Below are 115,343 nucleotides of genomic sequence, written 5' to 3' on the forward strand. Positions count from 1 at the left end.
TGCTGCCCCCGATAGCGCGGCACTGGCTCCGAGAAATCCGGCATGGCGGCCCATTACCTCAACCAGAAAAATGCGCTCAAAGGCATCGGCGGTATCCCTGACCTTATCAATCGAGTCCATGGCCGTTTCGATGGCCGTGTAGTAACCAATGGTTGCATCGGTACCGTAAATATCATTGTCGATGGTGCCAGGCAGGCCAATGACCTGTCCGGACCAGAAGTTACTCAGGTGCTTAGCGCCATGAAAAGAGCCATCACCACCAATCACCAGCAATGCATCAATGGCAAGCTCATCCAGATGCTTGGCGGCCAGTCTGGCTGACACGTCCTGTTTGAATTCCTTGCACCGGGCACTGCGCAAAATAGTGCCGCCGCGCTGAATAATATTATGTACTTTCTTACTGTCCAGCTTACGCCAGTTGGCGGCCAGCAGGCCATTAAAGCCATGTTCAAAGCCAATAACAGTATGTCCTGCACCTTCGCTAGCCACCACAACCGCCCTGATACAGGCGTTCATCCCCGGTGCATCGCCGCCGGATGTTAGTACCGCAATTCGTTTATTGGTCATAAAGCGTTCCTTTACAATTTGATACAAATACACGGGTAACGCCGTGTGAATTTGTCATCGCCTATGCAGTCGAAGTTTGAGTATTATGCTGTTATACCGTGCAAAATCACAGTTAGTTTGGTGGCACAGAGCTGAAATATAAAGCCCAACGATCGGGAACAGCTACCAGCACGTAATGATAGATTGTCAGGTATAGCTACGCGTGCCAAGTGTAAATTGACAGGAAGTGACAATGAAAAAAGGTTTGTTGATTGCGATCATCATTTTTTTGAGCGGCTGCTCGACAAAGTTTACCTATAATAATCTTGATTGGTTAATTCATTGGTATATCGATGATTACGTATCGTTGTCGGATAATCAGGAAGCACTATTCGATGAATATTTTGCCGACTGGCAGAGCTGGCATCGTAGTGAAGAACTGGGTAAGTACATCGCGCACCTTAAGTCCCTGAAAGCAGATTTAGATAGCGAAGAGCTCAGCGCCGGACAAATCGAGCTACATCTGCTAGACAGTCGCCAGCACTGGGAGCGACTGCGCGATCGCGTTAGTCCGGAACTGGCTGACATGGCCGCCGAGTTAACTGACAATCAGGTTAGTACGCTGTTTGAAGAATTGCGTGAAGAAAACGACGACATTCGTGAATCCCTTGAGGAGTTTAAAGCGCTTTCATCTGAAGAGCAGGCCGAAGAGCGACTGGACGATATTGAAGAGGGGGTAAGCGAGTTTATCGGTCGCTTAAATAGTAGCCAGAAAGCTATCGTTAAAAGCTATGCGTCACAGTTTACCAGCACCCGGGCATTGTGGCTGACTTATCGTCAGGATTTCCAGCAGGCGGCACGGCAAATGATCGACAATCGGGCGGTTAATCCAACGTTTAAACAGGATTTCGTCGCCCTGATGACCCATCCGGATAAATTTCGGAGTGAAGCCTTTATTAAACTGCGAGATGACAATACCCGGACCTATGCAAAAATGGCTGAAGAATTGTTTTATACCCTGGATAAAAAGCAAAAAAGAAAGCTAATCAGTAAGATTGAGGATATGATTGAGGACTTTGAATACCTCATGAGTAATGATTAGTTGGAAAGCAATTACCGGCCGCTCTATGGCTTTTGTTTGTCTTTGGTTACCGCAGTGCTGTGGGGAGTATTACCCTTATTTCTAAAGATTTGCCTGCAGGTTATGGACAGTCAGACCATTACGATTTATCGGTTTGTCGCGGCCGCTGTCCTGGTAGGTGGCTGGCTTTTCTATCGTCGGCATATTCCTAATTTCTTTCGTTATCCCAAAGCGGTTATCACTCTGGCCATTGGCTGTACGCTGATGCTGGTGATTAATTATGTGTTTAACGTAATGGGACTCAAATACCTCAGTCCGGGCAGTGTGCAGGTTTTCATGCAGGTCGCACCCTTCGCCTTAATGGTCGGTGGTATTGTGTTGTATAAAGAAAAATTCAGTCGCTTGCAACTCTGGGGCGCCTCGTCTTTGCTGCTCGGCCTTGGTTTGTTTTTCAATCAGCGATTGCCGCAGATCATCGCCTCTGAAACCGAAGATACGCTGGGCGTTGTGTTTGTTATAATCGCTGCTGTTACCTGGGCTGGTTATGCGCTGTGTCAGAAGTCTCTGATGAAGACCATGTCGGCCATGCAACTCACGCTGATCATTTATATCATCGGCAGCATGATGCTGCTGCCGTTTACGCATCTGCAGGCTATTAGCGACATGAACGCGGTGCAAGGCTGGGCGCTGTTGTTTTGTTGTTTAAATACCTTTGTGGCTTATGGCGCTTTCACCGAAGCCATGCGGGTATGGTATGCCTCGCGGGTAAGTGCAGTAATTGCCACAGCACCAGTGTTTACCTTTATTTCTGTTGCAGTGGCTGAGTATTTTTATCCCAGCAGCTTTGAGCAGCCGCCATTAGGAGCGCTGGCTGTGCTGGGCGCGGTGATGGTGATTGGCGGCTCAGTGATGGCTGCTCTGGGTCGCGGTGCCCGTTAGTTATCCTTGTTAACCGGTGTCGGGGCTGGCTGTCCAATGGGTTGCTCGCCGCCTTTACAAATGGTGTCGTAATCATCCCGGTAGTAGCGAAAATTAACGCACTCATTTTCATATCTTTGCCGGGCGGTGAGGGCCATCTGCGGGTTTTTGGGGTTTCTGATGGCTTTCTGTAATACTTCACATTGCTGAGCCTGAGCTTTTACTTCAAGGATATCCTCACACAGATTGGACTGGCTCGCACAACCCGTCAACCAACCTGAGCCGAATAGAACTGCAGTGATAAATAAACAGTGTTTTTGCATAACATCTTATCCTTTGTGAGGAGCGGTAAATAGTGTGGCTACAGGGTAGTAATGCCTAAGCGCAGCAATTCATCCCTTAAACCGTCAAACTTGCTCTGGTGTTGCTCCCGCATGGGCGCATGGTTCAGTATCTTATACACCTGACGAGCCTCTCTGATCATGGCGCCGTCATCTTTTCCGCCGCTACCGATCAGTTTAATCAGGCATTGCAATAAGTTTAGCGCAATACCAGCGTTTACCGGAGAAAGTTCTAACGCGCTGTTAAACGCTGCTTTTGCCTCGGCATACTTTTCCTGTTGGTACAGCTGGATACCACGGCGGTTAATATGAGTATATTGTTGCTCGCTTTCCTTCACCTGTTTCGACATGGAGCTCACCAGCATGCGGCTGCTGTCATCCAGTTCGGTGTTTTGGCTGGCAAGGGTTTGTAGCAGTTGGTTTACTTCTTCAAATTCGCCCAGGTCGACCATCAACTGCATGCTTGAGGGCGCGAGCGACGCCGGGTATAAGTCGAACTGTTTTTCAATGGCCATCTGGCTGTCCATAAGCGACCGCTTGGCGTTAATGAGTTTGCCGTCTATAGCATCCACCCGGGCATGCATGATCTGATCAAATATATCCAGACTAAAAGGCTCTTCGAGTCGGGTCAGCGCTTCATCATGGCCGGCACGCTGTAACTGTAGTAACGCTTCTTGTTGAAATCGGTGGCGCTGGGTTTTACTTTCTGCAGCTTCCGCCGCATCAAGCAGACTGGAAATATGATTACACCAGTAATTAACCTGTTTAAAGATGGTGTTTTTTGACAACTGCCAGGTTGCTTTAGTGGCTTCGGTAAGTAACTCATAGTCCTTATTCTCCCTGGCGATGCGACTGGCCAGGATTTGACGTTGCAGAGAATACGGTGAGTTTTTAATAGCACGGCGAATATCTTCCAGCGCTTCTTCGGGAAGTTGGGATGCGGATTTTGCCTGAGCGAGAATATCCAATGCTTCTGGATCAAACTGGTTCAGCGTCAGTACTTTGTTGGCGCACTGAATGGCATCATTCAATTTGCGCATGGCCAGGTAGGTTTTACCCAGGGCCAGTTGCGCCCATTGCGTAGGTAACTGGTCGGAGTGACTGTTTAACAGCGACAGCGCTTTCTCGTATTGCGTTTCATGCCACAGGATTTCCAGGCGGATTTCCAAGGCCATACGCTGATAGGGAGCTGGCATATCCTTTAGTTTATCGAGCGCCTCAATCGCCGCCGCGTACTCCTGTTTGCTCATTGCCTGCAGTACCTTTAAAAAATACTGTTTACGTTGCCAGGATTTATTTAGCCGGCTCTTGAGCTGCGCCTGGGAAAACGGTTTGAGCAGATAATCATCGGGTTTATGTTCCAGCGAACCCAACACGATAGGGCGTGCGGCATCGGCGCTGATCAGCAAAAATACTGCGCCAGCGGATACCAATTTGCGATATTGCAGCTCCTGATAAAGCTCAAAGCCGTTTTTCTTATTGGTGCCCAGATGCAGGTCACACACAATAATATCGACTCTATGATTGCGGCAAAAGCGGATCGCCTGGTCGGCGCTGGTTGCCGTCATGACATCCTTGGCACCGAGGTTGGTTAATAATCCTTTTAACAGAATAAGGAAGGGACGCTGATCTTCTACAATCAGAATATTAACGTCCTGATAGGGCACTCCCAAAGGCCGCTCCCATTAAACGCGAAACTGTTCGATAATATACTAAAGGATAATGGGTATGTGCCGATTAAGCTAGTAAGTCGTTAATACCTATGAATGATTTTGCAACCAGATAACATTAACCAGGCATCTATTGATGTTCAGAATGCCACTTCGACGCTGCCGCTCAACAAAGCGGTAGGTGGCAGTGCTGCGTTGTTTTCGCTATATCTGGCTATCAGTGAGGCCCGGGGAGATGAGCCGGTCAGGTGGTCCTCACAACCTGACCAGGTTGAAGACCCGGATTTTCCGGCCAGATTAAATCATTACCGCCGCAGCCCTCTGGCATCGACATCTGAACACGTAAATAGCTATTTGCAGTGGCAGGCGGGTCTTAGCCAGGCATTCAGTAATGAGCACATTCGCCTGTGGCAGGCTATCAGCCCGGATCCGTTAAGTTTTCATAACAATAGTAAGCGGCTGGAACCCGAAGTAAAACAAAATTGCCCGTATCGTACTCAACTCGACTGGGTGAGTGAAAAAACGTCGCAAATCAGAGAGCCTGACGCTACCTTATTGGCTGATACCATTCCTGCCTCCCAGGCTATTGTCGTTTAATCCTGGCTAGATCACCTGGCCGGGTTTTCGCCTGCCGATTTTTTTGCTATATTCCGCGCGCATTTTTGCTCTGGTTTTACGTTCCAACTCGCAAAGGTTAAAAAATATGAGTCAGTATGTTGTATGCGCGCTATACAAATTCGTCGCGCTTGAAGATTATAAAGCTATTCGCCAGCCGCTTACCGATATGATGGAAGCGAATCAAATTAAAGGCACTCTGTTATTGGCGGCAGAGGGTATTAACGGCACCGTCTCCGGTACGCAGCAAGGCATCGATAACCTGCTGGCCTGGTTAAACAGCGATGAACGCTTTAACCCGATTTCTTACAAAATTTCATTTCACGAGACCCAGCCGTTTTACCGCACTAAAGTAAAACTGAAAAAAGAAATCGTTACCATGGGTGTGGAAGGCATTGATCCACGTCGTACCGTTGGGACCTATGTAAAACCTGCTGAGTGGAACGCCCTTATCAGCGACCCTGACGTGGTATTAATTGATACCCGTAACGATTATGAAATAGAAATCGGTACCTTTAAAAATGCGGTTAATCCCAATACCAAAACTTTTCGGGAATTTCCTGATTACGTGAAGGAAAATCTGGATCCAACGAAAAATAAAAAGGTCGCCATGTTCTGTACCGGTGGGATCCGCTGTGAAAAATCCACCGCTTATCTTAAAGAGCAGGGGTTTGAGGAAGTGTACCACCTTGAAGGCGGTATCCTGCAGTATCTTGAAGATGTACCGAAAGAAGAGACCATGTGGGAAGGCGACTGTTTTGTGTTTGATAATCGCGTAGCAGTTAATCACGATCTGGAAAAGAGTGCTTACGACCAGTGTTACGCTTGTCGTTTACCTATCACCGAAGCCGATAAGCTGAGCGATAAATATGAAAGTGGCGTAAGCTGCCCACATTGTTTTGGTACTCACAGCGACGAGCAGATTGAACGTTTTCGTGAACGGGAAAAGCAAATCAATTTGGCTCGTGAGCGTAACGAAGAGCACGTTGGCACTGAAGCCCGTGACGCCATGGAAGCCCGCCGTAAGGCTAAGGCAGAAGAGCAACGGTTACGTGCTTTGCAGGCGCAAAAACAAGTTAAGTCATAGACATTAGGTGGGCCTGAGGTTACACTCCGTCTTATTGGAAACCGACAGGGAATCAGACAGTGTCTACTGAATTAACACCCGAAAAAGTAGAAGCGATTCAAAAAGATTTTAGCTTCTTTGACCGTGATGGTAACGGTCAGATCGACCTGCAGGAATTTATTGAATTACTGACGGTAATTTCACCTAAAACCAAAGTCAGTCACGTAGAAGAGGGCTTTAAACTTATCGATGAAAACCACGATGGGTATATCGACTTTGAAGAATTTCTTGCCTGGTGGCAGGAGTGCTGGTGGGAATACTAAGTCCTACGCAGAATAAAAAAAGCCGCTTTTGAGCGGCTTTTTTTGTCAACCTTAAACTATCTCCTCTGGAGATGGTTTTTTACATGTTCACTCATCAATAGTGCTGTGGGTTTAATCTTCTTTTGGATCGGTGCGTGGCTTTTTGCGCATCGGCATATGGCCTATATCTTCACCGGTCATGGTTCTTACCCGTTGGGCCTTTTTAACCGGATGATCTGCATTCTGTTCTGCAGATTTACCCGCTTTCGCTGCTTTTTGGGGTTTAGCGGGTTTAGGTTTAATGCCGCTAAATCTGGAAGGCAGAATTTCGTGCTGCTGTGGTTCTAACGGATAAGCGAGTTGTTGCTTTAATGCCGAAAAGCTTTGCCAGTCGCGTTTACCAACGAACGATACGGCTGCGCCATGATTTCCTGCCCGTCCGGTACGACCAATCCGGTGGATATACTCTTCCGGGTGTTTCGGCATGTCGTAGTTAATCACCAGCCCCACTTTGGACAAATCAAGACCTCGTGAGGCCACATCAGTGGTTACCAGGATATCAAACTGGCCACGGGCAAATTCATTCATCACCAATGAGCGTTTTGACTGCGCGTAATCGCCTCTCAGTGGCTGAGACGTGCGACTAGGTAAACTTTCACCCAGCATGGTGCTGAGTCGCTCAGCATCATCCCGGGTGGCGGTAAATACAATGGCCTGGTTGTAGGTGTTATTGATTAGCTGGTCACACAGCAGGGCATCTTTGTGCTCAATACTCTCGGCAAAATAAAGCGTTTGGCTTATGTCGGTATGCTCTGCCGCGGCACTGCCAATGGCTATCCGTACCGGTGCTTTGAGCAATGAGTCCAACACATGGTTCAGTTCAACATGATCCATGGTGGCCGAGAATAACATGGTCTGGCGTTTACGGTGATCGGCCTTGCGGTTAATCAGGTTAAGCGCCTGAGCAAAGCCTAAATCGAGCATGCGGTCGGCTTCATCAAAAATCAGCATTTCCAGGCCGTTAATAAAAAAGCTTTTATCTTCTAAATGATCGGCTACCCGGCCTGGCGTACCGACAATAATAGGCGGGTTGCGGCGCAACACCTTGGTTTGATCGTTATAATTATCGCCGCCCACAATTAAGGCTGTGGCGAGGTTTTTCTTCTGGCACAGCCATTTTGCTTCACCAAAGACCTGTTTGGCCAGTTCTCGGGTAGGGGCGAGGATAAGGATGCGGGGATCCTGTCGGCTTAAGGCTTTTTGCGTGAGCAAGCGATGCACGGCAGGGATTAAAAACGCCAGAGTCTTACCTGAGCCAGTTTTGGAAGAGGCAATAATATCCTTACCCAGCAGAGCCGGCAGAATGGTTTTTTCCTGAACTTCAGTGAGTTCGGTAAAGCCTTTATCTTCTATGCGGCTGATAAGGGTATGGTGTACAGGTAAGTCAGTAATTAACAAGGTTGGTTCGCTCCGGTTTAGATCCGCGCCTATTATCCCTGATTACGTACCTGAGTAAAGTCACAAGCCAAAAAGAAGGGGCAAGTCGGTATGCCCGGTTGCCCCTTTTTCAAGCGAATTATAATCAGGCGAAGGCCATTTCCGGCACGTCACCCTCTACCACCAGTTTACCCGCGGTTTTTTCTTTAATCTCATCTACCGAAACGCCAGGAGCCCGTTCGCGCAGATAAAACGCGCCGTCTTTGACTTCCAGTACCGCTAAGTCGGTAATGATACGGGTAATACAGTTAACGCCGGTCAGCGGCAGGGTGCATTCCTGCAATAACTTTGAGTTGCCGTGTTTGTCGGCGTGGGTCATAGTCACAATAATGTTTTTCGCACCGGCTACTAAGTCCATCGCGCCGCCCATACCTTTAATAAGTTTACCTGGGATCATCCACGAGGCAATATTACCATTTACGTCCACTTCAAACGCACCCAGCACGGTAAAGTCCACATGCCCGCCACGGATCATGGCAAAGCTTTCTGCTGAGCTAAAAATGGATGCGCCGGTAATAGCCGTCACGGTTTCTTTACCCGCGTTGATCATGTCCGCGTCAACTTCTTCCTCGGTAGGGTAACGGCCCATACCCAGTAAGCCATTTTCTGACTGTAGCATTACGCTGATACCGTCTGGTACGTAGTTCGCTGCCAGGGTAGGGATACCAATTCCCAGGTTGACATAATTACCGTCCTGAAACTCCTGCGCCACGCGCATCGCAATCTGATCTCTTGTTAATGCCATGACTGCCTCCTATTTAGCCGTTACGCGACGTTCGATACGTTTTTCAAACGTGCCCTGGATAACCCGATCCACATAAATGCCCGGCGTATGAATGTGAGCCGGATCTAATGTACCCGGTTCGACGATTTCTTCCACTTCCACTACGGTGATCTTACCGGCTGTTGCGGCCATTGGATTAAAATTCTGTGCCGTGTGGCGGTAAATACAGTTACCGTAACGGTCAGCTTTCCACGCTTTAACTATAGCGAAGTCACCGGTAATGGATTCTTCCAGAATATAGGGACGACCATTAAACTCTTTGACTTCTTTTCCTTCACCTACCGGGGTACCGTATCCGGTTGCCGTATAAAAAGCCGGAATACCGGCACCGCCTGCACGCATTTTTTCTGCCAGCGTACCTTGTGGTGTGAGTTCGACTTCCAGTTCGCCGTTAAGCAACTGCTGTTCAAACAAGGCGTTTTCGCCCACATAAGATGAAATCATCTTTTTTATTTGCTTATCTTCGAGCAGAATGCCCAGACCAAAGCCATCTACACCACAGTTATTTGATACGATTGTCAGCCCTTTGGTGCCCATTTTTTTGATTTGGGCAATGCTGCCCTCGGGAATACCACACAGGCCAAATCCACCGGCGATGACGGTCATGTTATCTTCTAACCCTTCCATCGCGGCTTCGTAACTGGATACGACTTTATCGAAACCAGACATAACATACTCTCCTTTAAGTAATGAACGAAGCCAGTATCAATCAGAGTTAAAATTTTGTAAAATTAATTAAATATCACTTTTAATAAGAAAAATTTATTAATATGAGTATCTCATACCGTAATATGCAGGCTTTTATATGTGTGGCTGAATCTGCCACCTTTGCCGAAGCCGCGGAAAAACTGTTTGTTACTCAGCCAGCGTTATCCAGCTCAATTAAAAAAATGGAGGAGCAACTGGGCGGTCAGCTTTTTAGCCGCACAACGCGGCGGGTACAGCTCACTCCGGAAGGCGAAACCTTCTTACCCCATGCTCGCCGACTACTCCACGACTGGGATGACGCCGTAGAAGGTGTTCAGAACCTGTTTGCCATGGCTCAGGGGCGGCTGTCTGTCGCGGCTATGCCGTCCTTTGCTGAGTCCAAACTACCGGGTATTCTGGTGCGGTTCCATCAGCAGTTCAGTAATATCCGGGTGCGGATACTGGATGTGATTATGGAGGAGACTCTCCAGGCTGTGCTGTCTGGTCGGGCAGACATTGGTTTTTGTTTCGAACCGGAGAGTAACGATAATCTGGAGTTTTTTCCGTTGTTTACCGATCGTTTTGTCGCCGTTATGCCGGCTGATCATTCACTCAGTGCCAGTCGGACTATTACGCTTGAAGATATTGTCAGCCAGCCATTTATTTCACCGAATCGTGGCTCCAGTGTGCGTCAGTGGACAGAAAAAATGACGGCCGAGTATGGGCAGTTGAACATTGTGGCGGAAACTGGCCAGTACGGCACCATTGGTCAGTTGATTGCTCATGGCCTGGGAATTTCAGTGGTACCGTCTTTATGTCTTGAGCAAATGTTACGCAAGGGACTAATCTGCCGGGATATAGAGGACAGCCCGCTGGTAAAACGGGTCGGTATGGTGAGGGCTAATCGCGGTGTTATGGCGGTGGCGGCACAAACGCTCTGGCATCAGGTTGTTTCCGATTACCCTACAAATTTGTAAATTGAATCAGTTGCTTAAATTGGGCAAGGTAAGCAAAAAACTACTACGGAATGCTTATGACGACCCCCATGACTCTTGAGGCGGCACGACGCCATATTGCCAAGGCTATTAGTAAATCTGAACAGCTGGGCATAACAGTATGTATTGCCATTGTCGACAGCGGAGCCCATTTAGTGGCCTTTGAACGCATGGATGGGGCTTTTCTTGGTTCGGTGGATATTGCCATTAAGAAAGCCCGTACCTCAGCTCTGTTTCCTCTGGAGTCTGGCCAGCTTGGTGCGCTGATTCGCAATGAACAGCTCACGGGATTTGAGTTATCGAACGACAACTTAATGGGATTTAATGGTGGTGTGCCCATTTTTTCAGGCGACATTCAACTAGGTGCGATTGGGATTTCTGGTGGTAGTGCTGAAGAAGACTTAGCGATTGCCAAAGCCGCGTTAGAATGAAGGTTGGGCCTATGCAGCCCAATCAGAGCGTGTTTAGCGACAAACGTTTTGCAGATGGGCCAGACCAAATTTGGCGTCTTCATAAGGTTTCGCCGTAACATCCACTTCCACGTACCGGTTCAGAATATTCAGTTCATCCAGATGGGTCAGAATAGGCGTAAAGTCGATTCCGCCCTGACCGGGGGCTTTAACCTGTAATGCCTCTGGCATCAGGCATCAGTTCATCGGTTTCATCCGGGCTGACCCGAATACTGTAATCACGGTCTTTCATGTGACAACTAATTACACGCCTGCCATATTTTTTAAGCGCTTCTAGTGGTGCAATATCGGCAACGGCCACCCAGCCCAGATCTAATTGCAGTTTTACATAGTTCGGATCGGTGTTCTCCATAAGCCAATCGAGAATCGTTTTTCCCTCAACCTTTGCAAATTCCATGTGGTGGTTGTGGTAAGCGAAGCCAAACCCCTGATCGTGGAACTTTTTGCCACGAAGATTAATTCTGTCGGCCATCTGCAGTACCTTATCGGCCGTATCCGGCACGGCGATGCTTACTTTACCGTTGTTAAAAGCCAGCAATTCTTCTGCCAGCGGCTCAATAAAGTAGTCGATGCCCAGTTTAGTGGCCAGTTCATTGGTATGATTCAGGTCATCCAGTTTACCACTGACGTGGGCAGTCGGTGTTTTAAGATTGACGGCGTTGAGTGTGGCGGCGATTTCGTTTAGCGACAGGCCGAAAAATGGCGCACCGGGAATGCCAATAAAGCCACCTAAGCCAAAGGGTTCGACCTGAGAGAACCCCATAGCGGCTATCTGTGCCAGCGTGCCTGTCGGATCATTGGCGAAGCTTTCTCTGAACATATACAGCTGGACACCATATTCAGCGCCGCTGTTACAGTTAGCTGTGGTTTTCTGGTCAGAACAGGACCACAGCAGAGGTGAGCCGGCCAGGGTGGCTAACGCTGCACTGGACTTTAAAAAATGACGTCGGCCAAATGCCATGTACAACTCCGAAGGACTGTTTTAAAAATCTGACGGTAGCACAGAATACGTGTAACGAAAATGTAAAAGTTAAGAGGGGTAACAAATTACCTCTGGAGCGAATCAGACGCTGTTTAAACGTCGGTTACGCCTGTGCAAGCTGCAGACGGATTACCACTTTTTCTTAGGGGCAAACAATTCGTCCAGTTCATCACGCTCTTCTTCCCGGCGTTTAGCGCGGTCCTGAGCATTGGCGTTTTTAAGGTTTTCCTGAATGCCTTTTAACTGTTGGTTTAACCATTCCAGCCGGGACTGCACAAACTCATCCGGTTGGGACTGGGCTTCAAGTGCTGCAATGGCTTTTTCGTAGTATTGTCGGGCAGAGCCGAGCATATTGGTTTGCTGAGCACCACGACCACGGCGTATTAGCGTTTCTACATTCACTCTTAACTGTAACCGCTCAAGTCGCTTGTCTTGTTCCAGGTAGGTACTGCCATCAACCTTGCCTTTACTTCTTTCGGTGCGCAACATTACGCGGAGTTTTTTAACTGCCTGGATATACTGGATGATCATTTTATCAGTTTCAGGCAACGCAAACTGGTTACTATTTTCCGGTTCAAGATCTATCGATTTGATTCGTGCACTGATGTCTTCAAGGTGTTGTTTAATATCAGGTGAGTTGGTGTTGAGTTCGTAAGTAATCTGCAGGGCACGCTCAATCCGTTTAAGCAATATTTTAATTAGTCCCTGGGAGATAGGCATCTGTGAGGTAGCCATCAGGACATTTTCTGTTTCATCGATGATCATGCGCTGCTTTGCCACTTCGGCCCGACGCTCGGCATCGATCTTCGCTTTGTACTGTTGATAGGCATTGACCACAATGGCCAGTACTACCAGCACTACTATCAGTACAATTATGATTATAAATGTCATTCGGTGCTTCCCGTCTGTGTATTGCTTTTATCGTTGTTATTGGTTTATCGGCCCGAACTCAGGGGATTTTAACTTCAAATACGCCACCACCCAGAGTTCCACCGTTAGACAGGGTAATAAACCCCTGTTTTTCGCCCTGTGAATGCGCTCTGGCAATCAGATGCGCAAAGTATAATCCCAGGCCGGTGCGGCCCTGAGTTACGTTAAAATCTGAAGGTTTGGTATCAACAGTAACCAGCATATGGTCAGGATAACCGTCGCCATCATCCTCTACTTTAACAACTAAATAGCCATCTTGTTGATACGCATTGATAATAATGTCTGATTTACCATATCGAAGCGCATTGATCAAAACATCATTAATTAACAAATACATGAGGTCAGCGTCGAGATACCATGCGAGTTCATCAGTGCACTGATTTTGAATTGTAATATTCTTCTGACTCGCATAGAGCTGATTGGATAACACAATATCTTCGAGTAATTCATTGATAAAGCTCTGGTCAATCATCACCGGCAGGGTTTCACGGTTAGCCCTGTAAAGCGATAATATTTGCACCAGGCCTGTGTTCATGCGATTGGCTTCGTAGTGCAAATCTACAATCTGGCTGCGGGTCTCTGTGAGCTCCGGCGGAAGTGTGGAAACGATTTGCTCAACAGACTGCACTAACAGATTCAGTGAGTTTTTCATATCGTGTACGGCGGCAGCCAGTACAGTTGAAAAATCAAACTGTGAGTCGGTAGTGAGCTCGGCGCTGTTGTTTTTCTCAGAGCGGGTTGTCATTTCTGTTACTTCCAATTGTTCTCAGACTTGCTTATGCTAGTATCCAACATAATAATAACTAATTCCTCTACTTTTGCATAAGCATGCGATTAGCTTGAGCACAGATTTACACTCTGCTTGGGTTATAGCGTTTGAGTGTGCGTTGGCGGTTGTCAGGTTTACGCGTGGATATACAATGAAATTACAACAATTAAGATACATTGTCGAAGTACAGAACAATAACCTTAACGTATCAGCCACTGCTGAAAGCTTATTTACCTCACAACCCGGCATCAGTAAACAGGTACGAATGCTCGAAGATGAGCTCGGCGTACAGATCTTTGGCCGTAGCGGCAAACATTTAACCCACGTGACACCGGCGGGCAACGAGGTGATCAATATTGCCCGTGAGATCCTCAATAAGGTAGAGAGCATTAAGGCAGTAGCCCGCGAACATAACCTGCCTGATCAGGGCAAACTCAATATTGCCACGACGCACACCCAGGCCAGATACGCCTTACCGGATGTGATCAAAGGCTTTATGAACAAATATCCCAAAGTCTCTCTGCATATGCACCAGGGCACACCGTCGCAAATCAGCGATTTGGCAGCCAAAGGCGAGGCCGACTTTGCCATAGCCACCGAATCCTTACACCTTTACAACGACCTGGTGATGCTGCCGTGTTACCACTGGAATCGCAGTGTCATTGTTAATAAAGACCATCCATTGGCCAAGAAAAACACCATCACGATAGAAGATGTAGCACAGTACCCGCTAGTGACTTACGTATTTGGGTTTACCGGCCGTTCAGAGCTCGACCATGCCTTCGAAAAAGCGGGATTAACGCCGAAAATAGTGTTTACTGCAACCGATGCTGATGTCATTAAAACCTATGTCAGACTGGGGGTAGGCATCGGCGTGATTGCCTCCATGGCGGTTAGTGAAGAGCTCGATGCCGATCTGGTCAAAATAGATGCTAGCCATATGTTTGAATACAGCACCACCAAAATCGGCTTCCGTAAAGGGTCCTTCCTGCGCAGTTACATGTTTGACTTTATCGAGCGTTTTGCTCCGCATCTGACCAAAGACAAAGTGGAGAAGGCGATGATGCTGAAAAACAACGATGAAGTAGAGCGGATGTTTAAAGGACATACCCTACCGGTGAAATAATCCAACCGGCAACCTGCGATGTACCGCAATCATTAACATACGGGTGTCTCAAGGAAGGCGATGTGGCATTAAAACAGACCGTTCTGGCAGCCGCTTTAGGATTTGTTTGAGCAGTGAGTTTTTATATCGCCGTTAAAGTGACAGGTTCAGTGATGTGATGAAAAACAGAAACGATCAGAATCACCGCGAGCGCCGCACTGGTTACGACTGGCGTAGCAGCTGCATAACCGTGCCATGAATATAAAGCCTGGCGGCGCCCCCAATCCTGTGGGGAATGCTAACACTCGATAATATTTACCGCGAGACCACCGCGGGCGGTTTCCTTGTATTTGGTTTTCATATCAGCACCCGTATCACGCATGGTTTTGATGACTTTATCGAGAGACACTTTTTGTTCGCCAGTCCCGCGTAGTGCAAGGCGTGATGCATTAATGGCCTTGATTGCCCCCATAGCATTACGCTCTATACAGGGTACCTGAACCAGGCCTCCTACCGGATCGCAGGTAAGACCCAGATTATGCTCCATACCTATTTCGGCAGCGCATTCCACCGCGGCGATGTTCCCTCCCAGCACTTCGGTTAACGCGCCGGCCGCCATCGAGCAGGCTACGCCCACTTCACCCTGACAGCCCACTTCGGCACCGGAAATCGAGGCATTTTCTTTATACAAAATCCCTATTGCCCCGGCGGTCAATAAAAAGCGACTGGCAATGTCTTTATCAACCGGTCTAACGAATTTATCGACGTATTTGAGCACCGCCGGAATAATCCCGGCGGCACCATTGGTAGGCGCAGTTACTACTCGACCACCGGCGGCATTTTCTTCATTAACGGCCAGGGCAAACAGGTTAACCCAGTCCAGAGGTTGCATGGGATCGCCGCTGTATTCGGTCATCAGACGGTGGTAAAGCGAGGGGGCGCGGCGTATCACCTTTAGTCCGCCGGGTAAAATACCTTCACTTTCAATACCTCGTCCGATACAGGCATCCATAGTCATCCACAGGTCCTGCAAGCGGGTTTTTATGTCTTTATCCGGATGCAGGGCTTGTTCATTTTTAAGCATCAACGCGCTGATACTTAATCCCTGCTCTTTACACAAGCTCAGCAACTCGGTTGCGGTACGAAAACTAAAAGGCACGGTATTGCTAAGTTGCTTAGCTTCCTGTTTGGCCACATCCCACTGGTCGTCACGCACAATAAAACCGCCACCAATGGAGTAATACGTTTGTGACAACAACAGGGTTTCACCTTCATAGGCGTGTAAAGCCATGGCGTTAGCGTGCCGAGGCAGGGTTTTACGCCGATGAAAGACAATGGCTTTGCTACGCGGAAAGCGAACCGACGTTTGCCCACCGAGCAAGAGGGATTCGTTAGAGTCAATATCTGCCAGCCAGGTGTCGATACTGTCGACATCAATAGTTTCAGGGCGCTCGCCGAGTAATCCCAGAATAACCGCCTTACCGCTACCGTGACCCTTTCCGGTTTGACCTAATGAGCCGAATAACTCGGTGGTTACATGGGTAACCCGGCCGATAAGTTGCTGGCTTTTAAGTTGATCAACAAATTCTGCCGCCGCGTTCATCGGGCCAACTGTATGCGAACTGGATGGGCCAATGCCCACACTGAACATATCAAATACACTAATCATTAGATGCGTTTACCATTATTGTAATTATCTTTCCATTCTGCCCGTGTACGGGCACCAGTACAAACCAGTTAAGCTAATGGTAGCATGAGAATATTTATTAATAAGCCGGGCACTTGGTGCGTGGCAATTAAGGGTTGTCAGTAAAAATTGACGCCAGGTTACGCAACAAGGCAGCGGTAGCGCCCCAAATCATGCGGTTTTGCCAGGGAATAAAGTGAATCGGGTTGGTGAGTGGCCCGCGATGAAAGTGCTCGGTAATGTAATTATTGGTATCCAGCAGGAACGCCAGCGGGACTTCAAAAGTGTCGCTGACCTCATTGCTGTCGATGATGATATCGAATTCAGGTTCTACAATGGCTACTACGGCGGTGATACAAAAGCCGGTGATAGTGCGGTGCTGAGGCATGACACCGATCACCTGGCAATTCTGCCGGGGCAGGCCTATCTCTTCCCATGCTTCACGCAGGGCCGTGTCGATTAAATCTTTATCCTGCTCTTCCTGTTTACCGCCGGGAAAGCTAATTTGCCCGGGGTGGTGGGCCAGGTGCAAGGCCCGTTGAGTAAGTAACACCGTTAGCCCCTCAGGTCGGTCGATAAGCGGTACCAGAACACCTGCTGCACGCCCGGCATAGGAAAGCGGGTAATCGTCACCAACCGCAAGTGGCGGCGACGAATGGAAGCGGTGCAGAAAAGCGGCCTTATTCACAACAGGCCTCCAGTACTGGCAGGATGCGGGCCACTTTATCAAGGGTTTCCTGGTATTCTTCAGCGGCATCGGAGTCGAGTACAATACCACCACCAGCCCAGCAGAACAGTTGATTTTGCTCACCGAGCAAGGTGCGGATACAAATGCTTGAGTCCAGATCGTTCTTTAAGCCCAGATACAAAAAGCTACCACAATAAATGCCACGGCGATTGGGCTCCAGCTCTTCAATAATTTCCATCGCGCGAATTTTTGGCGCGCCGGTAATGGAGCCTCCGGGGAAACAGCCGGCAAGCAAGTCCAGCGGGTGACTGTCTGCTGCCAGTTTACTGGTGATCCTGGTGACCATATGATGCACTGCCGGATAGCTTTCAAGTTTGAATAACTCTGGTACCTGCAGGCTGCCAGGCACACTGTGTTTGCTGATATCGTTTCGCAAAAGATCCACTATCATCAGGTTTTCGGCACGGTCTTTTTCGGCAGTTAACAGCGACTCGGCACTGGTGGCATCTTCCACCGGGTTAGCAAAGCGCGGCCGGGTGCCTTTAATCGGCTTGGTTTCAATAATACCGCTCCGACACTGAATAAAACGCTCTGGTGACAAACTCAGTACGGCGCTGCCAGCGACACGCATAAACGCAGAAAATGGCACGCTGTTGGCCTGGGTGAGTGTCCGGTAAGCTGCCCATAAACATCCTTCGTAGTGGGTAGTGAAGCGTTGCGCAAAATTCACCTGGTAGCAATCACCGGCCACCAGATAGTTGTGCACAGCTGATAAAGCTTCGCTGTATTGCGCCTGGCTCATATTACTTTGCCAGCCACCTTTGATAGTAAAGGAATTTGGCGTGCTATTTAGCCATTGATTGAAATCAGGTATGGCAATGTCACTGGTGTGACAAAAATACCAGCAGTCGTCCTGAACATCATGAATCAGTGCACGGTTGTAGATCCCCAGTGCCATTTCAGGGCACTGGTATTCATCGCGGTTGAAAGCCGGCAGGGTTTCATAATCGCGGCCTAGATCATAACTGCAAAACCCGGCCAGTCCGAGCACCAAAGGTAGCTTTTCATAATGCTGATTGACGGCACCGAGGGTAATGCTTTGCTGAAACGCGTTAAAATAACGTTTTGCCGTGTCCAGCGGTGATTCGTTTGTACAGGCAATGGTTTCCAGCCTCTCACCGTGCGCCTGAACTTCAGTTGTGCCCGCTTTGGTGGTTATGGTGAGGGCTGGAGACCACATGGCGATGTCGTAACGGCTGTTGCTCTGCGTAGAATTGCCAGAGTCGTACAGAAGACTCCAGTTGTCTCCGGCAACATGCTGAAATACGGCTTGCAGTGGTGTTCTGGCCGGTAGTGTTACCGGTGTGATTTGCAGCGTCTCTGTCGGGAATGAAAATCGGGGCTGTGGCATTCAGTTCTTTTCTTGTATATATCACTAACAAATTAACGGCAAGCCTGCTGCTGCCGGCAGAGTGCGTTCACTCCACCAAAGTCGCAGATGGTTTTAATGGTGCCAGTTGTCGACATGCGGTAGTATACGGTTTCTTCGTCTAGATGACTATGTGAGCCTAAAAATAAGAGGACGCCATGACCGTAATTCGTCAACAAGACTTTATCGATAGCATCGAAGATGCATTGCAGTTCATTTCCTATTACCACCCACTTGATTATGTGAAGGCTGTTGAACAGGCCTATCTCAAGGAAGAAAGCCAGGCGGCAAAAGATGCTATGGCCCAAATCCTGATTAACTCACGTATGTCAGCCGAGGGTAAACGTCCACTGTGCCAGGATACCGGTATTGTTACCTGTTTCGTGAAAATTGGCATGGGCGTAAGTTGGGACAAAACCGACATGACCGTTCAGCAAATGGTTGATGAAGGTACCCGCCGTGCATACTTAAACCCGGATAACCCGCTGCGGGCTTCTATTGTTGAAGATCCTGCCGGTGCCCGTAAGAACACCAAAGATAATACGCCGGCAGTAGTGCACATCGACACCGTGCCAGGCGATAAAATTGAAGTGATGATCGCAGCCAAAGGCGGTGGCTCTGAGAACAAGTCTAAAATGGTAATGTTAAACCCCAGCGATGATATTGTTGAATGGGTACTGAAAACCTTACCCACCATGGGCGCTGGTTGGTGTCCGCCTGGTATGCTTGGCCTGGGCATTGGTGGTACTGCCGAAAAAGCAGCGGTACTGGCCAAAGAAAGTCTGATGGACCCGGTAGACATTCAGGAACTGATTGAACGCGGCCCACAAACCACCGATGAAAAGCTGCGGGTGGAAATTTACGAGCGTGTAAACAAACTGGGTATCGGCGCACAGGGGCTGGGTGGATTAACTACCGTGGTGGATGTGAAAATTAAATCGGTACCGACTCACGCCGCTTCTAAGCCCGTGGCAATGATCCCGAACTGCGCGGCAACCCGCCATGCGCATTTCTATCTCGACGGCAGTGGCCCGGCAGATTTAAAAGCGCCTAAACTGGAAGAATGGCCGGAAGTCACCTGGGAAGTAAGCGAAAATACTCGCCGCGTGAATATGGACGAGGTGACCAAAGAAGACATCAAAGAATGGAAAGTAGGCGAAACCGTGCTGCTGTCCGGTAAGATGTTAACTGGCCGTGATGCCGCTCACAAACGCATTCAGACCATGCTGGAAAATGGTGAAGGTTTGCCGGAAGGCGTGGATCTGAACGGTAAGTTTATTTACTACGTAGGCCCGGTAGATGCCGTGGGTGACGAAGTCGTTGGTCCGGCAGGTCCGACTACTGCTACCCGAATGGATAAATTCACCGACATGATGCTGGAAAAAACCGGTATTGCGGGCATGATTGGTAAAGCCGAACGCGGCCCTGCAACGGTTGAGTCTATTGCTAAACACGAGTCAGTTTATCTGATGGCAGTGGGCGGGGCAGCTTACCTTGTCTCTAAAGCCATTAAGAAAGCCCGAGTGGTGGCCTTTGAAGACTTAGGGATGGAAGCCATCTATGAGTTTGAAGTAGAAGATATGCCGGTAACCGTGGCGGTAGATTCTACCGGTGCCAATGCTCACCAGACCGGCCCGGCTATCTGGAAAGCCAGAATTGCAGAACTGGACGAAGCACTGTCTAAATAACCAGCATTTAACACCGAATAAGCAATTCTTCGCTTATGCCGAAGCCAAAAACGGGTAACATGAGTTACCCGTTTTTTATTGAAGTTTTTCAGGTTGGTAATGGAACACCTTAATATCATTATTCCTGTCGGCGCTGCACTGCTGGCGTTAATTATTGGCTTAGTTATTGGCCGGTTTCAGGGCAAGGTGCTGGCACAACAGGCGCTAGCCGGGCAACAGCTATTAGCCCAGCAGCTGGAACAGACTCAGCAATCTCTGGATGCTGTGCAAAATCGCGCGCTGCAAGAGATGACTGAACTTAAACAGCAGCTTTCCTCGCTACAAACAGCGCTACAGGAACAATCTGCCAAAGCGGCGCTGTTACCTGAAGCACAGCAACAGCGCCAGCAATTACAAAGCGAATTGAAAACCCTGCAGGCCGACTATACACAGTTGAAAGCCGCCAGTGACGCCCGTCAGGCAGCTTTTGATGTGGCCGAGAAGTCTCACGAAGAAAAGCTTGCCACCCTGCAACAAGCCGAAAAACGCTTACAGGAACAATTTGAAAACTTGGCCAACCGAATTTTCCAGCAAAAGGCTGAAAGTTTCAGTAATGAAAGTAAAACCCGCCTGGATGCACTGTTGAACCCGTTAAAGGATCAGATTGAAGGCTTCAAGAAGCAGGTGACTGATCAGTATGTTAAAGAGGGACAGGAACGCGCCTCGCTGAAAACCGAAATTCTTGGCTTGAAGGCATTAAATCAACAAATTACCGAAGATGCTGCAGCCCTGACCCGTGCTTTGAAAGGTGATAATAAGCAGCAGGGTAACTGGGGTGAGGTGGTGCTTGAGCGGATCCTCAAAGAGTCCGGTTTACGGGAAGGCCACGAATTTGAAACTCAGGTATCGGCCCGCAATGAACAGGGTAAATTGCAACAACCTGATGTGGTGGTGCATTTGCCGAATGACAAAGATGTGATTATTGATTCGAAGGTGAGCCTGGCCGCTTACGAACGCTATTTTAACAGTGACAATGACGACGAGCGGGCACGTCAGTTAAAAGAGCATGTAAACTCGATGCGCACCCATATTAAAGCGCTGGGCGCAAAAGATTATCATGAACTGGAAGCGATTCGCTCGCTCGACTACGTACTGATGTTTATTCCGGTAGAACCTGCGTTTTTATTAGCGGTAGAAAGCGATCCGGAACTGGTTACCCTGGCCTTAAATAACAATATTATGCTGGTTTCGCCGACCAACCTGCTGGTAGCGCTGCGCACCATTAACAATATCTGGCAGTACGAATACCAGAATCAGAATGCCCAGAAAATCGCTCAGCATGCTGCCAGACTGTACGATAAGTTTGCCGGCTTTGTGGGGGATATGGAAAAAATTGGCAAAGCGGTAGAAAGCACGCAGAAACACTACGATGCCGCGCTGAATAAATTAACCAGCGGCCGAGGCAACCTGGTGCGTCAGGTAGAGCAATTCCGGGCCCTGGGTGTACAGCCAAATAAACGTCTGGCCGATACCAGTGATGATGAACCTGACGAGCAGGATTAAATCAGATAGCGTGCTTTGTTTCCAGCCATGACGGCCTGATTCCTGCCATTGGCTTTGGCTTGATACAGCGCATCATCGGCCAGTTTAAGCAGTTGGTCCGGATCCCGGGCCTGGCTTACTTCCACACAACCAATACTGATAGTGAGTGGGTCGGCGACATCGTCCCATTTAGTTTCGCTTAATGAATGACATATATTGTCGGCAATGAGTTTAGCTTCGCTTAAAGACTGATCGGCCAACAGTATAATAAATTCTTCCCCACCAAAACGGGCGACCAGATCGGATTGCCTGATTTGTTGTTTAAGATGTTGGGCAGTATGCATAATGGCTTTGTCGCCAGTACTGTGTCCAAAGGTATCGTTGATCAGTTTAAAGTAATCGATGTCAAGCATCAGGATACTGAATGGCCGTTGATAACGCTGAAAAAGCGAGAACTGGTATTCCAGTTGCGTCTGAAAGGCCCTGCGATTGATAATACCGGTAAGCTGATCATGCTCGGCCAGGTATTTCATGCGAACAATTAACCGCGAGATAGTAGTGCCCATCGCCGTGGTATTGATCAAAATAATCAGTACAACCTGCATCCATAACATCAGCGATGGGTTATAAGGCGAAAAGAATAAACTGTTTTGCGGGATGGGCACCGCAGATGCCCAAAACGTAAGTTCACTACCCACCAATGTGATGATAAGCACGTCTGCCAGACATAGAATACTGGCAGTTTTGGCAGAAAAAGTTGCGTGCAGGGCGTTAAATTTCATTTTCAGGGTAGCCAGCATCACTAAAATAACCATAGCCAAACTCAGTACGGCCACCGTTTCAGGGGTTATCCAGCCGGGTAAAAACAGTGTATACGCCACACTCACCAGGACAATCATTAAGCTAAACCACTTAGAATCGATGGTTAATCGAAAGAGATGACGAAGTGCAAGGTTATAGATAATAAACGAAATCAGTAATATGATATCGGCAATCACCCACAAAAGAAGTGTGGGATTGTCGGGATGACGAAAGTCGAGTAACAGAGCCAGCGCCAATAACAGGTTGGCCAGCGCAAAACGGATACTGCTGTTGTGGTACAACTGCAGTGGTTTAGCGATAACTATCCAGCCAATACTAAACAACAGCGTCAGTAAAATATTGACTTTGTTTAACTCGATACTGGTTGAAAGGAGAGTATCCATCAAAGTGCCATCAACTCGACATATTATAAGTTTAGCGCAATCGTCGTTACTAATTATTGCAGCAGATCATTAACCAACCGACTGCACAGGAGCAGGGAATGAGCGTTCTATCTACCGTTGTTAAAACCATGCGTCCCCCGTTTTTATTGCTGGTAGTGAGTTGTCTGACACTCAGCTTCGGTTTTGTTAACTTTTTAAATATAGACGGTTCCTGGTTGTTATTTAGTTTAATTGTGGTGTGTGGCCTGTGTGCTCACATTGCCGTTAACATGCTGAATGAATATGTGGATTGCACCAGTAAACTGGATTTTGCCACCCACCGGACGCCCTTCAGCGGGGGCAGCGGGGCGTTGGTAAACCAGCCATCGGTGGCCGGGTTAGTAAAATACATAGGTATTGCTTTTCTCGTTTTAACCATTGTGTCGGGACTACTGGTATTACAGCATACGCCAGAAGCCTGGATTTCATTATTGGGTATGGGAGTACTAGGTGTTGTTATTGTGGTGAGTTATACACCAGTGCTTAATCGCTATCCCTGGTTATGCCTGGTGGCGCCAGGATTAGGCTTTGGTATTCTAATGTCTTACGGTAGCTATGTGGCCGTCAGCGGATCGCATAATTTAACCATGCTGCTGTTGGCGTTGATCCCCACCTTGCTAACGAACAACCTGTTGCTACTTAATCAATTTCCGGATGCTGCCAGTGACGCGGAGCATGGCCGAAACCATGTGCTTATTGAATACGGTTACGCGTTTTCTGCCAGATTGTATTTGGTGCAATGGCTGCTTACTATACTGGTAGTGGTGTTAACCGTAGTGGTTTTTAGTTTGCCTTGGTACAGCCTTATTTGCTTATTACCGATGCTACCTGGCTGGCAGATTTATCAACAGGCTAAACAGTTTGGACAACCCGATAAGGCCTTTTTAGCGGCGATGGGACAAAATGTGATAATGACTCTGGCAACACCGTTATTATTAGGAGTGGTACTGTGTGTGGCCGGTTAAACGTGACCGATAGTCCTGGTGTCAGGCAGTTATGCGACCAGTTGGAAATCAGTTTTTGGCCGGAAGAGGGAATGCGATTCAGCCGGTTTGTACGCGCTACCGAAAGAGTAACCATTGTGTTGGAACAAAAGGGTAAAAGGGTAGCGCGGAATGCCATTTGGTGGTTATTACTGGAACCAGAGCACAGCACCGGCATTATGCAATTCAAACCGTCCCGGTACACATCGTTCAATACGCGATATGATAAACTTAATGTGCCTCGGAGCGCGGGTTATCATTCCTACCGCCAGCATCGCTGCATTATTCCGGTAGCCGGTTTTGGTGAGTCCCAAAAGGCCGGCACTAAAACCATATACTACGATATGATTGGTGAACCTGATGCACAACTCGCCATGGGTGGTCTGTATCGTGAATGGCACGGTCACGACAGTCACGGCAATGAGTTTGTCGAAACCTCGTGCTCGGTGGTTACGTTGCCGCCACATGATAAATTAATAGGTGTTCACCAAAAGTCCACACCATTAATGCTATCGCCAAAAGATAACAGTCTGCAGCGATGGTTGAATGCAAAGACCACCGACCCACAGGCACTGGAAGACTTATTAGTACCGAGAATACGCCATCAGTTTACGATACAGCCCATTAATAAACCTTCACTATATCAGCCTGTCGGAGAGCCATATGAGCTCCAACCGGATTAACCAACTACGGATGGAAGGCGCGTAACCTTAAAAAGCCAGCTGATGCTCAAGTACACCAAATCTGGTAATTTGCTAAAAGTGGTGTATTTTGTGAAGCGTAAAGTACATTAATTAATGTATAGCCAATTGAAAGGTTAGGATTTTTAGTAAGTTATTGAAAATAAAATAGGGTGAAAAAACACCAAAATGACTGTTCTAAACATACTACATTGGTGTCTATTTAGTAGTTAGGTGCTAGTTGGATGAAATATTTTAAAAGGACGTTTCTGATTTGTTTTGTTCACTTTGCGCTGACCATTGCATTAATGATTTACAATAGTGGTTGGCTTTTAAACAATGCGATAAGCGAGCAATCTCCATCAGGTTTTGACCTGCTAATGAATTCTATTGGGCAAGTATTTGCTATGCCTATAAAGTTTATCGCTTTAGAGTTAATAGAGCCACGTAGTATACAGATCTTTCCTTTGCTGTTGGTCAATAGCTTAATATGGGCAATTGTCTTTTCATCGATAATATTCATTAGGTCTAAATATGCACGCACCTAACAAAAAAATTATGTCGCCCGCAAGCGGGCTGGGACACAAACAGGCAGGCGGCTTCGCCATGATAGCCTGCCTGTTTGTGCCCCATATTTAGGCGTTAGGTTTGTATGAAATTTCTGCGCAGTTTTTTCAATCTAGTGTTCGTAATGATAGGTATGATATCGCTACTAGTGATCATTCCCGCTATTTATGAATTATTGACTGGCAGTATGCTATTTGATCCAAGTTTTTCTTGGGCAGGCTTTATATTATTTGTGGTATTAGTTCTAGGATATTTTGTTAATCGGCCTGCAAATGAAAGAGTTTTGCGATCATTTTATCGTAGAAAATGGCTCTTGGCCTTGGCATTAGTCTTGGTGGCCTTGTTGCACCTTTTGATTGCATTCCTGACACCTATTTTAGAGATTGGTAGGTTACCATTTGAACTCAGAAAACTACCTACTACGTTGGGGGAATGTGTATTGTGGGTTTCTGTATTTACAATGTCTTTCGTCGTCTATAGATATATCTGGAGATGTCCAGAATGCAAGCAAACACTCGTTACATTCAATACAAATGCTGGTATCGGAATAGCTAAATGCCCAAATTGTATGAAAAAATTGGTCCAAACCTAACAAACAAATGTTGGGGACACAAACACGCTGGCTCTGCTTCGCAGTATAGCCCACGCGTTTGTGCCGCCAAATTAGGGCGTTAGCAACCTTGTTATACACATAATGTGAACTTCTTCGTTTACAACAAGTCTATTTGTAGCTACAATTTAATTGTTCCGGTTTATCCGGCTAGAGAGACTACCGTAATGGTAGCTGACCTAGGATTCGGCGATGACAAGCTTCCTAGGCCATGTTCTGGTTTATCCAGCAAGTGTCAAGAACACAAGCCCAGAGAACTATGTTCTTTGGGCTTTTTCTTATCCCAAGAATTTTTTGAGGCCTAGTCCGTTTAAAATGGCGATTTCTATCGCTTGAAGATCCTCTTTCGTGATCTGCTTACTTAGATATACCCTTTTACCTGATTTTTCTTTTTCTCTAAGCCTATCTAGTCTTTCTAATGCAACGGTATAAATCATGTCGCACTTGGCCCAACAATCAGTTTGTTGCAGTCTAGGCGTGAGCGAATCGATATTCATTTTGTGATGGTATTGCTGTAGTGGCGTAGGCTCAACAGAACTGATTGGGACGACTGTACATAATTCCGGCCTACCTGGCAGTTTAGGAGATACCACTACCACTGGTCTAATTTTGACCATTTCTGGGGCCTTGAATCCAACAGAAAAATCACAACACAATAAAGTTCCTTTTTTAGGGTGGAATTTAACCATTCTTTTTCTTTTGTTCCTTGTGTTAATCTTACAATCGTACCAAATTCAAAGGGCGGTTGCTAACAAACCACTCAAGGCACTCGCGTTGCTCGCTGGGACGCTAATACATGGGCTGCGTCACTTCGTTCCTAATTTTAGCCCATGTATTAGCGCCCCTTAGTGGGAAGTTATAAACCAGTGTAAGCCCATGGAAATAATCATTTTTACAATTGGCGCTGCCATCTATTTGGTTGCAGTAAACTTGCTAGTTAAAGGTCACAAAATGTTAAACCTTCGCTTCGGTTGGCCAAGACCAGCAGGGTTAACTAACAACGCAATTTGCTATCTCTTTTTTGCTGTATTTATCGGCGTGGTTATTCCGTTTGCCTTCTTTTTCCCATTATGGCTCAACACACTCGCGCCCGTACTTCAGCCAACTCAAACAAACAGGGCCATTCTAATATTAATCGGTGGTTTTGTTCTTTCCGTTGCAATGTGGTTAAACTATAAAAAGACTAAGCACGGCAGTTTTAACAATGGCTTATAACAAACAAATTATGTCACTCGCTGCCGCTCGCTGGGACGCAAACACGTGCGCGGCTTCGCCATTCTTGCACACGTGGTTGCGCCCCATATTTGGAAGTTTTAGGTTTAAAGGAGTAAACATTGAAATATATTTTTTCACTTCTGGCATTTATTAGCGTAAATGCCTTTGCAAATGACGAATTAAAGTCTATCTATCTTGCATTTGAATCAGATTATATGAGCAATGATGCTGGTAAATATTCCCAATGGCTCACTGATGAGTATGAAATAGTCCAAACTATGCATGTCCCAGGTATGGGTAGTGATAGTCGCAAGGTAACAGGGCAACAAATGGTTGGGATCATGAGAAAAATGAATAAACCTAACTCCACACCACGATCTACGTTAGAAAACACGAGTGTGCGCTTAACTGACAATATCGGTTTTTGTGCCACTTCTAGTACTATGGCAGCAACCAAGGTCGCAGGAAAAGATTACGAAGAAAAAGAAATCAGAGAAGTTTGTTTTCTCAAAATCAAAAGTGACTTCAAGGCCGTTGAGCATAAAATAGACGTGTATTACAAGAAGCTTTAAACCTAACAAGCCCATTAACGCGCTGCGCTGGGACACTTACCTGTAGGCTCCCTGCGCTTCGCTTGGTATTGTAGCCAACAGGTAATTGCCCCTTATGTGGGCGCTGGGGGATCCCCTCATAATTCAGGCATCCCGGTAACGTGAACCCGCTGAATGTACTGAGCTATGGCCCAGCGAATTTCAGAGATTGAAACGGGGTAATCCCGCCGTCGTTTTCGGACTTCCCGGCCCAATCTTATTAGTGAGAGTACGGGGCGATGTCGGATAGTATTGGCCTGGAAGGCACGCTGCCATTGACGCTTTTGGGCAATGATGCCGAGCAACCGTAAAAGCCATTCGGCGAGCATAGCAATGAGTAACAGTATGTCGAAGCGTTTAGGGCAACGTGTTCTGCTATGACGGAGCCCAAGCCGTACTGAGGGCTTTTAATATCGCGGAAACTTTCTTCTATTTGCATTCGCTTGGCATAGAGGTTGACGAGTTTCTTTGAGGACAGTGATTCCGCGGGGATATTCGTTACCAGTAGCCAGGGCTCTTTACTGCTATCCCGATAGTTTTGTTGTGCATTGTGATGACGCCCTGCTTTGGAAGAGCGGTTGTCTTTTCGTCCTTTGGATTTAGCTTTATACAAATGTAAACAAGCATTAATCGGGCTTTTGCGGCCTAGTTCACCGACGCCCAGGTAACGCGCTCTAGCGTTAGCCGAGGGATAATAAGACTTGTTGCTACGCCATGTAGATTGGCCATATTCACGAAAGCCGACTTCACCGCGGACACGCCCAAGCCAAAACCAACCAAGCTTTTCAACTTCCCGAAACCAGGTGTTGCGATAGCCGGCATCGGTGACGATAAGAGGACAACAACGCTCAGACAATATGGTAGCCAGTTCACGCAGAAAGGGATTGTGACTGACTGGTGAGTTGTACTGAGAAAAAGGAAATACCCGCTCATAGAGGATGACGGAGGGCCCTTCAAAACTCACCGAGGCACGTAGAGTTTGATGGCGCATTTGTTCTCTAACATCAGACCAATCAATGAGAATTATTGGCATCAGATTCGCCCCGCAGAGAAGTCGGGCATGCCAACGGTAAATATCCAGCCTCTCGTTGTGTAAGGCTTGATTACCCAGCAAACGGTCAATACGTTTAATATTGTGTTTAGCCGCGACTGGTCCCGATATATTTCGGCCCAGTTCGGTCAATGATAACTGTTGGCCATCCAACAAAGATTGAACAGCGACCATCAGTGAAGAAAGTCGTTTCTGATGCAAATTAGGGCATTGATTCTTAAGTAAATCATGTAAGATAAAGATGTCACGCATGGTGTGTTGTTCTGGTATGTTTTTGGCGAAATGCATTAGATTAAATTGCGCCATGCGTGGCTATATTATTGAATCTGCTTTAATTTATGAGGAGATTCGTTAGCTTGGGGCGTTATGTGCAATAATCACGGAGGATTTAATTGAAAATTTCAAAAGTTACACTTATCACCACTTTTACAGTTTTTATGAGTGCATGTTCTTTAAAATCTGGTTACGACTCTACCAATTCAACTGCACTTGTTAAGAAAAACGCAGAACTAGCATTACAAGATTGTGGCAAAGGTAATGTCAAAGAGGTTTCAACTAAAGGTTATAAGTGTCGTTAGTAACACTGGCGCATATGATCGGGTAGCCGGAGGTGTCTAGCCTCCAGCCCCCACAACACCCTGCATGCGGCTCCGCACAGGGCGTTTCCTGAAAACATTTAAAACATGATGGCCGATTAGCTCCCTCATGCCCCAATTATGGCTTCTGATTTTGCGCCACTGTACCTAAATCCGGTCGGATACAGTACAAGTGAGCTGCACAGGCTCCTAATTGATTTTCAGGGTCAGGCCTTCACCGTATCCCAACCATTACGATGGGCATTTGGCTACTATGCCGTCTGCTGACTTCTGCTTTATCACCGCCATAGTTGCCTGTAGCGGCGCTATCGGTTTGCATCGAATTCGCTCGTAGAGCAGATCTCTGGAAGGCTAGTCCCACCACAGGTAAGAGCATGCACTGTCTCTGCACTGCTGCATCATTTGCGGTGGCCGTTAGATCACATGGTTTCGTTGTCTTCTGCCAACTCACCTTCAGCCTACGCCTCATATGATATTTTTGTTCATCAGCTCGCAGATTTGCTAGCGGCTTCCTCCAGACTATCTCTCACGATTTAGCCCTTGCCATTCGCTAGTAGTTAGCGTTGAATAACAGTGTGTTAAACAACGGTGATCTTCCTACAGAGAACTTTCACCTCATCAGTCTATGCTCGTGGGTCAATCACGGTTAAGTGATTGTCATCATAACGCCCTCGTAGGTTGTGCCACCTTTCGTGGCCTGATCCGAATGCGTTAGCTCAAGCTCGTTTATCATGCAGGTACCCGGCTCAGTCTTAATTTGGGATTAACCGGAGTGAGTACCACTTCTTTTGCGATTGCCCAGATGTAGGCGGCCATTTCTCTGGCGATTGCCGTAAAAATGAGATTGTAATGTTTGCCTTTTTTACTCATACGCTGATAGCGTTTGCACAGGCGAAGCTGTGCTTTCCAGGCTATATCGACAATGTCTTTGGGTAAGCCTTCCTGCCTTAATTGTAATTCGGTAGAGACATTTGCCGGATAACGATAGCTGTGTGCCCCTTCAATGAGTAAACGCCTTGCTCGGCCGTTACCGGATTTGGTAATTGCTCCCAAATGCCGTTTACCACAAGAGGATTGTTCACTGGGCACTAAACCTAAATACGCCATGAGTTTTCTGGGATGGTCGAAGCGGTGTAAATCACCGAGTTCAGCAATGACCCCAACCGCTACCAGCAATCTGACACCCCGCATAGCCTGAATGGCTTGCACTACCGGATAATAACGCCACTGGTGAACATGATGAGTGAGTTATCCAGCCTCTCTAGTCGACGAATGCGTTCGTCAATGGTCTGAAGTTGTTCCTGCAAAACAATTTGCTGGGTCGGATGGGGCAATATCAGTTCAGTGAGCCACCGCAGGTGTTTCTTCGACCAGTTGGCCGTGCCTTCATAACGAATGTTGTTTCGAAGCAGTAAGGCCTTAAGCTGATACTTCGCTTCTTTTAAATCCTTCATTGCCGCTTCGCGAACACGGGATAAATTCCGATCATAGACAACGTGCAGAGTCGCGCCAGGATATTTAGATTCAAACTGGCGAATAAGCTTTTTAACGCTGACTTTTGAAGAGGGGATGTGCCCGTAATGAACAGGTACAGCACCACGCTGTTCTTCACAATACGCCACTTCATGAAATTCTTTGTGCGTATCCAATCCGATAAAAATTATGCTATGTTTATTCATGCTAGCCTCCAAATTGATTTAATGCGGAGGCTAGCATTTCACAGGGAGTCATTGTTTCTAGGCACTTATGTTCAGCATTACGGATTTCAAGTTGTATCGATTATGGTGGCTGCTTTATGGAGTCCCATATCTGGGGTTGATGGTCTTTTGGTATTTTGACCCTGATGAAAGTTCTCTGTTAACTCATCTGAGCCATTTTGTTTCTATAGTGGTTTCACTCGGTGTTATATTTTACGCAATTGGCGCTAAAGTGATTAACAGGACGTTTTGGCAATTATTCTTACCAATAGCTCTTATCGAAGAACATTGGAACTTTTACAGCGATCTTGGTGGCACATGGGATGAATTTATTGTGCCTAATCCCGAATTCAGATAATAAGTGCACCACTCATGGTTAAAGGGTGACAGACGATCAACTGCCTGTTGGTGGTATTCTAAAGTCGCCAAACAATTAGAGTATTACCATGAGTTACAAGCAGTTGATCGAGGGACAAAGATACCAGATCGAAGCCTACTTATGCGAGGGTTTCAGTTATCGGGAGATTGGAAAGCGTCTGAGTGTAAGTCACAGCACCATTAGTCGTGAAGTTAAGCGCAATCGAATTCGAGATAGCCATTACCTACCGGAAGTCGCTCAGGCCAAGGCATTAAAACGGCGTTGTCAGGCCGCAAAGTACAGGATATCTGAACTGACGATTACCTTTGTTGAGTTCGGGCTTAACGAAAAGTGGAGCCCTGAGCAGATTACTGGTGTAGGTAAAATCATCGGTCATCACGTCAGCCATGAATGGATTTATGGCTACGTTCAGCGTGATAAATTAAGCGGCGGTAAATTGTATAAACAGCTACGCCAGAGCCACCGAAGATACCGTAAAGGTAGCCGCGCGAAGCGTGTAATTATCCCAAATCGCGTTGGCATAGAGCATCGTCCCGCTATCGTGAACAAGAAGAAGCGGTTCGGTGACTGGGAAGCTGACACGGTTTTAGGCAAGCAAGGAACGGGCGCGATTGTTAGCTTGGTGGAGCGTAAAAGTAAGCTGTATCTGATACGCAAAGTGCCAGCGAAAAGTGCAGCCGATGTGGCCCGTGCCATGGTTGGCATGTTGTGGAAATATCGCAGTCATGTCCGAACTATCACGGCGGACAACGGCAGCGAATTCTGTGATCACGAGCTGGTCGCAGAGAAGCTTAAAACGGATATTTACTTCGCGAACCCTTATTCTTCCTGGGAGCGCGGACTGAATGAAAACTTTAACGGTTTGCTTCGCCAATACATACGTAAAGGCTCCGATTTGCGGACAGTAACGGACAAGCAAATTGCTCAGATTGAACGGGCATTAAATGCCAGGCCGAGAAAGTGTCTCGGCTTCAGGCAACCTGTCGCGATATTCAATGAATTACGCAAGGCTGCCTAATTTAGCGAGTGGTGCACTTCGGAGTTGAATTCGCGATCTAGTTGTATCAATTCCTTTTATTGCTATCTACTTTTACGCATTTAAGAGAAATGAGATCTGGTCGGCACGTGCCTAACAACAAACAATTATGGCGTCCGCTAGGGCGGGCTGGGACACAAACACGCCGGCTCTGCTTCGCAGTATAGCCCATGCGTTTGTGCCACCAAATTAGGGCGTGACATGCCTTTGAATAGGGAAGTTTGTGACAATACTTGAAAAAGTTTCTACCGTTTGCGGAATCCTGAGCGCAATATTAGTTCTCAGAGCGAGCCATTTAGTTGCGAGTAATTTTCCAAAACGTAATGTTGTTGAAAACTTTGAAGGCAAATCCATTTGGGCTGTCATATCATTGAACGGTATAAATTTTAATGTAGTGATTAAAGTCAACCAATCTCAAATAGCAATTCTGTCAAGGTTTCCAAGCATTGGTTTAACATTAAATATAAGCGAACTAAAGAGCTTCAAAATTAGGTCTTTTTTGGGTTCAAGGTTCAGGATTATCTCGGATGATCCATATGTAAATCATATGTTTAAAGAAATGATTATTTCTCATAGGGCAGCAAAGAAAATCCGCGCATATTCTAGTGGCAGATTTGAGCTTAACGGCATATAACAAACCAATCTTGTTCAGCCAGCAAGCTGGCTTGGGAAAATTACTTGCTGCCACTTTGTGGCAAAATACTCATAATTTCCCCAAATTGGGGCATTACATTTTTAATCAGCACCGATTCTAGTTCAATATAAGGGTAAAATATGGAATCAGACTTAATAATTATGTTTTTAACTGTAGCGTTAGCTCATTTTTTAGCCTTGCTAAGTCCTGGCCCTGATTTTGTCCTCGTTGTGAAAAGTGCAATTAAGAACGATAGAAGTAAGGCCGTCGGTGTGGCTGCTGGCATATCAAGTGCTAACGCGTTATATATAGCTTTGTGCTTAATTGGAGTTGGTGCAATATTGGCAAGTTCTGTTTGGCTTATGGTTACCTTGAAAATTATTGGGGGACTATTCCTTATGTTTCTCGCATTTCAGGCCCTTCGCGCCAAAAGAGATGCTTATGCTGAATTGTCCTTAGAAAGTGATAAACCTGAATCGGGTAAATCTAGCTTCCTGAAAGAGTTTATTGTTGGGTTCATGTCAGGAATCCTGAACCCCAAGAACCTCTTGTTTTATCTGAGCTTATTTACTGTTGTCTTAACAAATGATGTAAGTATAACCTTTAAACTTGTATTGGGTGCATGGATGACGCTTGTAGTTTTCTTATGGGATACTGCTATCATTTTCCTACTATCTAGGAAAAAAATAAGAAGTAACTTTACAAAGTTAGCCTTCTACATCGACAAGTTCACAGGTGCAATCTTAGGCTTTGTGGGCTTTTCAATTATTAAGTCTGCATTTTCAAAATAAAAATGTAATCGGGTAGCCGGAGGTGTCTAGCCTCCAGCCCCCACAACACCCTGCACCGAAATGTCGGCCCAGACGACTCCGCACAGGGCGTTTCATTTAGGTTAGTGAAGCGCAATTCATCCATCACGTAGTGAATAAAGCCCTTCGGATTTTAGGTAAACAAGTGATAGTGCCTGATTGATCCCCGGGGATTTTGCACTTCGCCATGGCCCTTTGCTGTTGATACCACACGCCACCGCAACTTGATCATGCACGCCCAGTCTCATTAAGTTTCGTACCTTGGTGCGCGGCTTTCGCCACTGACGCCTGTAAGCCATTCCTACTCTGCGCCGGATCCAGTCCTACACAGCGTTGATATCCACTGGCGATTCCAAAGTAATTTATCCAGCCTCGAAGATATTGGCTGAGCTTAGAGAGTTGGTAATGCATCGATACGCCCCAGTTGCGGTTCGTTAATCATCGAACCTGTTGTTTAAACTTCATCAGGGTCTTCGGGTGCCATTGAATGCGGCCTGCCTTGAAGGTAAATCCACGGAATTTGCTTTCACTGGTTTTAACGACGTGGCTTTTGGTTGTATTAACAACCAGCTTCAAGCGGTGGCACAGGAATCTGCTGATACTGTTGAGCACGCGTTCACCCGAACGGCACGTCTTTACCAGTATGGTAAAATCGTCCGTGTACCGGGCAAATTTGTGACCCCGTTTCTCAAGCTCTTTGTCTAACGGGTCGAGCATGATGTTTACCAACAGCGGCGATAATGGCCCGCCCTGAGGAACACCGTCTCGACTCTCACCATATAACTGGTTATCGATTATCTTAGCTCGTAAGTAGCGTTTAATCAGTTTAAGTAATCGCTTATCCTTCACTTTGTAGCCAAGGTAGGTCATGAGTAAATCGTGATTAATGCGGTCAAAGAACTTAGACAGAACAACATCCTCGGCAAAACGGCGTCCCGTTTCTATAATGTTGTTTACCTGTTTCACGGCTTGTTGCCCATTTCGATTTGGCCTGAACCCAAAGCTATTATCTGAGAAGGTTGGGTCGAAAACAGGCGTAAGGATTTGGGCAATCGCTTGTTGGAACACACGATCAACGATAGTTGGGATCCCTAACTGACGTTTTCCGCCATCAGGTTTATCAATCTCAACGCGCTTCACAGATGAAGGTTGGTATTGGCCTGAGCGAAGCTCAATCATAATACGTTTCCAGTTTCCGGCGTTTGCCCAAGCGGGGAAGTCATCAACGGTCATGCCATCAATGCCAGCAGCCCCTTTGTTGGCTCGAACTTGTTTCCAGGCCGCCACAACATTCGAAGGCTTAAGGATCAGTTCGAGTAGATTTGCACTAAAGGCTGGCTGCTCATCAGTACGCTGAGTCACGTCACTACCGGACGGCATTCGTGTGTTCAAGTCTGACAAGGCTCCTCCTTTGTTATAAGTGTTCCGGCGGGCCGGCACCCGGATTCACCGTGTCCCAACCATTACGCTGGGCATTTGGCTACTATGCCGTCTGCTGACTTCTGCTCTATCACCGCCCCAGTTACCTGTGACAGCGCTATCGGTTTGCATCGAATTCGCTCGCAGTGGATGATGCCTTTCCTCTGCGCCAATGCACTTGTATACCAGAGCCTTACTGGTATTTACCGATCGCTCGCAGAGCAGATCTCTGGAAGGCCAGTCCCACCACAGATAAGAGCATGCACTATCTCTGCACTGCTGCATCATTTACGGTGGCCGTTAGATCACATGGTTTCGTTGTTTTGTGCCAACTCACCTTCAGCCTACGCCTCATATGATGTTTTTGTTCATCAGCTCGCAGATTTGCTAGCGGCTTCCTCCAGACTATCTCTCACGATTTAGCCCTTGCCATTCGCTAGTAGTTAGCGTTGAATAACAGTGTGTTAAACAACGGTGATCTTCCTACAGAGGACTTTCACCTCATTAGTTCATGCCCGTGCTAGGCGTACACAAGTAAATCCAGGTGACGCCTTACGACGCACCTGTTTTAGGCGTTAGCCTCACATAAATCGAAGAAGGAAAGAAATGCACACATCTAAAAAACCAATAGGACTTTGGTCTGCTGTTGCTATGGGTATTGGAGCAATGGTTGGTGCTGGCATTTTTGCACTATTAGGTGAAGCCAGCAGCATTTCAGGAAGTGCCGTTTACATCTCGTTTATTATCGGTGGGATTATTGCTTTATTTAGTGGTTACTCACTAGGTAAATTGGGTGCTCGATATCCCTCATCTGGCGGCATTATTGAGTATTTATCTCAAGCCTTTGGGGTGGGGACGTTTACAGGTAGCATGGGCGTTATGATGTATTTCGCCGCCGTAGTTTCAATCAGTCTCATCGCCAAAGCCTTTGGTAATTATGCCGCGACATTTTTTCCACTTAATGGTGAAAACAATTATTTACACCATGTTTTTTCAATCAGCATTGTATGTTTCTTTGTTCTTATCAACCTTAAAGGTGCAAAAGATGTAGCTGTTTGGGAAAGAGTTACGGTTGGTATAAAATTTATCGTTTTAGCTGTTTTATCTGTTGCAGGGATTATAGCCCTTAAACCTGAACTATTAGCTACACAGCATTATCCACCGGTATCTAATATATTTTTTAGTTTGGCTATTACTTTCTTTGCTTATGAAGGTTTCAGGGTTATCACCAATACTGCGGAGGATATGCCAAACCCCGCTAAAACATTACCACAAGCCATGGTTTTGTCGATTTTGCTTGTAATGCTTCTTTATGTTGCCATTGCTTTTGCGGTTTTTGGAAACCTACCAGTCGATAAAGTGATTGCTGCAAAAGACTTTGCTCTGGCACAAGCGGCAATGCCTGTATTTGGCCAGGTTGGATTCACTGTCGTCGCTATTACCGCTTTAGTTGCTACTGCATCAGCAATCAATGCTAATTTATATGCCGTTACCAATATTACTTATCAATTGGCCAAAGATGGTGAACTGCCATCTGAATTTGGTAAACCGATAGCCCATAGTCGTGAAGGGCTCGTTATTAGTGCTGTTTTCATTATCCTATCTTTACTATTATTTGACCTGTCAGAAATAGCAGCGATTGGATCAATATCTATTCTGTTTATTCATACGGTCACTCACATTGGCCATTTGAAACTAATTTCTGAGACAGGAGCGTCAAGACTACTTGTTGTATTAGCTGCATTGTTTAGCTCTGTGGCTATGCTGTTGGCATTGGACTATGTTTCAAAAAATTCTGATCACGTCATTGCTGTTCTTATTGGTTTTGTATCGGTTGCTGTGGCCACTGAAATAGTTCTACAAACAATGGCTAAAAGGAAAATCCGCCCTAGGATTTAATGAGCAACAAAAGGCTAACACACATGATCCACACGACGTTGTACTTGCGGGTCTGGGTAATAGCCCCGCATGGAGTGCGTCTGCCGCCGTAATAACTCCCGGATTGCGCGTTTTTCTTTTGGGTAAACATAAGCTAAGGGGAAATTACCTCCCCGAATGAGTTTCGCGATTTTATATGTATCAATTTTATCGTTCCTGGTTTTACCACCATGAATGGCCTTCATGTAAAGGGCATAGCCGAGTATGAAATCGATATTGTGATGTTCACAAAAGTCACTGAGCCAGTACCAGCAATGCATACATTCCGCACCTAAATGTTGCCGATATACGGGGAAAGCAGTTTGAAGAGTTCATCGGGTGAATCTTTTAACTTCTTATGAACCAGTACTTCGCCACGTTCATCAAGAATGCATAGATAGAGCATCCGTGCATGAAGATCGATTCCGCAGTAAAAAGGATATAAGTTCGTATAAAATTGCTTTGAGTCTTCTCCGTTTTGGGTTTGGTCGCCTTCCAACTTAGCCAATTTGGCTAAGCTGGGGAGAAGGCTCAATAAGTATCAAGCGGGTCAAGGTCGCTCCCTGCGGTCGCTAGGGCCGCCAAAAAGCGCTGGTCCCTTACCCTGATCGCTATGCGTCAAAAGGAAATTCATGTCAAAAGTAACATTGAAAGGCTTTATTTTAGTTCCTGAGTCGGATCTTGAATTAGTAAAAAGAGAGTTGGTAAACCATAAACGCCTTACTCTCGAAGAAACTGGCTGTATCACGTTTAGTGTCACTCAAAATTCGGAAAGTTCTCTTCGTTTCGACGTTTATGAAGAATTCGCGGATAAAGCGTCTTTTGAACAACATCAGAAAAGAGTGAAAGCTTCTCATTGGGGTAAAGTGACAGCTAATGTTGAACGTCACTATGAAATCTTGGAGTAAACGCATACAACCAATTCAAGCAAATTCGCAACGCGTGGCAGTTTTGGTTTGCAGTGAGTTTTGTGTTTAAGGTGCAATGCGGTAGCTTTATGCAGTGCGTTGCTCATTACTTAATCGGGGCGTTAGGTGCTTGGCGTAAATTTGAAGCTATTATGGAAGATATTGATAGCAATTATTTTAGAAATAGTGCTTCTTTATCCAATCACATCAATGTTTAGTACATGTGCTACGTTCCCATTAGAAGAGTTATTCTTTGCTTTATATTGGCCGGGGGCAAAGTGGTTACTCTATCATGGGTTCAATCATTTTTGGGCTACGTTCTTTGTTATAGCAATCCCAAATAATTTGTTTTTTTGCTTTTTTTATTTGTTTTTCTATAAGTTACAAAATAGTTTAAAAAAAGAATAATGCAGTACTTGTGTATAGAAGTCGCACCTAAAAAATCATGTCCCCCGTCAGGGCGAGCTGTTACACGAACAGGCCGTCGATATCGCAACATTGCAAACGGTCTGCGGGACAATTACGCGGAGACGTCGTTTTTAGCGGTGTATTTGTGACCCTAAATAGGGCGTTTGGCATTCAGGGAGGAAAGATGCATTCTGCCAGTAATAAATATCTTCTGTTTGCGGCACTAGGTTGTTTTGTAGCTGCACTTGCTCATCTGGGCTGTATTCTATTTGGAGGCGACTGGTATCGCTTTTTTGGGGCTGGTGAGCAGATGGCCCGGATGGCAGAGCAGGGGCATTGGTACCCAACAATAGTGACGTCTGCCATTGTCTTGGTACTTTTGATTTGGACGCTTTATGGGCTGTCGGGTGCCGGAACAATTAAACGCTTACCGTTAACAAAATTGGCGTTAGTTCTTATTGCCGGTATGTTTTTATTTCGTGGCGTTTTCTTTCTGAGGTTAATGCCTATGTTCCCGGAAAACAGTCTGACATTCTGGTTAATTAGTTCCGGTATATGTTTGTTTATAGGCGGCCTTTTTGCGGTAGGTGCCTGGCAGCAATGGTCAGCTTTAAGTGGTAAAGATACCTGACAAAGCGTTGAATATCGTTTGTTTTGTTCACGGGGACCTTAAATGCCAGGCGTTATTGGCAATTTAACTGCTGCGTTTTTTCGCGGAGACGTCAATGGACGAAAAAGATGAAAAGGCAAAGCGGATGTCAGAGAGTGAGGCAAAGCTTCTTTAAGTGGTGACTGCCCGGTGAAGATTCGGAAGAACTTAGAAAACTCAAAAAGTTTTCCTGGCTCACGGTGTATAAAACTGCGCTACTTGAGGTAGTTATTAACTAATAAGGGAGTATCAGCAAGCAGTGGAAATTATATTAGTGCGTCACGGTCGACCGCAAAGGGCCAACAATGTGCCACTGAATGCCGCGGGATTTGCCAACTGGGTGAAAAATTACAATCACTCAGAGGTTTCAGAGCAGAGTCTGCCCTGTAAGACTAGCCAGGCTAAGTATAAAGGTCATTACCTTGTCTCGAGTGATCTGCCTCGAGCGGTGCATAGCTGCTTAATCTTTTCCGGTTGTCAGCCACAGTATCAATCGACGTTATTTCGTGAAATGGATATTCCCCGCTATAAGCTGCCTTTTACACTACGGGCATGGAACTGGGTTTATCTTAACCGGGTGCTATGGACGCTGGGTAAAAAGGGGCGATTTGAGTCTTATGTTCAGGCCAGAAAGCGAGCACAGTTAGCCGCCATTGAGCTCATAGCTATTGCGCAGCAACACGGTAAAGTCATCGTATTTTCACATGGCTATTTAATACTCCATATAAGAAAACATCTCCGTCGATATGGGTTAACCCAAACGCAAAAATCCAACCGCTACTGGGGTGTTTCGGCATTCAGTAATTAACCGTAAGTTAAAAAACGGAATGAAGTAAAATGAATATCTGGAATACTAACCAACTGGCCGCAGACTTAGCCAATGAGGCGCTGAGTCAGAAGCAGAAAGCCCAATACTATATCGCCTGTTTCTATTTGCAGATAGCTGCCACGGTGTTACCGATGTATTTTCTGGGCTATTCGTATTATTTGAATATAGTGACCTTTGCCTCCTACGTTGCAACACTGGTGGTGTTTCATGTTGGGGCACTGAGCGTCTACAAGGCGTGTTCTGGTTATAAAAAAGCCGGGGTATTAGATACCATTGTGGTGTTAACGTTGCCGGTGAGTCTTAAAATTCAACTTATTTACTGGCTGGTTTATGCGTTGGTTGCATTGCTCTTTGCAGGTCAACAGTCAGGGGCCTATATTTGGTTGCTATACAGCTTTGCAGCGATGCCGGTAATGGTCTGGTGTCAGTTTTATTTTATTAAAAGGGCGGTTAATCAAAATTATGCTTAGTCAGTTTACGCGAAATATCACCGGTGATGTACAGCAAGAAATAGCGTTATCTGAATCTCACCAAGCAGCAGGCCGATTCAACGAGGCTTTTACACACCTTGAGAATGCCCATGTGTTAGGTCAGTCATCCACCTGGTGGCATATTCGGGTCCATTGGCTCATGTTACTGTGGGCTCTGCGACACAAGAACTTGCGCGAATGTATTGGTCAGCTTGTACGAATAATCGGCGCTGCCACAAAAACCGCGATTGGCCTGGTGCCTGTTGGCAATACGGGCGGTGCCAATATCAGTCCTTTTAAAACTCTGCCGTTAAAACCCGAACATCAGACGGCTATTCAGAAAGCGAAAAGCTGTAATGGCTTTACTCCCCGCGACAATTAAACTCATTCCCCGCGATACCTGTACACTGAATAGTCCGTTTTCCCCGACAGAAATAACCCAACGGCTACAACAACATACGGGGGCCTTTGGATTTGAGTTTAAAGGGCGGGCAGGCCAGTACGATGTTAAGCTAATGCGCAACATTGCTTAACAGAGCTCTTCCTTAGCGGTTATTGAAGGCAAAATTAAACCCGCCGCTAGTGGTTGTCATATTAATGTGACTATGCGACTGCATTTGCTGGTTAGCTTTTTTATGCTGCTCTGGTTTAGTTTTACCGGTATAGCCTGCTTCTTTTCATTATCAAACCTACACCGGTTCTCCTTACCTATGTGAATTCCTTTTGCAATGATGATTTTTGGTGTGGTAATGGTTGCCAGTGGTTTCTGGTATGAGGCCTGTAAGCAAAAAAAAGCGATTAACGGAAATACTCACGCAGGCGGCATGATCTTGTTCGAGAAGTTGTCTGTGTTCGGCTTCCCGCTTTTTAAGAGTGTTCTAGAACAAAAAGGGAGCTGTTAACAGCTCCCTTTGGCATATGTACTGCGTTGGTTAATGGAGCCGCTTTCTGCGGCGGCTGACTAACGCAATAATTAATCCACCGAGCCATACCAGAGACAGGCTGCCACCACCGCCACTGGGTCGATTTGTGACCGTAACCGTCACTGTTTCCGTAACGGTGTTTTGACCGTCGGTAGCGGTAACCGTAAAGCTTACTGAGGTACTATCGTCGGTATCCGGTGCGGTAGAGCTAAAGGTAGAGCCCTGAACGCCATTGATCATAAACACAATCTCATCATCTTCAGGGTCTGTTGCACTGGCTATGATGGTGATGGTTGAGCCTTCCTGCACGCTTGATGGTGCTGTAACGGTCAGTACCGGTGGCTGATTCGGGGTAACCGTAATGTCTACGGTAGCGGTGTCGGTAAAGCCATACTCATCGGTGGCCGTTACCTGCAAACGCAACGCGGTGTCAGCGTCAACTGAAGCGGGTGTTATCGTTACCACTTCGCCCGCCACATTAATTGCCGCTGCCGGACCGCTCAGCTGCTGAACACTCAGGCTTACATTGTCGCCATTGGCATCGGTAACCGAGATTGGCAATATTGACGCTTGTAATTCTGTCAGGCTAATGCTCGCCTGTTTACTGCCGTCGATCAGCAGTTCTGGAGCGGCGTGCATTTGCACTTCAGTATTCACTTCGCCAATTTCTTCCTGGGTACCTGGTATATTAGGTACCTGAGAGGTAACGGTCACTGGAAGTGAGCCAGTCAGCTCGGCATCAGTATCTACCTGCAGTCTAAAATCAAGGGTCGTTGGTCCGGTGGCTGTGGTGGCTGTTTGTGGTGTCAGACACAACACCGTACCCGACTGAATAAGCGATTCCACTTCGCCGTCAGGGCTATTGGCATTAGCAGAATTAAAGGCCAGGGTGGAGCCCAGTTTACCTTCCCGATTCTGCCAACCTACGGTGCCGGCTAAAGATTCCGTGCCGCTGCGTACATTCTGGTAGGCATAAATTACAGCAGGCTCGCCAGGGCCAGCATTGTGATTCAGGATAACCTGTATATCAGCGCCATAATCGCCAGATTGTAAGCCTTTCCATTCAACAACCGTCGTTGCACCATTATTAAGGGTCGCTACGGTAATCCCTGAGCCTGCGTCAGCACTAAAAGTCCAGTCACGCCACAGAGGCGCTAATACTGCACTGCCGTATGATTCATCGGCCAGCATTCGGTTGATAGCCGGGAAGGGAGTTACGGCAGCGGATGCAGGCGTAATAAAGCCCTTGGAAGACACCGCAATGCCATTCCATTGTTCGCCTAATACATTAACCGGTACCGGGAAGGCGGCCAGTAGCTCACCACCAGTGCTTTGCAGGGGCTGATAACCCAGCGCTGACAAGTCGATGTAACCACCATTGCTGTTGGTATCAACCCGGCAGTGACCGTCCGATACGGGTGTGGTAACCGAATAGCCGGATATACCAGCGGTTACGTTCTGGGTAATCGACCAGCTGATAGTATCGCCGTTTACGGCGCCACCATCGGTTACACTGCCAGCAACTACGCTGGTGCCATCGGGAATGGTCACGTCAATTTCGTAGTTGCGATCTTCGGTACTGGTATTGGTCAGCACATTTACCGTGTAATCCACTGTATCACCCGGCGACACGCGATCGCTGCCATCCACTGCCAGCTGTACGTCGTTTTCACCACGGATAATATCGACCGGGATAATGCCCAGGTTGTCCGGCGTTTGTGCACTGCTACCCAAAGCGACACTGGCGTAAAAGCGATCGCCCGGAATACTGTTGTCCAGCGACCATAATAAGCGCATGTCGAACGGCTCACGCAAAGCTACCGAAGTGGGGGCGTCTATGGTAAGAGAACCGTCGCTGCTGTTGCCTACTAAGGCATAGTCGAGGGTAAAGCTGTCTTGCTGCAGGGTGCTACCGGTAAAGTTGTGAACATAAATACGGTAGTTTCCTGCCAGTGGCGACTCAATACTAATGTACTCATTCCAGCTGTAACCGGCACTAATGGCAAGGAGCTCATCTTCGTCAAAAATGCCATCACTGTCATTGTCATAGGCAATATACAAATCCAGGTCCGGCGCACTCGATGCGGTGGTTTGTGCAACAAACCGTGGGGTACCTTCGTCGACCACCACATCCAGGGTATACACACCGTCATTCAGGTTGTCATAAAAGTCGCTGGGGTCACTGTCCTCGGCAACATTGCCCGACACCTTAGTGCCCATGGTCAGGCCCGTTACTTCATAGGCGAAATCGGTAATTTCGATAGCCAGCAGGTCTTCAAGGACCGCCGAATCAGCATCACGTCGACTGGTTCGCTCCACAAAGTTCGGGAAGTTACCGTTGGAAGCGACCACCGCAATGGGCATATGCTGGGGATTATCATCGTTACTATTAATGAGTACGTCACCATATACCCAGTCATTGTCGACCACGTTCCATGCACTGAGCGTAAACGTCACGGTTTGTGACTGACCTGCTGATAGCGTCATACTGGCAGGTTGGGCTTCAAGAACCAGGCCGCTATCCATATCATCCAGGCTGAATGTCCAGGTGCCATTACGGGTTGCGGTAAAAGTGCGCTGCCAGGTACATTCGATCAGGCAGTTGTTATCTACCAGAGCTGGTATATTAAGCGTTTTGGGCTCACCGCCAATGGTCGGATCTGCGGCCTCGTAATTGGCCTGGGTTTCTTCCATTACCAGGCCGGCATTGGCTGCGGCATCTATTTGAATACGGCCAGCGCCCATATCCAGCCAGTTGGCCTGGGCGGTAGTGCCATTTATACCAATATCGGTTTCGGCTGTCATCATCAGTGCCGAGCGGATGGCGTCAGCACTCCAGTCCGGGTGCAACTCGCGTAACAGCAGTGCTGCACCGGCAACGTGGGGCGATGCCATGGATGTGCCATCCAGATAGGCATAGTCTGCCGGGGCAGGGCCGGTGGTTTCATGACCATAATGCTCATCAGAATAGGCTGCGTAAATATCTACGCCTGGCGCACTTACCATAGGTAATAACGTGCTGAACTGTGTATTGGGACCGCGTGAAGAGAAGCTTGCTACCTTATCGGCAAGGGTACTGTCTACCGATCGAATGCCTGCTGTTGCCGTGATGGTCGCACGATGATTGCTGCCTGAAGCGAGCCAGGTTTTTAACCGGTCGCCATCCGCAGCGGCAATGTGGATCCCGGGAATAACATATACGTCGGGTACAACGTTTTCGGCGTCGCCTTCTACATTAGAAAGCACGTAACCACCTGCGCCACCCTGGGCTACGTTAATGGCTTTTTGAATGCGGGCAATATCGCCGCGATCACACACTACTATCTCACCATTAAAGGTGCCTGCCGGATAGGGTTCAAGGCACTGAGCAGGATCGCCGTTTGGATCGTTGGCGTTAGGGTAGTCGCCGGCATACACAATGTCTGCCGTGATAGCACCGGTATTACTTTGCCCGCTAATCGTTGCCGGAGCGCCGGAGCCGCCGGTAAAACTGCCAATGGATTTTGAAAGATCCAGGGTCCGGCCATGGGTGGTGGCCGCTACAGGGGTAAGCCAGGGTGATAGCTTATCGCTGGTCGAAGCGTCCGGGCCATCATTACCTGCCGAATGGGCCACAAAAATACCGGCATTATTTGCCGATAACCAGGCTTCGCTGAGGGTATTCCCCCACACTTCCTCACCACCGGAAATAGAATAATTAATCGCATCTACCACACCACTGGCGATTGCATCATCAATAGCCGTTACTGCCAGGCTAGCGTAACAGCCGTTGTATTCATCGTCGTTTTCGCCGGGTAAACAGACCTGGAACGAAATGATATTGGCGTGAGGCGCAATACCGCTAATTTGGTCAAAGGTAAATTCTCCGGCGTAGCCGTCACTTTCTTCCAGATCATACGCTAGTCCTACAGAGGGAACGTCATAAAGAATATTACCTGCTGCCGTACCCGCCACATGGGAGCCGTGACCGTTATAGTCTTCACCGTTACGGGGCAAGCCCGGAGGAAAAACGTCGGTATCGGCGTACTGATTGGTAATGAGTGGATAACTGTAAACACCTATCAGTTTATCGTTACATAACGTCGGATAACTGCCAGCACAGTCTCCCAGATAGTTGCCACTGCCGAGGGGGTTGGTATGGGTGTAACCATCACCGCCGGTGGCAGCAAAAGAGGGATGATCAGTATTGATACCGGTATCAAATATGGCCACCACCGTACCTTCGCCCTGCGCATTGGTACCTGCCAGTGTTGCCCCGGCCCAAACGCCGGTTGCGCCGGTCAGTTGAGGGCTGGTATCAGAGCTGAGTTTAAGTTTGCGATCGGCCTTTACCGACTTCACTCCACTCAGCGCTTTGACTTTTTCTGCTTGCGCTGGCGTCAACTGGAGCACCATACCGTTAATGGCAAACTGCAACTGGCGGGTGGCGCTAGCCTGACCAGTGATTTGGGCAATTTTACTCAGCACGGTTTGTTGTCGCTGCTGTAAATATTCACGGTAGGCCGAGACATGACTGGCTGAAGCATCCAGTTTACTGCGGTTAGCTTTGGCTACCCGCGATGTCTGCAAACTGGTTTTCGGATTAGTTGCCATGAAACCTTTTATGCCACCGTTATATTGGGCAACCGAAGGCTCATGCAACTGAATAATGTAAGTTTGTTTGCCATCAACCTGGGTTTTTATCTGATTTGTTGTCGGGTTGAGCCGATGAATGGGTTTATTGACCGATGTCGGCGCGATCTGCTGGGCGGCTGCAACAGAGGCATTAGCCAGTAAAATGGCACTAACAGCATGCGTGATCAACGATAATTGCTTCACATTAATACTCCATAGTGAAAAGAACGATGTCCTTGTTCTGTCGGGATTGTTTTTTATCACAGCCGCGCGGGATATGTAATGCCCGTTATCGTAAGTACGTGCCATGTCAGTAATTTGGACCGTTTTATCCTAAATAGTTCGTCTGAACTTAGCCTGAATTGCCCCGTTTTTTGAAGATTAAAATAGTCATCCCAATTTTGGGGATCCAGTTAGGATGATTAATTTAATAAAACGTAAACATATTGTTAATTCGGCAGGACGCTCCTGCTTAGGTTGCACTAGAGTGTACATAACCAATAAGGCGTTTTAGAGGAACCCTATGAACGACAGAAATCACCTCGGCAATGTGTCGATGACACATGATGTCAGGATAATAGAAAATGGGTTACTGGATATTCCGATGCTGGCCATTCTGGATGCAAACGGTACGGTTTATCCTCAAGCCAAAGAGCCAGAAATGAATCAGCAACTGGCCATTAAAATGTACCACACCATGCTGTATACCCGTATGTTGGATGAGCGCATGGTCGCCGCTCAGCGTCAGGGCCGGATCAGTTTCTATCTGGCCAGCACCGGTGAGGAAGCCGCAGTGGTGGGCAGTGCCGCAGCGCTATCGGCGGATGATATGATCATGAGTCAGTATCGTGAGCAGGGAGCCCTGGCATTTCGCGGATATACCTCTGCACAATTTATGAATCAGATGTTTTCCAATCACCTTGACCCCAATAAAGGGCGTCAGATGCCTATCCACTATGGTGATAAAGCCCTTAATTTTATGACTATTTCATCGCCGCTGGGAACGCAAATCCCACAGGCAGCTGGTTATGCTTACGGTCAGAAACTGGCCGGTAATGATGCGCTGACTATTTGTTACTTCGGCGAGGGCGCAGCCTCTGAAGGTGATTTCCATGCCGGCCTTAATATGGCAGCAGTGCTTAATTGCCCGGTGATCTTTTTCTGCCGTAATAATGGTTATGCTATTTCCACCCCGGCGGAGGAGCAGTTTGCCGGTGACGGTATAGCCTCACGGGGTATTGGTTATGGTGTGCGAACAATTCGGGTAGACGGTAATGATCCACTTGCTGTCTATAGTGCCACAATGAAAGCCCGTGAATTGGCTTTATCAGCCTCCCAACCGGTATTGATTGAGGCCATGACCTACCGTTTGGCTGCGCATTCTACTTCCGACGACCCGAGCGGTTACCGCTCGAAAAAAGAAGAAGAAAAGTGGCGCCTGAAGGATCCATTAGAGCGCTTCAAAGTGTGGTTAATGTCTAAAGGCTGGCTGAAGGAAGACGACACCGAAAACTACCTCAAAGAGGTGCGAAGCGACATTCTGCAGGCACTTAAAACGGCCGAAAAAGTCCCGGTTAATCCGATAAGCGATATTGTCGAAGACGTATACAGCGAAGTGCCATGGCACCTTAAAGCACAACGGGAAGCATTACTGGAGCACATCAAGCGCTACCCGGATAAATATCCTAAAACATCGGGCGAGGTAGGAAAGTAATGGCAAAGTTAAATTTACTTCAGGCAATTAATCAGGCCCTGATCACTGCCATGACCGAAGACGACAAAGTCGTGGTGTTTGGTGAAGACGTAGGCCATTTTGGGGGCGTGTTCCGGGCCACCAGTCATTTACAGGAAAAATTTGGTAAAGCCCGCTGTTTTAACACGCCGCTTACTGAACAGGGTATTATTGGTTTTGCCAACGGCCTTGCGGCCCAGGGAAGTGTGCCGGTGGCCGAGATCCAGTTTGGTGACTATATCTTTCCGGCTTTTGACCAGATAGTGAATGAAACGGCTAAGTTTCGCTATCGCTCTGGTGGTCAGTTCTCGTGTGGCTCACTCACCATCAGAACCCCTTACGGTGGAGGTATAGCGGGCGGCCATTATCATTCGCAGTCACCGGAAGCGTTTTTCAGTCATGTCCCTGGCCTTAAGGTGGTTGTGCCGCGCGATCCCTACCAGGCCAAGGGTTTGCTACTGGGGGCTATCCGCGATGACAACCCGGTGTTATTTATGGAACCCAAACGCCTTTACCGCGCCTCGGTGTGCGAGGTGCCGGAGGAAGATTATTCCATTGGCCCAGGCAAAGCCGAGGTGATTCAGGAAGGTAACGATATTACCTTGCTGGCCTGGGGCGCACAGGTAGAGATTATCCAAAAAGCTGCAGCCATGGCGCTGGATGACGGGGTATCCTGCGAAATCATTGATTTACGAAGTATTTTACCCTGGGATGCGCAAACCGTCGCGGAGTCTGTGATGAAAACCGGCCGCTTGCTAATTAACCATGAAGCGCCGGTAACGTCTGGATTTGGTAGCGAGATTGCCGCGCATATTCAGGAGCAGTGCTTCTTATATCTGGAGGCACCCATTACCCGGGTTTGCGGCCTCGATACGCCGTATCCGCTGGCGCACGAAAAAGAATACATGCCAGATGAATACAAGACTTACGAAGCCCTTAAACGCATGCTGAACTACTGAGGTAAATATGACAGATTTTATTTTGCCTGATATTGGCGAAGGCGTTGTCGAGTGTGAATTACTCGAGTGGCTTGTCAGTGAGGGTGATACGGTTGAAGAAGATCAACCGGTAGCAGAGGTGATGACCGATAAGGCCACCGTACAAATACCTGCCATTGATAGCGGCGTTATTACGCGGCTGTATTACAAGCCTGGTGATATAGCAAAAGTGCACGCGCCTTTATTTGAACTGAAACCTGCAGGAGCAGGAAGCACAGTTTCTTCGCAGCAAGAAGCGGAATCACCTCAATCACCAGAAAAAGCGGTTGAGATGCACTCGTCCGGTACAGCGGATAGCGCAGTAGAAACCTTTATTCTGCCGGACATTGGTGAAGGAATTGTCGAATGTGAAATCGTAAAATGGCACATTGATGCCGGGGATTTTGTCGCCGAAGATGATGTGGTTGTTGAAGTGATGACCGACAAAGCGGTGGTGGAAATTCCCGCTAAGCATGCCGGTACCCTGGTGAAGCGTTATCACGAAGTAGGGCAGATTGCCAAAGTGCATGAGCCTTTATTCGATTTATCGGTAGAGCAGGAGGGTGCAAGCGTATCTTCAGGCGCAACTACAGCCAGTTATCAAACAGCCGTGCAGGCATCCAAAACTGTGCCCACTGGTTTTCAGGAAGGCAGTGTTGAGCCACCCAGGGTTATTGAGGGGAAGGTCCCGGCCAGTCCGGCAGTCCGCCGCCTGGCAAAAGAGCACAATCTGGTGTTGAAGGACATTACCCCAACAGGTAAAAAAGGCCGGGTGCTCAAACAGGATGTACTCAATGCGCTGCAACAAGATCATCAGGGTACGCCGCCGCAAACGGCACACGGCGCAGCCATCCCGGCTGCGGTTGAACAGGCAAGCCGGACTGTACCATTAACCCCGGTGCAAAAAGCCATGGCGAAACAGATGGTTCGCTCGGTGAGTACGATCCCGCACTTTACTGTGTCGGATGATCTGGTGATGGATCCGCTTATTGAGCTAAAAGCATCATTAAGGGCACAATTTGCCGATGCTGATATTAAGCTGACTTTTATGCCGTTTTTCATCAAGGCGCTGTCATTATGCTTAACTGAGTATCCGCAGTTTAATGCCCGGTTGAGTGAGCATGGCAACGCCATGACCTACTTTGATGATCATAATATTGGTTTTGCGGTAGACAGTAATGCCGGTTTGCTGGTGCCAAACATTAAACAGGTCCAGAACCTGAGTGTGCTTGAAATTGCTGAGGCCATGCAGCGCATTGTTGTCGATGCCAAGCAGGGTAAGGTCAGCGGTAATGATTTGAAAGGCGGGACCATTAGCATTTCCAATGTGGGTGTACTGGGTGGTACTACGGCCACGCCGATTATCAATTATCCTGAACTGGCCATTGTGGCGCTGGGTAAAATTCAGCAGTTGCCGCGTTTTGATGCACAGCAACAGGTCATCAGTCAGTCTGTAATGCAGGTAAGCTGGTCCGCCGACCACCGGGTTATAGATGGTGCCACCATGGTGAGATTTAATAATTTATGGCTGGATTATCTGACCAATCCGCTCAAAATGTTAAGCAAACTACGTTAACCCTTTACGGCACTGGTATCTTGCTGCACCGGGCGATAAACTTGCGCGATTCGCGCAAGTTTCGCCTGTATCTGCGGTCAGCAGATCCTGATAACAGGTTTCAAGAGAGAGCACTATTTTGCTGAGTTACCAACACGGTTATCACGCCGGTAATCATGCCGACATCCTTAAACACCTCTGCTGGCAGGCGGTCATTAATCGTCTGAAGCAAAAAAACAAGCCGTTTAATCTGATTGATACTCATGGCGGCTCGGGCTGTTACAGCCTCGACTCTGAGCAGGCCAATAAAACCGGTGAGTATAAAGACGGTGTTGTTAAGCTGGATCAGTTCTCGCCGCAGGATCCGCTGTTAATCGAATATCTGGCGGCGCTGGCGCTGTACCGCAATAACAATGAGTACCCGGGGTCACCGGTTCTGGCAGCGGATTTACTGCGAACCAACGACGCATTGCACGTAATGGAATTACACCCAGGTGAATTTGCTAACTTGAAAGGGGTGTTAAAACGTCATAAAGGGCAGGGGCAGATCCACAGTCACTTTCGCGACGGCCTGGAGGGTCTGGTTGCATTGTCGCCGCCGAAGCCCAATCGTGGTGCGGTGCTCATCGATCCCCCTTATGAGTCACGCGGCGAATATCAAGCGGTGATAGACGCGGTAAAAGTGTGTTTAAAACGCTGGCCCCAAGCGCAAATACTCATTTGGTATCCGTTGTTGTCGGCTCGGGCTGGCGATAAGCAAGGTGAATCAGAAGCAATGTGCCAAACCCTGTCCCGGCTTGATCACAATGTGCTGCAGGTAGAACTGTTGGCGCAGGATAAAGACGCCGATACCGGTATGTATGGCTCTGGCGTGTGCTTTATTAATCCCGCCTGGCAAATCGACACGATATTAACCAACAGCCTGACTGAGCTATGCCCGCGTTTAGGCACGCAATGCCAGCACAATGTGGTGTGGCTTAATCATACCGAGTCATGACCAGAAAAGGCATCCGTCACTTTTATATACCTGAAGAGCAGTCGGTGTATCTGCTCTCTCATGCGGATGCCAAAAAGCTTAAAGACTGGATTGCGCTGTGTATTGCACAGCTCGAAAGTCTGGGGTTTACCGATATCAGCCTGATTGGCAAAGGTGCATACGGCTTTGCTTTTGGCGGGCGTGATCAGGTCGGTGAAGAGCTGGTGTTCAAGTTTACCCGCATTACACTGCCGGTGAGCATTCAGGACCGTCTTGAGGAAGAGGCTTTTATGCAGGGGCTGCTAAACCATCCTCATATCCCGGCAGTGAAAGAGTTTTACCAAAGGGGCAGGCAATCCATCCTGATGATGGCGCGGGCGCCGGGAGTCGACCTTGAGCAATACAGTTTACGGGAAGGGCCTGTCGGGCCGCGACTCATTGTGAAAATGGCCGTGCAGCTGGGGAAAATCCTGCTGTATTTACGCCAGTTTCAGCTGGACGGCGGACACCGGCCTATTGTTCACGGCGACATTAAACCTTCTAACCTGGTCTGGGATGAAGACAACGAACGACTCAGCCTGATTGACTGGGGCTCCAGTGTCTATGCCCAACTTGATGAGCAACTTCAGCCGGTGCAAAATAATGTACTGGATCTAATGTCGGGTGATATCCAGCAAACCAATGCCCGTCTCGGTGATATCTATTTTATCGGTGATGCGCAGCTCAATGGCGAACGCTCTAGCCCGCGTTTCGACGAGCAGGGGCTGGCTGGCACGCTGTATGCCCTGGCATCTGGGCAGTCGGCCCGCTTTGCCCATCAGGTAATCCCGCCATCCTCGCTGGGGTTACCGAAAATTTTGTCAGACATCCTTACCTATATGCTCAGCGACAGTATAACAGCACAGCACAGCGGCGGGGATTACTTACTGTCGCACCTTAAATTGCTGGAAAACCTGGTGTTTGCCAATGATACCGCAGAACACTACGAATCTTTGTTACCGGTTTGGGTGGCTAAAGAGCGAAAGAATATTGAATCGGTGGTATACAGTTCCCGAAAATCGTTTCTGCGTCAGCAGAACGATCTAAGTGAGCAGCAGTCTGATGAGCTTAGCCAGTTAAACTATTTAAATGACGCGCAGTTTGAGCGTTATTATAAAAATTACCTGGATGGCATGGGGGCTACCGAAAAAGGCTTTTTAGCTGCGGTCAGTCGCCTGGCTCGTTATCCGGTGGTAGGCGGCCTGGTCATTCACTGGCAGCCTGAAGGCGTGTACATCGACTCAAGCCTGAACTTGCAGGATCCTGGTAAGGAGCAGGCCTTCAAGCATGCTGTGAATACCGTTGTCACGCTGGCCCGCGCTATTCATCGCCAGGGTGTATTCAAGTGTTGTTTATTTGATGCCAAAAACACCCTGCATATTGAACGGGCGCATATTACGTCGCCGTTCGTGGCTGGTGCGGCTACCGTCATCCCCTATGAAAAATCCAGTGTGTCACTGAGTACGTCAGAAAGCCGGGTACATTCTTACTTCGAAGATGGTGACGACCCGGATGAATTTCTCGCATTGCCGTCACAAATCATGCAGGCCATTAAAGCGCTAAATAGTATTCATCATACTGGCTGTATCATTTTTGAGGCGCTTGAGAAACACTTAAAAATTCATAGTTACTATCGTTTGCTTGATCATACGAAGGAAAATGAGTTTAATGCGTTACTGAAAGAAATCATTGATTCACTGCCACTACTAACAGGTGAAGGCACCTGTGGTTTTATGAAGTTACCTTACAAAGACACGCGTTTTTTTGAGCACCGGGCAAAGTGTGCCGACAAGTTTTATCCTCGCAATCCCCGAACGCGGTAGTCAGTCTTGTTGGTCAGTGAACATACCTGTTTATCTATTTGGAGTTACTCTTGGAACAGCAAAACGAAGTTAAAGTTGCCTCTTTACTGGAATTAGAAACCCTGGAAAAGGGACTTTATCGTGGCCAGAGCTGGGATCTGGGCTTTCGAGCTTTATTTGGTGGTCAGGTGCTAGGTCAGGCATTAAAGGCGGCCTGGGAAAGCGTGCCGGAGGGCCGTGTAGCACACTCTTTTCACAGCTACTTCCTGTTACCCGGTGATGCAAAGCAGCCGGTGGTTTACGACGTTGAAATTGTTCGTGACGGCAAGAGCTTTTCTGCCCGACGGGTCAAAGCCATACAGAATGGCCGTAATATCTTTTATATGACAGCTTCGTTTCAACAACCGGAAGAGGGCATGCAGCATCAGTATGCGGATATGCCTGATGTGCCCGCACCCGAAGAGATTGAGCCTGATATCAGAATGTACGAGCGCAACTACGACAATATCGGCCGTAGAATGCGCGAAGCGCTGAGCTACCATCGCCCCATTGATATTCGTACCGTCGACGCAGTGCGTTCATTTACGTCTAAGAATGATAAGCCTGAGCGTTATACCTGGTTACGGGCAAATGAAACCCTTGGCGACTCTCAGGCCATGCATCAGGCGGTTCTCGCTTATGCCAGTGACTACCATTTCTTAAGTACTTCCCTGCAGCCGCTCGGGGTACAAATTACCGACCGTAACCTGGCCATTGCCACTATCGACCACGCCATGTGGTTCCATCGCCCGATTAACATGAATGAATGGTTACTGTATGTCATGGAAAGTCCGGCCAGTGGCGGTGCCAGAGGTTTGGTAAGAGGACAGTTGTTTAACCAACAGGGCGAGCTGGTGGCGTCAACCATGCAGGAAGGTCTGATGCGGATCACCGACTGATCCCGCGATCTCGCGGCGTACTCTTACGAGAAAATGAACTGCTGGCGGTATTGGCGCTGGCAGTGCTGCGCCGGTAAACTTTTTTGTCGCCCATAAAAAATGCCCAGAACTTAAAAAGCTCCGGGCCTAGGGGAATGGCTCATTGCTGAGCCGTGCGCTAACTTTTACAAAGGGAGAAGTGAACAAATCGTCTTTGTAGATTTTTAATCATAGCTCAAAATCGTTCAATATATAAACAATTTTTTTGTTCTGTCCCATTTTTAATCGATTATAGATACTAACCAGCTAGTTACGCCAGTAATTGACAACATAATTAACAACGAATGAACAATATATAACCAGTTTGTACATTATATATCCACAGGTAATGCGTATTAAAATTGTTGTATATACTTTCGTGTATTAAATGTAGGCTCCCCTATTCACTGTGTGAATAATGATAATCAGCTAATCACCCGAATCTGCGATTGTGGTTTGGTGACCGAATTGCCAGAATAACGTCCACAGGTTTACTTTATTGAGCAGGTATCATCGATGAAATCATACAGCAGTCATATTCCGCCACAGCGTACGTTAATGGGCCCGGGTCCGTCCGACGTTAGTCCTCGTGTGTTAAATGCCATGGCTCGCAGTACCGTGGGTCACCTCGACCCGGATTTTATCGGCTTGATGGATGAAACCAAAGAGCTGCTGCAGTATGCCTTTAAAACGGAAAATGCGTTGACTATGCCGGTATCTGCACCGGGCTCGGCGGGAATGGAAGCGGCGTTTGTTAACCTGATTGAGCCGGGTGATACGGTTATCGTGTGTATTAATGGTGTGTTTGGCATGCGTATGCGTGAGAATGTAGTGCGCAGCGGTGCAACCGCAGTTGTGGTAGAAGACGACTGGGGCAGGCAAACGGATCTGAATAAGCTCGAAGACGCGTTAAAAAAACACCCTGAAGCCAAAATCGTTGCTTTTGTGCACGCTGAAACCTCTACCGGGGTGCGCAATGACGCCGAGAAAATGTGTGCACTGGCCCGTCAGTACGACTGTCTGACCATAGTTGATGCTGTAACATCATTAGGTGGCATTGAACTGGCAGTGGATGACTGGGAGATTGATGCTATTTACTCGGGTTCGCAGAAGTGTTTAAGCTGCGTACCGGGTATTTCGCCGGTTTCATTCAGCGATAAGGCCCTTGAGGTCATTAAAGGCCGTAAAACGCCTGTACAAAGCTGGTTTTTAGATATGAACCTGATTGTCGGTTACTGGGGACAGGGCGGTAAGCGGGCTTACCACCACACGGCACCGGTTAACAGTATTTATGCACTGCATGAATCATTGGTTATGTTGTACGAGGAAGGTCTGGAAAATGCCTGGCAGCGTCATGCGACAATACACGATAAACTGGTTGCAGGCCTCGAGGCAATGGGCCTGGAGATGGCTGTCGATAAGGACTATCGCCTGCCACAATTAAACGTCGTGCGAATTCCGCAAGGGATTGATGATGGCGAAGTTCGTGGTCGTTTGCTAAACGACTTTAATCTGGAAATTGGTGCAGGTTTAGGTGCATTTGCCGGTAAAGTATGGCGGATAGGTCTGATGGGCGCAGCTTGTACCGACAAAAACGTTGATTTTTGCCTGGCTGCGTTAAAAACCGTTTTAAAATAACAGCTGTTGTACGACTAAAAAATTCCTGAATATGAAGGTTGGCATAATAAAAAATTGTTAATTGCCAGCCTTTAACGCTACTATCTTAACCTGTCGTGCCAGGTTTGCCCCGGAAAGGTGAGAACGACAGTATCAACGTCTGCTCTCTCTGCTTTCCTGTCTTAAGGTTTAACCTGTCCGCCCGTTGTTTATTTATTACTCAGGTTAATCATCTATGCTGCATCGAATTTGGCTTATCTTTATTATCAGCGCATTTCTGGCTACCTTGTATCAGGCCCTGTGGGGCGAAAACCCCGGTGGTTTTCAGGATGTTATGAATGCTGTGAGCAGCATGGCCACCCTGAGTGTAGATATTGCTATTGGCCTGATAGGGGTGCTGGCGTTCTGGCTTGGGATTTTTGAAGTTGCTGAAAAATCGGGTTTAATCAAAAAGTTTTCCAGAGTGCTGGCACCGTTTTTATGTCGCATTATGCCTGACATTCCCCGCGACCATCCGGCACTGGGCAGTATCACTATGAATATGTCGGCCAACTTACTGGGACTCGATAACGCGGCCACGCCGTTTGGCATCAAGGCGATGCAGGACATGCAAACGCTGGCCCCGAAAAAAGATACCCTGACCAACAGCCAGATCCTGTTTCTGGTACTTAATACTTCGTCGGTCACCTTATTTCCCATTGCCGTATTCTTATATCGCGGCGAGCAGGGGGCAGCGCAGCCTACCGATGTGTTTATTCCTATTTTGCTGGCCACCAGTGCATCAACGCTGGCGGGGCTAATTGTGACTTGTCTGGTTCAGCGTATTAACCTGTTTAACCGTGTGGTGTTGCTGTATCTGGTTGGTGTATTTGGTTTACTGGCGGCAGTCATTTTATATTTTGCCCAGTTGGCCGCCTCTGAGCTGGCCAGTCAGTCGGCTATAGTGGCAAACAGCCTATTGTTTACCTTTGTGGTTGGCGTACTGATTTCCGGCTGGCGGGTGGGTAATAATACCTATGAGCAATTTGTCGACGGTGCCAAAAAGGGCTTTGAAGTCGCGGTATCGCTTATTCCGTTTCTGCTGGCGATGCTGGTTGCTATTGGCATGTTACGTGCCAGCGGCGTAATGGATATACTGGTTCAGATGATTGCCACAGCGGCCGGTTGGATGGGCTTTGACCCGCGCTTTGTGGATGCGCTACCAACCGCGTTAATGAAACCGCTGAGCGGCAGTGGAGCCCGGGCCCTGATGATCGAAACCATGCAGCATCATGGCGCAGACTCTTTTGCCGGACGTTTATCGTCGGTGATGCAGGGGTCTACCGAAACCACCTTTTATGTGCTGGCGGTTTATCTGGGGGCAGTAGGTATTAAACACTCCCGCTATGCGGTGGCCTGCTGTCTGGCGGCCGACGTAGCCGGTATTGCCACGGCAATAGTGGTGAGTTACTGGTTTTTCGGTTAACAGTTCAGGTTGGGTTAAGTCTTTTATTGTCATACTGCGCGGGTCATTATAACTGGAGTTGTTTTATGAATTGGAAAGTCATTGCTTTTGCGGCGCTGGGTTTGGCGTTAAGTTTTCATTCCCAGGCGGATGAAAAAACCTTACAGGTGTCTGGTCAGGGAATTATTGCTGCTTCGCCAGATGCTTATACCTTAACCATGGTCATTGAAGAGCGTGGTGCGGTAGTGGGTAAGCTTAACGAACAGGCCAATGCCAAACTGAATGCCGTGGTGAGTTTTTTGTTGTCTCAGGGCGTTGCCGAACAGCACATACAGTCAATGTCTGTTAATTTATCCCCGTGGTATGAACATACATCTAATGGCAGAGAACATAAGGGATTTGTGCTGAGCAGGCAGGTACGCGTAACCTCAAATCAGCTGCAAAACTACGATACTGTTCTCGATGGGGCCATGAAGCGTGGTATTAACCGTATCGATCAGTTTGAGTTTATAAACTCGAATCCCGAAAAGGTATACCGCGACGCGTTAATTGCCGCAGTGGAAGATGCTAAAGAGCGCGCCAGCCTTATCGCTAAACAGATGGGCGTTACTATCGCGGGTGTCATTTCGATTAGTGAATCCATGTCTTACAACCAGCCGCCAGTAGGCGTAAGAATGCGTGTTCAACAAGAAGATGCCTTCAGTTTACCCGGCCAGACAGATACGTCTGCTTCGGTGAATGTTACATTCGCAATCGAGAATTGATCACCCGGGCGATTTTCACCGATTAACCTTTTTTGAGGGAACTGCTACACTTCGCCGGCCTTAGCGTTTTTTAATTGAGAGTTGTATTTTGAATAACACCAGCCTTTACCCTCAGCTACTGGAACAGGCAAAAAGCCTGATTGCCGGCGAACCCGATTTAATTGCTAACCTGGCCAATCTAAGCGCACTGATTTATCACAATCTGGAAGACGTCAACTGGGCCGGGTTTTACCTGTATAAAGAAGAGCAATTAGTATTGGGGCCTTTTCAGGGGCTGCCAGCCTGTATTCGTATCCCTATGGGGAAGGGCGTTTGCGGCACGGCAGCGCAAACCAATACCATTCAACGGATAGATGATGTACACCAATTTGCCGGTCATATTGCCTGCGACGCAGCGTCGGAATCAGAGATTGTAGTCCCGATAATGGTTAACGGTGAATTGCTTGGTGTACTGGATATCGACAGTCCGAAGTTATCCCGTTTCAGCGAGGCTGATGAAGCGGGTTTAGTGGCCATTGTGGATGCGCTGGTGGCGGAATTATCATGAAGCACATGGTGGATATTCAGGTGGTTTTGGCCACCTGGGAAGATATGGAAGATGTGTTTGAAGATCCGGATGAAGCCGCAGAACGGCTCAATACCTTGTTACATATGCTCTATGATCGCGCCGAAGAAGACATCGAAACCGAGCGTTTAGAGAAAATATTGGCCCATACCTGGTCAATTTGGCATCAGGATGACAATTTATTGTACGTAAATGATGATGATTTGCTTGATTGGGTTGACCATCTCTTAGCAACTTGGGATGATGCAGACAATCTGGATTAACACTGACACACATTGACATTGATGGAATCATCACAGAAGTTTAGTAACAGCAAAGAGGTTATCGCCTTTCTTGCCGAGACATTTCCTAATTGCTTTACCTTAGAAGGTGAAGCCAAACCCCTTAAAATTGGCATTTTTCAGGATCTTGCTGAGCGCCTCGCTGAAGAGGAGCGCGTTAGCAAAACGCTGCTGCGCTCGAGCTTACGCCATTACACAAATAGCTGGCGCTATTTGTACAGTATCAAGAAAGGGAACTTTCGCGTTGATCTGGACGGCAATCAGGATGCGGCGATAGAGGAAGAACACGAAGAACACGCCAAAAAGCAACTTGACGAGAGCAAAGCCAAAGCTGCTGAAAAGCGTAAGCAGGCGGCACAGGCAAATCGTAAGAAAGATAGCCGTTCATCTGCGGCGAATAGCGGTGATAAAGCGGGTAAATCGCCTGCTGGACGCAATAATAACGGAACTAAAACGAAAAATAGCAGACCAATTAAGACGCCCCCGGCCAAACTGTCTGATGCTGATTTAACCGTTGGTACGTCAGTGACAGTAAAACTAGGCAAGGCACCGATGCACGCGGTCATTACCGAAGTAGCAAAAGACGGTGTGCATGTTCAACTGGATACGGGGATGGTAGTAAAGGTTAATCCGCAAACACTGCGTTTAGCACGTTCCAAGAGGTAGTAATATGAAAGATATACTTCGCATTTCCGTTGCCAGTGCAATTCTTGCGTTAAGCGTAGGAGCCGGAGCGGTTACATCTGGCAATAGTGTCGAAGATCTGCCCATTCTCCAGCAAGAGCCGCAGCATTCCTCCGCGGCAAAGCGCATCAGTACGCTGTTCACCCGTGAACATTACAAACTGATCAAACTGGATGATACGTTATCTGAGAAAGTGTACGACCGCTATCTCAAGTCTCTCGACGGAAATCGAAATATCTTTTTAGCGTCCGATATTGCTGAATTTAACAAGCATCGGGATGAATTTGACGAAGCCATTCTGCGCGGAAACCTGCAGGTGGCTTACGATATGTTCAATCGCAACCTAGAAGCGCGCATTGGCCGTTACGAATATGCCTTAACCCTGCTCGACGATGAGTTTAACTTCGAGAAAGAAGGCGACAAGTTTTATTACGACCGTGAAGAAGCCGCCTGGCCTGTGAATCAGGCAGAGCTTGACGAGTTATGGCGTCAACGGGTTAAGTACGATGCGCTGAACCTTAAACTGGCTGGTAAAGAGCAGGATAAGATCAAAGAGTTGCTTACCAAGCGTTACGAGCGTGCCATTAAACGACTTAAGCAAACTCAAAGCGAAGACGTATTCCAAACGGTAATGAACTCATTTGCCCGGAGCATCGAAGCGCACACCAGTTATTTATCACCACGCAACGCCGAACGTTTCCAGATGGACATGAACCTGTCGCTGGAAGGTATTGGTGCAGTATTGCAGAGCGAAGATGACTTTACCGTCATCAAGAGCATCGTACCGGGTGGTCCGGCTGATAAGTCTAAGGCAATTAAGCCGGAAGATAAAATTATTGGTGTGGCCCAGGAAGACGAAGAGTTTGTCGATGTTATTGGCTGGCGTCTGGACGACGTAGTCGAGCTGATTAAAGGCCCGAAAGGCAGTGAAGTTCGGCTGCAGGTACAAAAGGGCGCAACCGAAAGCACAACGGTGTCGGTAATCACTTTAATTCGTGACAAAATCAAACTGGAAGATCGTGCTGCCAAATCTGAAGTGTTTGTGCCTGATTCAGGCCCGCATCAGAATGAAAAGGTGGGCGTTATCTCTATCCCGAGCTTCTACAATAATCTTCACGTTGACGTGTTAAAGGAAATTAACGCGCTCAAGGCAGAAGATGTTAAAGCGGTCATTGTTGATTTGCGTGGCAATGGTGGTGGTTCGCTGTCAGAAGCGACGCTGGTTTCAGGACTGTTTATCGAGCAGGGGCCGGTAGTACAGATTCGCTATGAAGGCGGCCGCATGAGCGTAAATCAGGATACCGATGGTAAAGTGGCCTATCAGGGCCCGTTAACTGTACTGGTTGACCGCTACAGTGCCTCGGCATCAGAAATCTTTGCCGCAGCCATGCAGGATTATAACCGCGCGTTAATCATCGGTGAGCAAACATTTGGTAAAGGCACAGTACAACAGCATAAAGGGTTAGGACGTATCTACGACCTGTATGAAAACCCGCTGGGCAGTGTGCAGTACACCATTGCTAAGTTCTACCGTATTAATGGCGGCAGCACGCAGCATAAAGGTGTAGTGCCGGACATTCCGTTCCCATCGCCAATCGATCCGGCAGAGTGGGGCGAAAGTCAGGAAGAAAATGCTTTGCCATGGGATAGCATCAAGCGTGCTAACTACACTACCTTCGGTGATACTCAGAGTGCACTGGATGTATTGGCCGCTAAACACAATGCCCGCATCATGCAGGATCCCGAGTTTGGCTACATCCAGCAGGACATCGAAAAATATAAAGAAAATAAAGATAAAGACTTTATTTCTCTGGTTGAGTCAGAACGACTGGCAGAGAAAAAAGAGAATGAAGAACAAGCACTGGCCCGTGCTAATGAGCGACTGACCCGCATGGGGCTGCCAGTTGTTGAAGATCTTGAGGACCTGCCTGAAGAGCTTGAAGAACTGGATCCGTACCTCACGGAAGCCGCTAACATTACCCTCGACATGGTAAACACGGGGAAATACGCACTAACCCGCGGTTAGACGTTCGCTTCATAAAGGGCTGGCAGCACTGTCAGCCCTTTTTCATTGCATCAGACACACAAAACACAAATACTAACGACAGTAGTAAAATAAATATAAAACAATAATAAAGGGAACAACGTGTATGGCGGCTCGTGGTGAGTTTTCTTCTCGTATCGGATTTATACTGGCAGCTGCGGGGTCGGCTGTAGGACTGGGTAATATCTGGGGGTTTCCAACCCAGGTAGCCAGCAATGGCGGTGCGGCTTTCGTTTTGGTTTACCTGCTGCTGGCGTTTGCGCTGGCGTATCCGGTATTAATGGCAGAATTGGTTATTGGCCGCGCTCATCGGGCCAATATGGTCGACTCATTGGGTCAGATTACCAGCAACCCACTGGGTCGGCTTACCGGCCTGTGGGGCTGTATTACGGTGTCATTGATTCTGGCCTTTTATGCCATTGTTGGCGGCTGGATGATTGCCTTTTTTGCTGAATCGGCGAGTCGCCCGGTGGTTCCTCCGGCGATCAGCGACTGGCTTACCAATTATTCACTGAGTACTAATCTGGTTTTCTGTGCACTGTTTTTGAGTCTGACGTCTTATATCGTGCTCGGCGGCGTGAAAGCCGGTATAGAGCGCTGGTCGGTGCGTCTGATGCCAACCCTGTTTATTCTGATGGGAATACTGATTGTTTATGTGAGCTTTCAGCCTGGCGCCAGCGAAGGCTGGGCTGCGTATCTGGTCCCGGACTTTTCGTTGGTACTTAACCCTGATTTGCTTATTGATGCCATGGGACAGGCATTTTTCTCCATGTCACTGGGTGTGGGTACCATGCTGGTTTACGGCTCTTACATGAGTAATAAGGAAGATTTACCCACTATTGGGGCCGCTGTGGCTCTGGTGGATATCGGTGTAGCCATTATTGCTGGTATGCTGATTATTCCGGCTATGTATGTAGCATTAAATAATGGGGTAGAGATCTTTTCATCCAACGGCGATTTGATTGCTGGAGATCAGCTTATTTTTACTGTACTGCCAGCTTTATTTAATACTATCGGACCAATTGGTATCGTAGTTTCGACGGTATTTTTTGCACTCATGGTTATTGCTGCATTAACCAGCTCTATTTCCATGCTGGAAGTGCCGGTGGCTTACCTGTCTGAGAGCCGCAACCTATCCCGTCCTCAAGCAGTGATGATTGTTACCCTGGTCATTTTTGCCGCCAGTGCACTGATTATCTTTAACTTTTCTACGTTATTCGGTCTCGTGATTACGCTAACTACCAAGTACAGCCAGCCACTGCTGGGCTTTGCTTTGTGTATTTTTGCCGGCTGGGTCTGGAAACGTAATGAGATTCTGGCAGAGCTTAAGGTAAGTGCGCCGGACATGGAGCAGCGTTTATTCTGGAAAATCTGGCCGTGGTACGTGAAGTTTGTTTGCCCTCTGGTCATTCTGCTGATGTTCTATCGTTCGGTTGCATAAGGAAATAATAATGACCAGAGAAATAAAACAACCAACGCTACTGGACGCATTTATTCCGGTAATTTCACTCATTGTGATGTTAGGCACGGCGGTATACCTGTTCGCCGATAATTCGTCTTACGGGCCCAATCAGGTTTCGCTGTTAATCGGCACTGGCCTGGCCGCTATTATTGGTATGAAGAACGGCCACAAATGGCATGATATTGAAAAAGGGATTATTCAGGGCATTTCAGTGTCGCTGGGGGCCTGTCTTATCCTGCTGGTTGTGGGCGCGCTGATAGGTACCTGGATGCTGGCCGGCACGGTACCGACCTTAATCTACTATGGGTTAGAGTTGCTCAATCCCAGTATGTTTTATGCTGCTTCGTGTATTATATGCGCCGTAGTGGCTATGAGTATAGGTAGTTCGTGGACCACTGCAGCCACCGTGGGGGTAGCGTTGATGGGCGTATCTGCCGGGATGGATATGTCGGCGGCTATTACAGCCGGTGCGATTATTTCTGGCGCGTATTTTGGCGATAAGATTTCCCCGCTATCAGAAACTACCAACCTGGCACCGGCGGTGGCAGGTACCGATCTGTTTGAGCACATTCGCTACATGCTGTGGACGACCATACCCAGTTTCGTGCTGGCGTTGATATTGTTTGTTATTATTGGTTTCAGTGAATCCGGTGTTCAGTCTGCCGAGAAAATCCAGCAGATGCAGGTATTGCTGGATGATACCTTCAACATCAATATATTTATGTTGGTACCGCTGGTCATTCTGCTGACACTGGCAGTGCGTAAAATGCCGGCTTTCCCAGCGGTGGGAATTGGCGCTTTGCTGGGTGGTGTATGGGCGTTAATTTTTCAGCCCGATGTCATTCAAGCCATGAAAGACAGTGCGGATTCGTTTTCTGTGGGTGCGCTCAAAGTGGTCTGGACCGCCTTATTCGACGGCGTAAGTTTTAACACCAGCGACGACAACCTGAACAGCCTGTTGAGCCGCGGTGGTATGTCTTCCATGCTCAATACCATCTGGCTGATAGTGTGTGCTATGTCGTTCGGTGCGGTGCTGGAGCGGGTAGGATTACTCACCCGTGCCGTCGGTGCCATTTTACATGGCGCTAAAACCGCTGGTGCCATGGTAAGCCGCACTATTCTTACCTGTATTGGCACTAACCTCATTACTTCTGACCAATATATGGCCATCGTGATGCCCGGTCGTATGTATAAGGATGAATACGCCAAACGCGGTCTGGATCAGCTAAACTTATCCAGAAGTCTGGAAGACGGCGGCACGATTACATCACCACTGATACCGTGGAACACCTGTGGAGCTTATATGCATGGTGTATTAATGGTGCATCCGTTTGAATATATTTTCTTTGCCTTCTTTAATTTAATCAGTCCTGTTCTGGCGGTGATCTATGCTTACCTGGGAATTAAAATTCTCCGTATTGAGCCACCAGAGTCTGTGACTGCTGCAAAATAAACATCTTGTTAGGAGATGAAATGACGCTAGTGGCTAAACGACGCGAAGATTATCGCGCGCCCGAGTTTACAATTACTGATATCGCGCTGGATTTTACTCTTGATCCCACTGCAACCAAGGTGGTCAGTGAATTAAAAGTGAAACGACAGGGCGCCGCCTCAGCCGCTCTGGCGCTTGATGGCGAACATATGCAACTGCTTGAAGTGGCTATTGATGATTTACCGTTCGGCGATTACCAGCAAACCGATACCGGCCTGGTGCTGAATGATGTACCGGATGAGTTCACCCTGCGTATCGTGACGCAAATTAATCCATCTGAGAATAAGGCACTGGAAGGGCTGTATCTGTCTAACGGCGTATATTGTACGCAGTGCGAAGCAGAGGGCTTTCGTCGTATTACTTATTACCTGGACAGACCGGATGTGCTGGCCTGTTTTACCGTTAAGATCACCGGTGACAAAGCCAGCTTGCCTACCATGCTGGCCAATGGTAACCCCATTGAACAGGGCAGTAATGCCGACGGCAGTCATTGGATTTTATGGCAGGATCCGTTTCCAAAGCCAAGCTACCTGTTTGCACTGGTAGCCGGCAGTTTTGATCAGCTAACCGACACCTTTGTAACCCAAAGCGGTAAGTCGGTAGCACTGGAATTGTTTGTAGACAAAGGTAAACGCCAGCGTGGTGAGTTTGCCCTGGAAGCCTTGAAACGTTCCATGCGCTGGGATGAAGAAGTCTTCGGCCTCGAATATGACCTCGACATTTATATGATAGTCGCGGTGGACTTCTTCAATATGGGTGCCATGGAAAACAAAGGGCTGAATGTCTTTAACAGCAAGTTTGTGCTGGCCGATCAGGCGTCTGCTACCGATGAAGACTTCTTTAATGTAGAGTCGGTGATTGCCCATGAATATTTTCATAACTGGACAGGTAACCGGGTAACATGCCGGGACTGGTTCCAGTTAAGTTTGAAAGAGGGCCTGACGGTCTTTCGTGATCAGCAGTTCAGTAGTGACATGAGCTCACCGCTGAGTAACCGTATCAAGCAGGTGCGGGTAATGCGTGAGCACCAGTTTGCCGAAGACGCCAGTGCCATGAGTCATCCTATTCGCCCGGATGAGGTAATAGAAATGAATAATTTCTATACCGTTACTGTTTATGATAAGGGCGCAGAAGTCATTCGGATGATGCATACCTTATTGGGGGCTGAAGGTTTCAGAGCAGGGATGGATGAATACTTCAGACGTCATGATGGGCAGGCTGTTACCTGTGATGATTTCGTTTCTGCAATGCAGTCGGCCACCGATATTGATTTAAGTCATTTTTCTCGCTGGTACAGTCAGTCGGGGACGCCTCGGGTGGAAGTAACACGCCGTTATGATGCCGCCAGTGATACACTCACTGTTTCGCTGCGCCAGCAGAACCCTGCCACCGCAGACCAGACCGAAAAACAAAACTTGTATATTCCTCTGCAAATTGAGTTTCTGGCCGCAGACGGACAGCACGTGTCGCCTGACAGTGGTATGTTCCGCGATAATCTGGTTATTCTCGATAAGTCAGAGATCGAACTTACCTTCACTGGCAAGGGCGGCGATATAACGCCTGTTGCATTGGGCAATTTTTCTGCGCCGGTTAAACTTACATCTGATTTAACGCCACTGGAGTGGCTGCACACCTTCCGTTTTGCAACCGATGCTTTTAGTCGATGGGACGCTATTGGCCAGTTGTATGACTGGTGTATCGAGCAATATTATCAGGGCAGCCCGCAACGCATTGAAAAAGCTATCTGGCAAGGGCTGTATGAAGCCGTTGAAGCCAGCCAGGATAATCCGGAAATTCTCGGTGAATGTCTGGTGGTACCCAGTTTCGAGACGCTGTGTCAAAGTCGTGACAATATCGATGTGCATGCATTAAATGAAGCCAGACAAACCTTTAGTCATGATTTGGCAGAGTTTATGTCTGACTTGTTACTGGTGATTTACCAAACCAATCAATCGGACTCCTTTGCATATGAGCCTGCGCAGGTCAGTTCCCGGCGATGTAAGAATGTAGTGCTGGCGCTACTGGCCGAGTTGCCACTGGCTGAAACGTTGATCACCGAACAGTTCTCCGCTTCAGACAACATGTCAGACACACTAGGGGCGTTAAAAGCTGCGCAACAGTTCGATTTAGTGTTGTTTAATAATCTGATGAACGAGTTTGAGCAACGCTGGCGTGATGATCCGCTGGTGCTGGATAAGTGGTTTGGTCTGCATGCCACCTGTGATCGCAGCGATATACTCGCGCAGTTGACCTTATTACGACAGCATCCGCAGTTCAGTCAGCAAAACCCTAACCGGGTCCGTGCGGTGATAGGCAGCTTTGCGTTTTATAATACTGCCGGTTTCCATGCTGATGATGGCAGCGGATACCGGTTTCTGACCGACTACCTGCTGGAATTGGATAAAACCAACCCACAGGTTGCCTCCCGGTTAGTGACACCTTTAACTCAATGGCAACATTTTGCTACATCACGTCAGGCTCTGATGCGACAGCAATTATCTCGCTTACTTGATGAAGTCTCATTAAGTAAGGATCTTTACGAAAAAGTCAGCAAAGCACTGGCCTACGGACATGATTCATAACACCGATAAAGTGTATTTTTTTTCGGTCAATGAGCCATATCACCAGTGCCAGCTCCTTTACAGCGGCTCAATACCCGTGGTGGTATTGACCGCTGACTCTGGTGAGCGGGTGCAGGTACCCTCAGGTCGCATTCGCCAATTTATTGATAGTCGAGGCTTTTATGGCCGCTTCAGACTCGTGGTCAGCGCACAAAATAAAATTAAATCTTTTGAGCGCATCGCCTGAATTTGAACTATAACTATCAAGCGGTTAAGAACGTTTTTACCAGACTCTATTTTTCTAACTGATTACAAACACGGCTTTTTTTCAACTGGTACGATTAGTTCTTGCCATCTGTGTAAAATGATGTAATCATTTTGTTAAATAAACCGATGAGTTTGTCGTTTTATCAGCAGGTTACTGTTGAATCAGGAGTATAAAAATTATGATAACCAGGCTTAGCGCATTTAAAAAATCGCCTATCGCAGCTGGAATTTTTGCCTTTCTAGGTGCCGCCTCGCTACCGGCTGGCGCCGCTTCATGGGACTTTGGTGATGTATCCGTATCGCTGGATACTAACCTGACACTCGCTACCAGTATTCGTGTTGAAGACCGCGACTACAGTTTAATTGGTAATAGTAACCATCCTCAGTTTAACTGGTCGGGCTATAACGCTGCGACTAATGTTATCTACCCCAGTGGCGATGTCTGGGCGATGGCTGACGGTGCTTATTCGAGTAATGGCGACCTGGGTAACCTGGCGCATGATTCAGGCGATGCATTCTCAACGCAAATTTCAGGTAACCATGAACTAGACATTCGTTACGGCGATGTTGGCTTTTTCGCCCGGGGTTTCTGGTTCTACGATTTTGAGCAAATGGACAACGACCGTCCGTGGGATAACCCCATTACCGGTAAAAACACTGAACTGTGTGATGATCCAAAAGCAAAAGAATTACTTTGTACTGACGTCCGTTTGCTGGATGCCTTCTTTTATGGCGATTGGTGGATTGGCGATAACCCGTTAACGGTTCGTGTTGGTCAACAGGTTGTGAGCTGGGGTGAAAGTACCTTTATTCAGCATGGTATTAATACCACTAACCCTGTGGATGTAACTCGTGCACGTACGCCTGGTGCAGAACTTAAAGAAGTGTTTATTCCGGTAGGCATGGTGTTCGCACAATTGGGCTTAACCCAGAATGTAAGCGTATCGGCTTATTATCAGTATGAATGGGAACGCAGTTGGTTACCGGTTGCCGGTAGTTACTTCGCCACCAACGACTTCGCGGGTGAGGGCGGACAGGCTAACAATGTCCAGCTTGGTTTTACCGGTAACCCGGATATCGACCTGGACTTCCTGTTGTCTTCATTGAACGGTCTTGGTGATGCCTTGCGTGCGGGCGGTAATCCGGCGGTGCTGAGTCAGGCTTACCTTGCTCATCCAACCAAGGTGGCGATTCGTGGTTACAGTGATGCGGCTCACGAAGACGCCGATGATCAGGGTCAGTACGGTTTACGTTTAACCTGGTTCGCGGAAGCCCTGAATGAAACTGAAATGAGTTTCTATCACATTAACTACCATAGTCAGCGTCCTTTGATCTCTGGTAAAACCTCGAACTTTACCAGCGCCGCAATTGCCGAAGACCTGGCTTACATCGCTATCCATAACATCAATCGCGATAATATCACTGAGCTACAGGCGTTCACCCAGGCTAAATTCTATTATCCGGAAGATATAAAGCTGTACGGCTTTAGCTTTAACACCAATGTAGGGACCACTGCGGTAGCGGGTGAATTTGCTTATCGTCAGGATGAGCCGCTGCAGATCGATGACGTAGAATTACTTTATATGGGTATGCCTGAGCAGTTAGCAAACGCGGGGTTGCGTCCTGACCTGGCCGGAATTTCCCAGTTAAACAACATCGGCCGTGCAGTCGGTCCGGGCGAAACCGCGCAAGGTTATGTATTTTCGGATACCTGGCAGGCGCAGTTTACCGTGTCGCATGTATTTGGTCCGGCACTGGGAACTGACAACCTGATCCTGCTGGGTGAAGCAGGCTATGTGAATATCATGGATTTCCCGGATCCTTCTGTTGTGCGTCTTAATGCACCGGGTACCGGCCGCACTCCGTCGTTGGAGCCAACCGAAACAGGTAATCCGCGCACCGGTTTGCATACAGGCTTATCAAACGGACCTGAAACCAACCCATTTGCTACGGATGATGCCTGGGGTTACCGATTACTGGCAGTGGCTGATCACAATAACGTGTTCGCGGGTATTAACTTACGTACGCGAATGACGTTCTCACATGATGTAAAAGGTACAACACCTGATCCGTTGTTCCTGTTCACCGAGGACACCAAATCAGCCAATATTTCATTCACTTTTGACTACTTGAGTAAATGGTCTGCAACAGCCTCTTATAGTGCATTCTGGGGTGGCATTGGTACCACTAACCTACTGGCTGATCGCGACTTTGTATCATTCAACATCAAGTATGCAATCTAAAAAAGAGTAGTATTTGTTATGATGAAAAAAATTGGAATTATTGCAGCAGCCCTGACGGTTGCGCTGACGACAGTGCCTGTACAGGCAAAAGTAACAGCGGACGAAGCCGCTAAACTAGGCACCGAGCTGACGCCGCTCGGTGGTGAGAAAGCCGGTAACGCCGATGGCTCAATTCCGGCCTGGACCGGGGGGATTACCTCTGCCCCAGCTGGATATACTGCCGGTGATTTCCACCCGGACCCGTACGCGGGTGAAACCCCGGAATTTGTGATTACGTCTGCAAACTATCAGCAGTATGCTGATCAGTTATCAGAAGGGTTAAAGAAGATGTTCGAAACTTATCCGGACACCTTTAAATTGCCGGTATACAAGACCCATCGCTCTGCGTCAAATCCACAGTTTGTCTATGATGCGACTAAAGCAAACGCCACTCGCGCTACCTTATTGGATGGCGGTAACGGTATGGCTGGCGCGGCAGTAGGTATTCCTTTCCCAATTCCGGCCAATGGCCTGGAAGCGATCTGGAACCATATTGCTCGCTATCGTGGCCCGGCTGTTCAACGTAACGGTGGTCAGGCAGCAGTGACTGCTGGCGGTGATTACAACGTCATTGGTTTTGACGAGCAGCTGTTAATTCAGTATTCACAGGAAAATGCTACGCCAGAGAGCTTACTGGAAAACAACGTATTGTTTATGTTCAAACAAAAAGTGACTGAGCCGGCGCGTCTGGCGGGTACAGCGCTATTAGTGCATGAAACGCTTGATCAGGTAAAAGAGCCGCGTAAGGCGTGGACTTATAATACTGGTCAGCGTCGTGTGCGTCTGGCACCAAATATTGCCTATGACACACCAGGCACAGCAGCCGATGGTTTACGTACCACCGATGATTTCGACATGTTTAACGGTTCACCGAATCGTTATAACTGGGAATTGAAAGGCAAGAAAGAAATGTACGTTGCCTATAACAACTACACCTTGCATGGCAACTCAGTCAGTTACGAAGATATTCTTAAACCCAATCACGTGAATCCTGATTTAACCCGTTGGGAAAAACATCGGGTGTGGGTGGTTGAAGCGACCCTGAAGGAAGGCTTACGCCACATTTATCAAAAACGCGTGTTCTACATTGATGAAGACAGCTGGCAGATCCAACTGGCCGATATGTACGACAACCGTGGTGAGCTGTACCGTGTCGCTGTGGCGTATGGTGTGAATTACTACGAGGTTCCGACTCAATGGTCTACGCTGGACGTATACCATGATCTGAACTCGCGTCGTTACCTGGCAATAGGTTTGGATAACGAGGAGAAAATGTACGACTTCTCGATTAACCCAAGAGAAGCCGAGTTCACGCCTCAGGCATTACGCCGCGAAGGCATGAGATAATACTTCTGAACAACGGTTGGCCTGGCCAACCGTTTTCTTAACCAGATATTACCTTCCGGAGGCTAAACGTCTTAATGCGTAAATCCATTTCTTCGGTGCTACTGTTGTTGGTTTCTTTTGCATTGCATGCAGAACAGTCTTATCAGGCACCACTTGTTAAAGAATCCCTGTTATTGGATATTGCTTCCGGCGATATCACCGTCGCTGTGGGAGAACGTGGTCATGTGTTAATTAAACGTGCCGACAGCGACTTTGCTCAGGTTACCGTTCCTACTCAATCCACACTAACCGCTGTTACCCTGGTCGGGGAGCACATATGGGCTGTTGGTCATGATGCCATTATTCTGTATTCCAGCGATGGCGGTGAGCAGTGGCAGGTGCAAATGCACCAGCCGGAATTAGAACGTCCGTTTTTGGATGTGATGTTTTTTGATAGCCGTCGTGGCATAGCGATTGGCGCTTATGGTTTGTTTTATCAGACCAGCGATGGGGGTAACACCTGGAACAGTGTACGCCATGCAGAATTTCTTAATCCTTACGATCGCGAGTATCTGGAAGAAATCCGTAAGGAAGACGAAGAATTCTATCAAATGGAGTTAAACTCCATTTTGCCTCATTTAAACCGTATCACCCGTGGCCAGAGCGGTACGTTACTAATAGCGGGTGAAGCCGGATTACTGGCCATAAGTGATGATGATGGTCAGAGCTGGCAGCGTCTGGACTCAGAGTATACCGGTTCTTTTTTTGATTTTGTGCAGCTGGATTCAGGGTTAATGGTAGCAGCGGGCCTACGCGGCAACATTCTGGTCAGTGAAGAAGGTGAACAGTGGGAGACGCTGCAAACCTGTAATACAGCCACGTTAAATTCGATTATAAGCGGACAGGAACATCTCTCTTTTATCGGCAATAACGGCGTAATGGTTAAAGCTACGCTGCCATTACAAACATCCTCATTCGACCCGTATGCTGCACCAACCAATAATTGTGAACCCGCCGTTGGGGTGAGCGTTTCACAAACTGAGAGTAAATCTGCGCTCTTAAATGCGGTGTCCGTCGATGGGCAAACTGTTGTTACTGCCGCTGACGGCATTTATTCACTTTCTTTGGATTAACGTGTAGTTATGTCTTCTTTTAGTCAACTTTCAGAGCGTCTGGTTTTTAATAATAGACCGCTGGTTATCATCCTCTTCATCTTTGCCACACTGGTGCTGGCATTCCAGGCTTCTCGTATGAAGCTTGATGCCGGTTTTGAAAAGAACATCCCGCTAAACCATGAATATATGCAAACTTACATGGAGCATCGTAAGGATTTTGGTGGGGCAAATAACGTCCTGGTTGCGGTGTGCGACAAAGACAGTGACATTTTCAATCAGTACTTCTTTGACACGCTTAAAAATGTGCACGATGAACTGTTTTTCATTAACGGTGTGAACCGGTCACTGGTGGTCTCGCTGTATTCACCTTCAACACGGTTTACCGAAATTGTTGAAGGGGGCTTTGCTGGCGGTCCGGTGATCCCGGCTGATTTCGATTCTTCTAACCCCAGAGCGCTGGATACCGTTGCCGCCAATATTGAAAAAGCCAAGATTGTTGGCCGTCAGGTCTCTAATAACTACCGCTGCGCGATGGTAACAGCGCAACTTCTGGAGTTAGATCCGGAAACCGGTGAAGCGCTCAACACGCTGGCGCTGGCCGATGAGCTGGAAACTAAGCTTCGTGGTCAGTACGAAGATGACCAGGTCAGCGTGCACATTATCGGCTTCGCCAAAATGATTGGTGATGTGGCGACCGGCGCTAAATTTGTGGTGTTGTTCTTTGCCATCGCTATTGTGATAACCGCCTTTATGGTGTATTTCTTCTCACGCAATATCATGCTCACTGTGTTACCTATCATGTGTTCGGTTATCGCGGTGGTCTGGCAAATGGGCTTACTCACCACACTGGGTTTTGGTCTGGATCCCATGTCGATACTGGTGCCGTTTCTGGTGTTTGCCATAGGCGTGAGTCATGGCGTGCAGATGATTAATGCGGTAGAGAAAAATGTGGTTAAAGGTAACAATGCCAAACAGGCGGCGATGACCGCGTTCCGTGCGTTATTAATCCCCGGCGGTATAGCGCTGTTATCTGATACGGTAGGGTTCCTAACTTTACTGGTCATCGATATTGGCATTATTCGCGAGCTAGCGATCACGGCCAGCCTGGGTGTGGCAGTCATCATTCTGACTAACCTTATTTTACTGCCGGTGCTAATGAGCTTTATTCGCTTCCCGGACCATTATCTGGATCGGTTTGCCGGTAAAGAGTCCAAGTCGGAAGGTCTATGGCATGTACTGGATGTTTGTACTCGCAAAAACACCGCCATTACTATCGTACTGGTCACCGGTATTTTGTTTGTACTGGGCTTTGTTCAGTCTAAACAAATGCAGATTGGTGATATACAGGCCGGGGCTGCGGTATTGCATCAGGACTCACGTTACAACCAGGACACCGCTCTGATCACCGATCGTTTTGAAGTAACAGTGGATTATATTTCGGTTCTGGTGGAAACTACGCCGGAGGCCTGTACCAGCTACGAAACCATGCGCGCCATTGACGATTTCCAGTGGAAGATGACCAATGTGGAAGGCGTGCAGTCTGCAGTATCTCTTGCGTCGGTAGCCAAGGTAGTGAATGCCGGCTACAACGAAGGTAACCCGAAATGGCAGGTATTGCCGCGCAACCAGCAAACACTGGTGCAGGCAATTTCCCGGGTGCCAACGTCTTCGGGTTTACTAAACGGAAACTGCTCGGTAATGCCTATCATCCTGTTTATGGAGGATCATAAAGCGCAAACCATTACCCGGGTGGTCGATGCAGTGAAAGATTTCAGGCAGGAATACCAGACCGAAGATACCCGCTTTAGTCTGGCGTCAGGGCCGGTCGGCGTAATGGCGGCCACTAATGAAGCGGTGCAGGCTGCGCAAACGCCGATGATGATGTATGTGTTTGGTGCTGTGATCATCTTGTGTTTGCTGAGTTTCCGTTCACTGCGCGCCACCATCTCCGTGGTGCTACCGTTGTATGTGGTCTCAGTGTTAGCACAGGCGCTGATGACCTATCTGAACATCGGCCTGACAGTCTACACGCTGCCGGTGATTGCGCTGGGTGTGGGCATTGGTGTGGACTACGGCATTTATATTTTGTCGACCATGAATGGCCTGATTAAGCAGGGCATGTCAGTAGAGAAAGCCTACCTTGAAGCACTAAAAGAGCGGGGTAGTGCGGTACTGTTCACCGGTATAACCCTGGCCATAGGCGTGAGTACCTGGGTGTTCTCATCGCTGAAGTTCCAGGTGGATATGGGCATTCTGCTCACCTTTATGTTCCTGGTCAATATGCTGGGTGCTATTGTGGTATTGCCAGCACTGGCCAGACTGCTGTGGTTTAATCGTTCGGAAAAGTAAATTTTTTCGCATAAGTAACCAAAAAAGGAGCCGTTAAGGCTCCTTTTTATTTGCATAATCTGAATACTTACCCAAAATGTAAATGTTATGTAAAAACAGGGCTTTTAATTCTGTCATATTTTCGAGAAAATATGCTTGTACATTCTATACTTAACAAAATTCATCATTAGGTAGGTCACATGACAGCTAACTCTCAGCGCTATTCAGTTTTGCTTGAGAATGTTTTTTCACTTATCGACAAAAAAGTAGATGCCAAAAGCCGTGAACATATTCACACCTTTGGACGACATTTTTTTAAAAATATCTCTCTGGACGACCTTGAAAATCGTAACGACAGCGATTTATACGGTGCCACACTCAGTTTGTGGAACGCATTTGCCAATTTCGATGCCAGCTCGCCGCACGTGCGCGTGTTTAATCCTCAAATAGAAAAGCATGGGTGGAAATCGAGCCATACCATCGTTGAACTCATTATTCGTGATGTTCCGTTTTTAGTCGACTCTATTCGTATGGCGTTAAATCGTCTGGGGATCACGGCGCACATGCTGATCCACAGCCCTATGAACATTGAGCGTGATGACAACCATAAACTTGTCAGTTTTCTGGATGCCAATAAAACCAGCAATCTGCGCCAAACCGTTGTGTTCATCGAAGTGGACCGCCAGACCAGTAAAGCTGATCTGGAACAGCTGACCAACGAATTACATTCCACCATCGATGAAGTGTCACTCGCGGTGGCAGACTGGCAGCCTATGCTGGATCGACTCAAAGCCATTACCGGTCAGGTCAGTAAAGCGAAGAAGTTACCGATTGATAAGTCGCACAAAGACACCGTACTGCGTTTCCTGGATTGGCTGAGTGATCATAATTTTACACTGATGGGGTATCGCTATTATTCGGTCAGCGCGATTGAGGGCGACCATAGGTGGACGCCGGATAATGACAGTAGCCTGGGGCTGATGAAAAATTCCGTTAGTGATAAACCCCGGTTGTTATCTCATCTACCGGCAACGGCGCGGGAAGAAGCATTAAGTCAGCATCTGTTACTGCTGACCAAAACCAACAGCCGTTCGCGGGTTCATCGTCCTGCCTATATGGATTATGTGGGCATCAAGGAATTTAACAGTAATGGTCAGGTGACCGGCGAGCATCGGTTCCTTGGCTTGTACTCAGCCAGCTTTTATAACAGCAGCACCAAGGATATTCCGTTGCTGTCAGATAAAATCCGTCGTATTTGCGAATTATCGGAGTTTGATCCGGATACCCATGCCTTTAAAGCGTTTAACAACATTGTGGAAACGTATCCACGGGATGAGTTGCTGCAAACGTCGGAAGAGGAAATGGCCGAGATCATTCGTGGTATTTTCCAGATGCAGGAACGCGGCATTACCCGCTTATTCGTGCGCAAAGACACCTTTGGCCGCTTCTTCTCGTGTATGGTTTATGTGCCCAGGGAGCGCTATAACACCCAGTTACGTAAAGAAACCCAGGCATTATTAAAGCGTTCGCTTAATGCCAGTGGGGAAGTGGAATTTACCACCTTTTTCTCAGAGTCGGTGTATGCCCGGACTCACTACATCGCAAGGGTAGAAGACAACAATGCGGAATTAGACGTGAAGGATATCGAGCAGAATATTATTGAGTTAACCAAAACCTGGAATGACCGCCTGTCGTCTGCGTTATCTTCGGCCTATGGTGAAGCCAAAGCAAAAATGCTGGAGCGCGACTACCTCAATGCTTTTTCGCCATCCTATACCGAGCATAATCTGCCCAGTGCGGCACTGGTGGATATCGAAAAGCTGGAACAACTGACGCCCGAAGAAAACCTCAGTATGTTGTTTTACCGTCCACAGGAAGAGCAGTCCGACAGTCAGGTCGTAAAGCTTAAGTTGTTCCACCTGTTTGAACCTATTCATTTATCCGATGTGTTACCGATTCTGGAAAACTTTGGTCTGCGGGTTATCGATGAAAGCCCGTATAAAATTCAGTGTGCGGATGGCAAGCTTAAGTGGGTCATGGACTTTACCATGTTGCATAAAAGCGGTAACGATCTGGACATGGTCAAAGCTCAGCAGTTGTTCCAGGATGCCTTTGCCAAGGTTTGGTATAACGATCTGGAAGACGATGGCTTTAACCGTCTGGTACTGAGTGCAGAGCTCACTGGTCGTAACGTTACCATTTTGCGGGCATTTGCTAAGTATATGCGCCAGACCGGCAGCAGTTTCAGTCGTGATTATATTGCCAATACGCTGTCGAACTATCCGCATATTGCCGAAATGCTGATCAGTTACTTTGAACTGATCTTCAACCCGGGCCGCAAACCTAATAAAAAACGCCAGCAAACCCTGCAGGATAAAATCACAGCCGCGCTGGATCAGGTGAGTAATCTGGATGACGATCGTATCATCCGTCGATACCTCGATATGATAAACGCGACCTTACGGACCAACTTCTACCAACCAGCTGAAGACGGTTCCGATAAACCATACGTGTCGTTCAAGCTTTTACCTGAGCTCATCCCGGAAATGCCACTACCGCTGCCGAAGTATGAAATCTTTGTGTACAGCCCGAAAATCGAAGGTGTGCATTTGCGTGGTGGGCGTGTTGCCCGTGGCGGTTTACGCTGGTCTGACCGCCAGGAAGATTTCCGGACCGAGATCCTTGGCTTGGTGAAAGCACAGCAAGTTAAAAATACCGTGATTGTTCCGGTTGGCGCCAAAGGCGGTTTTGTGTGCAAGCAACTACCGGCCGGAGCTAGTCGTCAGGAGATTTTTGAGGAAGGAAAGGCCTGTTATCGCACGTTTATCCGCAGTTTACTGGATATTACTGACAACATTGTTGACGGCGTTATCAAGCCACCTGAAAACGTAGTGCGCCTGGACGAGGACGATCCGTATCTGGTGGTGGCAGCCGATAAAGGCACGGCGACCTTCTCGGATATTGCTAATGGTATATCAGAAGAATATGACTTCTGGTTAGGCGACGCTTTTGCCTCTGGCGGTAGCATCGGCTATGACCACAAAAAAATGGGCATTACCGCCCGTGGGGCGTGGGAGTCGGTTAAACGTCATTTCCGTGAAATTGGTATTGATTGTCAGACCACGGACTTTACCTGTGTTGGCGTAGGTGACATGGGAGGCGACGTATTTGGTAACGGTATGCTGTTGTCAAAACATACCCGCCTGGTTGTGGCTTTTAACCACCTGCATATCTTCTTCGACCCGGATCCGGATGCGGCGAAAAGCTATAAAGAGCGTCAACGGTTATTTGAAAACCCCAGCCTGACCTGGGACGATTATGATAAATCATTAATTTCTAAAGGTGGTGGTGTGTTTAGCCGGGCAGCTAAGTCCATCACCTTAACGCCGGAAATGAAAACCTGGCTGGGCACCCGTCAGAACTCAATGACGCCCACAGAGCTTATTCACAACTGCCTTAAAATGCCTGTCGACCTGATTTGGAATGGTGGCATTGGTACTTATGTGAAGAGCAAGAAAGAGAGTCACAGTGATGTGGGCGACAGAGCCAACGACGCGTTGCGGGTGAATGGTTGCGACATTCAAGCCAAAATTATCGGTGAAGGCGGTAACCTGGGAGCTACCCAGCTGGGGCGGATGGAATTCGCAGCGAATGGTGGTCGGGTGAACACCGATTTTATCGATAACGTTGGTGGGGTTGATTGCTCGGATAATGAAGTCAATATCAAAATCCTGCTGAATGCATTAGTGAGCAATGGTGATCTGACCGTTAAGCAAAGAAATAACCTGTTGTATGAAATGACCGATGATGTAGCTAAAATAGTGCTACAGGATTGTTACCGTCAGACCCAAACTATCTCGGTAACTGAGATGACCGGCGTATCCTCCCTTAAGGAACAACTGCGCTTTATACATGGTCTTGAAAGGGATGGTGCACTGAATCGCGAGCTGGAATTCATTCCTAATGATGATGAAATCTCCGACCGCGCGGTACAGAATCGCGGTCTGACCCGGCCAGAACTGAGTGTCATTACCGCATACGGTAAAATGGTGCTGAAAGACCAGTTGAATATTCCGGCTCTCACTGATAATCCGTATCACGGTAAGTTATTGATCAGTGCCTTCCCGCCGGTACTGCGCGAACGCTTTGCTGAGCAGATGCAACAGCACCCATTGCGCGCGGAGATTATTGCCACCAAGTTAACCAATAATATGGTCAACGACATGGGGGCGAACTTTGTGTACCGCATGCAGGAAGAAACTGGTGCGGATATTGTAGAAATCACTAATGCCTACAGTATTATTAAAGGGGTCTTCTGTATTGGCCAGTTGTGGCAAGACATAGAAAGCCTCGACAATAAAGTGGATGCCAAGGTACAACTGGCCATGCTGGAGTCGGCTCGTCGTTTGATGCGTCGTGGTACCCGCTGGTATATTCGTCATGGTGACAACTGCAATGATATTCAGCAATGTATTGAAAAATATCAGCCGGCGGTGAATGACCTGAGCGAAAACTTATCGAATTATCTGGTCCAACAGGAGATTAGCCAGCTCGAAAAAGGCACTCAACAGTGGATAGAAAAAGGCGTCCCTCAGGATATTGCTGCCAGGGTAGCCGCGTTCAGCAATTTGTTCAGCGCCCTGGATTTAGCTCAGGTGGTAGAGCAGGGAGCTCACAGCATTGATGTGGTGGGGCGACTTTATTATCAGTTAGGCTCAACCCTCGAACTGCACTGGTTCCTCGAGCAAATTAATAATCAACCGGTGGGTAACCACTGGCAGGCGCTGGCGCGGGCATCCTACCGTGAAGAGCTCGACTGGCAGCAGCGCTCGATTGTCGCTACCTTACTGGCCGGCAACGGTAAATCGAAAGATGCGGATGCGATTTTGGAGAACTGGATGCAAAATAATGAAGCCTTGCTAAAACGTTGGTATCATATGATGAGTGAGTTTAAAACCAGCTCGAGCCACGATTTTGCGAAGTTTTCTGTTGCTCTGCGTGAATTGATGCTTTTAAGCATGAAGTCGAACCAGTAAACTACGCAACCATGGGTTGATACCTGCCTGCCACTGACCTGAGTCAGTGGCAGGTTGCATACAATATCTTCACAGCCCCGACCGGTATAATTACCAGCCGGGGCTTTAATTTATGGCGTTAGAACACTTCATGTACAGTCTGATCCAAAAAGTTTTGCTTAACTGCGAACCAGAAAAAAGCCACGATTTCAGTATTAAATGGTTACACCGTACCCAGCGCACGCCGCTGTCAGCCTTGTATTCGGTGAATACACCGGACAAACCGGTTACCGTTGCGGGGGTGACTTTCAGAAATCCGGTGGGACTTGCCGCAGGTCTGGATAAAAACGGGGAATGCATTGATGCGTTTGCCGCCATGGGATTTGGCTTTATAGAAGTGGGCACCGTAACGCCTCGCCCACAACCAGGTAATCCCAAACCACGATTGTTCCGTTTACCGGAAAAGAACGCCATCATTAATCGTATGGGGTTTAATAATAAGGGGGTGGATTATCTGGTTGAGCAGGTTAAAGCCAGCCGTTACGACGGTGCGCTGGGCATTAACATTGGCAAGAACAAAGATACCGAAGAAGCCAATGCGCTGGATGATTATCTTAAATGCCTCAATAAAGTGTATGAACACGCCAGTTATGTCACCATTAATATCTCATCGCCAAACACGCCGGGACTGCGAAATCTGCAGTACGGTGAAGCGCTGGAAGCTCTGCTTGGTGGCTTAAAGAAAGCTCAGGCCACTCTGACACAGCAGCATGGAAAGTATGTACCGTTGTTTATTAAAATAGCGCCGGATTTAACCCTTGACGAAGTTAATGGCATTGCCGAATCGCTGATCAGGTCAGAAATGGACGGCGTGATTGCCACCAATACAACACTGGATCGCGAAGCGGTGAAGGGTCTGGAGTATGCTAATGAAGCTGGCGGCTTAAGTGGTGAAGTACTGATTAATCAAAGCCAGTTGATCACCGAACAATTACACGCGGCACTTAACGGTAAAATGCCCATTATTGGGGTAGGCGGTATCCACGATGTCGCCAGTGCTAAAGCCCGTATGGCCGCCGGTGCCGAGCTTATTCAGGTGTATTCTTCTTTTATTTATCAGGGACCAGCGTTAGTTAAACAGCTGGTTGAAGGCCTTTAATGTCAGTTTCACACTCTCAGCCCGGATTTTTAGTTACCACCAGTCGCGGTCTCGACGAACTGCTTAAACAGGAGATCAGCGAACTTTGCCCTGACGCCGAGCTGGCCATTGCCCGTGGCGGAGTCAGAGTAAAAGGCAACCTACAGGCGGCTTACAAAGTGTGTTTATGGTCGCGTCTTGCCAACCGGGTGATTTGGATCTTAAACGAAGGTAACGCAGGCACGGCTGAGGCGTTGTACGACAGTACCCGTGACATCGACTGGTCGATGCATTTTGCCGTCAACAACACGTTTTCGGTGCAGTTTAATGGCAGTAGTCAAGCCATTAATAATACGCAGTTTGGCGCACTTAAAATTAAAGATGCGATTGTCGATCACTTCTATGAAGAAGAGTCATCGCGGCCCAATGTCGATCGCGACTTTCCGGATATGGTCATCAGTGGCCGTTTGCACCGTGATAAAGTGCTTATTGGTATTGAGCTCTCTGGTGGTAGCCTGCATCAGCGGGCCTATCGTCAGGATGCCGGTCTGGCACCCTTAAAAGAACATGTGGCGGCAGCCATGCTGATGCGCAGTGGCTGGACTGCGGATATGAGCAAACCGTTACTGGATCCCATGTGTGGTTCCGGTACGCTGGTAATCGAAGCCGCGTTGATGGCGATCCATAAAGCTCCAGGCCTTGCCCGTCCTCGCTGGGGCTTCAGCAAATGGCTGGGTCATCGTGAGGGTGACTGGCAGGCATTGATAGAAGAAGCCGAGTCAGCGCAAATTCAGCCGGACATTAAACTGTTCGCCAGTGATATCGATCGTAAGTTAATCGCCATTGCCAAACAAAATGCCAATGAGGCAGGGGTATTTGAACTCATCGAGTTTAACGTGGCGGATGCGACCAAATTTACCCCGCCGGCGGCGATTACCGAACCGGGTTATCTGGTATCTAACCCGCCTTACGGCGAGCGCTTAGGTGAGCTTACCGAACTTATTCCTTTGTTCGCTCAGTGGGGCGAGCAGTTAAAACAACACTGGCAGGGCTGGCGGCTGTCGCTGTTAAGCAGTAACCGTGAATTACTGCGGCTGTTAAAGCTGCGCGGTAACAAAGAATATAGCCTGATGAACGGTAAACTCGAGTGTAAACTGGTGAATTACCAGCTCGACGCCAATAACTGCCAGCAGTTCGGTGATAGTCATGACAACGACTTTGCTAACCGGTTGAAAAAGAACCTCAAAAAGCTTAAACCCTGGCTCAAACAGCAGGATACCAACTGCTACCGTATTTATGATGCCGATTTGCCAGAGTACAACGTGGCCATCGATGTGTACGATGATTGCCTGGTGGTGCAGGAATATGCGCCACCGAAAACCATTGATGCAGAGAAAGCCCGCCGTCGCCTACAGGAAGTGCTACTGTATTTGCCAGCGGTCACAGGAGTACCTGCCAGGCAAATCATGCTCAAAGTACGTGAGCAGAAAAAAGGCAAACAGCAGTACGAAAAAGTGAATACCACCGGTAACCGGAAAGTGGTGTGGGAAAACGGCGCCAGATTCTATGTAAACCTCACGGACTATCTGGATACAGGCCTGTTTCTGGATCACCGGATCACCCGCCAGAGAGTCCGTCATATGGCCAACGGCAAAGACGTGCTGAATTTGTTTTCCTACACTGGCAGTGTGTCGGTGGCGGCAGCACTCGGCGGCGCCCGCTCGGTGACTACGGTGGATATGTCCAACACGTACATTAACTGGGCGAAAGACAACTTTAAACTGAATAACCTCAACGGGGCGTACCACTTTGTACAATCTGATTGTTTGCAGTGGTTAGTCGGTCACAATGGTAAATACGATCTGATATTTGTTGATCCACCGTCATTTTCTAACTCCAAGCGAATGGATACTACCTGGGACGTGCAGCGAGATCATGTTATGTTGCTAACTCAGGTTCGCCGGTGCCTTAGTCCAGGCGGTACGATTGTATTTTCCAACAACAAGCGCGGCTTTAAACTCGACAATGAAGCGATGGCAGAGCTGGGTTTAGCGGTTGAAAATATCTCGGCGCAAACCATACCGCAGGATTTTGCCCGCCACAGTAATATTCACCAGTGTTATGTACTGACCTTATCATGAAGATAGCGTTTTTTACCGGCCCACACTGCTGTTTATGTGACGATGCGGATGCGTTGCTAAGGCAGTCATCCGTTTACGAGCAACTGCAAATTACCAAACATAATATCCGTGACAATACCGAACATTATCATCTGTATGCGGTGCGTATACCGGTATTAAAGCGTGACGATAGCGGCGCCGAACTGGGCTGGCCGTTTACGCTCGATGAACTGGAGCTGTTTCTGAAGTGAGTGTGTTACAACTAAAAAATATTTCTGTGTTATTCGGCACACCGCCCCTACTCGACGGTGTTGAACTGGTGGTTCAACCGGGTGAGCGGGTGTGTATTGTTGGCCGCAACGGTAGTGGTAAGTCCACCCTGATGAAAGTGATCAGCGGTGACGTTATTCCCGATGATGGCCAGCGCATTGTGGAACGGGATACCATTATTGCCCGTCTGGAGCAGGATCCGCCGCAAACCACTGATATCGCTTTATTTGACTACGTGGCCGAAGGGCTGGCCGAAGTTGGCGATATTCTTAAAGGTTACTTTAAGCAAATTCAGCTGGTTACTGACGATCCCAGTGAACAAAACCTCAACAAGTTACAGTCGCTACAGGAGCAGCTCGAAATTCAGAATGCCTGGCAGTTTGAGCAAAAAATTGAGCAGACGCTGACCATGTTACAACTGGATGGTAATGCATCGCTGGCATCACTATCTGGTGGCTGGCGACGTAAAGCGGCACTGGCACGATCCTTGGTACGTTCGCCGGATATCCTGTTACTTGACGAACCGACTAACCACCTGGACGTACAAATGATCCGCTGGCTGGAGCAGAGTTTGCAGCAGTATCAGGGCGCTATCGTGTTCATCAGCCACGACCGGGCGTTTATTCGCGCCATGGCTACTCGCATTGTGGATTTGGACCGCGGGCAGCTCACCAGCTATCCGGGCAATTATCAGGCGTACCTGGATAAAAAAGACCACGACCTCGAAGTGGAAGCCAGCCAACAGGCTGAATTCGATAAAAAACTGGCTCAGGAAGAAGTATGGATCCGCCAGGGGATCAAAGCCCGGCGTACCCGCAATGAAGGTCGCGTGCGGGCACTGAAAAAGCTCCGCGAAGAGCGCGCTGCCCGCCGCGAACTGACCGGTAATGCTGCCATGGCACAGCATACTGCTGCCCGTTCTGGTAAGCTGGTGTTTGAAACCCAGGCTTTAAGCTATGCCATTGAAGGTAAAACCATTGTTAACAATCTGGATTTAACCGTATTGCGAGGCGATAAAATTGCCCTTATCGGCCCTAATGGTTGTGGTAAAAGTACCTTAATCAAGTTGTTGTTAGGGGAGCTTACGCCGGTATCCGGCAGCAGTCGACAGGGTGCCAATCTGGAAGTGGCGTATTTTGACCAACATCGTCTGGGCCTGGACCTGGAAAAATCGGTGATTGATGTAGTGGCTGATGGTAAGCGCGATTTAATGGTAAACGGCCATCCGCGACATGTTATAAGCTATCTGCAGGACTATCTTTTTACCCCTGAGCGAGTTAATGCGCCGGTGAAATCTTTATCCGGTGGGGAGAAAAACCGCCTGATGATAGCGCGGTTAATGCTTAAACCCAGTAATGTACTTATTCTCGACGAACCGACCAATGATTTGGACGTGGAAACCCTCGAAATGCTCGAGACATTGTTGATTAATTACACAGGCACGGTAATTTTAGTCAGCCACGATCGCGAATTTGTTGATAATGTTGTAAATTCCAGTTTGCTGTTTACCGAAAACGGCAAAGTAGAAGAATTTGTTGGCGGTTATTCTGATATAGAAAGCTGGTATGCCGGGCAGGGGAAGTCCATTTATATTTCTTCTTCCGCTAAATCGGTAAAAAATGAAACTAAATCAGAAAAAGTAAGTCCGACTGCAAAGGCTTCTCCGCGCAAGGCGAAAAAGTTATCATATAAAGATCAACGCGAACTCGATAACTTACCCGCGCTTATTGAGAAATTGGAAAAACAGCTCGAAGAACAACAGTCGTTGGTGAATGATCCTGAATTTTTTAAACAGGACAGTGAACAGACCAGCGCCGTACTCAATGCGCTAGCTGAGAGTGAAGAACAATTATCCCAGGCTTATGCGCGCTGGGACGAACTAGAAAGTATGCTGGAAGATTGACAGCAGTAAACAGGATTTTGAATGAAACTAAAACAGCTTGCATCTGCAGTAATCCTTGCAACCTCCGCAGTCACTGCCGTTGCGGTATCGCCTTTAGCGACTGCAGCAACCTTTGATTTAACCCTGGCGCCGGTTCAGGATAAATCATTTTTTAATTTTGCCCAGTCCATCGATAACACGGGCACCATGGTGGTGGTGAGTGAGTCTGAATATAACCCGCCTATCGACCTGTCTATTCTGGACTTTGAAAACGAAGCATTTACCGGTCGATTTGAAGATCCTGAAGCCGTCCAGCAGGGCGTTTTCAGCAATGCCGACTATCAGGCGTTGTATGCTTATATCGTCAACGGTCGCGGTGGTAGCAGCGGTATAAATATTACGATTCAGTCGTTAGCAACTTATCGCAGTTACCATGGTGATACGGTAACCGCCGATGTCATTCCCGGTTTCGACGTCATTGATGAGACCTACCAGGATTACACCCGCAGTGCTTACAGCGAGGTTAATGACTCGGTGAGTGGTGATTTCTTCGTTGGCGCCGGCAGCACGCCATTTTTCAAAGTAGATTACACCAACGAAGACGGCGATGAATTTACCTATATTGTAAACGATACACTGACCCAGGCTTTCGTTGAAGCCAATGGTGTAACCACGGCATTACCACCCACTATGCCAACTGATACGGGGATTAATGGCTTCAGTGAAGCCTTTGCCATTAACGCATCCTTGCAAGTAGCCGGTTGGGGGAGTGTTTCGCTTACCGAAGCCTATCAAACCGATATCGATGAATGTCTGGATGATGAAACCCGAGGCGAAACACCGGTTGAACTGTGTATCTACAACCTGACCAGAAGTATCACGGCTGGCAGTTACCGCCGTGCGGTAACCTGGCAACTGGACGCTCAGGGTAACGTATTGTCTTCCACCCAGTACGGTATGGTGTTTGAGCCGGCAGAAGATGAAGACTCCACGAGTTATACCAGTACGGCCCGTGCAATCAACAATAATGGCATAGCTGTGGGAACTTCTCATACCGGTGAGCGTATTATTTACACGTTACCTGGCGGCCGGGCGGCTTATTATCCCAATATTGTTGCTGCTACCTTTGCCAACGGTGAAACCACAGAGCTGTTACCCCGGGAAGACAATCTCAGCAGTTCAGCGGTAGACATCAACGACGATAACTGGGTTGTAGGCTCTGTGCTACGTGAAAAGAACGGTGTGGCCCGTAACCAGATGTTTATCTATAACATCGACAGCGGTGAGGCGGAATATCCGCAGGGTTTCTTCCAGACCGCAGCGGTCACTCCACGTGCTATCAACAATAACGGCATTGTTGTAGGTGACGGGGAATACGAGTCAGATGTGCAGACTAACCGTCAGTTACGTGCTTTTATGTACGACATGAATGTCGGTGAGTTTGTTGATCTTAATACCCTGTTGTCCTGTGAACAGCGCAAGCGTTACACGCTGGTAAGCGCTATGGATATTAACGATAATGATGAAATTATCGCTAATGCCCGTTACATTGCAACGCAGCGCTATATTACTGGTGATGAAGTATTAACCGATGCCGGTGATACTGTTGAGACAGACCGTGTTGTCGCTGTTAAGCTTACGCCGAACAGTACCGGCAGCATTGAACAGTGCGACAGTGTCGAAGAACCACCGTACGAGCGCCAGGGAGCCTCAGCAGGCTGGTATGGCATTGCCTTGTTATCGTTGCTGGCAGTGTTCCGCCGTCGCGTTAAAAAATAGACGCCGGTTGATCCGTTTACAATTCAAAGCGCCCGGCCATTAGCCGGGTGTTTTTTTGCGCAGACTAAAAAAATAATACCAGCAACGCATGAAACAATTTATCGGGGAACTTTGGATATTCGGGCTTAAGCAGGCTAATGCCTGTGTTTTCGGCGGGTTTTTGCTTGGGATCATGATAGCTACGAATCTCTGGTATCCCCTGAATAGTCTACACCGGTACGATTTTATCTTTATAGCCGCGATTGTGTTTCAGGTTTTCCTGCTGACATTTAAACTGGAAACGCTTCGGGAATCCCTGGTCATCATTATTTTTCATCTGGTGGCCACGATAATGGAGTTATTCAAGACTTCAGATGCCATTAGTTCCTGGACGTATCCAGAAGCCTATGTTTTTGGTATAGGCAATGTACCTTTGTTTACCGGCTTTATGTATAGTGCCGTGGGGAGCTATATAGCCCGCGTATGGCGGATATTTGAATTTGAATATACCCATTATCCACCAAAAAGTCTGACCGTGAGTTTAGTTTGCCTGATCTACATTAATTTCTTCTCGCATCACTTTATCCAGGATTTTCGCTGGTTGTTGTTAGCCATTACCGTGGTGATGTTTTTCCGCACCCGTATCTATTTCCGGATCATCAAAACGTATCGCTATATGCCATTGCTGTTGGGCTGGTTTCTGGTAGCGGTGTTTATTTGGTTTGCAGAAAATATTGCGACATTTGCGAATATCTGGATATACCCTAATCAGCATGAACAATGGCAAATGGTGCCGCTAGCTAAGCTAAGTTCATGGTATCTGCTCATGCTGCTGAGCTTTGTGCTGGTGTCGTTAATCAATACCCCGAATATTCATAAAATTAAACTCTAACTATTTGCTTTATAAAGAAAAGTTAAAGTTAAGAAGTGGTTGCAATTTGACCTGTACCAACTTGCCATGCTTTTTAGACCAATTACTTTTAAATGCTGAAACAATTATGAAAAAAAATTGTAATATAAAATGAGTAGGTATTTCAGACTGTTATAGTTTGTCAAGCATAAAAAAAACGAATCGCTATTGAACCAAAACATGCCTTGCACTATCTAATAGATAAGTGCTCAGAAAAAGCCACACTACCACTGATTATGTATTGAGTTGCTGGCCTATTCTGTTCACTGTTAACCCAACAAAAGAGGCTATTCAATGAAAAGACAAAAAAGAGATAAACTGACTCGCGCTCACGCTAAAGGCTATCAGGCAGGAATCAGCGGTCGCTCTAAGGAAATATGTCCCTTTCAAACGAGCGATACTCGCTCTGAATGGTTAGGCGGGTACAGAGAAGCCATGGAAGACCGCCAGTTAGGTGTGGTGGTTCGTTAACATCTCTTGAGTCAAAGCCCCGTAAACGGGGCTTTTTTCCTGGCCAAACCAATAACACATAAACTATCCGCAAAAAATACCGGCTTATCCTAAAAGGCGCTGGTATCCTGGAACAGACCGACTTTGAGGTCTTTCGCTGCGTAAATTTCACGGCCGTCAACTTCTACAACGCCGTCAGCAAGGCCCATAAACAAACGGCGCTTAACCACACGCTTCATTTGAATTTTATAAGTCACCTTTTTAGCCGTTGGCAGGATCTGGCCGGTAAACTTCACTTCGCCAACACCTAATGCACGACCTTTGCCCGGACCTCCGCTCCAGCCCAGGAAGAAACCTACCAGTTGCCACATAGCATCCAGACCCAAACAACCTGGCATTACCGGATCGCCAGGGAAGTGGCAGTCAAAAAACCATAAATCGGGAGTGATATCTAATTCAGCAATAATCTGGCCTTTACCAAACTCACCGCCTTCATCAGTGATCAGACTGACGCGGTCCATCATAAGCATGTTAGGGGCCGGAAGCTGGCTGTTACCCGGTCCAAACATTTCGCCGCGACTACAGGCTAACAGGTCTTCTTTATTAAAACTGGATTGTTTCGTTGTCATTGTATTCCCATCGATTATTTTTAACGTGCGTAATTTAGCGAACACTTGTACGCTAAACAACTCTGAACAGTATATTTTTTGCCATCCGGCAAGGATATACTTTAATTTTAGGCTAAAATGCGCAAAGTGGTGCATAACCTTAGTGACCACCGTTGATTCAGGGAACTAAACGGCCGTTGTTGCACGACAAAATTATCTACTAAACACAGGGTATCATGACAGAATCTAACAAAAATCCACGTGCTAATGCTGATAAGCAAAAACGCTTCCGCGAACGCCAACGTGAAGCCGGTAAACGTCAGGTCAGGGGCTATGTGACCCCCGAAGCATTAAGCTGTTATGAAGAGATACAAAAGAAGACCGGTTGGAATGACAGCGAAGTGCTGTCAAACTCAATTCGGCTAATGTACGCAGCTTACCGTTGTGGTCAGGTAAAACTGTTAAACGAGTGGCTTAAGGATCACAACCGCTAACGTATAGGTATCAGCCTTACGGGATCAGGACCAGAGATGGGTAAATTTACCGTTGGGATCGTATATCTGGGCTTGTTTTTCAATGTTGAAATGGCGCAGGCCCCGGGGATCGCTGCCTACACCAGCCAGGTATTGCCAGTTTCCCCAGTTAGCTCCCACGTCGTAGTCAATGAGTTGTTGTTCAAAGTAGGCAGCCCCATAACGCCAGTGTTCACTGAGTTCGTTAACCAGATAACTGGCAGCCCATTGTCTGGCTCGGTTAGACATATAGCCGGTAGCATTCAGCTGACGCATACAGGCATTAATGTGGGCATTATCAGTGGTGCCTTGTTGCCAGTCGACCAACAAAGATGACGACGGGATGATTGTAAGTGACTGCTGTTGGATGCCGCCCGGGGCAAACCACAGAGCGCCATGTTTTATTTGCAGCCACCAGAAAAATTCTCGCCACAGCAATTCAAAGTAGAGCCAGGAGGTAGAATCGTTTGCGCCGTGCTGTGCTTCAAACCGCTTTAATTGTGCATATATTCGGCGGGCAGAAATACAACCGTTGGCCAGCCAGGCTGAAAATTTGCTCGAATAATCCCAACCGTCCAGGCCGTTGCGCGTTTCTTTGTATTGGCTAATCAGGTGTTTGTCGAAAAAATAGTATTTCAGCTGTTTTATCGCTGCATGCTCGCCACCATTAAAAGATGAAGATTTACCTCGCTGTAAGGGCAGCGATGGCCAGTCCGTTTGCAGCGCAATCGGCGGCGGCGGTAGCAGCGCGACAGGCTCTGTAGGTGGGTGGGGTATAATGGCTTTTTCAACTATATTCCGAAACGGACTGAACTTATCCGGCATCGCGTTTATTTCAAACGGCAGGTCTGCCGGGCGGAACAAACTGTTGTTACTGCCGCTGATTACATGTACCCCGGGATACTTTGACGTAAGTAGCTTAAGCTGCTCTCGTTCGTTGAGCCCTGGGTATTCAGCAACACCGAGTATATCGATTTGGTATGCTTTTATCAGCTGAGCTATCTCCTCTACTGGCTCGCCACTAACTACCAATAGCGTCTGCTGGTAGTTATCCAATTGTTGATTCAGCGCATAAAGTGATTCATACAAAAATTGCTGACGATGATGGCCCATGGCGCAATAGCCAAACTGATTGGCGGTAAACCAATCTTCGTCGATGCAATACACCAGCAACAGCTTTTGGCAACGCGAGGCCAGCTCTGTTAATACCGGCTGATCGTCTAGGCGTAAATCGTGTCTGAACCAATACAGGCCCGTTTGAGAAGAAGTCATATTCATAGCAGTCTTTACGATGTCCTTATCGATATGGATTTAAGCATAGATGAGAAAATTTAAAATAAATAGCCCGCCTGTTTTACCGGCTAATTTAACTGTCAATCCATGACCACGATTGCGATCGTTTTCAGGCGCTTTACGTACAAAGCAGGGCACATTCATAACAACGATTAAAAAAGGAACAACAAAGTGACTCAGCCCGTATGTATTGTATGGTTCCGGCAGGATTTACGCGTTATCGATAACCCGGCCCTGCTCGGGGCGGTTGAGTACGGCACCGTGGTACCAGTGTATATTTTCGACACAGAGCTCGATGAGGCTGACCAGCCTGGTGGAGCTTCGAACTGGTGGCTTCATCATTCCTTAGTCTCACTGAATAAGCGCCTTAATGGCCACCTGCAATGCTTTACCGGTGAACCAAAGGAGATCCTCTGTGAATTAGTGGATAGATTCAGCGCTCAGGCGGTGTTCTGGAATCGCTGCTACGAGCCGGCTGTGATTGGCAGGGATAAAGAGATTAAGCAAACCCTGCGCGACCGCGATTGCCTGGTAAGCAGTTTTAACGGCTCCCTGTTATGGGAGCCAATGAGTATTCGTAAGCAGGACGGCGGCGTGTACCGGGTGTTTACACCTTACTATCGTAAAGGCTGCTTGCAAGCTTCTGCGCCGCGTTATCCGTACTCTGCGCCCGAACGTATTACCTATGCTGATGTGGCAAATGAGGGGCACAGCATTGATGGTGCCGGACTGTTGCCAGAGATAAACTGGGACAGTGAGTTTTCGAAGTACTGGAATCCCGGCGAAGAAGGCGCAGCAGACAATCTCAGCGAATTTATTCAACACGCTGCAAATGGCTATCAGGATCAACGTAACATACCATCGGTACGTGGCACTTCACGGTTATCACCACACCTGCATTTTGGTGAAATATCGCCCAATCAGGTGTGGTATGCACTGCTAAATGCCTTTGACGATCAAGGGAATAGCGACCTGGACTGTTTTTTAAGCGAGCTGGGCTGGCGTGAATTCAGTTACTACTTGCTGTTTCATTTTCCTACCATTACCGCAAAAAATTTTAATAGTCAGTTTGATAAGTTTAAATGGCTCAATCAGGACGATAAATACACCGCCTGGACCAAAGGCAAAACCGGTATCCCCATTGTCGACGCCGGCATGCGCGAGCTCTGGCAAACCGGCTACATGCATAATCGGGTAAGAATGATTGTCGGCTCGTTTTTAGTGAAAAATCTGCTGATTGACTGGCGCAAAGGCGAACGCTGGTTCTGGGACTGTCTGGTCGATGCCGACCGGGCCAGCAACTCGGCCAGCTGGCAATGGGTGGCTGGCTCTGGTGCCGACGCCGCGCCATATTTCCGCATATTTAACCCGGTATTACAGGGCGAAAAATTCGATAAGCAGGGGAGTTATGTTAAAACTTATTGCCCTGAGCTTGCTAAAATGCCGGACAAATATCTGCATAAACCCTGGGATGCCCCCAAAGACGTGCTGAAAAAAGCCGGTGTAGAACTGGGAGGCAACTATCCCAAGCCCATTGCCGACCTCAAGCAATCACGCCAACGCGCGCTTGATGCTTACGCGGATACCAAGGAGGACTGATGGCCGGGGTATTGCGTTTAGTGTTGGGCGACCAGCTTTCCCGGGAGATATCCAGCCTGAAAGATAGCAATACATCACAGGATAAGATCCTGCTTGCCGAAGTGCGCGAAGAAGCCACGTACGTGAAGCACCACAAGAAGAAAATTGTATTGTTGTTTTCGGCTATGCGCCACTTTGCCAAAGCGTTAAGCGAGGACGGTTACGATGTCATTTACCGGCGTTACGATGATAAGGACAATCAGGGTTCGTTGCTCAATGAAGTTAAATATGCCTGCAGACAGTACAATTTCGATAAGGTTATGGTGACGTATCCTGGTGAATACCGCGTTCTTAAGAGCATGCAACAATGGCAACACCAGTTAGGTATCCCGGTGGAGATTTGCGATGACGATCGGTTTATTGCCACCCTTGAACTATTCGGTGAGTGGGCCGACGGGCGAAAACAATGGCGCATGGAGTATTTTTACCGGGAAATGCGTAAACTAACCGGGCTGCTGATGGAAGGGGATAAGCCCATTGGCGGCAAGTGGAATTACGATCAGGATAATCGCAAGGCGCTGCCGACAGCTGTGTCGCCGCCCAAACCTTATACCGTGTCACCGGACGCTATCACCAGTGAAGTCATTGAACTCGTAGACGCCGAATTTGCCGACCATATGGGGGATGCCAAAGATTTCAATTATGCAGTGACTCGTAACGAAGCGTTGAAGGTATTAGAACAGTTTATTGACCAGCGCTTTAGCCAGTTTGGTGATTATCAGGATGCCATGCGTGAAGGTAACGTGTGGCTGTTTCACTCCCACTTGTCGTTTTACCTCAATTGCGGTCTGTTGCTGCCCATGGAAGTACTAAAAGCAGCAGAACAAGCCTATTTTGATGGCGATGCGCCACTTAATGCAGTGGAAGGTTTCATCCGCCAGATCCTGGGATGGCGCGAATATGTGCGCGGCTTTTACTGGTACTGTATGCCGGGCTTGCAGCAGGAGAATTATTTTAACCACCAGCGCAAGTTGCCGGACTTTTACTGGACCGGGCATACCAATATGAATTGCATGCGTCAGTGCATAGGTGATACCAAACGCCACGCTTACGCACATCACATCCAGCGTTTAATGGTGATTGGTAATTTTAGTTTGCTGGCCGGGTTGTCTGTGGAAGCAGTAAATGAATGGTACCTGCTGGTATATGCCGATGCCTTTGAGTGGGTGGAAATGCCCAATGTAAATGGCATGGTCCTGTTTGCTGATGGTGGTAATCTGGCCAGTAAGCCTTATGTGGCGAGCGGTCAGTATATTAATCGGATGTCGGATTACTGCAAAAATTGCGGCTATGCGGTGTCTAAAAAAACGGGCAGAAATGCGTGCCCGTTTAACTATTTGTACTGGGACTTTCTGATTAAGCACCGTGATAAACTGAGTAAAAATCACCGTATGGGGTTGATTTACAAAACCCTCGATCGGATGTCTCAGGACACCATAGTTGCCATGCAGGAACAGGCAGAGCTGTTGCTATCGGCCATTGATGATGCGTAAAGCGGATTTACCGAGTAAAATCTGCCCATTTTGCCAGCGCCCGTTCGTGTGGCGTAAAAAATGGGAAAAATACTGGCCGGAAGTGAAGTACTGCTCTAAACGGTGCAGTCGTGCCCGTTCACGACACACCATCGCAAAATAATCATCATGTAATGAAACTGACATTACTTTGCTGTGATATCCTTTGCTACTATAGCCCTAGTAAGCTAATCGAAGTTTACCGGAACAGAAGCAAAAGATTTGAAAACATATACTTGTCAATGTGGAAACACCTTATATTTCGCCAATAGCCAGTGTTTGTGCTGCCAGCGCCCGGTGGGTTTTTTGTCGGATGCCAAGGTGCTTTCCTCCTGCGACATTGATGCAGACGGTAACTGGATAGCAGGCCATAACGGGTTGGCTTACCGCCAGTGCAGCAATTATGCAAAACAAAATATTTGCAATTGGCTGGTACCGATTGAAAGTGTTCAGAACCTTTGTCCATCCTGCCAACTCACCGACACCATTCCCGATTTGTCCAAACCTGACAACATCAAGCTCTGGTTTCGTATGGAGCAGGCCAAACGTCATTTGCTTTACACCCTGTATAAGCTTGAATTGCCGGTTGTCGGCAAACGCCATAACCCACGCGGTTTATCTTTTCGGTTTCTCGAAGATGAAGTCGCGCAGGCTCTATACAACCGGGAGCTCACTGTCCAGAATACGGTGTTAACCGGGCACAGCAATGGTGTGATCACCATCAATCTAAAAGAAGCCGAAGAAACCAAGCGCCTCGCTATGCGCGAGTTAATGAACGAACGCTATCGTACCCTGATTGGCCATTTTCGCCATGAGTCGGGTCATTATTACTGGGATGTCCTGATCAAAGGAAGTCAGTATATTGAGGCCTTCAGGGCGCTATTTGGTGACGAGCGAAAAGACTATCAGCAAAGTCTCGAAAACTACTATGCAAACGGACCTGCTGCTGACTGGCAGCAGCGCTGTATAAGTGCCTATGCCAGTATGCATCCATGGGAAGACTGGGCCGAAACCTGGGCGCATTACCTGCATATGGTGGATACTCTGGAAACGGCCAACGAATACGAAACCAGTTTAGAAAACCGGTTGCTCTCTAACCCGCTAAACGCCGATCATCCCTATACTGCAAGTTACAATGAAGAGAGTTTCGATACTTTAATTGATGACTGGGACAAGCTTACCAACCTGCTTAACTCACTGAATAATAGTATGGGACTGGACGATGCTTATCCATTTGTAATCAACACCAAGACCCGCGAAAAACTCCACTTTATTCACTTGCTGGTTCGTCCGCTTTAACCTTTTCCCAGTCAAACCGGGGTAATTGTTCAAATGCACGGTGCAGCCCGTCAGTCCACTGCTTTTTCATAGATTTGTACATCGGGCTGTTTAAGGTGTAAGTATTGTGAAAGGGCTCATCGAGGGAGTCATCCTGATACATCGCCAGTTCAATGGGCGGCCCCACCGAGATATTACTGCGTATAGTGGAATCCAATGACACCATGGCGCAGCGAGCGGCATCTTCCAGTGTGGTGCTCTTAGCTATGATGCGATCCAGAATCGGCTTGCCGTATTTGGTTTCACCAATCTGCAGGTAGGGCGTATCTTCCGACGCGCTAATAAAATTACCCTGCGGATAAATGTGAAAAATCTCTGCTGCCTGACCGGCTATTTGCCCGCCGAGAATAAAATTAGACTCCGCACTGGCATTGGATTTTTCCATCGCTTTTTCGTGAAGCGTTTGCTCTTCCTGACTGAGCTTACCGATGTACTGCGCCACTTCATAAAGCTGTTTACCATGACGCAGACTGAAGTCAGCGTCCGGGTCATTGAGATCGCGATTGATTGCATTCATCACTGCCTGAGAAGTCGCCAGGCTGCCGGATGTCATGAGTACACAGACCCGCTCACCAGGCCAGCAATAACGACGCATCTTGCTGTACGTTGCGACGTAGTCGACGCCGGCATTGGTTCTGGAATCTGAAGCAAAAACTAATCCGCGATTTACTTTTACGGCTAAACAATAAGTCAATGGAAACTCTCTGAAAACACTAACAAAACAATAAAGATAGAATGGATGGATTCAGGCAATTTTTCCAGATCATTTTGTCATCAATTTGTTATTATTTTCATTGCAATTTCGGTCAAAAGTCGCTTAGATGGTATTTTGTATACCGAAAATAAGCTCTAGGGATTGTAGATGGCAATAAGATGGGGAAATTATAGGGCAGGAGAGTTTTACGACGAACTCATTCGCGTTGCAAATAAACCGCGCCCTGCTGCAGAGGAAATTTGTAAATACCTGCGTAACCTTACTGACCAGGAATTAGAAGAATATAAAACCGCCGCCAACACCGCTATCCATGTCATGGGTATTACCTTCACGGTGTATACCGAAGAAGAGGGCTCAATCGACAGAGCCTGGCCGTTTGATATTATTCCCCGCATTATCGACAAAAAAGAATGGCTGCAAATTGAAAAAGGCCTCAAGCAGCGTGTCAAAGCACTCAACATGTTTATTGACGATTTGTATAACGAGCAGCGCATTCTTGAAGCGGGCATTGTGCCAAAAAGCCTGCTGGAAGCCTCCAAGAACTTTCTACCTGAATGCATGGGCATCAAACCTAAACACGGGGTATGGGCCCATATTTGTGGCTCAGACCTGGTCCGAGACCATCACGGTACCGTTTATGTTCTTGAAGATAACCTACGGGTACCCTCAGGCGTTTCTTATATGCTGGAGAATCGCCATGTAATGAAGCGGGTGTTCCCGGATATGTTCGAAAAATATAACATTCTGCCGGTAGATGATTACCCGTCTCAGTTATATGACATGCTTAGTCAGCTGTCGCCGCGCGACATAGAACAACCCGAGGTGGTAGTACTGACGCCGGGTATTTATAATTCTGCCTATTTTGAACATGCTTATCTGGCTCAGCAAATGGGAGCCGAACTGGTAGTGGGCAGTGATTTAGTCGTAGATGATGAAGACATTGTGTATATGCGCACCGTAGACGGCCTGTCACGGGTTGATGTGATATATCGCCGTATTGATGATGCCTTTCTCGATCCTGAAGCTTTCCGGGAAGATTCCATGCTCGGTGTGCCCGGCCTGATGCGGGCCTGGAAAGCCGGGAATGTTGGCTTGGCCAATGCTCCTGGCGCAGGGGTTGCCGACGATAAAGTGGTGTATGCTTACGTGCCTGAGATCATTAAATTCTATCTTGACGAAGAGCCGTTACTGCCGAATGTACCCACCTATAAGTGTGTTAATAAGGAAGAGCGGGATTACGTCATCGAGAATATCGAAAAAATGGTGGTTAAACCAGCCAACGAGTCAGGGGGGTATGGCATGCTGATTGGGCCTCACGCCACTAAAGCCGAGCGAGAAAAGTTTGTCCGCCTGATCCGTCGCGATCCCCGTAACTATGTGGCCCAGCCCATGTTATTGTTATCAACTGCACCCACCATTATCGGCACCAAAGCAGAACCCCGGCACCTCGACCTCAGGCCATTTATCTTAAGCGGCAATGACATTAGCGTGACTACCGGCGGGCTTACCCGGGTGGCTATGCGAAAAGGCTCTACAGTCGTCAACTCCTCACAGGGTGGTGGCAGTAAAGATACCTGGATTGTAGACATGGAGGCCGACTAACGATGTTATCTAGGGTAGCAAATCATATTTACTGGATGGAACGTTATCTGGAACGCGCGGAAAACACCGCTCGTTTAATTCAGGTAAACACCCACCTCTTACTCGATTTACCACGCAATGTAACTCTTGGCTGGGAACCCATCATCGACATGTTGTCGTTCCGTGATGTGTTCTACGATCTCTACAAAGAAGCCGATGAAAAAAGCGTGATTAAGTTTATGGTGACTGACACGGCCAACCCCGGATCAATTATCAATTGCCTCGCAGCAGTGCGTGAAAATGCGCGGATAATTCGTGAGATTATCCCCTCGGAAGCCTGGGAGCAAATTAACAACCTGTATATTGCTGCCAAAGCCGATGGACAGAGCGTGTTAACCCGTCGACACCGGTTCAACTGCCTGCACCGTATTATTGTTGCTAACCAAACCATTACCGGGTTGCTTGGTGGTACCATGCTGCGTGGCGAAGGCTATGCCTTTCTGCGACTCGGCCGCCATCTGGAACGTACCGATATGACATCTCGTATTATTGATGTGCGTTCGGCGTCGCTGTTACCGGATCTATCACCGGAACAATCGGCATTTGAGAATATCCAGTGGATGGGTGTACTAAAGTCACTGACCGCGTATCAAATGTACCGTCAGGAAATGCGGATCAGGATAAACCGAGCCGATGTGCTGGAATTTTTGATTAATAACAAACAATTCCCGCGTTCACTTCAGCACGGCCTGATGCAAATTGGCAAGTGTCTGCTGGAACTGCCGAACTCAGATAATATTTCACAGCAAGTCGAAGCGTTATCTGAGGAGTTACAAAAACTTGATACCCGTGAGCTGGCTCAGGACAGGCTTCATGAAGTCATTGATGACATTCAGTTCGGCGTGGTGAAAATCCACCAGGCGATTGATAGTCAGTATTTTTAAATATTAATCACCCGTTCACCTGTATTTTTAAGCATTCGCCTTCTAGGCTTAACAATAGTGCATTTAACAGGTAAACGGGCACAGTGTTTTTCACGAAATTATCGTTTCTACGCGTTAAGTTAAGCAAGGTTGTGTTTCCTGCGGTGTTGACTATGGTTAGCAGCATTGTGTGCGCAGCAAACGAGGATGGAAAGTTTCAAAATATCCGGATCCCAGCCCGGGTTTTTGACGACAATACTATCCATTCTTATTTTGTAGATGTGCTTACCCTGGCGCTGAATAAAACCCAACGTAACGGTTTACCTTTCAGAATTGTGCCGGATCCGTTTAATGCCAATCAGGATAGGCTCCTTCGTCAGGTTAAAGTGGGCTCAACCGATGTTACCTGGGCGGTAACATCAATCGAAAGGGAAGAAGCGAATCAGGCCGTGTTTTTCCCGATTGCACGAGGCTTGCTCGGCTATCGTGTTTTTCTTATTCACCCCGATAATAAAAACGTCTATCTCAAAAAGCCTGTAAGCGAATTAAAAGAAAGTTTATCCGTGCAGGGAATTGGCTGGCCTGACACTGATATTATGACATTTAACGGTTATCGCGTTAAAGAAGTGCCCATGTCGATGATGTTTAAATTAATTGAGTCGAAAATGGCCGATTACTTTCCCCGTTCTGTCATGGAAGTGGAATTCGAATTGTCATCTCGTCAGAACGCGCCGTTAATGATTGAACCGGGCAGAGGTTTTTACTATCCATCCCCGATGTATTTTTTCGTTAATAAGCGCAATCGGATGCTCGCCGAAAGGCTCAATAAAGGGCTCGACCTGGCGTTAAAAGATGGTAGTCTCACTGCGCTTTACAATAAGCAACCCTTCGCCCAATCCGCCTTTAAGATACTCAAAGGCAGAGATATTATTAAGCTTCAAAATCCTCTTCTTTCTCCCCAATCACAGCGCGCGCTGGAACACTATAAGAGTTTCCTTGTTACGGAATAATTTCCTTTTTATACAGTGAGATAGCTTTTTATTTGCGATGTTCTCTTTTATTTATAGCCGATCGGTCTATAATATCTAGACGATCGGTCTAAAAGAGTGGGATATGCAGGAAATACGCAGGGGCAGACCCCCTAAATCAGCCAGAAATTTTGAAGACACAAAAGAGGCACTTCTGTTAGCCGGTATGGCTATTCTTACAGAGCGAGGCTTTAACACTGTTGGCATCGATATGATCCTCAAGCGGGTAGGAGTGCCAAAGGGCTCTTTTTATCACTACTTTAAAAATAAGGACGATTTTGGCCTGCAGGTGATAGAGCGTTATGACCAGTATTTTTGCGCTAAGCTACGACGCTGCCTGGCTTCTCAGCCCTCAGAACCTCTCAACGGAATTGAAGCATTCGTTAGTGAGGCCATTGATGGGATGGAAAAGTATCGGTTTAGCAGAGGTTGTTTAATCGGTAACTTTGGCCAGGAAATGCCAATTCTGGCGGAGTCTTTCAAGCAACCTCTGGCTCAGTGTTTAAAAAACTGGACTTCCATGCTGGCGCAAAATCTGGAGCAATCCAGAGTACTGGGTTTAATTCACCAGGAGACAGACTGTTTACAGCAAGCTGAGTTTTTCTGGATTGGTTGGGAAGGCGCCATTCTGACTGCGAAGGTCATGCAGTCCAGCTCACCAATGCAAAAATTTGCCGATGGTTTTATCCATCAACTTACTATCAAGCGTTAACCCCGGAGGGCACAATGTTTAAAGCGATTTATATTAATAAAGACGACCAGGACTACACTGCACAAATTACCGAACTTGATGAGTCGGCATTACCAGATGAGGATGTCCTGATAGCGGTCGAGTACAGCACGTTGAACTATAAGGATGCGCTGGGCATTACTGGTAAAAGTCCGGTAGTCAGACAGTTCCCTATGGTAGCTGGTATTGATTTGGCGGGTACGGTGATTGAAAGCCGTTCAGAAAGATTCTCTGCCGGCGATAAGGTACTGGTGAACGGCTGGGGTCTGGGCGAACAGTATTGGGGCGGGTTAGCACAAAAAGCCCGGATCAACGCTGATTTTGTGCAAAAGATGCCAGCGGGCCTATCCAGTCAGCACGCTATGGCCGTGGGCACTGCAGGTTATACCGCCATGCTGTGTGTGATGGCTCTTGAATCGCAGGGCGTTACACCTGAAAAGGGCGAGGTGTTGGTTACTGGTGCGAATGGTGGTGTAGGGACAACCGCTATTGCGATTCTGGCGAACCTTGGTTACGACGTAGTTGCCTCTACAGGTCGGTTAGAACAGGCGGATACGCTAAAAGCCCTGGGTGCCAAAGAAGTCATCGATCGTTCGACTCTCAGTGAACCAGGTCGTCCACTGGCTAAAGAACGTTGGGCTGGGGTGGTTGATTCAGTTGGTAGTCATACACTTGCTAATGCCTGTGCAGCAACGAAGTCAGAAGGGGCGGTTGCCGCTTGTGGTCTGGCCCAGGGTATGGACTTTCCGGCTACTGTAGCACCGTTTATTTTACGTGGCGTTAAACTAATGGGTATTAACAGTGTAACCCAGACTCTGGACGTGCGTGAAAAAGCCTGGGCCAGGGTAATTAAGGATCTTCCCGAGTCGAGTCTGGCGGCTATTACCAGACAGGTCACGTTAGCCGAAGCACTTGAGGTTGCGCCGACCTTTTTATCTGGTCAGGTTCAGGGCAGGATCGTGGTTGATGTCAACGCCTGAGTAGTTAAATCGTTCTGATTTTCGTACTGCTGAGGGTTATCCGATTTACGGGTAACCCTCATTTTTTTATGCTGCCTGTGTTGCTGATTGCCGGCAGTATTATTGTGTTTTTATTCGTCAGGAATAGCCGAGTAATAGCCGGATACTTTTTGTCTATTCCTACTGAATATATTCATTTGAATATTAACCCTATCTGGTAGTTAGAGAACCTGGCAGGTACAGTTCTGCTGAGCCCACTTTAGACGATTCGCCTGGTTCTGGTGTGTTGTTTTGCTGTTTTATAGTTACGCGTAACCATTCAGGTAAACTTAAGTTATTGATTTTACGTGGAGTGGATTTTCATCGATGCATTGATAGTTTATCTATAGCAACGTTAATTTTGAGGCGATGAAACGTTCGTTTCAGTTTTAATCGCGCGTAGTGAACGGGTATCAGTAGTGAATAACACGGCTGTGATGATGGTGTAAATACGGCAATATGCTACTTCTCCAGTAGCCGATTTTGACCATTTTTTTAATGAAAACTATTTGTCCTAAAGAGCAATTTTTTAGGTGCTGAATTTGGTAGTTGGATTGGTAAATAAAGCGCATAATCGCCGCGCTCTTATTTACAGGTTCCTAAACACATGCAATTTACTAATGACCGTGTTTCGGTCTATGCACTACCAGAAAGTCAACTTACTTCAGACTACGCTATTGATATCGGTACTCGCTACCGTGATGCCTCTCTGATTGAGCTGCCAGGTGGCGAAGTCTGGGTATTTGACTATGGTGTTATCGTTTTTTGGGGGATTGACGAAGATGAACGTTTATCGTTGTTACATCGCCTAAAGATTCACAGCGAGTTACTGGCAGGTGAACATCAGGAGCATTTCAGGTTTACTGTTGGCGATGGTGAAGTCAAGTTACAGAAAGACCATATTTTGTTGTCTACAGATGATCCTTTGTTACGCCTGGCAATAAGCCATGCGTTGGCACAATCCATAAAGCTGAATGATTATGAACTCAGGGCCCAGTTGACAATTGCTGAGTACAGTCATTTACCCAAAGTACTGGCCGAGACCGGTTCAATCAAACTGGGACGGCGCCAGATTGCCAGTATCCGGGGGCATTTGTTCAGTACCAAGAGTGACATATTTTTGCATTATAACCTGCTTGATACGCCGGAGTTTTTCTGGGAATACCCGGTTTACGAACTTGCTTACAACACGGCAGCGAAGTATCTGGATATTCGCCCCCGGGTGGAGCTGTTGTCGAACAAACTTAACGTTATTCACGAACTGTTCGATATGCTGGCCGATGAATTGAAGCACAAACACTCTTCTTTTTTAGAGTGGATCATTATTATACTGATTGCCTTTGAAATCGTCATGGTCGGTGCGGAAGGACTGTTGTCACTGTTTTAACTCCGAGCCGGTTACCCCGGGTTTGGGGTAACGGCCAGTGACTCACGAGGGATAGGGGTTCCATGCAGGATTACGGTTTCGATCGTTTGCCAGTGGGTCACATCCAGTTTAGGGTTTTGGCGCAAGATAAGCAGATTGGCCACTTTACCCGGCTCAATAGTGCCATACTGGTTTTCCAGTCCAAATTGCCTGGGGCCATTTATTGTTGCTGCTGCAAAGATTTGTGAGGGGCTAATTCCCGCATCGGCCATTTGTTGTATTTCATAAAAAGTTGAGAGCCCCGGAGCCGCGGCAAAAGAAGGGCTTGACGGGTAATCTGAAGCCAATAGCAGCGGATGGTCCATCGTAGCAAGATAGGCTGCTGCCTGCTTAGCCCGGTTCACTCCATAGCCGCTCAGCTCAAAGACTTTGACGTCGGGCAATCCACCAAAATCCTCACTGATCACTCGTTTAAACCACTGGCCTTCGTACGTTGAATACCATTGAAGCAGCGCTGCGGGTAACACCTTTTGCCGTCTGGTGTCGCTGAGCGTGTCACTATCATACATCCCCTGAAGTGACAGCATTACCTGGATAGTGGGCATATAGGCCGTATCCATGTTAATCAGCCTGTCGAGGGTAGCGGTTACCGGCGGATTATTCGGCTCGGCCAGCCATTGCCAGTTCCATAACCCATGGGCGATACCGTCCACCTGATGGTTTAAGGCAATCTGATACATGTCGATAGCATTGGCATGGGCCCACACCTGAAGATTAGCTTTGTCTGCGGCCTGACGAATTCGCTGAAGGCTGTCATTGCTGAGTAGTGGCCAGTCTGATGCCGCTCCAAAACCATCCTCTATGTATATTTTGATGCACGGTGAGCCCGTTTCTGCTATAGCAGTTACCACAGCTTCCGGCGTATGTTGGGCAGCATCGACATTGTCTGGCAAAGTAACCTTATCAGGGTCTTCAATAATAAAGTAGCTGGCATGTTGCAGGGTAAACTCTGCCGACAGGTGGGGGTATCCGCCGATTACCGGAATGGGCTGACAAGTGAAGTAATCCGGGTGATCTTCAGTTGCAGTAAAGCTTTCTTCTCCATCGCTGTCACCTAAATTGAGTACCTGAGTGATACCAAAATACAATAGGCTTCTTGGCAGTTGCGTCAGATACTCGTCTACCATGCTTGCATAACGATTGGCGTTTGCTGAGCCTAGAAGACCAATACCCGGAACACTGTTTACGTGCACATGACTGTCCATGATACCCGGAGTAAGGTATTTACCCTTACCTTCAATAATAGTGGCATCAGGGCCAATTTGCTGCAGTGGCTCAGTGGTAACTTCGGTGATAATGCCATCAATTATTCTAATTTGAGTATTCGTCTGTGCTGCTTTTAGGTGAGCAGATACAACCGTGAAATTATTGAGAATTAATTCATCAGCCGTTGTCGCCCCGTGCCACAATACTATTGTGGCTAGCACTATTAGTCTTACTATCATGTTGTACTTTTCCTTGCCTTGCAGAATCAAAGTTATTCTAAAATCCGGTAGTTTGTTTACAAGCAGAATTCTGTAAGTAAACGTACAACTGAAAGTCGGAGGCGGCACATATCTGAAAAAAGGCTAACGTGGACAATTCCATAATAATGAGGGGAGCGATGGGGGTCACTTTTCCATACCTAAAAACCATACTAACAAAAGGGAGAATACCTTCAGGGTATAAATACTGCGAGTAAAAGGTATTTCCAAGACAGTCAAAGCCCGTGTAAATTTACACAATGTTAACGTATGGCTTTGTAATGGTAGGCATGTTTAACAAGTAGTTACAGTGTTTTTATCTTAGCTACTTAACAAGTTTAAATATATCAATCGCTTGCCGTTCGACTAGAGGTTGTATGCTCGCTGTTTTCAGCTAATTGGCGAAACAACAATTTAACAACTTGAGACTTGCTCATTTCATAGCCTTAAATAGGTAACAAATATAAGGTGGTAAATATGTCAATGCGTGGTGTGCTAAGACTGGCTGAAGTTCAAATGCGGGTACTGGACATGGCCGAATCCAAAAAACATTATGGAAGCCGGATGGGCTTGCACGAAATGATGACCGACGACGATGGGTTGGTTTACTTTAAAGCCTGGGCTGAGCATGATCATCACAGCCTGGTGTTGCGTGAGACCGATAGGGCGGGCCTTGATCATATTGCTTTTAAAGTTTACGACGATGCCACCCTGGATGATTTGGAAAGTAAAATTATCAAATTTGGAATTGAAGTTGAACGTATTGAAGCTGGGGTGTATCCGAAAAGTGGCAGACGTCTCAAATTCATCCTGCCTACAGGTCACGAAATGCATTTATATGCTGAGAAAGAGCAGGTAGGTAACTCACTGGGTACGCACAATCCGGATGTAATTCCCGATGATGAGGTATGCCGTGGTTTTCGCATCAATGGCCTTGATCATGTTTTTATTGTTGGGCCAGATACTGAGAAAAACCTAAAGCTATTCACCGAAGTCTTTGAATTTAGCTACACCGAACGGGTTATTGATAACGACGGAAACACGGTTTTATTTTTCGTCAGCTGTTCGAGCCGCGCCCATGACATCGCGTTTGGTGTAAACCCCACTCCGGGACTGATCCATCATGTTTCCTTTAGGCTGGAGAATTCACAAGATCACATTCGCGCGGCAGATTTAATTGGTAAGTATGAAATACCAGTAGAAATGAATGACCGCCATGGTGTTACTCAGGTTAAAACTGTTTATTATTTTGACCCGTCTGGTAATCGCAATGAAGTATTCTGTGACGGTTACACTTATTACCCTGATATGCCGCTTTTAACCTGGACTATGGACGAGCTCGATCATGCCGCGTTTTCTCAGTCTTTACATGTGCCAGAAAGTTTCTTAGGTGTGTATACCTAATCCATTTTGAATGTTTTCCAACCACATTCAACGGCCGGTTTATCTTTGATAACCGGCTTTTTTCATCAGTTCAAACGTAATGATAATACCTTTAATTATTGGTTTGGCCCGATATGGAGCTATTGATCGCCGCACTGTTGAGCTGGATTGAAATGCATACCCACGACAGTACTTCAGACCCTGGCGCATCCCAACGTTATTGTACTGAGGCACGAGGAGCTCACTGAAGAGTATTATCGAAACGCCGATGAAGCGCCGCCGGAATATCGGGTGTCGATACACTCAGAAAAGCCCTTAATCAGGGGCCAGCTTCTGGCTTATCTGTTGGGGCCATGTACCTAAGTCAGCAAAATACTGATGACACCATGCTCAATCTCATTTTCCGGGGCTACGGCTATTCACGTTGCCAGGTCTTACCTGGCGCTAACACAATACCAATCTGAGCTATGCATAATCCTGTTCACTACTCCAATCCAGATCAGCCACAGAAAAACGGGTACAATTTGAACACCTTGGGTAAGGCGTTAGCGGATAAATGCCAGCCAGTTTTCCAACAGATTAGCAAAGTCCATCAGACCACAACCAGAAACGGGGCCTTCTGCCGTATCGTCATCGAACTCACTGTGATTCAGTTCGGTGTTGTTAAGGAAGAGTTCTACTTCGTCGTCGGCAATCACCAGATGATAAATTTTGCCTGTGTATTCAAACTCCATTTGTTGCCTGGCAAGTAGTTTCTTAACGGCTGTAAGTAAATCGGCAACAGCTGCACTGTCTGCGCCAATATCATGGCTTAACCAGTCACCAAAGTATTCGCTTTCCACATCACATTTTGCAAGTGGCGCTCCGGTCACATCGGTAAGAAATTCAAAATCCATCGTTAAACTCCGGTCAAAGGTGGCAAAAATACGTAGCCAGTGGCATCCAGTTCTGTAAGGTATACACGCACGTCAAATTCAACCTGGTGGTAGGTCGGTAACATATACTGACAAAGCTGATAGAACGACTTGTTATGCTCTTTTTCTTTAAGGTGAGCTAGTTCATGCACCACTATCATGTTTAAAAAAGCTTCCGGCGTATTTTTAAATAGCTCGCTCACCCGCAGTTCATTCTTACTCTTCAGCTTGCCGCCCTGAACCCGCGAAACGTAGGAATGCAGACCCAGTGCATGGTTAACGATGTGGATCTTATTGTCGTAAATTACCTTACTCAAAGGTTGCGTTTTCTTCATGTACTGATTTTTAATCCCCATCGCATAATCACGTAACGCTTTATCGTTATTAATGCTGTGCAGATTCTGGTAACGGGAACGTAACCAGTCACCAAGTTTATTAGCACTTTGGAGTTGTTTAATCTGGTCTTGCAGATGCCTGGGGTAGTGAGCCAGAAAAGGCAGTGAATTCGCCATAGTAATCGAGTTTCTTAGTCCGACCGGGTAAATCGATATTATACACTGTACAAAGTAAATAATTTACCCGTGACCCAATTTCTTAGAAGAAGGCGGAGACCTGAAAAGTGAATCGGCTAGTATATTTATTAACAAAGTTGCAGAAATTGGCTAATCTAGCGCTTATTGCCTTAGGTCTGCAAAATCAGCCCGGGCTTAGCTTGTATAGAGTGTTAGCTAATGATGGGTTTGCGGTTCTTTGTTTTGTTGTTTTTGGTGATTTCAGCCAGCACGCTTGGCAGTGAAACGGACGATTATAGTGTTATTCTGGTTAACTCGTTCAATGAGTCTGACTTTGAAGTAAAAATGATGTACCGTTTAATGAATCAGGTGTCTGCCTCAGAAAACGTTTTAGTGTTAACGGTACCTGCTTACTACGCCGACTCCGTTGGCGAATTAGGCTCGCAAGTACGGCAGACAATTCTGAGTAATTTTAATTACCAGCTTCAGAACCTTATTCAGGGTAGAGATAACGTTACCTTTTCAAGACTGATCTCTATCGGTCGACACGCCAGCGTGTTTACTGATACCAACCCATCCATACTCGCCAATGCAGAACGATTTTTCCTACATATCGACTGGCAACCTAACACCGGTACGCTGATACGTTCGGATTATGAACCGACATTATCCTTTGCACAGATACTGATGGTGTTACCAGATACAAAAGACATGATATTGGTGCATGGTTCACATGGCCTGGAACAGGATCAAGGACTAGTGCAAAACTTTCTTTCCAATGTGCCGCCTAACATCAACATAAAATATTATAATCCAATGCAACATCCCAACCGGACTATGGCGGCGTTGAGCGATAGCCGGGCTGGTACACCGATTATCTACATAAATTATAAGTATTATGAGCGAAGCTGGGACGTTGTTCATGCATGGTTAACCACACAACGAAAGCACCCGGTTTTCACCATTTTCGCCCACAATGTCGATCGTTATGCCGGTGGAGCGGTAGTTGTGCCGGAAAAAATAGCGGATACGGCTGTAGCCCTGGCCAGAGGCGTGGATCTCCCTCCAACAATTAATAATGTCGTTAGTATGCAATTAAACGCGCAGCAATTGGAGTTGTGGGAAATAGATGAAGATTCATTACCTGCGGAGATAGAACTGGTTAATAAGAAACCGCCCGTATACACAGTTGAGGTAGTACTGTTTATTATCAGCTTTTTTCTGGTTGTCATTATTATGATGGCTATATTCATGTTGTATCGTGCCCGCTTACACAACATGAAAATGGCAAAAGCCCTGGAAGATGCTGACAGCGCCAATCGTTCAAAAAGTGAGTTTCTTGCCAATATGAGCCATGAAATCCGCACGCCTATGAATGGGGTGCTGGGAACACTACAAGTACTGGACCGCTCAGAGCTTAACAGGCAAACCAAGGCAAAGGTAAGTAAAGCACTCTTTTCAGCCAAACACCTGCTGACTATCATTAATGATATTCTCGATTTCTCAAAGATCGAAGCGAATAAACTTACCCTCGAGGAACAGGTATTTTCATTATTAGAAATTACCGATTCAGCGGTATCAGATCTGGCCACTCTGGCAGAGGAAAAGGGACTTCGCTTATCCGTAGATGTGGATAACGCTTTTCAGGATGGTTGGCGGGGGGATTTTGTACGGGTTAAGCAAATCCTCGTTAACCTGTTATCCAATGCAGTTAAATTTACCCCGTCAGGCTCGGTCACTATTCGATTGAGTATGTCTTATACAGCGGAAAGTCATCCGCAAATTGTAATTAGTGTCACGGACACTGGCATTGGCATGAGTGAAGACTTGCAGAAGAAAATATTCGACCGTTTTACTCAGGCGGATACCTCCAGCACCCGAAAGTTTGGCGGTACCGGGCTTGGAATGTCGATTACACAAAGTCTGGTAACCATGATGAATGGACGCCTGGAGATAATGAGTAAAGAAAAGCAGGGAACCCAGGTGAGGGTTGAGTTACCCCTACCTAAGGCTGAATTGGCGACTGATGTTGAGTCTCCTGTGGATCACGAAGCGCCGGATCTGACCGGTAAAAAAGTACTTTTAGCGGAAGACAATATGATTAATCAGACTATTGTTGAATCGATGCTTGAGTCAACCAAAGCGAACTTTAACACGGTGGGAAATGGCAAGTTAGCTATTGATGCCTTAATCCGTGAAGCAGGTCAATACGATGTGGTATTAATGGATATTCAAATGCCAGTAATGGATGGGGTAGAGGCGTGCAAAGAAATTAAAGCAAAATTCCCACACATTCCCGTTATTGCGCTTACCGCTAATGTTATGGCAGATGATGTTCAGAAGTATTTACAACAGGGCTTTGATGAACATATTGGTAAACCAATAGATATAAACCGCTTATATAGCGTACTGGCGGCCACCTGCGAAAGCTCCTGAAGGCCACGGATGAGTCACATTTTACGCTTTGGGTTGATACAGTTGAGCAGTTTATGCGCAGCAGGCGATGAGAGCAAACGCGACGCGGGTAAAGTCAATGGAAGCCGCCGACAACAGCGAGATCACTACGCTATTTACTCGACGAAGCGCAGCTTCGCCAAGACTTTAAGCAGGATATTGAGGATCTCAGGGCCTTTCCGGAATGTCTGGAAATAAGCTATGTTGATGAATGGCGCAGCTATATAGGCGATACGTTAGTCGAGAGAAGCATACTGACAAACAGATTGGCTAACCTCAATATTGCAGACGTTTCGTATCAGTAATCTAAAGTCTATTGTTACAACGGCCCTTAAGATAAATGGCAGCCCGGAAGTAGAGGTTATCAACACGCCGTTAAAGAATTACCTTAATATCCGCCACTTAAGTGCGTAAATACGGAGCAACAAAAGGCTTGTTGACGACAATTTCCTCGTGGCTGAGCCCTTTTAATTCATAGGGGAATACCAGCCAGTCTGAGGTTTCATGCAGGCAAAAATCCGGTTTAAGGGTAGTGCGGTTATAACCGGTTCGCTGATAAAGCGTAGCAACTCTGACTTCTTCGGGCATGTTTCGTTTAAGCTTGGTACTCAGGCGATTAATCACGGCAGTGATATTATGGCCCGAGCTGAACACGTCATCAACAATCAGCAAACCGTCATCAATATTCAGGTTTTCAATGAGATACTGAGTACCATGTACTCTTATGCGTTCAGGCGCTTCGACCATATTATGATATTCCGGCAGCCCTGGATAGGAGGTTCTCAGCGCGATGTGATCGGTTTGCACCCCCAGGGTTTGTAAGCATTCCTGAACATAAATCCCCACAGCACTGCCACCGCGCCAGAGACCGACGATAAAGGTGGGACGAAAACCACTTTCAAATATCTGAACACCTAAACGAAAAGAGTCTTCAATAATTTGCTGTTCTTTAAGATAACGCTTTTCCAATGAGCAACTCCAATGTGACACAATGCCATGTTAAAGCTACCATAGCATTTGACTAGCCGGATAGTTAATACCTTTTATTTGAGATAAGTGATGAAAAGCAAAACATATTTAGATGCGCAGAAATTGTTGGACGACTCATTTAAACTGGCGGCCAAAGTCTACGACTCCGGATTCGAGCCAACGTTTATCATTGCCGTATGGCGTGGTGGTGCACCCATTGGCATTGCCGTTCAGGAATATCTGGCGTTTCATGGTATTGAAACCGATAATATCGCTATTCGGACTTCATCCTACCAGGGCATTGACGATCAGGCTAAAGTAGTCAAAGTGCATGGCTTAAATTATCTGGTTAAAAATATCCAGTATCAGGACAAGTTATTAATTGTGGATGACGTCTTTGACAGTGGTCGCTCCGTTGAAGCCATTATTCAAAAAATAAACGACCTGTGCCGACTCAACACACCACAAGATATTCGCGTTGCGGTACCGTATTACAAACCCGCGCGAAAAAAAACGAACCTGGTTCCGGATTATTACCTCTATGAAACCCGGGAGTGGTTAAAATACCCGCATTCGTTAGAAGGATTGAGCGTTCAAGAGATAGCCACAGAACGCCCCGAGCTGTATGAAATTCTTAAAGTACATCTTCAGCAATAATGTTGTTTAACGTTAGCGAAAATGAATGTTTTGTAACACAGAATATAATGCTCTTTTACCCATTTGGACCATCTGGGCGTATGAAGATAGTTCAGTACTGCCGCCAACGTGCAAACAGGTTGTATCGCAACAGAGCTTTGATTTTATGTGTACTTGCATGGATATCACTATTTCGCCGTTGACGTCCTTGCCGGTTATAACGGTTATCTGCAAATTGATGGCATCAGGGCTACGAACAAATACAGGCCACATTTGTTGGCTGCCGAGCCCATGCTAGACGCAAGTTCATGAATGCAAAGAAAGGAACTGATAGTAAAGGCAGTGGTAAAGCCACCTGGGCACGGAATCATATCCAGAAACTCTGCCACGTAGCAACGCCGAGCCCGCTACGCACAACAACAGGAAAAAAGCCTGGAGTTACTTCGCCAGCCAGATACGAATATCGAAGAACTAATACCATGGCTGTTTGCTAAGCGCTAAGTGAGATAACCGGCGCTTACATTTAAAGTGTTTTAATATGTTATATAATTAATAGCCAGCCTATTACATTATGGACTAGCCCGGTGAACTGCAAAAAAAACCGACATTCACAAAAAAAGTGGGGGCTGACAGGTTTGATTCGGGCTCTAGTCCTGGTCATAATCAACATGGCGGTGTGCCTGAATGCGTTATCAGAAGAGCTTAAAGTTCGCGAATTGTATTTGTGGTCAGACAATCTCGAATTTGACGTCTACAAAGCGCAGATATCCAATGCGTTGCTTAAAGCAGAATCCCGGTTTGGTAAAATAGAACTGATACCTGCCAACGCTAAAAGTTATCAGCGAGCGTTTGAACGGCTCCAGAATGATGAAGCCGGATTTGATGCCATGATATCCGCAACAAATTTAGCGCGCGAGGAAGGCCTTATTCCTTTGTATTTCCCCCTTGAACGTGGATTGTTAGGCGTCAGACTTTGCCTTATCAACGAAGCCGCCCAACCGGCCTATTCTTTAGTCAATAAAAACGCGGACTTTAAGCACTTATCGTTAAAAATCGTCACTGACGAGAATTGGCCCGATAGTGAAATTTTGCGGTCAAATAACATTCCTATAGTTGAACTAAATTCCCATGCCGAACGCCTCGAATATACCAGACAAAACCAAAACGTTTGTTATTCGAGAAGTATTTTTGAGATTCAGTCAGAATTAGCGGAGGCTAATGATCTCCATATCGAAACCGACCTTGTATTGGTGTACCCTCAAGCTGACATACTGTATTTTCGTAAAAATGCGGTGGCTCTTGTTGAGGCAGTTCGATTTGGGCTTGAACAAGCTTATGCTGACGGCTCATTTCAGGAGATTTATGATAAATATTTCAGAAAACTGATAGCAGATAATCAACTCTACGAGCGCAAGATATTATTTTTACATAGCCCCTTACTGTCTTCAGGTGCGTTAAAGAGCATAAATCAGTATGGGATATTCAGTTTCGTTAATCACCAGAATAAACAATGATGCGAACGATAGTTTTACTTTTTCTTATATTTATTGCAACGCGCTCTGCGTATGGTGCTGATGATATCGTCGTTTGGCACAGAACCTATGAAAAAACCGCGTTAATTGAGATTATAGAGATGGCTGCCAAATTAAGTGAGCCGGAATTCGGACCTTACACAATACGACCATCCCGGGTGATTGAACAAGGTCGGGCATTTATTAGTTTGGCAGAAGGTGAACTCCTTAACGTAATGGTTGCAGGCATTAGCAGCGAACGTGAAAGGCAGGGCCTACCAATCTATGTTCCACTGGACAGAGGATTACTCGGATTCAGAGTGTGTTTGCAAAATAAAAACGCCAGGTCGCTGAAAAAAATAACATCATTAACTGACTTTCTGAATAATCGCATTGTTGTTGGGGTAGGTTCGCACTGGCCGGACAGAGAAATACTGGAATACAATGGGCTAAAGGTTATGCATAGTCCTGTGTACGAACAATTGTTCCTTATGTTACATAAAGGACGTTTTGATTGCTTTTTACGAAGCATGCATGAGGTTGATCAGGAGTTGGTAACTTATCAGGAGTATGAACTCAAGGTCGATAAGCATATATCAATTATCTACCCGCAGGCTGACTTTGCTTTTGTGAGTGTGAATCATCCCAGAATTCATAAACGTTTACAGTTGGGGCTACAAAGAGCGATAGCACAAGGTTTATTTAGTGAGCATTTTGAAAAATATTACGCCGCCACGCTTAAAGAACACAATTTATACGGCAGAAAATTGATCATATTAGAAAACCCGGATCTATCGATAGAAGCCTTCGACGCCATTAACGAGTATGGCCTTGCTAGTTTTGCCTTAAATGCACCTAAAAGACCGTAGCTAAGAAAGGCTATTCTTTATTGTCGCTGATGCCCTTGGATAAGGGCATTCATTCTGGCGAGTGAAGTTTGCTTACAGCGGTTACCAGCCGTACACCTCAATTGCATAGTCCTTTGAAATATAGCCATTTCGAATATCGTCCTGAAGTGCTTTTCGATTGCGTTTTTTCGGATCGCCGTAGCCAGCGCCATTAGCCGTAATCACTCGTACTGTGTCACCAGCCTGCAATCTGAGCTCACTTTCCATGGCATGACGGGTGGGGGCCTGTTGGGGACGCAAAATCTCTATTCGGTTTGTCGTACCATCGAACCCACCGTTGAGACCCCAGGGTGGCACAACAGAGCGGGTATAAGCGCAGGTTAAGAAACTATCGTTCGATTTAATACGGTAATCCACAACGATACCTTTGCCACCGCGGTACTCGCCAGCTCCGCATTCTTCGGGGTTGAGTGCAACCTGATCAACCGCTACGCCATAACGGACTTCGGCAATTTCTGCCGGGCAATTAAATGTGTCACCATGCATGGCCGAAAATACGGCACTAGCGCCGTCGCCCATAGCACTTGCTCCCCATCCCCCCATCTCGGGCTCCACTATCGAATAATGCTGGCCGCTATCAGGGTGTTGCCCCCCTAAAATGGTGGCACATATTGATGCAAAGTTGCCTGCCGGTAACGCGCCTGGAATTTGCTCAGCCAGGCACCGCCATAATACATCGTTAAGACGGATCATAGTCTCAAAATAAATGCCGCAGGCACCGGGTGACTCAACATCATAAATAGAGCCCGGACGAGTAATTACCTCAAGGTTTCTGAACGAACCTCCGTTAGTTACATCGCGGTCACCAACCAGCGATAATAACAGCATTCGACAGGCCAGCAGGGTACCATCGCGGGACAAATTCAATGGACCGGACACCTGATCAGGTGCCTGGGTTAAATCAATGGTCAGGTGCTCGTTATTAACGGAAATAGAAACAGCCAGCTGACTGTTGTCGTCCTGTGGCTCTGTCAGTTGATAGGTACCATCAGGCAGATTGCAAACTGCTGTTCTTGCCTTCGCTTCACCGAAGTCCAGATAGTTGTCTAGCGCAGCAAGAAACAGGGCAACACCAAATTTTTTAGACAGCTCTTGCAGACGGCGAGTGCCTAGCCGAAGTGCAGCAATCTGGGCCCATAAGTCACCTTGCAAAAAGTCAGGCATACGTGAATTGTGGGTAATAATATCCAGTACGCTATCAATAGGTTGATCGTCCTGAAATATTTTAATTGCCGGGATACGGATCCCTTCCTGGTATATATCACTGGCATCCGGACTCATTGAACCAGCGGATTTTCCTGATACATCATTCCAGTGCGCAATATTCGCAGTCCATGCAATTAACTGTTGTTCGGCAAAGACAGGTTTAACAAAGATCACATCATTGAGGTGGGTGACGCCACCGAAATAGGGGTCATTCGTCACATAGATATCACCGTCTTTAATGTTTTCAAGGCCGAACTTAGCAATGATAACCTGCACCGTTTTATCCAGAGCTCCAACAAATGCAGGGATCCCTGAGCCTGCACTGGCCAGTTCCCCCTCAGCGGTGGTTATTGCTGTCGCCATATCCAGCACCTCATAAATAATTGGGCTCATGGCGGTTTTAGCTATCATTAAGAACATTTCTTCACTGGTTGCCCGCAGTGAACTTTGAATAATTTCCTGCGTGATCGCGTCAATTTTCATAATTAAACTTCCTCGGGCAAATAAATAATGACATTGCCATATTCATCAAGTTCAGCACATTGCTGGGGGTGAATAACGATTGTTGTGCCAGATTGCTCAATGACAGCGGGGCCGGTCAGTTGCATACCTGGAGCCATTAAATCACCGTCGTAGAGGGTTGTTTTATGGCGGCCGTCATCATCAAAATCGACCCAACGCTCACCTTTAATGGTTTGCGTAATGTCCAGGCCGGTTTTGTTCAACGGCATCATCATAATTTTGCCGACATCGACAGAGGCACAAACATGCAGACCAATCATTTCTATAGGGACGTCCAAACGATAGGAGTATTCCTGTTCATAGGCCTGGTGGAAATTGTTGGCTACCTGTTGTAATTGATCAGACGAAAGAGTTCGCGCCATCTCAACTTCTATGGCGTGTTCCTGGTTTTGATATCGCAGACGCGCATAAACCTTAAACTCAACCTGATCTTCGCGGATATTCTCGGCGTTGAAGGCGTGTAATAATTCACGGCATAGCTGCTCTACCTGTTCAGATATTTGCGGCAGTGTTTGTGCTTGCCAGGGTGTTATGTAAGTTAAATATTTATCGCGGCGTAAATCTGATACCAACATTCCCCATGCCGAGAGCACTGCTGCGTTAGCCGGGATAATGACTTTTTTCATGCCTAATTCTTTCGCTAGCGCCGCTGCATGCATAGCACCGCCCCCACCAAAGGCAACCAACGCAAAATCCCGCGGATCGTGGCCACGGTTTACCGAGACCAGTTTCAACGCATTAACCATATTATTA

General features: G+C 47.4%; 97 protein-coding genes and 4 pseudogenes (2 of these 101 only partly in view). 72 read left to right on the forward strand and 29 right to left on the reverse strand.

The window, feature by feature from the left end:
- Window positions 1–567 carry the 5' portion of an ATP-dependent 6-phosphofructokinase gene (locus AC2T0J_RS18080; RefSeq protein ID WP_489807153.1) on the reverse strand. It extends 450 nt beyond the left edge of the window, so 567 of the gene's 1,017 nt are visible here — the first part of the coding sequence; the start codon lies at window positions 565–567; its stop codon lies beyond the left edge, outside the window.
- 232 nt (window positions 568–799) lie between these two features.
- On the opposite strand from AC2T0J_RS18080, the gene AC2T0J_RS18085 reads away from it, so the two are divergent.
- Together AC2T0J_RS18085 and AC2T0J_RS18090 are read left to right on the forward strand one after the other, a co-directional pair.
- Window positions 800–1,648 (forward strand): DUF6279 family lipoprotein, encoded by an 849-nt coding sequence (locus AC2T0J_RS18085; protein WP_489807154.1) that lies wholly within the window; start codon window positions 800–802, stop codon window positions 1,646–1,648.
- Entirely contained in the window at window positions 1,649–2,566 is a 918-nt protein-coding gene (locus AC2T0J_RS18090; protein ID WP_489807155.1) for a DMT family transporter, read from the forward strand.
- On the opposite strand, the gene AC2T0J_RS18095 is transcribed toward AC2T0J_RS18090, so the two are convergent.
- Window positions 2,563–2,868 (reverse strand): hypothetical protein, encoded by a 306-nt coding sequence (locus tag AC2T0J_RS18095; RefSeq protein ID WP_489807156.1) that lies wholly within the window; start codon window positions 2,866–2,868, stop codon window positions 2,563–2,565. The genes AC2T0J_RS18090 and AC2T0J_RS18095 overlap by 4 nt on opposite strands.
- Before the next feature lie 38 nt (window positions 2,869–2,906).
- A complete protein-coding gene (locus AC2T0J_RS18100) occupies window positions 2,907–4,553 on the reverse strand; it encodes a response regulator (RefSeq protein ID WP_489810365.1) in 1,647 nt (548 codons plus the stop codon).
- A 105-nt stretch (window positions 4,554–4,658) separates the two neighbouring features.
- Between AC2T0J_RS18100 and AC2T0J_RS18105 the strand changes: the two genes are divergently transcribed.
- The 3 genes from AC2T0J_RS18105 to AC2T0J_RS18115 all read left to right on the forward strand — a co-directional run bounded on the left by AC2T0J_RS18105 (window position 4,659) and on the right by AC2T0J_RS18115 (window position 6,560).
- The gene (locus AC2T0J_RS18105; RefSeq protein WP_489807157.1) at window positions 4,659–5,153 is read left to right on the forward strand and encodes a VC2046/SO_2500 family protein; all 495 of its coding nucleotides are present in this window, start codon (window positions 4,659–4,661) and stop codon (window positions 5,151–5,153) included.
- A 106-nt stretch (window positions 5,154–5,259) separates the two neighbouring features.
- Entirely contained in the window at window positions 5,260–6,258 is a 999-nt protein-coding gene (gene trhO / locus AC2T0J_RS18110) for an oxygen-dependent tRNA uridine(34) hydroxylase TrhO (RefSeq protein WP_489807158.1), read from the forward strand.
- Window positions 6,259–6,317: 59 nt separating this feature from the next.
- Window positions 6,318–6,560 carry an EF-hand domain-containing protein gene (locus AC2T0J_RS18115; protein WP_105935198.1) on the forward strand — a complete coding sequence of 81 codons (243 nt, stop codon included), beginning with the start codon at window positions 6,318–6,320 and terminating at the stop codon, window positions 6,558–6,560.
- Between the two features lie 111 nt (window positions 6,561–6,671).
- Here AC2T0J_RS18115 and AC2T0J_RS18120 read toward each other — a convergent pair whose 3' ends face one another.
- The 3 genes from AC2T0J_RS18120 to AC2T0J_RS18130 form a co-directional block, all read right to left on the reverse strand.
- A complete protein-coding gene (locus AC2T0J_RS18120; protein ID WP_489807159.1) occupies window positions 6,672–7,997 on the reverse strand; it encodes a DEAD/DEAH box helicase in 1,326 nt (441 codons plus the stop codon).
- A gap of 124 nt (window positions 7,998–8,121) precedes the next feature.
- Window positions 8,122–8,781, reverse strand: a complete 660-nt coding sequence (locus tag AC2T0J_RS18125; RefSeq protein WP_489807160.1) for a CoA transferase subunit B — start codon at window positions 8,779–8,781, stop codon at window positions 8,122–8,124.
- A 9-nt stretch (window positions 8,782–8,790) separates the two neighbouring features.
- Window positions 8,791–9,489 carry a CoA transferase subunit A gene (locus AC2T0J_RS18130; RefSeq protein ID WP_123326869.1) on the reverse strand — a complete coding sequence of 233 codons (699 nt, stop codon included), beginning with the start codon at window positions 9,487–9,489 and terminating at the stop codon, window positions 8,791–8,793.
- A 101-nt stretch (window positions 9,490–9,590) separates the two neighbouring features.
- On the opposite strand from AC2T0J_RS18130, the gene AC2T0J_RS18135 reads away from it, so the two are divergent.
- Window positions 9,591–10,484, forward strand: coding sequence for a LysR family transcriptional regulator (locus AC2T0J_RS18135; protein ID WP_489807161.1), 894 nt, complete (start codon window positions 9,591–9,593; stop codon window positions 10,482–10,484).
- Between the two features lie 56 nt (window positions 10,485–10,540).
- Entirely contained in the window at window positions 10,541–10,933 is a 393-nt protein-coding gene (locus AC2T0J_RS18140; RefSeq protein WP_489807162.1) for a GlcG/HbpS family heme-binding protein, read from the forward strand.
- A 33-nt stretch (window positions 10,934–10,966) separates the two neighbouring features.
- On the opposite strand, the gene AC2T0J_RS18145 is transcribed toward AC2T0J_RS18140, so the two are convergent.
- The 4 genes from AC2T0J_RS18145 to AC2T0J_RS18160 all read right to left on the reverse strand — a co-directional run bounded on the left by AC2T0J_RS18145 (window position 10,967) and on the right by AC2T0J_RS18160 (window position 13,629).
- Window positions 10,967–11,143: a hypothetical protein gene (locus tag AC2T0J_RS18145; RefSeq protein ID WP_489807163.1), complete on the reverse strand. Its 177-nt coding sequence runs from the start codon at window positions 11,141–11,143 to the stop codon at window positions 10,967–10,969.
- On the reverse strand, window positions 11,121–11,933 hold the full coding sequence (locus AC2T0J_RS18150; protein ID WP_489807164.1) for a sugar phosphate isomerase/epimerase family protein: 813 nt from the start codon (window positions 11,931–11,933) through the stop codon (window positions 11,121–11,123). Before AC2T0J_RS18150 ends, AC2T0J_RS18145 begins: the two co-directional genes overlap by 23 nt.
- Window positions 11,934–12,083: 150 nt before the next feature.
- Window positions 12,084–12,845 carry a hypothetical protein gene (locus AC2T0J_RS18155; protein WP_489807165.1) on the reverse strand — a complete coding sequence of 254 codons (762 nt, stop codon included), beginning with the start codon at window positions 12,843–12,845 and terminating at the stop codon, window positions 12,084–12,086.
- Window positions 12,846–12,903: 58 nt separating this feature from the next.
- Window positions 12,904–13,629 carry a sensor histidine kinase gene (locus AC2T0J_RS18160; protein WP_489807166.1) on the reverse strand — a complete coding sequence of 242 codons (726 nt, stop codon included), beginning with the start codon at window positions 13,627–13,629 and terminating at the stop codon, window positions 12,904–12,906.
- A gap of 175 nt (window positions 13,630–13,804) precedes the next feature.
- Here AC2T0J_RS18160 and cysB point away from each other — a divergent pair, with 175 nt between their 5' ends.
- Entirely contained in the window at window positions 13,805–14,779 is a 975-nt protein-coding gene (cysB, locus tag AC2T0J_RS18165; protein WP_489807167.1) for an HTH-type transcriptional regulator CysB, read from the forward strand.
- A gap of 277 nt (window positions 14,780–15,056) precedes the next feature.
- Here the strand turns inward: cysB and AC2T0J_RS18170 are convergent, their stop codons facing one another.
- From AC2T0J_RS18170 to pabB, 3 genes are all read right to left on the reverse strand, one after another.
- On the reverse strand, window positions 15,057–16,427 hold the full coding sequence (locus AC2T0J_RS18170; protein ID WP_489807168.1) for an L-serine ammonia-lyase: 1,371 nt from the start codon (window positions 16,425–16,427) through the stop codon (window positions 15,057–15,059).
- 127 nt (window positions 16,428–16,554) lie between these two features.
- Entirely contained in the window at window positions 16,555–17,133 is a 579-nt protein-coding gene (locus AC2T0J_RS18175; protein ID WP_489807169.1) for a CoA pyrophosphatase, read from the reverse strand.
- Window positions 17,126–18,544, reverse strand: a complete 1,419-nt coding sequence (pabB, locus tag AC2T0J_RS18180; protein WP_489807170.1) for an aminodeoxychorismate synthase component I — start codon at window positions 18,542–18,544, stop codon at window positions 17,126–17,128. Before pabB ends, AC2T0J_RS18175 begins: the two co-directional genes overlap by 8 nt.
- Window positions 18,545–18,720: 176 nt before the next feature.
- Here pabB and AC2T0J_RS18185 point away from each other — a divergent pair, with 176 nt between their 5' ends.
- On the forward strand, window positions 18,721–20,250 hold the full coding sequence (locus AC2T0J_RS18185; RefSeq protein ID WP_489807171.1) for a fumarate hydratase: 1,530 nt from the start codon (window positions 18,721–18,723) through the stop codon (window positions 20,248–20,250).
- Between the two features lie 99 nt (window positions 20,251–20,349).
- The gene (gene rmuC / locus AC2T0J_RS18190) at window positions 20,350–21,792 is read left to right on the forward strand and encodes a DNA recombination protein RmuC (protein ID WP_489807172.1); all 1,443 of its coding nucleotides are present in this window, start codon (window positions 20,350–20,352) and stop codon (window positions 21,790–21,792) included.
- On the opposite strand, the gene AC2T0J_RS18195 is transcribed toward rmuC, so the two are convergent.
- Complete coding sequence (locus tag AC2T0J_RS18195; protein ID WP_489807173.1) at window positions 21,789–22,976, reverse strand: GGDEF domain-containing protein; 1,188 nt, start codon at window positions 22,974–22,976, stop codon at window positions 21,789–21,791. The two genes, rmuC and AC2T0J_RS18195, sit on opposite strands and share 4 nt — an antisense overlap.
- Window positions 22,977–23,074: 98 nt before the next feature.
- Here AC2T0J_RS18195 and AC2T0J_RS18200 point away from each other — a divergent pair, with 98 nt between their 5' ends.
- From AC2T0J_RS18200 to AC2T0J_RS18210, 3 genes are all read left to right on the forward strand, one after another.
- Window positions 23,075–23,980 (forward strand): prenyltransferase, encoded by a 906-nt coding sequence (locus tag AC2T0J_RS18200; RefSeq protein WP_489807174.1) that lies wholly within the window; start codon window positions 23,075–23,077, stop codon window positions 23,978–23,980.
- Complete coding sequence (locus AC2T0J_RS18205; protein WP_489807175.1) at window positions 23,965–24,681, forward strand: SOS response-associated peptidase family protein; 717 nt, start codon at window positions 23,965–23,967, stop codon at window positions 24,679–24,681. Before AC2T0J_RS18200 ends, AC2T0J_RS18205 begins: the two co-directional genes overlap by 16 nt.
- A gap of 649 nt (window positions 24,682–25,330) precedes the next feature.
- On the forward strand, window positions 25,331–25,837 hold the full coding sequence (locus tag AC2T0J_RS18210) for a hypothetical protein (RefSeq protein ID WP_489807176.1): 507 nt from the start codon (window positions 25,331–25,333) through the stop codon (window positions 25,835–25,837).
- 296 nt (window positions 25,838–26,133) lie between these two features.
- On the opposite strand, the gene AC2T0J_RS18215 is transcribed toward AC2T0J_RS18210, so the two are convergent.
- Window positions 26,134–26,544 carry a type II toxin-antitoxin system PemK/MazF family toxin gene (locus tag AC2T0J_RS18215; RefSeq protein ID WP_159120628.1) on the reverse strand — a complete coding sequence of 137 codons (411 nt, stop codon included), beginning with the start codon at window positions 26,542–26,544 and terminating at the stop codon, window positions 26,134–26,136.
- Window positions 26,545–26,731: 187 nt separating this feature from the next.
- Here AC2T0J_RS18215 and AC2T0J_RS18220 point away from each other — a divergent pair, with 187 nt between their 5' ends.
- On the forward strand, window positions 26,732–27,070 hold the full coding sequence (locus tag AC2T0J_RS18220; protein WP_489807177.1) for a hypothetical protein: 339 nt from the start codon (window positions 26,732–26,734) through the stop codon (window positions 27,068–27,070).
- Between the two features lie 119 nt (window positions 27,071–27,189).
- On the forward strand, window positions 27,190–27,642 hold the full coding sequence (locus tag AC2T0J_RS18225; RefSeq protein WP_489807178.1) for a hypothetical protein: 453 nt from the start codon (window positions 27,190–27,192) through the stop codon (window positions 27,640–27,642).
- A gap of 116 nt (window positions 27,643–27,758) precedes the next feature.
- Here AC2T0J_RS18225 and AC2T0J_RS18230 read toward each other — a convergent pair.
- Window positions 27,759–28,963, reverse strand: a pseudogene (locus tag AC2T0J_RS18230) (IS4 family transposase).
- A 140-nt stretch (window positions 28,964–29,103) separates the two neighbouring features.
- On the opposite strand from AC2T0J_RS18230, the gene AC2T0J_RS18235 reads away from it, so the two are divergent.
- The gene (locus tag AC2T0J_RS18235; RefSeq protein WP_489807179.1) at window positions 29,104–29,289 is read left to right on the forward strand and encodes a hypothetical protein; all 186 of its coding nucleotides are present in this window, start codon (window positions 29,104–29,106) and stop codon (window positions 29,287–29,289) included.
- A gap of 747 nt (window positions 29,290–30,036) precedes the next feature.
- Here the strand turns inward: AC2T0J_RS18235 and AC2T0J_RS18240 are convergent.
- A pseudogene (locus AC2T0J_RS18240) lies at window positions 30,037–30,986 on the reverse strand (IS110 family RNA-guided transposase).
- 91 nt (window positions 30,987–31,077) lie between these two features.
- Here AC2T0J_RS18240 and AC2T0J_RS18245 point away from each other — a divergent pair.
- From AC2T0J_RS18245 to AC2T0J_RS18260, 4 genes are all read left to right on the forward strand, one after another.
- Window positions 31,078–31,362, forward strand: a complete 285-nt coding sequence (locus AC2T0J_RS18245) for a hypothetical protein (protein ID WP_489807180.1) — start codon at window positions 31,078–31,080, stop codon at window positions 31,360–31,362.
- Window positions 31,363–31,450: 88 nt separating this feature from the next.
- The gene (locus tag AC2T0J_RS18250) at window positions 31,451–32,401 is read left to right on the forward strand and encodes an IS30 family transposase (protein ID WP_489807181.1); all 951 of its coding nucleotides are present in this window, start codon (window positions 31,451–31,453) and stop codon (window positions 32,399–32,401) included.
- A 241-nt stretch (window positions 32,402–32,642) separates the two neighbouring features.
- Window positions 32,643–33,053, forward strand: coding sequence for a hypothetical protein (locus AC2T0J_RS18255; protein ID WP_489807182.1), 411 nt, complete (start codon window positions 32,643–32,645; stop codon window positions 33,051–33,053).
- 140 nt (window positions 33,054–33,193) lie between these two features.
- Window positions 33,194–33,844 (forward strand): LysE family translocator, encoded by a 651-nt coding sequence (locus AC2T0J_RS18260; RefSeq protein WP_489807183.1) that lies wholly within the window; start codon window positions 33,194–33,196, stop codon window positions 33,842–33,844.
- Window positions 33,845–33,960: 116 nt separating this feature from the next.
- Here the strand turns inward: AC2T0J_RS18260 and ltrA are convergent.
- Window positions 33,961–35,263, reverse strand: a pseudogene (ltrA, locus tag AC2T0J_RS18265) (group II intron reverse transcriptase/maturase).
- A gap of 624 nt (window positions 35,264–35,887) precedes the next feature.
- On the opposite strand from ltrA, the gene AC2T0J_RS18270 reads away from it, so the two are divergent.
- On the forward strand, window positions 35,888–37,180 hold the full coding sequence (locus AC2T0J_RS18270; protein ID WP_489807184.1) for an APC family permease: 1,293 nt from the start codon (window positions 35,888–35,890) through the stop codon (window positions 37,178–37,180).
- 65 nt (window positions 37,181–37,245) lie between these two features.
- On the opposite strand, the pseudogene AC2T0J_RS18275 reads toward AC2T0J_RS18270, so the two are convergent.
- Window positions 37,246–37,604: pseudogene (locus AC2T0J_RS18275) on the reverse strand (IS110 family transposase); the annotation flags it as partial.
- A gap of 226 nt (window positions 37,605–37,830) precedes the next feature.
- On the opposite strand from AC2T0J_RS18275, the gene AC2T0J_RS18280 reads away from it, so the two are divergent.
- The 5 genes from AC2T0J_RS18280 (at window position 37,831) to AC2T0J_RS18300 (ending at window position 40,844) form a co-directional block, all read left to right on the forward strand.
- Window positions 37,831–38,106, forward strand: a complete 276-nt coding sequence (locus AC2T0J_RS18280) for a putative quinol monooxygenase (protein WP_489807185.1) — start codon at window positions 37,831–37,833, stop codon at window positions 38,104–38,106.
- 592 nt (window positions 38,107–38,698) lie between these two features.
- Complete coding sequence (locus AC2T0J_RS18285; protein ID WP_489807186.1) at window positions 38,699–39,145, forward strand: hypothetical protein; 447 nt, start codon at window positions 38,699–38,701, stop codon at window positions 39,143–39,145.
- 277 nt (window positions 39,146–39,422) lie between these two features.
- Window positions 39,423–39,971 (forward strand): histidine phosphatase family protein, encoded by a 549-nt coding sequence (locus AC2T0J_RS18290; protein WP_489807187.1) that lies wholly within the window; start codon window positions 39,423–39,425, stop codon window positions 39,969–39,971.
- A gap of 29 nt (window positions 39,972–40,000) precedes the next feature.
- Window positions 40,001–40,462: a hypothetical protein gene (locus AC2T0J_RS18295; protein ID WP_489807188.1), complete on the forward strand. Its 462-nt coding sequence runs from the start codon at window positions 40,001–40,003 to the stop codon at window positions 40,460–40,462.
- Window positions 40,455–40,844, forward strand: coding sequence for a DUF3703 domain-containing protein (locus AC2T0J_RS18300; RefSeq protein WP_489807189.1), 390 nt, complete (start codon window positions 40,455–40,457; stop codon window positions 40,842–40,844). Before AC2T0J_RS18295 ends, AC2T0J_RS18300 begins: the two co-directional genes overlap by 8 nt.
- Window positions 40,845–41,394: 550 nt before the next feature.
- On the opposite strand, the gene AC2T0J_RS18305 is transcribed toward AC2T0J_RS18300, so the two are convergent.
- The gene (locus AC2T0J_RS18305) at window positions 41,395–46,203 is read right to left on the reverse strand and encodes a S8 family serine peptidase (RefSeq protein WP_489807190.1); all 4,809 of its coding nucleotides are present in this window, start codon (window positions 46,201–46,203) and stop codon (window positions 41,395–41,397) included.
- 319 nt (window positions 46,204–46,522) lie between these two features.
- On the opposite strand from AC2T0J_RS18305, the gene AC2T0J_RS18310 reads away from it, so the two are divergent.
- From AC2T0J_RS18310 to rmf, 29 genes are all read left to right on the forward strand, one after another.
- Window positions 46,523–47,713 carry a thiamine pyrophosphate-dependent dehydrogenase E1 component subunit alpha gene (locus AC2T0J_RS18310; RefSeq protein WP_489807191.1) on the forward strand — a complete coding sequence of 397 codons (1,191 nt, stop codon included), beginning with the start codon at window positions 46,523–46,525 and terminating at the stop codon, window positions 47,711–47,713.
- Window positions 47,713–48,690: an alpha-ketoacid dehydrogenase subunit beta gene (locus AC2T0J_RS18315; RefSeq protein ID WP_489807192.1), complete on the forward strand. Its 978-nt coding sequence runs from the start codon at window positions 47,713–47,715 to the stop codon at window positions 48,688–48,690. Before AC2T0J_RS18310 ends, AC2T0J_RS18315 begins: the two co-directional genes overlap by 1 nt.
- 7 nt (window positions 48,691–48,697) lie before the next feature.
- The gene (locus AC2T0J_RS18320) at window positions 48,698–50,284 is read left to right on the forward strand and encodes a dihydrolipoyllysine-residue acetyltransferase (protein ID WP_489807193.1); all 1,587 of its coding nucleotides are present in this window, start codon (window positions 48,698–48,700) and stop codon (window positions 50,282–50,284) included.
- Between the two features lie 118 nt (window positions 50,285–50,402).
- A complete protein-coding gene (locus AC2T0J_RS18325) occupies window positions 50,403–51,260 on the forward strand; it encodes a 23S rRNA (adenine(2030)-N(6))-methyltransferase RlmJ (RefSeq protein WP_489807194.1) in 858 nt (285 codons plus the stop codon).
- Window positions 51,257–53,101 (forward strand): protein kinase domain-containing protein, encoded by a 1,845-nt coding sequence (locus tag AC2T0J_RS18330; protein WP_489807195.1) that lies wholly within the window; start codon window positions 51,257–51,259, stop codon window positions 53,099–53,101. The genes AC2T0J_RS18325 and AC2T0J_RS18330 overlap by 4 nt, the downstream gene beginning before the upstream one ends.
- Before the next feature lie 50 nt (window positions 53,102–53,151).
- Window positions 53,152–54,018, forward strand: coding sequence for an acyl-CoA thioesterase domain-containing protein (locus tag AC2T0J_RS18335; RefSeq protein ID WP_489807196.1), 867 nt, complete (start codon window positions 53,152–53,154; stop codon window positions 54,016–54,018).
- Between the two features lie 534 nt (window positions 54,019–54,552).
- The gene (locus AC2T0J_RS18340; protein WP_489807197.1) at window positions 54,553–55,674 is read left to right on the forward strand and encodes a pyridoxal-phosphate-dependent aminotransferase family protein; all 1,122 of its coding nucleotides are present in this window, start codon (window positions 54,553–54,555) and stop codon (window positions 55,672–55,674) included.
- 214 nt (window positions 55,675–55,888) lie between these two features.
- A complete protein-coding gene (locus tag AC2T0J_RS18345; RefSeq protein ID WP_489807198.1) occupies window positions 55,889–57,118 on the forward strand; it encodes a nucleoside recognition domain-containing protein in 1,230 nt (409 codons plus the stop codon).
- A 65-nt stretch (window positions 57,119–57,183) separates the two neighbouring features.
- Window positions 57,184–57,861, forward strand: a complete 678-nt coding sequence (locus AC2T0J_RS18350; protein WP_489807199.1) for an SIMPL domain-containing protein — start codon at window positions 57,184–57,186, stop codon at window positions 57,859–57,861.
- Window positions 57,862–57,949: 88 nt separating this feature from the next.
- Window positions 57,950–58,408 carry a GAF domain-containing protein gene (locus tag AC2T0J_RS18355; RefSeq protein WP_489807200.1) on the forward strand — a complete coding sequence of 153 codons (459 nt, stop codon included), beginning with the start codon at window positions 57,950–57,952 and terminating at the stop codon, window positions 58,406–58,408.
- Window positions 58,405–58,689, forward strand: a complete 285-nt coding sequence (locus AC2T0J_RS18360) for a hypothetical protein (protein ID WP_489807201.1) — start codon at window positions 58,405–58,407, stop codon at window positions 58,687–58,689. The genes AC2T0J_RS18355 and AC2T0J_RS18360 overlap by 4 nt, the downstream gene beginning before the upstream one ends.
- A 21-nt stretch (window positions 58,690–58,710) precedes the next feature.
- Window positions 58,711–59,373: an RNA chaperone ProQ gene (proQ, locus tag AC2T0J_RS18365; protein ID WP_489807202.1), complete on the forward strand. Its 663-nt coding sequence runs from the start codon at window positions 58,711–58,713 to the stop codon at window positions 59,371–59,373.
- 4 nt (window positions 59,374–59,377) lie between these two features.
- A complete protein-coding gene (gene prc, locus AC2T0J_RS18370; RefSeq protein ID WP_489807203.1) occupies window positions 59,378–61,417 on the forward strand; it encodes a carboxy terminal-processing peptidase in 2,040 nt (679 codons plus the stop codon).
- Between the two features lie 124 nt (window positions 61,418–61,541).
- Window positions 61,542–62,876: a sodium-dependent transporter gene (locus AC2T0J_RS18375; protein ID WP_489807204.1), complete on the forward strand. Its 1,335-nt coding sequence runs from the start codon at window positions 61,542–61,544 to the stop codon at window positions 62,874–62,876.
- 10 nt (window positions 62,877–62,886) lie between these two features.
- The gene (nhaC, locus tag AC2T0J_RS18380; protein WP_489807205.1) at window positions 62,887–64,350 is read left to right on the forward strand and encodes a Na+/H+ antiporter NhaC; all 1,464 of its coding nucleotides are present in this window, start codon (window positions 62,887–62,889) and stop codon (window positions 64,348–64,350) included.
- 20 nt (window positions 64,351–64,370) lie between these two features.
- Window positions 64,371–66,971 carry an aminopeptidase N gene (pepN, locus tag AC2T0J_RS18385; RefSeq protein WP_489807206.1) on the forward strand — a complete coding sequence of 867 codons (2,601 nt, stop codon included), beginning with the start codon at window positions 64,371–64,373 and terminating at the stop codon, window positions 66,969–66,971.
- Entirely contained in the window at window positions 66,961–67,197 is a 237-nt protein-coding gene (locus AC2T0J_RS18390; protein WP_489807207.1) for a DUF2835 family protein, read from the forward strand. Before pepN ends, AC2T0J_RS18390 begins: the two co-directional genes overlap by 11 nt.
- Window positions 67,198–67,396: 199 nt before the next feature.
- A complete protein-coding gene (locus AC2T0J_RS18395; protein ID WP_489807208.1) occupies window positions 67,397–69,460 on the forward strand; it encodes a DUF1302 domain-containing protein in 2,064 nt (687 codons plus the stop codon).
- 18 nt (window positions 69,461–69,478) lie between these two features.
- Window positions 69,479–70,846: a DUF1329 domain-containing protein gene (locus AC2T0J_RS18400; RefSeq protein WP_489807209.1), complete on the forward strand. Its 1,368-nt coding sequence runs from the start codon at window positions 69,479–69,481 to the stop codon at window positions 70,844–70,846.
- Between the two features lie 74 nt (window positions 70,847–70,920).
- Window positions 70,921–71,958, forward strand: a complete 1,038-nt coding sequence (locus tag AC2T0J_RS18405) for a YCF48-related protein (protein WP_489807210.1) — start codon at window positions 70,921–70,923, stop codon at window positions 71,956–71,958.
- Window positions 71,959–71,967: 9 nt separating this feature from the next.
- Entirely contained in the window at window positions 71,968–74,289 is a 2,322-nt protein-coding gene (locus AC2T0J_RS18410) for an efflux RND transporter permease subunit (protein WP_489807211.1), read from the forward strand.
- A 179-nt stretch (window positions 74,290–74,468) separates the two neighbouring features.
- Window positions 74,469–79,304 carry an NAD-glutamate dehydrogenase gene (locus AC2T0J_RS18415; RefSeq protein WP_489807212.1) on the forward strand — a complete coding sequence of 1,612 codons (4,836 nt, stop codon included), beginning with the start codon at window positions 74,469–74,471 and terminating at the stop codon, window positions 79,302–79,304.
- Window positions 79,305–79,434: 130 nt separating this feature from the next.
- On the forward strand, window positions 79,435–80,442 hold the full coding sequence (gene pyrD, locus AC2T0J_RS18420; RefSeq protein WP_489810366.1) for a quinone-dependent dihydroorotate dehydrogenase: 1,008 nt from the start codon (window positions 79,435–79,437) through the stop codon (window positions 80,440–80,442).
- A complete protein-coding gene (gene rlmKL / locus AC2T0J_RS18425) occupies window positions 80,442–82,562 on the forward strand; it encodes a bifunctional 23S rRNA (guanine(2069)-N(7))-methyltransferase RlmK/23S rRNA (guanine(2445)-N(2))-methyltransferase RlmL (protein ID WP_489807213.1) in 2,121 nt (706 codons plus the stop codon). The genes pyrD and rlmKL overlap by 1 nt, the downstream gene beginning before the upstream one ends.
- A complete protein-coding gene (locus AC2T0J_RS18430) occupies window positions 82,559–82,792 on the forward strand; it encodes a glutaredoxin family protein (RefSeq protein WP_489807214.1) in 234 nt (77 codons plus the stop codon). Before rlmKL ends, AC2T0J_RS18430 begins: the two co-directional genes overlap by 4 nt.
- Entirely contained in the window at window positions 82,789–84,714 is a 1,926-nt protein-coding gene (uup, locus tag AC2T0J_RS18435) for an ATP-binding cassette ATPase Uup (protein ID WP_489807215.1), read from the forward strand. The genes AC2T0J_RS18430 and uup overlap by 4 nt, the downstream gene beginning before the upstream one ends.
- 21 nt (window positions 84,715–84,735) lie before the next feature.
- Window positions 84,736–86,472, forward strand: a complete 1,737-nt coding sequence (locus AC2T0J_RS18440) for a DUF3466 family protein (protein ID WP_489807216.1) — start codon at window positions 84,736–84,738, stop codon at window positions 86,470–86,472.
- Between the two features lie 88 nt (window positions 86,473–86,560).
- A complete protein-coding gene (locus AC2T0J_RS18445; protein WP_489807217.1) occupies window positions 86,561–87,343 on the forward strand; it encodes a DUF817 domain-containing protein in 783 nt (260 codons plus the stop codon).
- Between the two features lie 312 nt (window positions 87,344–87,655).
- Window positions 87,656–87,832 carry a ribosome modulation factor gene (gene rmf / locus AC2T0J_RS18450; RefSeq protein ID WP_105936351.1) on the forward strand — a complete coding sequence of 59 codons (177 nt, stop codon included), beginning with the start codon at window positions 87,656–87,658 and terminating at the stop codon, window positions 87,830–87,832.
- 89 nt (window positions 87,833–87,921) lie between these two features.
- On the opposite strand, the gene fabA is transcribed toward rmf, so the two are convergent.
- Entirely contained in the window at window positions 87,922–88,440 is a 519-nt protein-coding gene (gene fabA / locus AC2T0J_RS18455) for a 3-hydroxyacyl-[acyl-carrier-protein] dehydratase FabA (protein ID WP_489807218.1), read from the reverse strand.
- Window positions 88,441–88,655: 215 nt separating this feature from the next.
- Between fabA and AC2T0J_RS18460 the strand changes: the two genes are divergently transcribed.
- Window positions 88,656–88,913 carry a hypothetical protein gene (locus AC2T0J_RS18460; protein WP_489807219.1) on the forward strand — a complete coding sequence of 86 codons (258 nt, stop codon included), beginning with the start codon at window positions 88,656–88,658 and terminating at the stop codon, window positions 88,911–88,913.
- A 24-nt stretch (window positions 88,914–88,937) separates the two neighbouring features.
- Here the strand turns inward: AC2T0J_RS18460 and AC2T0J_RS18465 are convergent, their stop codons facing one another.
- The gene (locus tag AC2T0J_RS18465) at window positions 88,938–90,203 is read right to left on the reverse strand and encodes a DASH family cryptochrome (protein ID WP_489807220.1); all 1,266 of its coding nucleotides are present in this window, start codon (window positions 90,201–90,203) and stop codon (window positions 88,938–88,940) included.
- 192 nt (window positions 90,204–90,395) lie between these two features.
- Here AC2T0J_RS18465 and AC2T0J_RS18470 point away from each other — a divergent pair, with 192 nt between their 5' ends.
- From AC2T0J_RS18470 to AC2T0J_RS18485, 4 genes are all read left to right on the forward strand, one after another.
- Window positions 90,396–91,823, forward strand: coding sequence for a cryptochrome/photolyase family protein (locus AC2T0J_RS18470; RefSeq protein WP_489807221.1), 1,428 nt, complete (start codon window positions 90,396–90,398; stop codon window positions 91,821–91,823).
- Complete coding sequence (locus AC2T0J_RS18475; protein WP_489807222.1) at window positions 91,823–93,355, forward strand: cryptochrome/photolyase family protein; 1,533 nt, start codon at window positions 91,823–91,825, stop codon at window positions 93,353–93,355. The genes AC2T0J_RS18470 and AC2T0J_RS18475 overlap by 1 nt, the downstream gene beginning before the upstream one ends.
- The gene (locus AC2T0J_RS18480; protein ID WP_489810367.1) at window positions 93,348–93,497 is read left to right on the forward strand and encodes a DUF2256 domain-containing protein; all 150 of its coding nucleotides are present in this window, start codon (window positions 93,348–93,350) and stop codon (window positions 93,495–93,497) included. Before AC2T0J_RS18475 ends, AC2T0J_RS18480 begins: the two co-directional genes overlap by 8 nt.
- Window positions 93,498–93,652: 155 nt before the next feature.
- A complete protein-coding gene (locus AC2T0J_RS18485) occupies window positions 93,653–94,672 on the forward strand; it encodes a zinc-binding metallopeptidase family protein (protein ID WP_489810368.1) in 1,020 nt (339 codons plus the stop codon).
- Here AC2T0J_RS18485 and AC2T0J_RS18490 read toward each other — a convergent pair.
- A complete protein-coding gene (locus AC2T0J_RS18490) occupies window positions 94,644–95,405 on the reverse strand; it encodes a proteasome-type protease (protein WP_489807223.1) in 762 nt (253 codons plus the stop codon). The two genes, AC2T0J_RS18485 and AC2T0J_RS18490, sit on opposite strands and share 29 nt — an antisense overlap.
- 168 nt (window positions 95,406–95,573) lie before the next feature.
- On the opposite strand from AC2T0J_RS18490, the gene AC2T0J_RS18495 reads away from it, so the two are divergent.
- From AC2T0J_RS18495 to AC2T0J_RS18520, 6 genes are all read left to right on the forward strand, one after another.
- Window positions 95,574–97,028 (forward strand): circularly permuted type 2 ATP-grasp protein, encoded by a 1,455-nt coding sequence (locus AC2T0J_RS18495; protein WP_489807224.1) that lies wholly within the window; start codon window positions 95,574–95,576, stop codon window positions 97,026–97,028.
- A gap of 2 nt (window positions 97,029–97,030) precedes the next feature.
- Window positions 97,031–97,951: an alpha-E domain-containing protein gene (locus tag AC2T0J_RS18500; RefSeq protein ID WP_489807225.1), complete on the forward strand. Its 921-nt coding sequence runs from the start codon at window positions 97,031–97,033 to the stop codon at window positions 97,949–97,951.
- 152 nt (window positions 97,952–98,103) lie between these two features.
- Window positions 98,104–98,940: a substrate-binding periplasmic protein gene (locus tag AC2T0J_RS18505; RefSeq protein WP_489807226.1), complete on the forward strand. Its 837-nt coding sequence runs from the start codon at window positions 98,104–98,106 to the stop codon at window positions 98,938–98,940.
- Window positions 98,941–99,043: 103 nt separating this feature from the next.
- Complete coding sequence (gene acuR, locus AC2T0J_RS18510) at window positions 99,044–99,670, forward strand: acrylate utilization transcriptional regulator AcuR (RefSeq protein WP_489807227.1); 627 nt, start codon at window positions 99,044–99,046, stop codon at window positions 99,668–99,670.
- Window positions 99,671–99,684: 14 nt separating this feature from the next.
- The gene (gene acuI, locus AC2T0J_RS18515) at window positions 99,685–100,668 is read left to right on the forward strand and encodes an acrylyl-CoA reductase (NADPH) (protein WP_489807228.1); all 984 of its coding nucleotides are present in this window, start codon (window positions 99,685–99,687) and stop codon (window positions 100,666–100,668) included.
- 625 nt (window positions 100,669–101,293) lie between these two features.
- Entirely contained in the window at window positions 101,294–102,073 is a 780-nt protein-coding gene (locus AC2T0J_RS18520) for an RMD1 family protein (RefSeq protein ID WP_489807229.1), read from the forward strand.
- A gap of 11 nt (window positions 102,074–102,084) precedes the next feature.
- On the opposite strand, the gene AC2T0J_RS18525 is transcribed toward AC2T0J_RS18520, so the two are convergent.
- Complete coding sequence (locus tag AC2T0J_RS18525) at window positions 102,085–103,557, reverse strand: amidohydrolase family protein (RefSeq protein ID WP_489807230.1); 1,473 nt, start codon at window positions 103,555–103,557, stop codon at window positions 102,085–102,087.
- Between the two features lie 495 nt (window positions 103,558–104,052).
- Between AC2T0J_RS18525 and AC2T0J_RS18530 the strand changes: the two genes are divergently transcribed.
- Window positions 104,053–104,979, forward strand: coding sequence for a catechol 2,3-dioxygenase (locus AC2T0J_RS18530; protein ID WP_489807231.1), 927 nt, complete (start codon window positions 104,053–104,055; stop codon window positions 104,977–104,979).
- Window positions 104,980–105,503: 524 nt separating this feature from the next.
- Here the strand turns inward: AC2T0J_RS18530 and AC2T0J_RS18535 are convergent.
- Both AC2T0J_RS18535 and AC2T0J_RS18540 read right to left on the reverse strand, forming a co-directional pair.
- A complete protein-coding gene (locus AC2T0J_RS18535) occupies window positions 105,504–105,854 on the reverse strand; it encodes a YacL family protein (RefSeq protein ID WP_489807232.1) in 351 nt (116 codons plus the stop codon).
- Window positions 105,855–105,856: 2 nt separating this feature from the next.
- Window positions 105,857–106,384, reverse strand: a complete 528-nt coding sequence (locus tag AC2T0J_RS18540) for a YgjP-like metallopeptidase domain-containing protein (protein WP_489807233.1) — start codon at window positions 106,382–106,384, stop codon at window positions 105,857–105,859.
- A gap of 219 nt (window positions 106,385–106,603) precedes the next feature.
- On the opposite strand from AC2T0J_RS18540, the gene AC2T0J_RS18545 reads away from it, so the two are divergent.
- Window positions 106,604–108,820, forward strand: coding sequence for an ATP-binding protein (locus AC2T0J_RS18545; RefSeq protein ID WP_489807234.1), 2,217 nt, complete (start codon window positions 106,604–106,606; stop codon window positions 108,818–108,820).
- Window positions 108,821–109,240: 420 nt separating this feature from the next.
- Here AC2T0J_RS18545 and AC2T0J_RS18550 read toward each other — a convergent pair whose 3' ends face one another.
- Entirely contained in the window at window positions 109,241–109,807 is a 567-nt protein-coding gene (locus AC2T0J_RS18550) for a phosphoribosyltransferase (protein ID WP_489807235.1), read from the reverse strand.
- A gap of 90 nt (window positions 109,808–109,897) precedes the next feature.
- Here AC2T0J_RS18550 and AC2T0J_RS18555 point away from each other — a divergent pair, with 90 nt between their 5' ends.
- The 4 genes from AC2T0J_RS18555 to AC2T0J_RS18570 all read left to right on the forward strand — a co-directional run bounded on the left by AC2T0J_RS18555 (window position 109,898) and on the right by AC2T0J_RS18570 (window position 112,823).
- Complete coding sequence (locus AC2T0J_RS18555) at window positions 109,898–110,464, forward strand: phosphoribosyltransferase (protein ID WP_489807236.1); 567 nt, start codon at window positions 109,898–109,900, stop codon at window positions 110,462–110,464.
- 239 nt (window positions 110,465–110,703) lie between these two features.
- Window positions 110,704–110,937 (forward strand): IS66 family transposase, encoded by a 234-nt coding sequence (locus AC2T0J_RS18560; protein WP_489810369.1) that lies wholly within the window; start codon window positions 110,704–110,706, stop codon window positions 110,935–110,937.
- Window positions 110,938–111,027: 90 nt separating this feature from the next.
- The gene (locus AC2T0J_RS18565; RefSeq protein WP_489807237.1) at window positions 111,028–111,957 is read left to right on the forward strand and encodes a hypothetical protein; all 930 of its coding nucleotides are present in this window, start codon (window positions 111,028–111,030) and stop codon (window positions 111,955–111,957) included.
- Window positions 111,954–112,823, forward strand: coding sequence for a hypothetical protein (locus AC2T0J_RS18570; RefSeq protein ID WP_489807238.1), 870 nt, complete (start codon window positions 111,954–111,956; stop codon window positions 112,821–112,823). The genes AC2T0J_RS18565 and AC2T0J_RS18570 overlap by 4 nt, the downstream gene beginning before the upstream one ends.
- Before the next feature lie 81 nt (window positions 112,824–112,904).
- Here AC2T0J_RS18570 and AC2T0J_RS18575 read toward each other — a convergent pair whose 3' ends face one another.
- Both AC2T0J_RS18575 and AC2T0J_RS18580 read right to left on the reverse strand, forming a co-directional pair.
- Window positions 112,905–114,551 (reverse strand): hydantoinase B/oxoprolinase family protein, encoded by a 1,647-nt coding sequence (locus tag AC2T0J_RS18575; RefSeq protein ID WP_489807239.1) that lies wholly within the window; start codon window positions 114,549–114,551, stop codon window positions 112,905–112,907.
- Window positions 114,552–114,553: 2 nt separating this feature from the next.
- Window positions 114,554–115,343, reverse strand: partial view of a hydantoinase/oxoprolinase family protein gene (locus AC2T0J_RS18580; RefSeq protein ID WP_489807240.1) — the final stretch only. Its footprint extends 1,280 nt past the window's final position; only the last 790 of its 2,070 coding nucleotides appear in the window; the start codon falls outside the window, past its right edge; it ends in the stop codon at window positions 114,554–114,556.

It is taken from the genome of Alteromonas sp. ISO5 (assembly GCF_058105165.1).

Bases quoted from the DNA above. Each gene is read 5' to 3' on its own strand.
- AC2T0J_RS18310 (WP_489807191.1), top strand. From the start codon at position 46,523: ATGAACGACAGAAATCACCTCGGCAATGTGTCGATGACACATGATGTC.
- AC2T0J_RS18415 (WP_489807212.1), top strand. From the start codon at position 74,469: ATGACAGCTAACTCTCAGCGCTATTCAGTTTTGCTTGAGAATGTTTTT.
- AC2T0J_RS18260 (WP_489807183.1), top strand. From the start codon at position 33,194: ATGGAATCAGACTTAATAATTATGTTTTTAACTGTAGCGTTAGCTCAT.
- AC2T0J_RS18500 (WP_489807225.1), top strand. From the start codon at position 97,031: ATGTTATCTAGGGTAGCAAATCATATTTACTGGATGGAACGTTATCTG.
- pabB (WP_489807170.1), bottom strand. From the start codon at position 18,544: ATGCCACAGCCCCGATTTTCATTCCCGACAGAGACGCTGCAAATCACA.
- AC2T0J_RS18555 (WP_489807236.1), top strand. From the start codon at position 109,898: ATGAAAAGCAAAACATATTTAGATGCGCAGAAATTGTTGGACGACTCA.
- AC2T0J_RS18345 (WP_489807198.1), top strand. From the start codon at position 55,889: ATGCTGCATCGAATTTGGCTTATCTTTATTATCAGCGCATTTCTGGCT.
- AC2T0J_RS18535 (WP_489807232.1), bottom strand. From the start codon at position 105,854: ATGGATTTTGAATTTCTTACCGATGTGACCGGAGCGCCACTTGCAAAA.
- AC2T0J_RS18145 (WP_489807163.1), bottom strand. From the start codon at position 11,143: ATGCCAGAGGCATTACAGGTTAAAGCCCCCGGTCAGGGCGGAATCGAC.
- AC2T0J_RS18160 (WP_489807166.1), bottom strand. From the start codon at position 13,629: ATGACAACCCGCTCTGAGAAAAACAACAGCGCCGAGCTCACTACCGAC.
- proQ (WP_489807202.1), top strand. From the start codon at position 58,711: ATGGAATCATCACAGAAGTTTAGTAACAGCAAAGAGGTTATCGCCTTT.
- acuR (WP_489807227.1), top strand. From the start codon at position 99,044: ATGCAGGAAATACGCAGGGGCAGACCCCCTAAATCAGCCAGAAATTTT.
- AC2T0J_RS18390 (WP_489807207.1), top strand. From the start codon at position 66,961: ATGATTCATAACACCGATAAAGTGTATTTTTTTTCGGTCAATGAGCCA.
- AC2T0J_RS18125 (WP_489807160.1), bottom strand. From the start codon at position 8,781: ATGGCATTAACAAGAGATCAGATTGCGATGCGCGTGGCGCAGGAGTTT.
- AC2T0J_RS18575 (WP_489807239.1), bottom strand. From the start codon at position 114,551: ATGAAAATTGACGCGATCACGCAGGAAATTATTCAAAGTTCACTGCGG.
- AC2T0J_RS18475 (WP_489807222.1), top strand. From the start codon at position 91,823: ATGGCCGGGGTATTGCGTTTAGTGTTGGGCGACCAGCTTTCCCGGGAG.
- acuI (WP_489807228.1), top strand. From the start codon at position 99,685: ATGTTTAAAGCGATTTATATTAATAAAGACGACCAGGACTACACTGCA.
- rlmKL (WP_489807213.1), top strand. From the start codon at position 80,442: ATGTCAGTTTCACACTCTCAGCCCGGATTTTTAGTTACCACCAGTCGC.
- AC2T0J_RS18375 (WP_489807204.1), top strand. From the start codon at position 61,542: ATGGCGGCTCGTGGTGAGTTTTCTTCTCGTATCGGATTTATACTGGCA.
- AC2T0J_RS18540 (WP_489807233.1), bottom strand. From the start codon at position 106,384: ATGGCGAATTCACTGCCTTTTCTGGCTCACTACCCCAGGCATCTGCAA.
- AC2T0J_RS18135 (WP_489807161.1), top strand. From the start codon at position 9,591: ATGAGTATCTCATACCGTAATATGCAGGCTTTTATATGTGTGGCTGAA.
- AC2T0J_RS18340 (WP_489807197.1), top strand. From the start codon at position 54,553: ATGAAATCATACAGCAGTCATATTCCGCCACAGCGTACGTTAATGGGC.
- AC2T0J_RS18440 (WP_489807216.1), top strand. From the start codon at position 84,736: ATGAAACTAAAACAGCTTGCATCTGCAGTAATCCTTGCAACCTCCGCA.
- AC2T0J_RS18185 (WP_489807171.1), top strand. From the start codon at position 18,721: ATGACCGTAATTCGTCAACAAGACTTTATCGATAGCATCGAAGATGCA.
- AC2T0J_RS18480 (WP_489810367.1), top strand. From the start codon at position 93,348: ATGCGTAAAGCGGATTTACCGAGTAAAATCTGCCCATTTTGCCAGCGC.
- AC2T0J_RS18430 (WP_489807214.1), top strand. From the start codon at position 82,559: ATGAAGATAGCGTTTTTTACCGGCCCACACTGCTGTTTATGTGACGAT.
- AC2T0J_RS18220 (WP_489807177.1), top strand. From the start codon at position 26,732: ATGGAAATAATCATTTTTACAATTGGCGCTGCCATCTATTTGGTTGCA.
- AC2T0J_RS18095 (WP_489807156.1), bottom strand. From the start codon at position 2,868: ATGCAAAAACACTGTTTATTTATCACTGCAGTTCTATTCGGCTCAGGT.
- AC2T0J_RS18295 (WP_489807188.1), top strand. From the start codon at position 40,001: ATGAATATCTGGAATACTAACCAACTGGCCGCAGACTTAGCCAATGAG.
- AC2T0J_RS18360 (WP_489807201.1), top strand. From the start codon at position 58,405: ATGAAGCACATGGTGGATATTCAGGTGGTTTTGGCCACCTGGGAAGAT.
- trhO (WP_489807158.1), top strand. From the start codon at position 5,260: ATGAGTCAGTATGTTGTATGCGCGCTATACAAATTCGTCGCGCTTGAA.
- AC2T0J_RS18195 (WP_489807173.1), bottom strand. From the start codon at position 22,976: ATGGATACTCTCCTTTCAACCAGTATCGAGTTAAACAAAGTCAATATT.
- rmuC (WP_489807172.1), top strand. From the start codon at position 20,350: ATGGAACACCTTAATATCATTATTCCTGTCGGCGCTGCACTGCTGGCG.
- AC2T0J_RS18495 (WP_489807224.1), top strand. From the start codon at position 95,574: ATGGCAATAAGATGGGGAAATTATAGGGCAGGAGAGTTTTACGACGAA.
- AC2T0J_RS18300 (WP_489807189.1), top strand. From the start codon at position 40,455: ATGCTTAGTCAGTTTACGCGAAATATCACCGGTGATGTACAGCAAGAA.
- AC2T0J_RS18400 (WP_489807209.1), top strand. From the start codon at position 69,479: ATGATGAAAAAAATTGGAATTATTGCAGCAGCCCTGACGGTTGCGCTG.
- AC2T0J_RS18405 (WP_489807210.1), top strand. From the start codon at position 70,921: ATGCGTAAATCCATTTCTTCGGTGCTACTGTTGTTGGTTTCTTTTGCA.
- AC2T0J_RS18250 (WP_489807181.1), top strand. From the start codon at position 31,451: ATGAGTTACAAGCAGTTGATCGAGGGACAAAGATACCAGATCGAAGCC.
- AC2T0J_RS18210 (WP_489807176.1), top strand. From the start codon at position 25,331: ATGAAATTTCTGCGCAGTTTTTTCAATCTAGTGTTCGTAATGATAGGT.
- AC2T0J_RS18320 (WP_489807193.1), top strand. From the start codon at position 48,698: ATGACAGATTTTATTTTGCCTGATATTGGCGAAGGCGTTGTCGAGTGT.
- AC2T0J_RS18525 (WP_489807230.1), bottom strand. From the start codon at position 103,557: ATGATAGTAAGACTAATAGTGCTAGCCACAATAGTATTGTGGCACGGG.
- AC2T0J_RS18155 (WP_489807165.1), bottom strand. From the start codon at position 12,845: ATGACATTTATAATCATAATTGTACTGATAGTAGTGCTGGTAGTACTG.
- AC2T0J_RS18350 (WP_489807199.1), top strand. From the start codon at position 57,184: ATGAATTGGAAAGTCATTGCTTTTGCGGCGCTGGGTTTGGCGTTAAGT.
- AC2T0J_RS18465 (WP_489807220.1), bottom strand. From the start codon at position 90,203: ATGACTTCTTCTCAAACGGGCCTGTATTGGTTCAGACACGATTTACGC.
- AC2T0J_RS18530 (WP_489807231.1), top strand. From the start codon at position 104,053: ATGTCAATGCGTGGTGTGCTAAGACTGGCTGAAGTTCAAATGCGGGTA.
- AC2T0J_RS18315 (WP_489807192.1), top strand. From the start codon at position 47,713: ATGGCAAAGTTAAATTTACTTCAGGCAATTAATCAGGCCCTGATCACT.
- fabA (WP_489807218.1), bottom strand. From the start codon at position 88,440: ATGACAACGAAACAATCCAGTTTTAATAAAGAAGACCTGTTAGCCTGT.
- AC2T0J_RS18330 (WP_489807195.1), top strand. From the start codon at position 51,257: ATGACCAGAAAAGGCATCCGTCACTTTTATATACCTGAAGAGCAGTCG.
- AC2T0J_RS18445 (WP_489807217.1), top strand. From the start codon at position 86,561: ATGAAACAATTTATCGGGGAACTTTGGATATTCGGGCTTAAGCAGGCT.
- prc (WP_489807203.1), top strand. From the start codon at position 59,378: ATGAAAGATATACTTCGCATTTCCGTTGCCAGTGCAATTCTTGCGTTA.
- AC2T0J_RS18170 (WP_489807168.1), bottom strand. From the start codon at position 16,427: ATGATTAGTGTATTTGATATGTTCAGTGTGGGCATTGGCCCATCCAGT.
- AC2T0J_RS18545 (WP_489807234.1), top strand. From the start codon at position 106,604: ATGATGGGTTTGCGGTTCTTTGTTTTGTTGTTTTTGGTGATTTCAGCC.
- AC2T0J_RS18280 (WP_489807185.1), top strand. From the start codon at position 37,831: ATGTCAAAAGTAACATTGAAAGGCTTTATTTTAGTTCCTGAGTCGGAT.
- AC2T0J_RS18520 (WP_489807229.1), top strand. From the start codon at position 101,294: ATGCAATTTACTAATGACCGTGTTTCGGTCTATGCACTACCAGAAAGT.
- AC2T0J_RS18085 (WP_489807154.1), top strand. From the start codon at position 800: ATGAAAAAAGGTTTGTTGATTGCGATCATCATTTTTTTGAGCGGCTGC.
- pepN (WP_489807206.1), top strand. From the start codon at position 64,371: ATGACGCTAGTGGCTAAACGACGCGAAGATTATCGCGCGCCCGAGTTT.
- AC2T0J_RS18285 (WP_489807186.1), top strand. From the start codon at position 38,699: ATGCATTCTGCCAGTAATAAATATCTTCTGTTTGCGGCACTAGGTTGT.
- AC2T0J_RS18140 (WP_489807162.1), top strand. From the start codon at position 10,541: ATGACGACCCCCATGACTCTTGAGGCGGCACGACGCCATATTGCCAAG.
- AC2T0J_RS18460 (WP_489807219.1), top strand. From the start codon at position 88,656: ATGACAGAATCTAACAAAAATCCACGTGCTAATGCTGATAAGCAAAAA.
- AC2T0J_RS18505 (WP_489807226.1), top strand. From the start codon at position 98,104: ATGGTTAGCAGCATTGTGTGCGCAGCAAACGAGGATGGAAAGTTTCAA.
- AC2T0J_RS18200 (WP_489807174.1), top strand. From the start codon at position 23,075: ATGAGCGTTCTATCTACCGTTGTTAAAACCATGCGTCCCCCGTTTTTA.
- AC2T0J_RS18150 (WP_489807164.1), bottom strand. From the start codon at position 11,933: ATGGCATTTGGCCGACGTCATTTTTTAAAGTCCAGTGCAGCGTTAGCC.
- cysB (WP_489807167.1), top strand. From the start codon at position 13,805: ATGAAATTACAACAATTAAGATACATTGTCGAAGTACAGAACAATAAC.
- pyrD (WP_489810366.1), top strand. From the start codon at position 79,435: ATGTACAGTCTGATCCAAAAAGTTTTGCTTAACTGCGAACCAGAAAAA.
- rmf (WP_105936351.1), top strand. From the start codon at position 87,656: ATGAAAAGACAAAAAAGAGATAAACTGACTCGCGCTCACGCTAAAGGC.
- AC2T0J_RS18410 (WP_489807211.1), top strand. From the start codon at position 71,968: ATGTCTTCTTTTAGTCAACTTTCAGAGCGTCTGGTTTTTAATAATAGA.
- AC2T0J_RS18395 (WP_489807208.1), top strand. From the start codon at position 67,397: ATGATAACCAGGCTTAGCGCATTTAAAAAATCGCCTATCGCAGCTGGA.
- AC2T0J_RS18215 (WP_159120628.1), bottom strand. From the start codon at position 26,544: ATGGTTAAATTCCACCCTAAAAAAGGAACTTTATTGTGTTGTGATTTT.
- AC2T0J_RS18270 (WP_489807184.1), top strand. From the start codon at position 35,888: ATGCACACATCTAAAAAACCAATAGGACTTTGGTCTGCTGTTGCTATG.
- AC2T0J_RS18570 (WP_489807238.1), top strand. From the start codon at position 111,954: ATGATGCGAACGATAGTTTTACTTTTTCTTATATTTATTGCAACGCGC.
- AC2T0J_RS18130 (WP_123326869.1), bottom strand. From the start codon at position 9,489: ATGTCTGGTTTCGATAAAGTCGTATCCAGTTACGAAGCCGCGATGGAA.
- nhaC (WP_489807205.1), top strand. From the start codon at position 62,887: ATGACCAGAGAAATAAAACAACCAACGCTACTGGACGCATTTATTCCG.